Source organism: Microvirga makkahensis, assembly GCF_009830105.1.
Classification (GTDB): domain Bacteria; phylum Pseudomonadota; class Alphaproteobacteria; order Rhizobiales; family Beijerinckiaceae; genus Microvirga; species Microvirga makkahensis.
This window is the reverse complement of sequence record NZ_WURB01000009.1, coordinates 1-112,467: the sequence shown is the minus strand read 5'-3', so window position 1 is coordinate 112,467 and position 112,467 is coordinate 1. Positions and strand designations below refer to the sequence as shown.

The following is a 112,467-nucleotide window of genomic DNA, read 5'->3' as shown; positions in this document are numbered from 1 at the left end:
GCGCGAGCAGATCAAGGCACTCTTCGCCGATGGGGAGCCTCCATGCCAAGCCTATTGCATCCGTATCGCGGAGACCTATCCGGGCGAGGCAGCGCCGCATCCCTTCGCCTATCGCCTCGCCCCCGTCCGGCTCTATCGCAGGGATGCTGGGCGATATTCGTCGTCGCTCGTTCATGACCGGGTGGATCTGAAGCCGGGGACGAAGATCGGAAAGCTCAGAGGGCTTGTCCATCACCGCTCCATCCGTTCGCTCGGCGACCAGATCGCGAAGCTCAATTTCTATACCGACCAGCTTGCCCTCGACCTGGAGGTGAGGGGGGTCTCCATCCCCACATGGCGGGTTTATTTCGAGTTTCCGGCGGCTTTCATCAAAGCCTATTTCGGGCGCCTGCATTTCCTGCGGGGCACCTATGGCTTCCTCATCGCCATGAACTACGCCATCTGGCGCCACCTGCGTCTGGCGAAGCACTATGAGAAGAAGCGCCTCAACGCGATGGCGAAGACGGCCAAGACCGAGCAGGCCTGAACGCCTTCGCCTCTGGCCGCCTCAAACGGCAGCCGTGACCTGGATCTCGAGAGCATAGGCCGGATCGGCGAGCCTGGCCTGCACGCAGGCCCGTGCGGGCGTGTGGCCCGGCACGACCCAGGCATCCCAGACGGCGTTCATTTCGTCATAGGACGCCATGTCCGTGAGCCAGATGGTGGCCTGCAGGAGCTTGGATTTGTCGCTGCCGATCTCGATCAGGGACTGCTCGATCTGCGCCAGCACATCCCGGGTTTGCTCGGTCACGGACCCGCCCAGGCTGGTTTCGGGCACATAGCCCGAGAAATAAGCGGTATTTCCGTGTATCACGAGATCGCTGTAACGGGCTGCCACGCCGATTCGCTTGATATCTGCCACGTCAGGCTCCTTTCGTTTCATGGGAGCCGCCTCCTAGCATGGGGGGCGGTATGCGGCCCAGGCTCCATGATTGGTTTCCCTCCGGCCGAGATGCTTTTTGGCCTTGACGAAGGGAGGCTGATCGCGTCTATTGCGCCACCGCGAGGCTGGGAGCAACACCCTGCCAGATCGCGAACGGAGACGTGGCCGAGAGGCTGAAGGCACTCGTTTGCTAAATGAGCATACCCCAAAAGGGTATCGAGGGTTCGAATCCCTCCGTCTCCGCCATTATTCTCAATTAAGAAGCTGTAAGAAAAATGTTTCGGCTGACGAAAGTCTGGCCCGAACGATGGCCTCGACTCGCGATCTGATTAGAGTGGCTCATTGCCCTTTCCATCAGAATACCAACCTGCAAGTTTGAGGGGGCGGCAGAGCATCTGACTTGCAATCAGAGGGTCCTGGGTTCGAGTCCCGGCGCGCTCACCAACTTTTCGAAGGGATACCGGCATCTGCCCTTTGAGCCGTTTTCGCCCAGGGAGCCAATAGTTGGCCAGACGATCGCTGCCGCTGCTCATGACACTCGACACAGACCGGCGGCCCAGAGGCTGATCCGCCGCTCTGGGCTGGCCTCCCTACCATCGCCCAGTTAGCATGGCCGCGACTCATCCGAATAGGCGAGGGCGGTACGTATGGTGCACGACCATCATCACCATGATAATGACGACCAAAGCCATCTCTCCGAGATCGAGCTGCGGGTGCGCGCACTCGAGTCGATCCTGGTCGAGAAAGGGTACGTCGATTCAGCGGCCATTGATGTGCTGGTTGAGACCTATGAGGTCAAGGTCGGCCCGCGCAACGGCGCCAAGGTGGTCGCCAAGGCTTGGGCCGATCCAGCCTACCGAGACTGGCTCCGAACCGACGCGACAGCCGCTATCGCCTCCTTGGGCTTCCTTGGCCGTCAGGGCGAGCACATGGTGGCGGTCGAGAACACGCCCGAGCAGCATAACTTGGTGGTGTGCACCCTCTGCTCCTGCTACCCCTGGCCGGTGCTCGGCCTGCCTCCTGTCTGGTACAAGTCCGCACCCTACCGCTCTCGTGCTGTACTTGATCCTCGCGCGGTTCTCGCCGAGTTCGGCGTGCGCCTGCCGGAGACCACCCGTGTCCGTGTTTGGGACTCGACCGCAGAGGTCCGGTACCTCGTGATCCCGATGCGCCCCGAACGCACAGAGGGCATGAGTGAGGAGGCGCTGGCCGACCTCGTGACCCGTGACTCCATGATCGGCACCGGTCTCGCCCTGCAGCCGGAGGCGATGCGATGAATGGCGCTCAGGACCTCGGCGGCATGATGGGCTTCGGCCCGATCCAGATGGAGCAGGACGAGCCCTGGTTCCATCACGAGTGGGAGCGACGGGCCTTCGGCCTCACCCTGGCAATGGGTGCTACCGGCAGTTGGAACCTCGACATGAGCCGGCACGCCCGCGAATCCTTGCCGCCTGCCGAGTATCTCACCTCGAGCTACTACGAGATCTGGACCAAGGGTGTCGAAAAGCTGCTTGTTGCAGCCGGGCTCGTCTCTGCGGAGGAACTGACACGTGGCCGGGCGCTAATGGAGCCGGCGCCGATCAAGCGGGTGCTCAAGGCGGAGGACGTGCCGGCAGTATTGGCCCGCGGCGGTCCGGCAGAGCGCCCGATCGAGCAGCCGGCGCGCTTTGCCGTTGGCGACCGGGTCCGCACCCGCAACATGCATCCCCAAGGCCACACCCGCCTGCCGCGCTATGCCCGCGGCAAGAGTGGGATCGTGGAGCTGGTGCACAGCGCCCATGTGTTCCCCGATGCGAATGCACATGGCCAAGGCGAGCAGCCGCAATGGCTCTACACCATCTGCTTCCCGGGTCGGGAGCTGTGGGGCGAGCAGGCGGATCCGACCGTCAGTGTCTCGATCGATGCCTGGGAGAGCTACCTTGAGCCGGCATGATGATATGACCCGTGTGGCCGCGACGGTTGCGCCGATCCCCCGCGATGAGGATGGCGAGCCTGTTTTCCGCGAGCCGTGGGAGGCCCAGGCCTTCGCGATGACGTTAGCCCTGTACGAGCAGGGTCTGTTCACCTGGACGGAATGGGCCGCAGCACTGTCGGCCGCGATCAAGCGCGCCCAGGCGGCGGGGGATTGCGACGATGGTTCGACTTACTATCAGCACTGGCTGGCCGCGATCGAGCGGTTGGTCAGCGACAAGGGCATTGCAACCGAGCAGGCGCTGGCGGAGCGCCGGGACGCATGGGACCGTGCGGCACACGCGACGCCACATGGGCAGCCGATCCTGCTCGAGAATGATCCTCTTCGCTAATCCAAGAGACTACCTGCGTGCATGGCAATGACGCAGGTGAGCCGATGGGTTGAGCCTCGGGGCTATTCCCGAACGGAAGATGCGCTCGTTCTATCCCGACCGTGGAGTGACATCTTGCATCCAGCTTCAGTTCCCGACGCTCACGCTGCCTGTGACGTCATCGATAAGCATCGGCAGGTCATACTCAGCCACGATCCTGTCTGAACAAAGTCCTAGTCTCAGGACTCATCAATCCGGCAGAGGGCAACGGCGGCTGTGATCCGCTTCAAACGAGCATGAGTATACTTATGACCCGAACGACTGCTGGCGCTTGTTTGTGTGGCACCGTCAGATTTCGGATTTCCGGAGAGTTCGAGCACTCTTTCCTTTGTCATTGCGCACGTTGTCGAAAGGATACGGGATCGGCACATGCGGCCAACTTGTTTCCATCGACAGCGACGAGAACTTGGATTTCTGGCCATGACAGTATTCAGATCTGCCAGGTACCCGACACGTAAAGAGTTTTTGCGCGAAATGCGGGTCTGCTCTTCCGAGTGTTCAATCGCAGGGTGCTCTGCTGGCTGTACCTGCCGGAAGCCTTGATAGCGCGATCGATACCCGACCACACGCGCATATTTGCTTTGCGAGCAGAGCAGAGTGGGACGCTTATCTGGAGAATATCCCCAAAGTAGACGGGCTTCGGGGCTAATTGGGCTGGTTTGGCGGCCACGTCCCGAAGGATCAAGCCTGGCCGCAATGGCATTAAGAGCTTCCAATGCCCGTTTCGTCCGCAATCCGGTCGTTCATCGTGTTGGGGATTCCACTTTCCTGGGAGACCGTGGAGGCGAACTGGAAACCCGCCAGGAGAAGGGCGTCGAACTGATCATACGTCTGGAAGCCGCAGATCGAGGACGAGGGTGAGCCCGAGGACCTGGCCTTCACCGGGGCGTTGCTGGCCGGTGTGCAGTCCGGCCGGCTCAAGCCGGGGCACCGCCTGCCGTCGCAGCGCCAGCTTGCGAACGAGCCCGGTGTCCACCTCACCACCGTTCCCCATGCATTGAACGAGGTTCGCGGGATGGGGCCGACGGAGGCCACCACGGGTCGGCGAAGCTATGTGCGCGGAAAGACCTTTGGACAGGATAACACTGCGCTCCCCGGCTCTCCGGTATCGACCTGACCTTGAACATGCCCCCGCAGCCGTCGGCGGCGAGGCTACGCGAGCGCACCCGGGAGGGGATCGCGGGCGTGCTGTCGTCGCATGGGCTCATGCACCTGCACTGTCAGGAGAGCATGAGAGCCGGACCGGACCGTGCCGTGGCCGCCCGCTGGCCCGGGGCGCGCTTGGGACCCGTCTTGGTTGACCATGTCGTGGTGACCGGAGGAGCCCAGGCAGCCTTCTATGCCATCGTGCGGGTTTTAGGAGGGCCTGGCGGCGCCGTCTGCGTTCCGGGCCTCACTTACCCGGGCCTGGGCGGTTACCAAGCAGTTCAAGGCGCGGTTGGTCCCAGCGGCCATGCACGAGGAAGGGATTGATCCTGCGGCACCGGAGGAGGCCTGCCGACGCGAGCGCCGAAGGCGGTCTACCGCTTTCCGACCATCCACAATCCTACGACCGCAACCATATCGGCCCAGCGATCCGCGTCTGGTCCCTGATGATGCCGCCCCTGATGGCGGCGCTGGCCTCAGGGTGGGTCCTCGACAGAACACCGGACGCCAACACCGCGGCGATCCGCGAGGAGAGCGCCGCCCGTCAGGTCGTCGCACCTTCTTGAAGCGCAGGTTCCGTGGAGCTTTGGCCAGCGCGAGCGGAAATGGGGCAAGGTAACAACAAACTCGCTTCTGTTACCTGAGGACACGCCGCAATCGGCAAGTGCTCGATCCAAGCACATCCACGAAGGTCATCCACTGACACTTCCCGAAATCAGAGCGAACGTCCGCTGTAGAGAGGAACACCGGACGTCAATCGGGGGAAGGGGATTGTGGGGCCTGACCCGAATGCGACATTCAGAGACTACGGCTTCGGTCAGGACAGGTTACCACGTGGCATGACCGAAGGAGCAGAAACGTCACAATTTCAGGATCGGGAGGACTTTTGCGCTGCCGTGTGCCCGGAGATCGAGGCCGTGCTCCCGAACCTCCTCGTCCGTGAGTTCACGTAGCGTTTCGGCACGTGCGTTCTGGCCCACTGCGGTCGCCGCCACAAGCTCGGCGTCATGCTCGTCCCGCGCGACCACCACCAGAGGTGCGGTCGTCGGCGCCTGCTTCCCCGGCTGGGTCACTGTTACCGTCACGCCAAACCCTTTGTTCATCCGAGTGCTCCCTCGTAGCTCGCTCATACACCTGATGAGACAGGCGTCTCTTGGTAGACTGCTCATTTCCGGAGGAGGTTCCAAATTGGTTTTCGGTTCATGGCCTATCGAGCACCGCACCCGGTTCCGAAGGTGAGAAAGTGGCACGAGGTAGACGAAAGCTGAGTTTTCAGCATCGTAGGCAAGCTGACCTGCACGGAGCCACGCTGAACGGGCTGAAAAAATTTCTCTTTCAAACCCGCCCAAAGCTCGCGCAGGAACTGAACAATACCGGTGATACGTTCGACTCTGTGTCTATGACTGTCGGGCCGCGCAAGCAGGTGATGATCAAGCTGGGGGCGAGCGGCGGCAAGGCGCCCTCTCTGGATACCGCGTCATCGGCGCCGTCGTCTTGGTCACCCTGTGAGTCGGCGCCAGTACGGTCTACCTTTACCGGCGTCAGTCGGTACACTGGTTCGGCCGCCGCTGGGGCGGGCAATCGGAAGGCTGGAGCATGCGGGTTCGGTTCGGCTTTCAACTCTCCGTCACGACGCTGTTCGTGGCAGTGGTGCTTGCCGTCGGCCTCACCCTGGTCTTCCTCAGTTTCGATCGCGCCCGCTCGATCACCCGCACGGCCGCCCTGGCCTTCATCGACCGGGTCGCCGACCACACGGCCGACCGGGTGGACGGGCAGTTCAAGGATGTGCTCGACATCCTGGAGGTCCTGCGGCAGCTCGAGCCAGTCGAGTCGGGCACGATCCTGGGCAACCCGTCTCTCTACGCCAACCTGGCAGCGCTTCTGCGCCGACACAGGCAGCTCTATAATCTCTACGTCGGTTACGATGACGGCGGGTTCATCGAACTAGATATGCTGAATCGGGCAGGACCTGCGGTCCGCGCGCAACTCCACGCGCCGCCCGATGCCGCCTTCAGGCTGACCGTCATGGAAACGCCGGCCGGGGAGACATCACGGATCCGCTTCACATCCTATCTCTCTTCCGATCTCGCCATCCTGGCCCAGGACCATCGCACGGCCGATTACGACCCGCGCGAGCGGCCATGGTATCGGGACGCCTTCCTGCCCGGAGCAGGTCCGATCACCGAACCTTACGTTTTCAAGCTCGCCAACCTGATCGGCTACACGGTGCGGGCACCATTCCCGCAAGGGCGGCGTGGCGTCGTTGCTGGGGACATCCTTCTCACCGAGACGGATGCCTTTCTGCGCTCGCAGAAGCTCGGCACCTCCGGTGTCGTGTTTCTGTTCGATGACAGCGGCCGGATCGTCGCCCATCCCCGCATGGAGGAGGTTTTTCATGCGCGAACGGCGGACCCTCCCCTCGACCTGCCGCGCCTCGGCCAGCTCGTGGCCGTTGACATTGCACCGCCCTTAAACGCCTGGCAGCAGGGCGCGGCGGCACAGCAGATCTTCGAGGCGGCAGACGGGCGGACCTATGTCGTGGCGTTCCGCTCGATCGGAACGGCCCGATCCTCCGGTCTCAGCCTTGCCGTCATGGCGCCGCTCGACGAGTTTTTCGCCGAGATCGAGGCCGGGCGCCGCCAGCTGTTTCTCTTGGCGCTCGGTCTCGTCCTTGCGGCACTCCCGGTCGTCTGGGGCATCGGCTCGATGCTGTCAGGATCCATGAAGGCATTGGCGCGGGAGACCGATCGCATCCAGAAATTCAAGACCGACGGGCCCCCGAGGAGGATCAGCTCGATCATCCGTGAGATAGACGACCTAGGACGATCCGTTGCCACCATGCGGACCGTGGTGCGGACCTTCGCCAGTTTCGTGCCGAAGCGCCTCGTCCAGCAGCTCGTCGCCACGGGCGATGCGCTCCAGCCCGGCGGCTCTCGTCGCGAGGTCACTGTCCTGTTCACCGACATTACGGGTTTTACCGCCATCACCGAGAAGGCGGATCCCGAGCAGGTCATGCTTCGCACCTCGCGTTATCTCGCCGTGCTGTCCGCCGTTATCACGGAGCACGGCGGCACGGTCGACAAATTCGTCGGTGACGCCATCATGGCGATCTGGAACGCGCCGACCGACGATTCCGATCATGTGGCACATGCCTGTGCGGCCGTGCTGGCCTGCCGTGAGGCCAACCGGAGGCTCAACGGGGAATTCGAGCGCGAGGGCTGGCCGGCCTACCGGACCCGGTTTGGGCTCCACACCGGGGAAGCTGTCGTCGGCACCATCGGATCGGATGACCGGATGGCTTACACAGTTCTCGGTGCGGTGGTGAATCTGGCGGCGCGGCTGGAGCCGCTCAACAAGGAATACGGCACGGACATCCTGGTCAGCGATGCTATCCAACGCCGAGTGTCTGACCGCTTCGCATTCCGGGCTGTCGACACGATCCAGCCAAAAGGATTCGAGGCGAGGATCCGAGTCTACGAACTCTGCGGTGAGCTGAATGAGCATTCCCGCAGAGAAAATCGCGCCTGATGAGAGGACTTGATGCGAGGGCCTACCGGTGCACCACCACATTGCCCCAGGCATGGTTTTGGATCCCTCGGAAATTCTGGTCGAGCTCGGTTGCCGCGAGATTGCCGATGCGCTACCGGCGCCACTGTCAGAATGCCGGTTGCGACCGCGATCTGCGCCTTCAGGGCAGCCTTGTAGGAGCTTCTCACCCGCTGCCGGCGTTCCTCGTGCATCAGGATCTTAGGTAGCGCTGAGCTCCCGCCGCCGGTCTTGGCATACCCCTGCGGCGTCTGTTCGGCTCGGTATTGCATGAAGGCAGAGAAGAGCGCTTCCTCCACGTCAGCAGGCCGGACGTCCTGAGCCGCGCAGGATTTGACCATCCCAAGCGCATTTCGAAGTCTCGTCCGAGGTTCGCCCAAAGCGTTACCACGCCGGTGTTCGTCATGCGAACAATCCGAAGCCGGGCTCGCATGCAATCTGAGAACAACGTCCCAGCTTAACGATCCCTAGAGCGATCGGCAGTAAAAAGCGACACGTGGGTCTGAAAAGATCTCCAGTCTTTCGATGATCGTTGTCGGGGCGTGCATGGCCAATTCCTCAAAACTGCTGAACGCTTATGAACGGATGGTGGCTGCGGAGGAGGAGAAGCGCCGCCTGATGCCAGAGAGGCTTGTGACGCTTATTGCGGACAGACCCTGGATCGAGGCCGTGAGCCAGCATTCACAAGCCCGCCAAGCCTTCTTGGAGGCTGCAATCAATTTTTGCCGATCCGAGAAAGCGAAAGCGCCGAAGAGCTCCCGCGAAACGCATGCAAAGCCAACGATCAGGACAAGCACTCAGGAAGCACACGTGCCGTAAGAACTGCATCCAACTCCTTCGGGCTATCCTGCAAGCGCGCTGAATCATGGTCTGGTTCGAGGCAGAGCTCGGTTGGATTTCTGCATTGGCAGCAGGAGCAGACCTTCAATGGCGCCCGCTCTACGTCGCGGCTTTCCCCTCTGCGGACATTCCAGTGAATGATTTACGGAGCCGGCCCTGGCCCTTTCGTGTGAAGGAACTCCGGGAACCCTCGCCGCTTCAGCGGTCGCGGCGCTTCCTGCGTTGCGTGACGCGGCGCAGCACCCGCGACAGCTCCTCGGCCGCATACGGCTTGTGCAGAAGCTCGAATCCGTGCCGGCTCTCCTCGGCCAGGACGTGACTGTAGCCCGATGTGAGCACCACCGGCAGGCCGGGATAGCGGCGCCGGATTTCTTGTCCGAGCTCTACGCCGTCGATGCCGGGCATGACCACGTCCGAGAACACCACATCGAACCCGGCGCCTGTCTCCTCCAGCACCTTGAGCGCCTCGTCGCCATTCGTAGCCCAGGTGGTCTCGTAGCCGAGATCCTGAAGCGTCTGTGTTGAGAAGCGGCCCACGTCGACATTGTCCTCGACGAGCAGCACCCGGCGCCCGCGTCCGTGTTCCGCCGGTTCTTGCCCAGATGGGACTTCGTCGTCCTCCCCATCTGGGTCGGCATCTATCCGGGGCAGGTAGAGGGTGAATGTAGTGCCCTTTCCAATCTCACTCCGGACGTCGACGTCGCCGCCGGATTGCTTGGAGAACCCATACACTTGGCTCAGGCCGAGGCCCGTTCCCTTGCCCACCTCCTTGGTGGTGAAGAAGGGCTCGAAGATGTGCGGGAGCTGGTCGGTGGGAATCCCGGAGCCGGTGTCACTGACAGAGATGGCCGCGAAGTCGCCGCTACCGCCGCTATGGCCGCGGATCGGCGGCAGATGGCTGAGGCTCTCCACCCGTAGGGTGAGGGTGCCCTCGCCATCCATGGCATCACGAGCATTCACCGCCATATTGACCAGCGCCGTCTCGAACTGGCTCGCGTCCGCCTCCACATGGCAGCGCTCGCAGTCGATTTCGGTAATGATCCTGATACGCGAGCCCACGATGGTGCCGAGCATGTCCGTGATGCCGCGGATCCGGTCCGCGATGTCGAACACCTCGGGCTTGAGCGCCTGCCGCCGGGCGAAGGCCAGGAGCTGGCGCGTGAGCTTCGACGCGCGCTCCACGGTATCGGAGATCGCGTCCACATATCGGCGCCTGCGCTCGTCCGGAAGATCAGGACGGCGCAGGAAGTCCACGGACGAGCGGATGATCGTGAGCAAATTGTTGAAGTCGTGCGCCACGCCGCCCGTCAACTGGCCAATGGCTTCCATCTTTTGCGCCTGCCGCAGGGCCTCCTGGGCTGTTGTCAGAGCCTCCTCCTTGCGCCGCTCCTCCGTCACGTCGCGGCCGCTGGCATAGACGAGATCGCCCTCGGGAGCGGCGACCCAGGCGATCCAGCGGTAGCTGCCGTCCCGGTGCCGGCTCCGGAGCGCAGAACTCGATAGTGGGCCGTGGGAGGCAGACGCCAGGGCTGCGCGGGCCGCGTCGTGGTCGTCCGGATGGAGCAGATCGAGATAGTGGAGCCCCGCCAGCTCCTCCGGTGCCCAGCCCAGGATCGTGGACCAGGCCGGGTTGGTCGCGTGCAGGATGCCCCGCGTATCGAGCACGAGCAGGAGGTCCTGAGAGTTGTTCCAGGTCCGGTCGCGCTCGGCGATGGCCTGGCATACCCGTTGCTCCAGGGTGGCATTCAGCTCGCGCAGCTCGTTCTCCCGCGCGCGCAGCTCGGTGATGTCGGTGTGGACACCCACCCATTCCCGGATCTCGCCGCTCGCATCAAAGGCAGGAATGGCTCGGATCGAGAACAGCCGCCATATACCGTCGTGCCGGCGGACGCGGTGCTCGAATATGAAGGGCCTGCGCTCCCGCACGGCCTCGGTCCAAGCCTCGATACTGGCGTCGGCATCATCGGGATGAACCGCCTTCGCCCAGCCGATGCCTTGGTACTCCTCGTACGTCTGTCCGGTGAGCGCGGCCCAGCCGGGCTGCTCGCCCACCATCTCGCCCCGGGCATTGTTGGTCCACAATACGCCCTGCACCGCATCGATTGCCGCCCGGAAGCGTGCCTCGCTCTCGCGCAGATCCTGCTCGGCTTTCCTGCGGTCCGTGATGTCGAGCACGAACTCGACCACCTCGTCGCCGACCTTGCGCGGGGCGAACAAACCCCACCAGCGGGAGCCGTCCTTGCGGAAGTACTGCTTCTCGTAAGGGGTCGCTTCCCCCAGCGTGGTCACCTGCTCAACGGCCCGCCTGGACTCCGGGTGGAACTCCTCCGGCGTGAGCTCCTGCCACGTCTTGCCGAGGGCCTCCTCGCGGCTGAAGCCGGTCATCCTCAGGAAGGCATCGTTCATCTCCGTCAGTCCGAAGCCTGGACCCCAGAACAGCACGCCGACCGTGCTGATCGAAAGGGCACCCCTGAGCCGCTCCTCGCTGTGGCGGAGTTCTTCGCCCACTTGCATCCGCTCGATGGCGGATGCCGCGAACTGCGCCAGTTGCACCACGATGGCCTCGTCGACCTCGTCGAACTCGCCCTCGATCTTGTCCGAGAGCTGGAGCAGACCGAGGTTCCTGCCGTCGTGGCCAACAAGTGCAGTCGCGAGCCAGCCACGCATGGGCGGGTGCTCGCCCGTGTGCTCGCCGAAGGCACGCCAGCGCGGATGGGCCTCAAGCTCGGTCTGGGTCATGCGCACCGTCCGGTTGCCTTCGCAGATCCAGGCACAGATGCCGGAGCCGTCCGGCAGCTTGTCGAAGCTCCGCCCCATGGCGTACTTGTCGGAGAGCGAGACGGCCGTGATGGCCTGTGACGAGTCCGCGCCTTGGGCGGTGCTGCAAATGGCCTGGTGCGCACCGACGATGTCCCGGGCTGCCACCGTGATCGCGTCGAGGGTGGTAGGCAGATCGACAGCGCCCATGATGGTGCGGGCCACCTCTGCGAGCGCTCTCATCTGCTCCAGGCGGCGGAGCTGGTTGCGCTCGGCGTGAAGCTGTTCGGTGCGGTCGCGCAGGATCTTCACGAAGCCGCCGGAGCCGTCGCGCAGCGGCATCAGCAATCCGGTGGCGAAGAACCGCGACCCGTCCTTACGCACGTGCCAGCGCTCGTTCTCGGCGCTGCCACGGGCGGCTGCAACGCGCATCTCCTCCTCGGGCACGCCAGTCTCTCGGTCCTCGGGGGTGTAGATCAGGCGGGTGTGGCGGCCAAGGACTTCATCCTCGCTCCAGCCGTGGATGAGCCGGGCGCCCTCGTTCCAGGAAGTCAGGAGGCCGTCCGCGTCCATGGTGAAGATGGCGTAGCCGGTCGCGCTCTCCAGGATCACATCCTCGTGTCCGACCGGAGGCGGATTCCCGCGTATCAACCTGTGGGGAGCATCGCGGGCGCTACTGAGGCGGGCGACCTCAGCCCTCAGCTCGGCATTCTGATGGCGCAGTTCCCGGAGTTCGTCGATGGGGCTCTCCCTGTCCTGGCGTCGCATCCGTCAGGCTACTCCCGACTTCGCGGGCGGCTGTGGGGTCCCCGCAGGCAGGTGCTGGTAGCGCAGTCCTCGCGCCGATGCCGATGGCAACACGGCCTTCCCCTTTGATAATCCCGGGCATATCAACGCTCTGGCAAGGCCAGGGTTTCGTGTCGCCTGATGTTGCCAGCAAGAAGGGACCAATGCAGGCGCGACCATCCTGCCCGCGATCTCGGTGCACAGGGGCTGGAGACCCTCGGCCCCTCTTATCCGCGGCCGCCCTGGGTTGTCACGAACGATTGGTGCCATCAGGCGGCGGGGCGGTCGCTTGGCTCCTGCTGGCGAGCAACTCTCTGAAATGCTCGCTGGGACGAGGAAGGGTTCCAGATAGGGCTGGAGCGGTGCAACTCGGGGCAGCCCGCTCCACTGGCTGTGCGTCCGTGCCGTCCACGTGCCGTCCACATGGCGAATGACTGCTTCTGTCACATCCCGGAACCAGGTTGAATGTCCGCTCATGCAGCGAACAGCGGGCGTTCGCGCAGGGCAGGGGATCGGCAGAGAATGATCCAGGGCGGATCTTCGCCAGTCGGATCGATTGCCCACAGGAATGTGCGAAGCAATGAGGGCCGGGCCCCAACGGGATTGTTGGAGCCATGTGGTCTCACTGGGAGCTTCATTCAGGCGGCGTAAAGCCTTACAGGGGCATCAAATCCCTTTAGGCTATATGCTCGTCCATCGCCTCTAACCACGTCGGGACCGGCCCGATGCTGAACGGCCTGGGTGACCAGTATCTGGCCGGCGTCGGCTGCCGATTGGGCGCGAGCGGCCGTGTTTACGACCGTTCCAATCGCAGTCAGATCACGCAGCGACCGACCGAACTCGCCAAAGCTGGCAGGGCCGGAGTCTATGCCGATGCCGACCCCAAGGTCACTCCTGCCAAGTCCAGCATTCTCAGCCAGGAGAGGCTCCCGTCGGGCTCTGCAGCGACGCTGGATCTCGTGTGCCGCCAGCACGGCCTGTGCGGCGTGATTGTCGTGACGGATGGGAAAATTGAAGATGGCCATGACGGAGTCGCCAACCGTCTTATTGAGAAGGCCGTCGTACTCCCAGATGGCCGCCGCACATTCATCGTAAAAGGCGTCGAGCATCGACGAGACAGAGGCGGGCGAAAGCGATTGCGACAGGGCCGTATAGCCTCTTAGGTCTGCAAAAAGCACAGACACGTCGACCGTGATCTTGCGCGCTTTCATGACCCGCGTGAACATCAACTCGCAAACTGTGCAGGTGTTCGGGTTCATCCGGCTGGGACGAATACCAAAGGCTTTGAAGGGAACGGAAGCCAAACCACGCAGCGGTATAGGGACACGCATCTGCTGCCAGCAACCCTTGCAGATCATTGATGGAGGGGGAGACATCGACTCAACCCTTTCCGAATTCTGGCGATACAGAGCTACGGCGCCAACAGGATATGCCGGATTTGGCGGAAACCCTAGTCAACTCCGGCTACTGAGCCCCTCGTGGAGCAGTCCAGGTGTTGCTAAGCCGGTCCAGCAGGAGGCCAAGAGCGCCAACGCTGTCTGGTGTTGCTTCCAGCAGGCCTGTCCCTCCTTCCGGCAACAGAAATTCTTTCATATGTTCGGCACAGTCTAGACGTTCGTCCTCTGGACCATAACCGAGGTCGGCTAGCTCACGGCTGATGAGCTTCCCCAATGGCTCCAGGTATGTGGTGCGGCTCCTGCCGGAGGCGTCAGCCGCTGAGTGATCGCGAATGAAGAGAATACGCGAGGCACAAGGGCGAGCACCGAAGTCATGCAAGGCCGAACCGCTGAACACACCTCCAATCAGGTTAGCTGGCGGTGATGGAACGCAAAGGGCAAATAGATAACATCTGCCGCTTTCACGGCAGACAGCCATTGCTTGAGCGGTTCGCCCGTCACAGATCACCGCTCCGTCCATTATGACGATACGTCCGAAAAGCGCTTCTGAGTAAGTAAGTTTCAGCCCCGACGTGCCGTTTCGACTGATGTCGACCTGTCCAAGAATGAGCTTACCGGATTGTGCCTGCGACCATGCCAGAGACAAAGCAAGATAACGCCCCATTAGAAGTTGGTTGATGGACCATGTGCCTCCATCCAGAGGGAATGCAGAAGAGGCCTGACCGGTTGAGGATGCCTCGCGCATGAGTTCAGCGAGTGTCGTAGTCGGGACCCTGTGATGCGCCGAGAGGGAGGTGGCGAACTCCTCAAAGGACGCCGCCGCAATGAAGGAGCCGGTAAGATCCCCCCCAAGGATACGAGCCCACTCATCGTAGACCTGAGACATTCGCGGCGCTGACTTGCCGCCCAGCCACTTATAGGCGTTCTGCAGAGTAAAGGAGGTGGCCGAATTCACAGCCGAGAAACGACGACACAGATCCTTTGGCGAAATTCCGAGCGCCACAAGCGTCAGCTTGAGTTTCAAGGCGACCAAGGGCCCGGCAGTTCCTTCTCTCATCGGGCGTGTGGCGGAGCCCTTGCTGCCTCTGTTATGAGGTATCATTTGCCAATGAGCTTTCTTCTCGCGACCATAGAATGACACGATGACTTGCGCGGTCCATTATGGATGGACTGGTCGCAATTTCCAAAAATCTCCGAAAAAGGCGGAAGATTTCCACGGACCCGCTCATCCCAAGCTGTCAAGGTGCCGATCGAACATTCGTCGGTATTCATTATGCGGGAAAGGAGAACGCTATGACGATCCAGATAGGCGCCGTCGCACCCGATTTCGAGGCTGAGACCACGCAAGGGCACATCCGTTTCCATGAATGGATCGGCGAGGCTTGGTGCGTGCTGTTTTCCCACCCGAAGGACTTCACCCCGGTCTGCACCACCGAACTCGGCTACATGGCCCGCATCAAGCCTGAATTCGACCGGCGCAATGTAAAGATCATCGGGCTCAGCGTTGATCCGGTCGGCCATCACGATCGCTGGGCAGAGGACATTCGCGAGACGCAGGGATACGCACCGAACTACCCGATGATTGGCGACTCCGATCTGACGGTGTCGAAGCTCTATGGAATGCTGCCAGTCAGCACCAACGGAACCTCGGAGGGGCGCACGCCCGCAGACAACCAGACCGTCCGCAACGTGTTCGTCATCGGCCCTGACAAGAAGATCAAACTGGTGCTGGCCTACCCAATGACCACGGGGCGCAATTTCGATGAGGTTCTGCGTGTCATCGACTCGCTCCAGCTTACCGCTCAACATCGGGTCGCAACCCCGGTGAACTGGCAACCGGGGCAGGACGTGATCATTGCCGGCTCTGTGTCGGATGACGAAGCGCGCAACATATACCCGCAGGGGTGGCAAGCTCCGAAGCCCTACATCCGTATTGTGCCACAGCCGCAATCCTGAGCGCGAGCGTTTCCTGCGGGCTCGCGCCGGCTTAACGGCGGAGCGAGCCTAAACTACCATGGAGCAATACCATGAGTTCAACGAGCCTATCTCGGTCGGCCCCTGACCTGCTCGCATTCAGGCCATACGTGGATGCCTTCTTTGATCAGCGGACCTGCAGTGTTCAGTACGTGGTGTCCGATCCTGCCTCCGGAGCCTGTGCCCTAATCGATCCGGTGCTCGACTATGACGAGAAGTCGGGGTGCACGGCGACAACCTCTGCGGATGCCCTGCTCACCTACGTGCTAGAGCAGAACCTCACGGTTGAATGGATTCTCGATACGCACCCTCACGCAGATCACCTCTCGGCCTCAGGATATCTGAAAGATCAGACGGGCGCCAAGACAGCCATTGGCGAACAGGTCGTTGCTGTCCAGCGGCTCTGGAAGGGGATTTACAATCTTCCCGACGACTTCCCGACGGACGGTTCGCAGTGGGACCGGTTGTTTGCCGATGGCGATGTGTTCCGCATCGGAGACATGGACGCGAGCGTTATGTTCTCGCCTGGTCATACCCTGGCCTCTGTGACCTACGTGATCGGAGATGCCGCCTTCATCCACGACACGTTGTTCATGCCGGACTTCGGCACGGCGCGATGCGACTTTCCGGGCGGGGACGCCCGAGCGCTGTGGCGTACGATCCAGAGTATCCTCTCCCTGCCGGAGCACACCCGTCTGTTCTCCGGCCACGACTACCGGCCCGGCGGGCGCGCCCCGGCCTGGGAGAGTTCGGTGGCGAGCCAGAAAGCCCACAATATTCACCTTAAGCAGGCTGGGACCGAGGAGCAGTTCGTTGCTCTCCGCAAAGCACGTGACGTGACGCTGCCGATGCCCAAGCTCATCTTGCACGCTCTCCAGGTGAACTTGGCGGGTGGTCGGTTACCCGTACCTGAGAGCAATGGGCTACGATACCTCAAGATCCCGCTCGACGCCCTGCCGTGCGCCGTGTGGGAATAACGGGCGGATCAGGACTCTGAGCGATACCTATGCGGGGCAGGTGCGCGCACGCGCTCAGAAGGATGCGCTCGAGAGGAACCTCATCTGGGGCTTTCGCACACAATAGAGCCGGGGTGATTGGCCAGGCGATGCGCAACCTGCAGTCCTGCCAGCGTGCCGCCGGTGGCCAAGTCGACCCTCGATAAACCCGAATGTCCCCCAATGGCACTTCCCGGATGCAACGCTTTGGTCCGCTCGCGGGCTCTAAGTGGAAGTTCATGGAGGGCAGGGGATCTTCGTCTTCTGACCCGGTGCGGTGATTCACGAGCAGCTTCTGCGACAGCGCCCTCGCTTTGGCGCATGCAACTTCGAACAGTTCAAGTGCTACTTTGTGGCTCGGGCAATCGCCTGTTCTAGGTCCTGGGCTCGGAACGGCTTTTGAATGCGAACGGCATCACGATAATCCTCCCTTACGCCAGCCACGCCGTAACCACTGGCAAAGATAAAGGGAATGTCTCGCTGCCTCAGCACATCGGCAACGGGAAAACTCAGCCCTCCGTCAAGGTTGATATCAAGGACGGCAAAGTCAAAGTCGCTCTCCTGGGCAAGTCTCAGCGCCTGATCCAGGCTCGTGGCCATCCCCGCCACCTCGAAGCCAAGGTCAACCAACAGATCCTCAATGTACATCGCCACCATGATCTCGTCCTCGACCACGAGCACCCTTCGCGACTCCAAGTGTCCACCCATGGCTCAGAACCCGCTAACCGTCGGCAGAGGCGTGTCGATGACGCACGTCACCCCGCTTGCCGGGTAGGAAAGCTGGACGGACCCGCCGAGTTCGGCCGCTAATCCGCGCTCAATGAGGCGCGTGCCGAAGCCCTTGCGGCTTGGTGGTGACACTGGTGGCCCGCCACGCTCGGACCAGAGCATGTGAAGCCTTTGCTCCGCGTTTTTCTGCTCAACCTTCCAATGAAGGCTGACTTGGCCGTGATCGTTTGAAAGGGCGCCATACTTGATCGCGTTGGTTGCAAGCTCATGGAGCGCCATGGCAATGGCCAAAGCCGTCTTGGGAGATAGGTGAACATTCGGCCCATGAACCTCAAAGCGCCGCTCCCGATCACTCTGGTGTGGCCGCAGGGCCATCGCCACCACCCTGTCGAGGGTAGTCCCCTCCCAATTGTGCTCGGTCAGGAGGTTGTGGGCGTCCGACAAGGCGATCAACCGTGCATCGACTCTGCTGCGAGCTTCGGCTTCGAGCGAGTTCGTCCGGAGAGTTTGCGCAATGATGGATTGCACTGTCGCGAGGGTGTTCTTAACCCGGTGGTTCAGCTCATTGATGAGGAGCTCACGGTGCTTTTCGGCTTCCCGCCTCTCGGCAATCTCCCGCTGAGCGGCCTCAAAGAGGCGAGCATTGTCAATCGCGATGGCGGCCTGACCTGCAATCCCGACCAGCAGATCCTCGTGGCGAGCAGTGAACTTTCCGGGTTCAGGGTGACCGAAGAACAAGCCTCCCATCACCTCGCCTGATCGGGATTTCACCGGAACGGCCAAATAACTCCTTACCGGGAGGTGCCCCTTGGGCATCCCGGAATAGGGCGGGTTTTGTCCGTACCGTGGGTCGGCAAGGATATCATCTGACCGAACTGGACCTTCACCCCTGAAGGTTGGGGCGAACACATGCGTGGCTCGTGGGTTCGGGAAGTCGGAAAAGCTCTCTTTTGGCACCCCTGAGATCGTATAGAGCGTGAAGGCGTCCCCCCGTTCGTCTGTGGTGTTATAGAAGAGCGCTCCGAAGCGTGCGCCGGTGAGCCTTACGCCGGCATCTGTGATGGTTTGGGTCAACTTCTCCAGATCAAGCTCGGCAGAGACCTGTGCCATGGTCTGATTCAGGGTCTCAAGATGCCGCTTCTCCTCTGACAGAAGCTCGGCGATCCGCTGCTGCTCCGAAATTTCGGTATTGGTCCCGAACCAGCGGATCACCCGACCCTGCTGATCCTTCTGCGGCTGGACGCGTGTCAGGAATGGGCGGAACACACCGTCCGCGCCTTTGATAGGGAACACCCATTCAGCGGCGCTCCCTGACGCAACTGCTGCGAACCACCGTTCGATCACATCTGGCAGGACCGCAGGATTGAGAACAGCCTGCCACCCCTGGCCGAGCATCTCCTCAGGTGTGGTGCCTGTGTACTGATACCATTGATGGTTGTACCAATAAGCATTGCCGTCCGGCGTTGCTATCCAGGCAAGCTGCGGAAGGTGATCTGCAAAGGCCTGGAAGTCATCTACTTCAGCTACCGGAAGAGTCGGCACGTTCACCTCTGGCCTGGTTGTCATCGGAATGAGATCGCCCCGGTGCAACACAGCTTGGGTGATCCGGCATCCAGCCCTGAAACGACTTTGGTCATTGTGCACCCCCGCGTTATTGACTGCACTAACCTGTCTCCCCAGAGCAGATTTTCAAGCGTTTCCGCCTGTCGCGTCCAGCGGTTCAGCCTCTGCCCTGGCATGAGCTTGGCAACACCGCCGGTCCCGCTAGGAGTGCTGACCGGAGGGGAAAGCCACGAAAGCACCCGGCCTGACTTGTCCAAGCTGGTCCCAAAACCTACGGCGGAAGCGCAAAAAAGCCGCACCACCGCCTCGCCGTTGGTGGTGCGTTTTGAAATTCTACTCGGCGATTTCCTTGATCAATTACTTCCTCTTAAGGCTGCCGCAGTGACATTCTTTGCCACAGCCTTGTATGGCAGGGCATATTCACCTAGTTCATTGGTCCATGCCGCCCAGCTCCACCCAGAACATCTCTCTGCCCTCTGAGCTCCTTCGCCTCATCGACGAAGATGTGGCCTCTGGTCGGTACCGGAGTGCCAGCGAGGCCTTGCGCGCAGCTTTGCGGAGCTTCTACAGGGAGCGGATGACGCCTGAGGCCCCCCACACGTTTCGTGTCAACCTGGCAATGACCAGGAGCGAGCAGGAGGTGGAAGCCCTCTTTGCCCAAGCGGCGGCAGGGATGGCCCAAGTCGACCTGACGGGTCGCTTTGTGCGCGTCAACAACCAATACTGTGCCATCCTGGGCCGCCACAGCGATGAGCTTCTCCAGCTCCGCATGCAGGATTGTACCCACCGGGACGACCTTCCACACAACATGGTTCTGTTCCGCCGAGCCTTGGAAACGGGTGAGGCCTTCGAGATCGAGAAGCGCTATTTGCGCCCGGATGGGTCGGTGGTCTGGGTGCGCAATGCTGTCAGCCCGATCCTCGACAGTTCCGGCAAGCCGGACAGCATCCTGGCTGTGTCCATCGACATCACCGGCTACAGGAATGCCCAGCAGGAACTACGCGAGAGTGAGGCCCTCAAGGGCTCCATCCTGGACGCGGCCCTCGACTGCATCGTCAGCATTAATCATGAGAGCAATATCATCGAATGGAATACTGCCGCAGAGCGGACCTTCGGTTACTCCCGTGAGGCAGCCCTGGGCCGGGACTTGGCCGAGCTCATCATCCCGCCGGAGTTTCGGGAAAGGCACCGCCAAGGCATGGTTCATTACCTTGCCACGGGTAAGGGGCCGGTGCTGAACAGGCGTATCGAGCTGGAGGCTGTTCGGGCTGACGGCTCCCGGTTCCCCGTCGAGCTGGCCATCAGTCCAATCAGTAGCGGAGACAGCCCGCGGTTCACTGCCTACTTGCGTGACATCACCCTCAATAAGCAGGTGGAAGCGGCCCAGCGCGAGACCGAGCAGCGCCTTCGCTCAACCTATGAGCATGCCTTCACCAGCATCGCTGAGGTAGACGCCAGCGGTCGCTTTCTCCGGGTAAACGAACAGTTGAGCATCATCACCGGCTACAGCCGTGAGGAGTTGCTGGGACGCACCTTCATCGAGATCACCCATCCCGACGACAGGGGGGCTGATCTCGATCAGTTCCGCCGACAAATGGCCGGCGAGCTCGATGCGTATGCCCTGGAGAAGCGCTATGTCCGCAAGGATGGGAGTACCGTCTGGATCGAGCTGTCGGCCTCCCGGGTGGATGATGGGAGCGGGAAGCCGCTCTATGGCATTCGCGTGGCGCGCGACATCACCGAACGCAAGCGCGCGGAGGAGCATCAGCGACTGCTCATCAACGAGCTGAACCACCGGGTGAAGAACACCCTCACGACCGTGCAGTCAATCGTCTTCCAGACGCTGCGCAATGCGCCAACCCCAGAGGACGCTCAAACCGCTCTCTCGAGCCGCCTGATTGCTCTGTCAAAGGCGCATGACGTGCTGACGCGGGAGAGCTGGGAAGCGGCGAGCCTGCATCAGATCGTCCTGGAGGCCATGGAGCCGTTTCGGGCGCAGGGTGAGAGCAGGATCCGGGTTGCAGGGCCTGAGGTCCGCCTGCCTCCCTCAATGGCACTGGCGGTTGCCATGGCGCTCCAGGAGCTGGCGACGAACGCGGTGAAGTATGGATCCCTCTCCAATGAGACAGGAAAGGTGGAACTTCGCTGGAGCTTGGATAAGACGAACAGCTTGGCCCACCTCCATCTACGTTGGGAGGAAAGCGGCGGACCTCCGGTGCGCCCCCCAAGTCGGAGGGGCTTTGGCACACGGCTGATCGAGCGGAGCCTTGCTGGTGACCTCCAAGGTGAGGCAAAGATTGAGTTTGCGTTGACAGGGGTTGTCTGCACGATCACGGCCCCGGTGCCTGATCCAATCGGCGCAGCCGTATAGTTCCGTGGATGTTGAGCAAGCCTTGTCCAGCTCCTGAGCCTATGTCGGGAAGCCGAGGTGATTCTATAACGGGGATCCACGAAATTCTACCTGTGAACCTGGAATGTACCTTACTGGCAGATTTCGTTGAAAAGTTCTCGTGGAGGGCGGCGGATCGCGCTTCCTCGATGAGGCATTCTCAGCGGGAGGATCGGTCATGATGGGCGAGCGTCCGGCGTTTCAGGAGAGCCTGTTCTACGCGTCCCCGCATATGCGATTGACCGGTTCGCTGCCGCACCGTCTCGCTTCGGCTGCCGCCAGCGGTCTTATCCGATCATTTCTAGCACAATCCGGCGAAGTTCCTCTCGGGTCAGGCCCGACGGTTGGGGCTTGGGTGCGGCCTTGATCTGCGGATCCGCTTTCGCGGGCTGCGGTTTCTTCGTGTGATTCTGAACTTGGGTTGACGTCGACATTGAAATTCCTGTCGCCGTGCCGGCGGTGGCCGGACGGCATTGCCGTGTTCGAGGAAGGGTGGGGCAATCACGATGGGAGGAGTCCGTCGGGCAGGCTCCGGGCACCATCGATGGGAGTGAAGAGCAGGCTCGGCGCTTGATGGGGAGCCCAGGAGAGCAGATCGATATGTCGACCAGATGAACTGATACGGGGCGGTAAGTCGCCGAGACCAGGAAAAAGAAACAAAGCATAATAAAAAGATCTCTGGCTCAAAATTGTGAAGCCGAGAGAGAGCAATGGTATTTTCCGGTTTGCCTCTGGGAAAACAGAAATCTGAGTCGACGCCAGAAGGCATTGCCTGTCGATTTATTTTCGATCTGCTCTTGTCTTTTCTGCGGTTTTGCCCTATTTTGCTTTCTATCGACATTTGGCCGGACAATCGGGCCGTACCGCCTTGGCCTGCCGGGCGCACGTTCAGACACTCTCCCAAACATCGACGAACCGAGCGGGGCCGTGCTGTGGCACGTCCAATCGCTCACGTGCACTGACGCATACCTAAGGACACTCCCATGATTACGGGCACCGTTAAATTCTACAATGACCAGAAGGGCTTCGGCTTCATCCAGCCGGACAACGGCGACAAGGACGTGTTCGTCCACGCCACCGCTCTCGAGCGCGCCGGCCTGCGCGGCCTGCGCGAAGGCCAGAAGGTGGCCTTCGACACGGCTGAGGACCGCCGCTCCGGCAAGGTCGCCGTCAACAACATCCAGACGGCCTAAATCGCCGTCACTATCGGGCGGCGCGGTGTTCCACGCCGCCTGATACAGCCGCCCTTCAGGGGCGGCTTTTTTGTTCGTGCGAATGCAAAAGCGCCTTGCCTGAAGGTGCCGGTGTCCGGCCGTCGGGAGTGCCATCCCGATGCCGGAACACCCGAAGGAGCATATCATGTCCCACAAATTCAAAATCAAACAGATGGTCCGGCTCAAGCAGCCGGGCTCGGCTGATGCGCGCATGGGCTCTGCGGACGTCTACGAAATCGTCCGGCTCATGCCTGCGGATCAGTCGGGAGAGCTTTCATACCGGATCAGGTCAGGCTCATTGGAAAGGGCCGTCCGGGAGAGCGAGATCCGCAACGCCTGAAGATCGGGATTTCACCCGATCGCCCGGCGCACGGTGTGTCGGCGGGCGTGAATACCCATGACAAGAGAGGACATTCTTTGCAGGTTTTCGTCAGAGACAACAACGTCGACCAGGCTCTTCGGGCGCTCAAAAAGAAGATGCAGCGCGAGGGGATTTTCCGGGAAATGAAGGCCCGGAAGGCCTACGAGAAGCCATCGGAGCGGAAGACGCGCGAGAAGGCGGAAGCCGTGCGCCGGGCCCGCAAGCTGGCTCGCAAGCAGGCGATCCGAGAAGGTCTGATTGCAGCCCCCAAGCGACCCGCCCGTGACGCTCGGGGCGGCGGCCGGGGCGCCCGCCCGGCGGCCGTATCCACGCTCCCCCGTCAAGGCAGCTAAACCCCTGTACGCGAGGCTCGGGCCATGTGCTTCGGGCGCCTGCCGGTGGCTCCCTGGCGGGCCAACGCGCCCACGCCCATCAACGCTTCGGACGTCCCGTTGAGCTCAGCTACGAAGCCCGCCTGATTGGCGGGCTTTTTCGTGCCGGTCCTTTTGGACATAAACATACCGGCAATTGCCTTCATGTCAGAAAGCTGTCTTAATGACTTCGGGGGGAATGTCGTGAGCCGGCACGTGAAGAAGCGCCTTGAGGAGAGCCTGAATACGGCGACTGCATCCGGCAGGGCGGTGGCGAGCTACATGCTCGCAAATCTCAGTGAACTCCCGTTCGAAACCTCGGCTTCCATTGCCCAGAAGCTCGGTGTCAGCGAACTGACCGTGGGGCGGTTCTGCCGGTCCATCGGTTACCGTCACCTGAAAGATCTCAAAGAGCATTTGCGAAGGGATCTTGAAGGCAGCCCCTGGCTCATCGGCGACAGGCTCAAAGAGTTCCGGAGGCGCAGCCGTCAAGATCACGCCGAGCTCACGAAGAGCTTCGATCTGGAGGTCGCGGCCTTGGTGCGGGTCTACGAGTATGCTCAGACCGCCGCGTTTCGATCCGCGAGCCGGCGCTTGGCGACCGCGTCGGGGGTCTATGTCGCCGGGTTCCAGACGGAGAGGGGGCTTGCGGCCTCACTGGTCCATAACCTCCAATATCTGCGCGATGGTGTGCACTTGCTGGATACTGGCTCCGGGCATTTCGCCGAGGCGCTCCTCGCAGGCGACGGCCAGTCAGCCCTCGTGATCTTCGAAGCCCGCCGCTACTCGCGGCAGGCGAAGCTCCTTGCGAGCAAGGCGCATGCTCGCGGCATCCCCGTCACGCTGGTGACCGACACCTATTGCGACTGGGCGGATGGCTGTACGGCCGAGGTATTCCGCATCCCCACGGATCTCAATCTCTTTTGGGAATCGACGGCGCCGATGCTCTCTCTGGTGCATTTGCTGCTGAATGCCGTATTCAATGAGATGGGCCCGAAAGTGGAGGAGCGGCTGAATACGACGGCCGCGCTTTATCATGAATTCGTCGGCTATACGGAAAACCCGTAAGGTTGGACGTGGAGAGGACCGGATGGGTCGAAACAACAGAGGGTACGAAATGTACAAAGCCATTCTCGCCGCAGGCATCTGCATTCTGGGCATGACGTCCCTGGCGTCGGCGCAGGACAAGAAGGAGATCGTGATTGCTTCGGAGGGAGCCTATCCACCCTTCAATTTCATGGATTCCAGCAACAGGCTGCAGGGCTTCGACATCGATATCGCGAACGCGCTGTGCGAGAAGATGCAGGTGAAGTGCACCATCGTCGCGCAGGATTGGGATGGGATGATCCCGGCGCTTCTCGCCAAGAAGTTCGACGCGATCATCGCTTCCATGACGATCACCGAGGAACGCAAGAAGCAGATCGATTTCACCGACCGCTATTACCGCACGCCGCTCTCCGTGGCCGTCCCGAAGGACTCCAAGATCAAGGACACGACCCCCGCCTCGATGAAGGGATTGGCCGTGGGTGCTCAGTCGTCCACCACCCAGGCGATCCATGCCGAGGACGTCTATGGCAAGGCCGGTGCTGATGCCAAGCTCTATCCGACGCAGGATGAAGCCAATGCCGATCTCGCGAACGGACGCCTGGACGCTGTCGTCGCCGACAAATTCGTGCTGGTCGAGTGGTTGAAGAACACGGGCAAGGATTGCTGCAAGCTCCTCGGCGACATCGAAGGAACCATGTCCGAGGCCGGCATCGCGATCCGCAAGGAGGACGAGGAGCTGAAAGAAAGGTTCAACAAGGCGATCAGGGACATTGTCTCCGACGGCACCTACAAGGAGATCCAGAGCAAGTATTTCGAGTTCGATATCTACTGAGAGTATCTTACAAGAACCCTCATCCTGAGAGGCCGGCCTCGGAAAAGGATGGTGCAGGTTTCCCTCCCACCCGTCCCGGATGTTTCCGAGACGGGCTTTCTCTGACGCAAGTCGGGCTCCCCGGGCATGGGAGAGATGCTCTCGCCATCCCCGGCCTCGTGCCGGGGATGACCGCAACAAGTGCGGCTATGACGGGAGAACGGGCGGGGCAGGGCGAGGGTGTCGGCGCCAGACCGTTATGGGCTATTCCTCAAAAGGAGGAGGCTTGCGGGCGCGTTGCGAGCCAGACTTTCAGGGTGAGACTTAGGCAGTAGGGTAAGTCCATTGCAGAATGTTCTTTCACTTCTTTCCTTTTCCGACGGGGGCTGGGGCGCTGCGCTCGCAGCGGGCACTCTCGTGACCCTAACGCTTGCCATCACCACCTTGCCCATCGGCATTTTTCTTGGCCTCACTATTGCGCTGATGGCGCGGTCCCGCAGCCCGCGTGCCCGCGCCGTGGCCACCGTGTTCACGACCGTGTTCCGCGGTCTGCCGGAACTGCTCACCCTGCTCATTGTGTACTATGGCGGTCAGATCCTCATTCAGCGCCTGATGGCGGCGATGGGGTACGAGGGCCAGCTTCAGATCAATGCGTTTCTGGCCGGCGTCGTCGCCTTCGGGCTCGTGCTCGCGGCCTTCTCCAGCGAGGTCTGGGTGGGGGCGCTCAATACCATTCCTGGAGGGCAATACGAGGCGGGAAGCGCGCTCGGGTTGTCCAGGTGGCTCACGTTCCGGCTCGTCGTCTTCCCGCAGCTCATGAGAGCGGCGCTGCCGGGACTCTCCAACAACTGGTTGACCCTTCTGAAGGACACCTCGCTCATCTCGACCATTTCCCTGGTCGACCTGATGCGGCAGACGAACCTGGCGGTGGGCGCTACCAAGCAGCCGATGGTATTCTATCTCGCGGCTTGCGTTATCTATCTGCTGCTTTCGGCGGGCTCGGGTCTCGCCTTCACGCTCCTGGAGCGCCGCGCCAACCGCGGCTACGCGAGAGGCTAGAATGACCTTCCGCGATATTCTGGGCCTCCTCATCGATCTCGACCTCCTGGACCGTTACGGCTGGCGCTTCGTCGAGGGCGTCGGGGTCACGGCGCAGCTGGTGGCGATCTCCTTCACAATCGGCGGGGCTCTCGGGCTGCTGCTGGCGCTCGCACGTCTGTCGGACAATCGTCTGCTTCGCTGGCTCACGGGCGTCTACATCTATTTCTTCCGCGGATCTCCGCTGCTCGCACAGCTGTTCCTGCTCTATTACGGCCTGGGATCGCTGCGCGCCTTCTGGACGGATCTCGGCCTCTGGTGGTTCTTCCGCGAGGCTTGGTACTGCGCCCTGCTCGCCTTCACGCTGAACACGGCGGCCTATCAGGCCGAGATCTTCCGGGGAGCCATCCAGTCCGTCCCGAGAGGGCAGCGGGAGGCCGCGGCAGCGCTTGGGATGCACAAGGCGATCACCTTCGTGAAGGTCGTCTTCCCCCAGGCGATGATCGTCTGCCTGCGGCCGCTCGGGAATGAGCTGATCCTCATGATCAAGGCCAGCGCCATCGCGTCGCTCGTCACGATCTACGACCTCATGGGCGTCACCAAGCTCGCCTTCTCTCGCTCCTACAATTTCGAGCTCTATCTGTGGGCCGCGGTGCTCTACCTTCTCATCGTCGAGTGCATCAGACGGCTCTGGGCGGTGCTCGAAAGGCGGCTGACCCGCCACCTGAGAGCAGGGGACCTGCCCCGACCGGCGCGGCCGGGCTGGCTGAGCCGGATGGCCAAGACGGCCCTCAAACCCAACGCGTAAGTCGAGATCATTCATCATGCGTCATGACGTCATCGTGCTCGGCGCAGGGATCGTCGGGGTCACCGCCGCGCTCCATCTGCAATCGCGTGGCCGCTCCGTCTGTCTCGTCGACCGCCGCTCGCCGGGAGAGGAAACCAGCTACGGTAACGCCGGACTCATCGAGCGGGCGAGCGTCATTCCCTATGCGATGCCGCGCCAGATCACGGCTCTGCTCCGCTACAGCCTGAACCGCTCGCCGGAGGTGCGGTATCACTTCTCTCACCTGCCGAGGATGGGCGCGTGGCTCTTCAGGTACTGGTGGCATTCTTCGCCGGAGCGTCTTCTCGCGGCGACCAATGCCATGCTGCCGCTCATCGAACGCTGCGTGACGGAACACGACCAGCTCATCGAGCAGGCCGGAACCGCGCATCTTCTGCGCCGCAGCGGCTGGATCGAGACGTTCCGGACGGTTGAAGGAAAGCGCAAGGCTCTGGCCGCTGCGAAGGACCTCGAGTCATACGGCCTGCGCTATGAGGTGCTCGATCGAGTACAGCTCAAGAGACGCGAGCCCTGTCTCGGTGACGCGCCCATCGGCGCCGTTCACTGGCTCGATCCCACGACCGTGTCCGATCCGGGAGCGCTCACGAAGGGATATGCGGCGCTCTTCACGCAGCAGGGCGGGCGTTTCGTTTCGGGCGATGCGCAGACCCTTTCGCAGAGCGGTCGCGATTGGGTCGTGACCACACAGGAGGGGCCTGTCAGGGCGGGCCAGGCCGTCGTGGCTCTCGGCCCCTGGTCCGACAGGATCTTCAAGCCGCTCGGCTATCGCATTCCCCTGGCCATCAAGCGCGGCTACCACATGCATTATGCCACGACGGGCGGAGCGCGCCTGAACCAGCCTGTGCTCGATTTCGAGGGGGGCTACGTGATCGCTCCGATGGCGAAGGGCATCCGGCTGACTACGGGCGTCGAGCTTGCAGGCTTCGACGCGCCGGAGGATTCCCGTCAGCTCGATCAGGCCGAGGCTCTCGCCCGCAATCTGTTCCCTCTGGGCGAACGGGTCGAGCCGAAGCCGTGGCTCGGGCGCAGGCCGTGCCTGCCCGACATGCGTCCCGTGATCGGCCCGGCGCCTCGTCATCCGGGCCTGTGGTTCTGCTTCGGCCATGCCCATCACGGGTTGACCCTCGGGCCCGTCTCGGGCCGCCTGCTCGCGGAGATGATGACGGGCGAGGCACCGTTCTGCGATCCGCTGCCTTACCGGGCAGACCGGTTCTGATGGAAAAGACCTGATCCCGACGATCTGGCCGATTCTTCAGTTCACGCGGCGTTCGGCGTCGCGGCTGCGCGAAGCAGCATGCCGAAGAGGTCGCGCGGATCGTCCGGATCCGCCACAAGATCGAGCTCCTCATAAAGACCGGTCTTCTCGATCTGCCTCTTCACATAGCGCAGGGCCGAGAAGTCCTCGATGGCGAAACCCACCGAGTCGAACAGGGTGATCTGCCGGTCGCTCGAACGGCCCGTTTCCTGACCCGCGATCACGCGCCACAGCTCCTTGACCGGATGATCGGACGCAAGCTGCTGAATCTCGCCTTCGATCCGCGTCTGGGGCGGATACTCGACGAAGATGTCGGAGCGCTTCAGGATATCGGCGTGAAGCTCCGTCTTGCCCGGGCAGTCGCCGCCGACTGCGTTGATGTGCAGCCCGGAGCCGACCATGTTGTCGGTCAGAATCGTGGCGTTCTGCTTGTCGGCGGTCACGGTGGTGACGATTTCCGCGCCCTCCATCGCTTCCTCGATGGAGCTGCACACGGCGATGTCGAAGCCGTAGCCCGCAAGATTGCGCACACATTTCGTGCTAGCCGAGCGATCGATGTCATAGAGCTGCAGTTTGTCGACGCCGAGCAGGGCCTTGAAGGCAATGGCCTGGAACTCGGATTGCGCGCCGTTGCCGATGATCGCCATGGTGCGCGCATTCCTCGGCGCGAGATACTTGGCGGCGACCGCCGAGGTCGCGGCGGTGCGCAGCGCGGTCAGAATGGTCATCTCGGTCAGCAGCACGGGATAGCCGGTGCACACATCCGCCAGCACGCCGAATGCCGTCACCGTTTGGCGTCCCTCGCGGGTGTTCTTCGGGTGGCCGTTCACATATTTGAAGCCATAGACCTCGCCGTCGCTGGTGGGCATGAGTTCGATCACGCCCTCACGGCTATGGGAGGCGACGCGGGGCGTTTTGTCGAAGGCCTCCCAGCGGCGGAAATCGGCTTCGATGTAGTCGGACAGCTCGGTCAGGAAGCGCTCCACGCCAATGGCGAGGACGAGCTTCATCATATGATCGACGCTGACGAAGGGAACGATGTTCAGTTTCGGGGTCATGAGGCATTCATTTCGGGGTGTGGCGGTAGCTTTGCGTCGGACGGTCGAGCACGCGGCGGCCCATGAGGCTCGAGGCCAGATCGACCATGAGCAGAGCCGTGCGGCCGCGCTCGTCCAGAAAAGGATTGAGCTCGACCAGATCGAGGCTCCTCACGAGGCCGCTGTCGTGCAGCATCTCCATAATGAGGTGCGCCTCGCGGAAGGTGGCGCCGCCCGGCACCGTGGTGCCGACGCCCGGCGCGATGCCGGGGTCGAGGAAGTCCACGTCCAGGCTCACGTGGAGAATGCCGTCGGCCATGGCGACGCGCTTCAGGAAAGCGTCGAGCAGGGGCGCGACGCCGTTCTCGTCGATGGCCCGCATGTCGTGGATCGTGATGCCCGTGGTCGCAAGCGCCGCGCGCTCGGCGGGGTCGACGCTGCGGATGCCCATCATGCAGACATTCTCGGGCTTCACCGGATGATGAACCTTGGGAAAGTACCCGTCGAAGCCCTGCCGGCCCGTGGCATAGGCCATGGGAACGCCGTGCAGGTTGCCGCTCGTCGTCGTCTCCAGGGTGTGGAAGTCCGGATGCGAGTCGAGCCACAGGACGAAGAACTCGCGGCCGTCCTCGGCGGCACGGCGGGCGAGGCCCGTGATCGAGCCGGCCGAGAGGCTGTGATCGCCGCCCAGGAAAATCGGCAGGCCCTCGCCGCTGGCCTTGAAGGCAGCGTCCGCGATGGCTTCCGTCCAGGCGACGGTCTCGGGGAGGGCCTTGATGGCTCCATTCGTGTGACGCATCTCGCGAAAGGCCGTAGGTGCGATATTGCCCCGGTCTTCCACGGCGTAGCCCAGGTTTTGCAGTTCCGTCGCCAGCCCTGCCGTGCGGAATGCGCTCGGCCCCATGTCGCAGCCGAGCCGGCCTGCGCCTTCCTGAACGGGCACTCCGATAAGAAGGCAGGGCTTTTGCGTCATTCGATCTCTCCGCTCGATATGGGTCAAGCTAAGCGACGGACTTGGCGATATGAACAGGGCAGTTTGACAAACCGGAAAAGTTCCTTAGCCATTTTGACAAGGATCTTTTTACAAAGCGGCAGAAATGGACGATCTCGACCAGCGCCTCATCACGCTCTTGCGTCACAACGGTCGGCGCAGCATCTCGGATCTCGCACTCGAACTCGACGTTTCCCGCGCAACCGTGCGTTCGCGCATGGAGCGTCTGGAGCGCTCGGGAGACATCGTCGGTTACACCGTGATCCTGCGGGCGGACGCCGTTTCCCTGCCCGTGCGGGGCATCATGCTGATCGAGGTGGAGGGGCGCGCGGCCGACCGGGTCGTGGATGCTCTGGGCGGTTTTCCGGAGGTCAGCGCGATTCACACCACGAATGGAAAATGGGATCTCATCGTCGAACTCGGCGCGGCCAACCTGTCCGATTTCGACGGCATCCTGAGGCGCATCCGTCTGATCCCCGGGGTCATCGCATCGGAAACCAATCTGCTGCTTGCGACCCCGCGCAGCACCCGCGCCCGCCTGTAAGGGGCGGCCGAGGCGGCGATGTCTCCCGGCACGGACAGACCGCCTGCCGGGGGCTTGATAAAGTCAGTTCTTGTCCCGCACCGTAAACGACTGAACCTCTGCCTGCGGGGTGAGATACTCGATCGAAACCCAGTTCGTGCACGCTCTCAGGATGGGAGTGAGATAGGCGCGGCTCCCTTTGATTTCGACCACTCGGCAGGGGTAGGCCCGCCGGTCTCCAGGAGGGCGGTAAACCACTGTGCTGCCGGGCCTGATCTCCTCAGAGCTGTCACCAAAGGACGGGCTCGGCACATGCGGTTCGCCGGGGCCGTTGTCTTGCAGGACCGAGGTTTTTTGACCCGCCCGGTAACGGTCAAGCGCTTCGATGGCGATGCGGGCCCGGTCGCGATAGCGATCCGTGACCACTCTCATCAGGGTCCCTTGCTGGCGGCCCGGATACCAGGAGACTCCACCAATCTTTGCAAGTTCTTCCGCAACGATTTCGATTTCTTCTTCGGTCATCGGCTCATTCCCTGAAGGAAGTCGGAGTTGAGCTCCGTTCGGATGGCGGTGGCCGCCATCTGATGGTTTGTGTCGTGGCCCCGATGGGTCGCTTCGTCTTGTAGGTTTGAATGCGTGACGCTGAAATGGTCGATATATCGCGCAAATTCTGCGATGTGCGTTGGTTATTCGCGTGAAATCATGCGCTCCTGCAGAATTGCCAATTGCTGGATATAGGGCGTTCGACGTTCCTGGTGCTGCGCTTTCAACTTTTCGAGGATCCGGATCTTCAGGTTCAGATCCGGGGAGTGCTTGTTGACCTTGTCTCTTGCCTGTTCGTATTCGAAGTCGATATCGGCCAAGGTGGAGAGAAGCGACTGAAGTAAAGGCTTGTCAGTGGGAGAGTACATTCTGGGCTGAGATGGTTCGCCCGGCTTGTTGTTACGGGATAACTGAGTGTCGTCCATGCGCCGCCTCATTAACTTTGCGGTAACAAACCCGAGAGTACTGACGCTGGGTTACTCCGTCTGTTGGGTATCCGACAGTATTTAGAAAGATTTCAGGTTTTGTCCTCTCGGGCACGGGAATTCGCATTTCCGATGTATCGCGACAAGGCGGCGGCTTGCTGTGTGGTCTGCCGGCATAGATGATGGTCAGGCCGTCTGGTCGAAAGTGCCGGGAAGCAAGCGTTCGAAGCTCTTGCGGATCTTTCGGTAGCATTCGCAGGACATTTCCTCGAGCCCCGCGCGATCCGTAATCGTGATGGAGCCGCGCCCCTGCTGGATCATGCCCGCGACCTGAAGAGCGCGCGTGACGCTGCTGACCGTCGAGCGCTGCACGCCCAGCATTTCCGCCAGTGTTTCATGAGTCAGAGGCAGCGCATCGCAATCGACGCGGTCACGCGTGCTCAGGATCCAGCGGCAGCAGCGAGCCTCCACGCTGTGCACGGCATTGCAGGCGACGGTCTGCAAAGTCTGAGCCAGAAGCGCTTCCGTGAACCGGAACACCATCTCACGTATTCGGGGGTAGTGCCGCCCGGCTTCCTCCAGCCGATCCACGGCTATCCGTGAGGCGGAGCCGGGAATCTGGGTGACATAACGGCCGAAGGATTGCCGCGTTACGAGTGCGCTGACGAAACCGAACATGCCCTCTCGCCCAAACACCGCCATCTCCACCGTACCGCCGTCGTGGAGGATAGTTGCGAGCGAGATGATGGCGTTGTGCGGGAAATAGGTATGCCGCACGGGCTCGCCGATTTCGTAAATGACCTTGCCCTTCGGCAGCTCGACGAGCTCGAGATGGGGTTCGAGGATCCTGAAATCCTCGGGCTCCAGAGCTCCAAGGAGCCGGTTCTTACGATGGATAATCCCGTTCGAACCATTCAGCATGTCAAGGTGTACCGTTCAGCATGATGCTCCACCTCCACCCTGGGGCAGATCGAGGAACAGGATGCGCATGCAACCTCAGGTAGTAAATCGCCTGAACGACTTTTATGAACAGAGTTTTTCGCGTCCGCATGAACGTAGAACACACTTCCCGGAAAGAAGTTGTGTATCTGCCGGATTAAAGCCAAGCCTCAAAAGAAGTAGTCGAACCCTCTCTCTTGGGACAGGGGCGTGGCCCCATGGCGCTGGGCCGGATCTGATCTGTCCCGGTTTACGCAAGGCGAGGGATGACGCAGCATGGAGGCTGAACGATTCCACGCTGCTTCCGGGGCTTTCACGTGAGTGCACAGATCTCCTCTCAATCGTCTGCGGATCTGGCCGATTGGTCGGCCTGCGATCTGCTCGAGGCCTACGCCGGCAAAACCGTCTCCCCCGTCGATGTCGCGAGGTCCGTGATCGCGCGTATCGAATCCTGTGAGCCTCGCATTCATGCCCTCTATGCCTTCGATCCCGATGAAGCGTTGAGGGCGGCGCAGGAATCCGAGGAGCGGTGGCTGAAGGGAGCGGCAAGGGCCCTCGACGGCATTCCCGCGACGATCAAGGAGAACATCGCGACCAGGGGCACGCCGGTGCCCCTCGGCACGGCGGCGCGTCCGCTGAAGCCCGCGGCGGAGGATGCGCCTCCCGCCGCGCGCCTGCGCGAAGACGGTGTCGTCATTCTCGCCAAGACCACGATGCCCGATTACGGCATGCTGTCCTCGGGCCTTTCGAGCTTCCACCCGCTTGCCCGCAATCCCTGGGATCCGTCCAAGAACCCAGGAGGCAGTTCGGCGGGTGCAGGAGCCGCTGCGGCAGCGGGCTACGGACCCTTCCACATCGGAACCGATATTGGCGGCTCCATCCGTCTGCCCGCATCCTGGTGCGGCGTGTTCGGGCTCAAACCCAGCTTCGGGCGCATCCCCATCGATCCCACTTATTACGGACGCGTGGCGGGACCGATGACGCGCAACGTGTGCGATGCCGCGCTGATGATGACAAGCCTCACGAGGCCCGACATGCGCGATCCCATGAGTCTGCCGTACCAGGATCTGCCGTGGCTCGATCTCGATATCGACATCAGGGGGCTCAGGATCGGCCTCATGATGGAAGCGGGCGTCGGCCTGGATCTCGATCCTGAGGTGCGCGCCGCCGTGGAGCGGGCCGCGCAAGCCTTTGCCGATGCAGGAGCGATCATCGGGGAGGTAAAGCCCTTCGTCACCCGCGAGATGCTCGACGGACTCGACGATTTCTGGCGCCAGCGCGCCTGGATGGACATCGCTTCCCTGAGGGACGAGGAGCGCGCCAAGGTACTGCCCTATATCCTCAAATGGGCGGAGGGTGGAAAGGCCCTGACGGGCGCTCATGTCTATTCCGGCATGAACCAGATGATGGTCATGCGCCACGCGGCGGTGGCGGCGACGCACCCATTCGACTTCGTGCTCTCTCCGGTTGCTCCCAACGTGGCCTATGACGCGGAACTCGCTTCCCCGATCCACGATCCCGAGCGGCCGTTCGAGCATATAGGCTATACGGTCGCCTTCAACATGTCCGACCAGCCGGCGGCCTCGGTCAATGCGGGCTTCACGAAAGCGGGGTTGCCGATCGGCCTGCAGATCATCGGCCGCCGTTTCGACGACGTGGGTGTGCTACGTCTCTCGAAGGCCTGGGAGGAGATGTGCCCCGAGGCGCGAGCTTGGCCGAAAGGCTTGAGACAGGATTCCTGAGATTCAGAGACCCGGTGCTTGCCTCCACGCCATCACCGGTTCCGTGCCGGTGATCCCGATCAGGAAAGCGCCGCGCCGATCCGATCGGGATGGCCGGGACAGGCCCTGCCAGGGCTGGAGGGGGAGAGCGACACCGAGGATCCGTGCGGCGGGTTTCCCGAAAAGCCTCCTGCTGGTAAACAGCGGCCATGACTTACAGAGTTGCCGCTCTCTACCAGTTCGTGTCCTTACCCGACTTCCGGGAGATCCGGGATCCGCTTCACGCCCTCTGCGCCGGCCTCGGGGTCAAGGGCACGCTTCTGCTCGCCGAGGAGGGGATCAACGGTACCGTGGCGGGGACGGAGGAGGCAATCGACGCCCTCATGGCCGAGCTGCGCGAGGGCGACCTCTTTCGTGGCCGTCTCGACAATCTGGAGCTGAAGTTCTCGACCGCCTCCGAGATGCCATTCGGCAAGATGAAGGTGCGCCTGAAGAGGGAGATCGTGACTCTAGGGGATCCGCAGGCGGATCCGACCAAGGTCGTCGGCACCTATGTCCCGCCGGCGGAGTGGAACGAGCTCATCGAGAGCCCGGACGTGATCCTGCTCGACACCCGGAACGACTTCGAGGTCGAGATGGGCACTTTCGAGGGGGCGGTGGACCCGCGCATCAAGACATTCAGCGCTTTCAAGGATTTCGTAAAGAAGGAGCTCGACCCCGCCAGGCACAGGCGGGTCGCCATGTTCTGCACCGGCGGCATCCGTTGCGAGAAGGCGAGTTCCTACATGCTGGGCCAGGGCTTCGAGGAGGTCTACCACTTGAAGGGCGGCATCCTCAAATACCTTGAGGAGGTGCCGGAAGCCGAGAGCCGCTGGAAGGGCGGCTGTTTCGTGTTCGACGAGCGCGTGTCCCTCGGTCACGGCCTGGTCGAACGCCCCGAGGACAGGAGCCTGCTGGCCGATGAGTGACACGGAATCCGTCAATGCCCGTCTGGAAGCGCTGGAGGTGCGCGTCGCCTATCAGGATCGGGTCATTGAGGACCTGAACCAGACCGTCATCGACCAGTGGAAGAAGATCGATGGGTTGAAGCGTCAGCTCGCCGAGCTGCTCGACCGCGTTATGGAGGTCGAGGATAGCGCAGCCGGACCCCGCGCGCCCGAGCCTCCGCCGCCGCATTATTGAGGCGCCGGATTTTCCCGCAGGGCCGGAGCACCCCCGGTCACCGCCGGCTCCGTGCCTGTGATCCCGTTTGCGTGAAGCGCAGCGCCCTTCGGATCGGGATGGCCGGATTAAGTCCGGCGATGACGGGGCGAGCACAACAGACGGTGGGTGGCGGGGACCGATCCCTGGCTCGGGGTCCGGAGAGGGACGTGACGGAGTGTCCGTCAAACCATCTTCACGAACTCGGTTGTGGGGACCGGCCCTCGATTTGGTCCGAGCGGCTCGTTGGCATTGTCCGTGAGGGAGATGTTCCTAAACACGGTGCCCCGCCTCAGGGTCGGGGGAGCCCTTTGCCTTCAGGTCCTTGGTAACCTGCCCCGAATCGCCCTCGTGAGCTGGGCTTCTTGGCTGTCTCTCACAACCACATCGGTCATATCGATCTCCTTGGGCACACCTGGCGCCCCGCCGGAACGACCTAGTCGCCGCCTCGCCACCTTGCCCATCGGAACTCTTACGGACCAGCTTGTCACTCCAGGTCGCAGAGTGCCAAAAAATTTTCTTCACCCCTCTTGAACGGTGAAGCTTGTTCGCCCAAATTTTCGACCGCGGAGGCCCCGAGTGGCTCCGCTTGTGGCACTTAACGCACTGAAACCATTGGAGGAAGCTTTATGAAGTTCCGTCCTTTGCATGACCGCATCCTGGTCAGGCGGATCGATGCGGAAGAGAAGACCGCGGGCGGCATCATCATTCCTGACACCGCCAAGGAAAAACCTCAGCAGGGCGAGGTCATCGCCGTCGGTCCCGGCGCTCGTAACGAGGCGGGCCAGATCGTCGCTCTCGACGTGAAGGTCGGCGACCGCGTGCTTTTCGGCAAATGGTCCGGCACGGAAGTGAAGATCGATGGCGAGGATCTCCTGATCATGAAGGAGAGCGACATCATGGGCGTGCTGGAGGAGATCGCCGCCCAGAAGAAGGCCGCGTAAGGCCAGATATTCAGAGTCACATATCGTTACGTCTCGAAGGAGTGACGAACAATGGCTGCTAAGGAAGTCAAATTCTCATCCGATGCGCGCGAGAAGATGCTGCGCGGCGTCGACGTCCTCGCCGATGCGGTGAAGGTGACCCTCGGCCCGAAGGGCCGCAACGTGGTGATCGAGAAGAGCTTCGGCGCCCCGCGCATCACCAAGGACGGCGTCACCGTCGCGAAGGAAATCGAGCTCTCCGACAAGTTCGAGAACATGGGCGCCCAGATGGTGCGCGAAGTGGCCTCGAAGCAGAACGACCGCGCCGGTGACGGCACCACCACCGCGACCGTGCTCGCCCAGGCCATCGTGAAGGAAGGCGCCAAGGCCGTGGCCGCCGGCATGAACCCCATGGATCTCAAGCGCGGCATCGACATGGCCGTCGAGGCCGTTGTGGCGGATCTGAAGAAGAACGCCAAGAAGGTCACGTCCAACGACGAGATCGCCCAGGTCGGCACCATTTCGGCCAACGGCGATGCCGAAGTCGGCCGCATGCTGGCCGAGGCCATGCAGAAGGTCGGCAACGAGGGTGTGATCACCGTCGAGGAAGCGAAGTCGCTCGCGACCGAACTCGACGTGGTCGAGGGCATGCAGTTCGACCGCGGCTATCTCTCGCCCTACTTCATCACCAACGCCGAGAAGATGCGCGTTGAGCTTGAGGATCCCTACATCCTCATCCACGAGAAGAAGCTCTCCGGCCTCCAGGCCATGCTGCCCGTGCTCGAGGCCGTGGTGCAGACCGGCAAGCCGCTGCTCATCATCGCCGAGGACGTCGAGGGCGAGGCGCTCGCCACCCTGGTGGTCAACAAGCTGCGTGGCGGCCTGAAGATCGCCGCCGTGAAGGCTCCGGGCTTCGGCGACCGCCGCAAGGCCATGCTCGAGGACATCGCCGTTCTCACGAAGGGCCAGGTCATCTCCGAAGACCTCGGCATCAAGCTCGAGAACGTCACTCTGCCGATGCTCGGCCGCGCCAAGAAGGTGGTGATCGAGAAGGAGAACACCACGATCGTCGACGGCGCCGGCGACAAGAAGGACATCGAGGCGCGCGTCGGCCAGATCAAGGCGCAGATCGAGGAGACCACCTCGGACTACGACCGTGAGAAGCTCCAAGAGCGCCTCGCCAAGCTCGCGGGCGGCGTCGCGGTGATCCGCGTCGGCGGCGCCACCGAGGTCGAGGTGAAGGAGAAGAAGGACCGCGTCGACGACGCCATGCACGCCACCAAGGCTGCGGTCGAGGAGGGCATCCTTCCCGGTGGCGGCGTTGCGCTGCTCCGGGCGCTCAAGGCCCTCGACGGCGTCAAACCCGTCAACGATGACCAGAAGACCGGTGTCGAGATCGTCCGCCGTGCACTGCAGGCTCCGGCCCGCCAGATCGCCCTCAATGCAGGCGAGGACGGTTCGGTGATCGTCGGCAAGGTGGCCGAGGCGGCTGATTACTCGGCTGGCTGGAACGCCCAGACCGGCGAGTTCGGCGACCTCTACAAGTTCGGCATCATCGACCCGGCGAAGGTCGTGCGCGTGGCCCTTGAGGACGCTGCCTCCGTGGCCGGACTCCTCATTACCACCGAGGCCATGGTTGCCGAGAAGCCGAAGAAGGAGGCCACGGCCCCGGCGATGCCGGCCGGCGGTATGGACTTCTAAGCCGTTGCGGAAAGGCTGATCGAACGGGACGGCGTCGCGAAATGCGGCGCCGTCTTTCATCGTTTCGCGCATCGGTGCTCGGGCATAGCCGAGTATCTTCGATAATTCCTGCCGCGATCTCCCATCCTGTCGGTAACGTCGGTGCCGAACTCTGAATAGAAGAGCCTCGCCGGAGATCCTCCGGCAGGCCCCAGGGGCCTCTGCATCAGGGAGCCGGCAGTTCCGCACTCACAGGGGCCGAATCTGCCCCTTCGTCAACGGCAACTTTTCGCAGTTTCTTCACGAAGGCCACGAGACTGTTGGCCTGTCCCTGCTCGGGGGCGATATGGGCCAGCACGCTGCTGTCGAACGGTTCTTCCTCGACCGCCCCGTCGATCATGATGATGGTCTTGATGCCGGACTCGACATCGAAGGAGACGGATCTGATCTTGGTCCGGTGCGAAGGCATGGCAGGTTCGGCGATGGGGGGCGGCCGGACCGGGGCCGCGACTGGTGTCGGGGGCGTGGGTGCGGGCTCCTGGAGGGCGGTGTCGGTTGTCTGTGATGCGGGGACAGGTGGAGCCTTGCTCTTCCGCGCGTTCTTCCTGTCCTCCTTCGGCTTGTCTCTCAGGTTTGCCCAACGCTCAGGAGAGGATACTTCGGTATTGATCGACGGCGTGCCCTTGGCGAGAAGCCTGTCGAGCTTCTCCTGCGCCAATCTAGCTTCTGTCTGCGCCGCCGAGCCGAAGATTTTGACCAGGGGGTGCTTGGAGATCTCCTCGTCAGCCTTGGCCTTCGCGGCTTTCGCTGCCTTGGCGGCCGCAATCCGTTCCTTTGCTCGCGCCGTCGCCGCGCGGTTGTTCGTACTGTAGGAATATCGCTTGCCGTCGATCTCGTAGTAGACTTTCCTGGCTTCGGCGCCGCTGCTCACAACCGCAAGCACGATGACTGAGCCGAGTAAAACTCTCATCCTGTTCATCGGCATTTAAGGGCCTTTTCGCCCTTCCCCTTGCTTCAGTAAAATTGGGTTAAGAAAATGTGGCGACTCTATGAAATAATGTCGGTTGCTGCCTGAGGATTAGGGGTATTCTCTCAGACTGCTTGGAAATAATGGAGTAAGGCCCAGCTATTATGAATGTCTACTATCCATCGACATGGCTGGATGCTTGGTCCCATCGGAACCGGTCTTCCAACAGGATACCGACGCGGGTCGCGGTGAATTCCGCGTATTATTCTTACGACGAATTGTCCGATTGGATGGCGTTGCGTAAGCAGCGGCACACGCGAAATCAGACGAGGGTCTTATGAAACGCCGTAATTTTCTCGCCACGGCCGGTGCAGGCATCGCCGCTGGCGCCATCGCCAAGCCGGCCATTGCTCAGTCGAATCCCGAAATCCGCTGGCGTTTGACCTCGGGCTTCCCGAAGTCGCTCGATACGATCTATGGCGGTGCGGACTTCCTCGCAAAGTACGTATCCGAGGCCACCGAGGGTAAGTTCCAGATCCAGCCCTTCTCCGCCGGTGAGATCGTGGGCACCTTCCAGGCCGCCGACGCCGTCTCCTCGGGCACCGTCGAAATGGCCCATACGGCCGCTTACTACTATGTCGGCAAGGATCCGACCTTCGCCGCCGCCGCGGCGGTGCCGTTCACGCTGAATGCTCGCCAGCTCAATGCCTGGCAGTATCACGGCGGCGGTATCGACCTCGTGAACGAGTTCATGGCTAAGCATAACCTCTATGCGCTTCCTGGCGGAAACACAGGCACCCAGATGGGCGGCTGGTTCCGCAAGGAAATCAAGACGGTTGAGGATCTCAAGGGCCTCAAGATGCGCATCGCCGGCATCGCCGGTCAGGTCATGGCGAAGCTCGGGGTGATTCCGCAGCAGGTGGCGGGCGGCGACATCTATCCGTCCCTCGAGCGCGGCACCATCGACGCCGCCGAGTGGATCGGCCCCTACGACGACGAGAAGCTCGGCTTCCAGAAGGTCGCACCGTTCTATTACTACCCGGGCTTCTGGGAGGGCGGCCTGACGCTGCACTTCATGTTCAACAAGGCCAAGTGGGAATCCCTGCCGAAGAACTACCAGGCGATCCTGCAGGCGGCCTGCATGGCCGCCAACCAGGACATGCTGGCCAAGTACGACGCCAAGAATCCGGCAGCTCTCCGCAGCCTCGTGGGCGCTGGCGCTCAGCTGCGTCCGTTCTCGCAGGAAATTCTCGACGCCGCCTACAAGGCGACCAACGAGGTCTATGCGGAAATCTCCGCCCAGAACGCGGATTTCAAGAGGCTGATCGATTCGCTCCGCGCCTTCCGCAACGAGGAGTATCTCTGGTTCCAGGTGGCCGAGTATGCCTTCGACAGCTACATGATCCGCGCCCGCACCCGCGGCTGAGCCTGGATCGAGCCGCGGCTTTCGGAGCCCGGCGCGACAAGCGCCGGGCTTTTCCTTGCAAAGCTGCTGCGCTCTGGGCGAGGGGCTCCGGATCTTGCATCGCAGGGGTCGAGTGATGATCTCAGGTCGGTCATCGCTTCGCCCGTTCAGCAGAGAGTTCGCCCATGCCGCCGCTTTCCATTCTCGATCTCGCCCATATCACTGAGGGTTCCACGGCGAGCGACGCTCTGCGCCATTCGCTCGATCTGGCGCAGCACGCGGAACGCTGGGGCTATAACCGCTTCTGGCTCGCCGAGCACCACAACATGGTGGGGATCGCCAGTGCCGCGACGAGCGTGGCGATCGCCCATGTGGCGGGAGGCACGAGGACGATCCGCGTGGGGGCGGGCGGCATCATGCTGCCGAACCACGCGCCGATGATCATCGCCGAGCAGTTCGGCACCCTCGATGCCCTGTTCCCGGGCCGCATCGATCTCGGCGTCGGCAGGGCTCCCGGCACCGACCAGCGCACGATGCGGGCCCTGCGCCGCGATCCCACCAGCGCCGATACCTTCCCGCAGGATGTCATGGAGCTGCAGGCCCTGCTCGGGCCGGTGCAGCCGGGGCAGGTGATTCAGGCCGTGCCCGGCTCCGACAGCAACGTGCCGATCTGGATTCTCGGCTCCAGCCTGTTCGGTGCGCAGCTCGCGGCCATGCTCGGGCTTCCTTACGCGTTCGCCTCGCATTTCGCGCCGAACGCCCTGTTTCAGGCGCTGCAGGTCTATCGCGAGCGCTTCCAGCCCTCCGCCCAACTCGACAAGCCCTATGCCATGGTGGGCGTGAACGTGATCGCCGCCGACACGGATGAGGAGGCGAAATATCTCTTCACCTCGGCGCAGCAGGCTTTCACCAACATGTTCCGCGGCACGCGCGGCAAGCTCCAGCCACCCATTGACGACATCGAAACCTACTGGACGCCCGCCGAGAAAGCGCAGGCCTCGAGCATGCTCGCCTGTTCCTTCGTCGGCTCCGCCAACACGGTGCGTGAGGGGCTCGAAGGCTTCCTCGAACAGACGGGCGCGGACGAGCTGATCGTGGCCTCGGCCATCTACGACCACGGAAAGCGCCTGCGCTCCTACGAAATCCTGGCGGATGTGCGGCGGACGATGAGGCAGGCGGCGTAGGGCGCCGGACATTCCCCACCACGACATCACCGGCCTCGTGCCGGTGATCCCGATCATCTGAAGCGCCGCGCCTTTTACGATCGGGATCGCGGGGGCAGGAGCGGCGTTGCCGTCTCAAGCCGCTGCGCCACGGCCTTTCAGCGTCGGATCCAGCGCATCACGCAGGCCGTCGCCCAAGAGGTTCAGACCCAGCACCGCGAGAGCGATCGCAAGGCCCGGCGCGATGGCGAGGTGAGGGGCCTGCGAGAGATAGGTCTGGGCGTCGCTGAGCATCCGGCCCCAGCTCGGATCGGGCGGGCGCACGCCGAGGCCGAGATAGCTCAGGCCGGCTTCGGTCAGGATGGCAAGCGCGAGCTGGATCGTGACCTGCACGATGAGCGCACCCGCAATATTGGGCATCACGTCCTCCCAGGTGATCCGCAGCGGGTGCTTGCCGATGGCGCGGGCGGCGGCGATGTAGTCGAGTGTCCAGACCTGCAGGGCGACGCCGCGCGTGACCCGGGCGAAGACGGGCACGTTGAACACCGCGATGGCGAGAATGGCAGCAAGCGGGCCGGAGCCTACCAGCGCCCCGATCATGATGGCGGAGAGAACGGCCGGGAAGGCGAAGACCACGTCCGATACGCGCATGGCGATTTCGTCCGCTATCCCCTTCCAGGCGGCCGCCGCGGAGCCGATGGCGGTGCCGATGGCCGCGCCTAAGAGAACTGCGGGCCACGCGATGGCGAGCGAGTTCCAGGCTCCGACCATGAGGAGGGAGGTGACGTCGCGTCCGAAATGATCGGTGCCGAGGAGCCCTGCCTCCAGGGGCGCCTTCAGTCGCATGGCGACGCGTACGCGGGTGGGTACCTCGGGCGTCCAGACGAGGGACAGGAGGGCGGTTGCGATGAGGAGCGCCGTCAGAACGCCGCCGACCACGAGGGCGGAACTCGGACGCAGGGAGCGGTTCGTCATGCTCGGTTCCTGAGGCGCGGATCGAGGATAGTGTAGCCGAGATCGACTAGGAAGTTCACCACGATCACAAAGCCGGAAAAGATCAGCACGATGTCCTTGATCACCACGAGGTCACGCTGGTTCAGGGCCTGATAGGCGAGCCGCCCGAGCCCCGGCAGGTTGAACACGTTCTCGACCAGGATCGCGCCGCCGAAGAAGAAGGAAAGCTGCAGGCCCAGGATGGTGGTGACGGGAATGAGCGCGTTCGGCACCACATGCCGCCGCAGGGTCGCGCCTCGGTCCAAGCCTTTGGCGCGCGCCGTGCGCACGAAATCCGCACCGACCACTTCGAGCGTCGCGGAGCGCGTCACGCGGGTGAGCACGGCCGCCTGGGGCAGGGCAAGCGCCAGAGCGGGCAGGAGCAGAGCCTGGAGGGCGGGCCCGATCCCGGCGCCCCAGCCGGGAAAGCCGCCCGCCGGAAACCAGCCGAGGTGGGTCGAGAAGAACAGGATGAAGAGAAGGCCAATCCAGAAATTCGGCACGGCGACTCCCATCTGGCTGAACACCAGCACTGCGCGATCCACCGGCCCGTCCCGGCGCGCGGCGGCGGCCACGCCGAGGGGCAGGGCGAGGGCCGTCGAGATCAGAATGGCGAGAAGGCTCAGGGGCAGCGTAACGCTCATGCGCTCGGCCACAAGCGTTGAGACCGGCATCTTGTAGGTGATGGAGGTGCCGAGATCGCCGTGCAGGATCCCGCCGATCCAATCGAGATAGCGGACGAGCGCCGGCTGATCGAGCCCGAGTTCCTGCCTCAGAGCCGCGAGAGTATCCTCCCGTGCGGCGGTGCCCAGCATGATCGCCGCCGGGTCACCCGGCAGCACCTCCAAGATCAGGAAGATCGCCAGCGAGACGAACAGGAGTGTCATGGACAGGGAGACGAGGCGGGAGATGACGAGGTGCAGCATGAGTTTACGATCCCCGCCTTCTCTCTCCTTTGCGGGGAGGGGCTGGGGTGGAGATGGTTTGGTTCGGTGAGAGGCTCATCGGCACGATTGTGTCATCACCGGCCTTGTGCCGGCCATGACGTTGCAGGGCTGTCGGGCAATAGGGATCTGGACAGCACTCCGATCTTGCGGCCCCCGCCCTTGGCCGTCCCCGCGAGGGCGAGGGAAAGGCGGGAGAGTTGTGGTTCACTCCGTCCACGATACGTCCGTGACATCATTGATTGGGATCGGCGAATTCTCCCACATGCCCTGGAGCTTCGCATTCCACACGCCGAGCTTCGGCAACTGGAAGAGGAAGAGGGCGGGCACGTCCTCGGCCAGGATCTTCTGCGCTTCGGCGTACTTGGCGAAGCGCGCCTTCTCGTCCGTGGTCTTTGCGGCATCCGCGATCAGCGCCTTGAACTTCTCGTTCTTGTAATTGAAGTAGTAGTTGTCGCGGGCGAAGATCTCTATGTCGAGCGGCTCCGTATGGGACACGATGGTGATATCGTAATCCTTGTTCTTGAAAACTTCCTCGATCCACTTGGCCGGAAATTCCGTGGGGATGATCTTCAGGTCCACGCCCACCTCCGCGAGCATGGCCGAGATCAATTCCGCCGAGCGGCTCGCATAGGCCATCTGCGGGGTCTTGATCGTGATCGACAGGCCGTTGCCGTAACCCGCTTCGGCCAGAAGCGCCTTGGCCTTGGCGGGGTCGTAGGGAACGACGCCGGTCGTGTCCACATAGGCCGGATGGTTCGGCGAGAAGAAGCTGCCGATGGGAGTGCCGAAGCCGGAATAGGCGCCCTCGATGAGCATCTTGCGGTCGATGGCGTGCATGATGGCGCGGCGCACGCGAACATCGTCGAATGGCTTCTTGGCGCTGTTGAGGCCCGCGACCGTCTCACCCTCCGTGTTGCCCGCGACCGCCTTGAAGCGAGGATCCTTTTGGAACTCGGCGAAAAGCTCCGGCGCGGCGAGATTCGGGAAGGCATCCACGTCGCCCGCGCGCACGGCCGCGACCTGGGCCTGCGAGTCGCTGATGAAGCGGAAGGTGACGTTTTCCAGCTTCACCTTGTCCTTCTGCCAGTAATCCGGATTCCTGACGAGCTCCACCCTGTCGCCGCGGGTCCATGACTTGAACTTGAAGGGTCCTGTTCCGACCGGATTCGCCGCGTTGTTGGCAGCCGTTTCGGGCGCCACGATCACCGCGTCGCCCCAGCCGAGATAGGTGAGGAAATTGCCCGAGGTTTCCTTGAGCTTGATCACCACGGTCGACGGATCGGGCGTCTCGATGCCCTCGATCGGCGCGAAGATCTGCTTTTGCGCGTTAGTGGACTTGGGATCGCGGGCGCGGTCGAAGGCGAACTTCACGTCGGCGGCATCGAAGGTGGTGCCGTCGTGGAACTTCACGCCTTCCTGCAGGCGGAAGGTATAGGTGAGACCATCGGGGGAGATCTCCCAGCTCTTCGCCAGGAGCGGCTGGACCTTGCCGTTCCTGTCGATGCGCACGAGGCCCTCGTAGAGATTGGCGAGCGTGACCTCGCGAATGGCGACCGGGGCGGCAATCGTCGGATCGAGGCCCGGTGGCTCGATTGGCATGCCGACGACGAGGGAGGTCTTGGCGGCAAGGGCCGGAAGGGCGCTCACGGAGAGCAGCAGGCAGGCGGCCAGGAAGCGCTTCGACATGGGGCGGATCTCCATCCGGTGTGAGGAGCGAGGGTCGCGGTGACCCTCAGCTTACGCAGTGCGGCGCCGGATGGAAGATGTTCCTCGGGCCTTTTTCCCGACTATTTCATCAGATGCAGCGCCCGCCATCGACCTCCAGCACCACGCCGGTGATCATGCTGGCCTCGTCGGAAGCAAGGTAAAGGGCCGCGTTGGCGATATCCTGCGGGGTGGAGAAGCGCCCGAGCGGGATGGAATTGATGAATTGCTCGCGCTTCTGCGGCGTATCCTCGCCCATGAAGGTGGCCAGCAGCGGCGTCTCGCCCGCGACCGGTGCCACGGCGCAGACGCGTATCTTCTGGGGGGCGAGCTCCACGGCCATGGACTTGGTCATGGTGTGCACCGCGCCCTTGGTGCTGTTGTACCAGGTGAGACCCGGGCGAGGGCGCAGACCCGCGGTCGAGCCCACGTTGATGATGGCTCCGCCGCCCTGGCTGTGCATCAGCGGCACGGCCGCCTTGGCGAAGAGATAGATCGATTTGACGTTGACCGCGAAGACCCGATCGAACTCGTCCTCTTCCACTTCCAGCATGGGACGGTTGCGGTGGCTGATGCCCGCATTGTTGACCACGATGTCGAGCTTGCCGAAAGCCGAAAGCGTCGCGGCGACCACATTGTTCACGTCGGCGGCCTTCGACACGTCGGCTGAGAGGCCGATGGCCGCGGTCCCGATCTTCTCTGCGGCCGTTCTGGCGGCGGATTCGTTGATGTCCACAACCGCGACCTTCGCTCCTTCGCGCGCAAAGGTCTCCGCAATTCCCAAGCCGAAGCCGGAGCCTGCGCCCGTGATCAGCGCCACCTTGCCATCGAGGCGTTTCATGTTTCTTCCCTTTCAAGTGTGCTTTTCCCTCCCCCCTTGCGGGGGAGGAGTGTCGTCCGCGCTTTCCGAGCCAGCTCAGACTTGCCGGACGGGACCTCTTTCGTCGTTACCGGCCCTGTGCCGGTGATCCCGATCCTGTGAAGCGTAGCGCTTTTCCGATCGAGGTGGCCGGGACCGGCCCGGCCATGACGGCCGAGCTGTGACCTTTCTCTACCCGTGCGCGATGACAAGCGTCTTCGTGGTCGTGAACTCGACCAATCCCTCGAAGCCCTTCTCGCGGCCATGGCCCGAGCGGCCGAAGCCGCCGAAAGGCAGCTCGATGCCGCCGCCCGCGCCGTAGCAGTTCACGAAGACCTGACCTGCCCGCATGGCGCGTCCCACGCGGGTCGAGCGCATCGCGTCGCGCGTCCATACGCCCGCGGCCAGACCATAGGGCGTCCCGTTGGCGAAACGGATCGCCTCCGCTTCGTCCTCGAACGGCGTCGCCACGAGAACGGGGCCGAAAACCTCCTCCTGGGACAGAATGCTTCGATGCGGCACCGGCGCGAAGAAGACCGGCGGCACGTAGAAGCCTTCGGCCGGCGCGTCGATGGCCACCACGCCTTCGCCCATGATCTGAAGACCTTCGTTGCGGGCACGCTCCAGATAGCTGCGCACGCGGCGCTGCTGAGCCTGATTGATCATGGGGCCGAGGTCGGGCTCGCGCTCCGGATGCCCGGCGCGCAACGTCTTGAAACGTTCGGCGACGGCACTGACGACTTCGTCAAAGATGCCGCGCTGGATCAGAAGGCGGCTGCCCGCCGAGCAGGTCTGCCCGCCGTTCTGGATGATGGCGTTGACGAGAGTGGGCAGGGCGCGCTCGATATCCGCGTCGTCGAAGACGACCTGCGCCGACTTTCCGCCGAGTTCAAGGGTTACGCCCACATGGTTTTGGGCGGCGGCCGTCTGTACCGCGGTGCCGGTCTCGGGGCTGCCGGTGAAGGAGAGAAAATCGATGCCGGGATGGGCCGACAGCGCCGCGCCCGCTGTGCGGCCGAGGCCCGTGACGATGTTGAGCGCGCCGTCGGGGAATCCCGCCTCGCGCGCGAACTGGGACACGCGCAGGATCGTCAGCGACGCATCCTCCGCGGGCTTCACCACGGTGGCGTTGCCGGCGGCCAACGCGGCTCCCACGGAACGGCCGAAGATCTGCATCGGGTAGTTCCAGGGGACGATGTGCCCCGTCACGCCGTGGGGCACGCGCTCGACGCCGATGAAATGCGTGTTGAGATAGGGGATGACGTCGCCGTGGAGCTTGTCGGCGGCGCTGCCGTAGAACTCGAAATACCGGGCCAGCGCGATGGCGTCGGCGCGCGATTGGCGCAGAGGCTTGCCGTTGTCGCGGCTCTCCAGGGCTGCCAGCTCGTCCGCATGCGCCTCGACGATCGTGGCGAGCTTCATGAGGAGACGCCCGCGCTCGGTGGCCGTTAGCTTGCCCCAGGAACCTTCGAGCGCGGTGCGTGCCGCCTTGACGGCGGTATCGACATCCTGCGCGGTGCCGGAGGCGATCTTGGCGATGAGCGCGCCATCCACCGGCGAGACCACGTCCAGCAGCATGCCGTCGGAGGCAGGCACCTCCTTGCCGCCGATGAGATGCTTGAAAACCATGTGGGGAGCGATATGCGAGCTGATCTGGTCGTTCACCGGTTTTGGACTCCGTCAATCAATCTGGTTCTGCCCGGCACGGCGGCCAGGAGCTGGCGCGTGTAGGCGTCGCGAGGATCAGCAAACAAATGCGCGGTTTCCGCCATTTCGACAATTCGACCTTTTTGCATGACCGCTACACGATCACAGATCTGTGCGGCGACACGCAGGTCATGGGTGATGAACAGAATGGAAAGCCCCAACTCCGCCTGTAGGCCTATCAGCAGCTTCAGGATCTCGGCCTGCACCGACACGTCGAGGGCTGAAACCGCCTCGTCCGCGACCAGCACGTCGGGCTTCATGGCGAGCGCCCGCGCGATGCCGATGCGCTGGCGCTGACCGCCGGAGAACTCGTGCGGGTAGCGCTCGGCGGCTTGGGCGGGAAGGCCCACCTTCTCGAGCAGGATGCGCGCTTCCTCGAAAGCCCGGTCGGGGGCGACGCCCTGCGTGATCGGGCCTTCGGCGATGATGTAACCCACCTTGCGCCTCGGGTTGAGGGACGCGAAGGGATCCTGAAAGACGATCTGGATCCTGCGCCTGTGCGGGCGCAGATCGTGCTGCGGCAGGGAGCCGAAGGGCAGGCTCCCGATCTCGATCCTGCCGCCGTCGGGCTCGATCAGGCGCAACACGCAGCGCCCCACCGTGGATTTGCCGGAACCCGACTCCCCGACGAGCCCCAGCGTTTCGCCGCGGCGGATGTCGAAGCTCACGGCATCGGCCGCCCGGACCTCGCGGCTCTTCCTGAAGAGGCCGCGTCCGCCGTAGGATTTTCGGAGGCCCTCGACCGTCAGAACGATCGGTTCGTTCCGCAATTCCTTCGGCGGCGGCGGCGTCAGCGAGGGCACGGCTGCCAGAAGGCGCGTGGTATAGGGGTGCTGCGGGTTGTTCAGCACCACGTCCGCTGGCCCCTGTTCCACGAGCTCGCCGTTCTGCAGCACCGCGACGCGGTCGGCGATCTCGGCGACGACGCCGAAATCATGGGTGATGAAGAGAACCGCCGTGCCCTTCTTCCGGCGCAGGTTGTCGATCAGCTTCAGAACCTGCGCCTGGGTCGTGACGTCGAGGGCCGTCGTCGGCTCGTCCGCGATGAGGAGCTTAGGCTCCAGCGCCAGGGCCATGGCGATCATCACCCGCTGGCGCTGGCCGCCGGAGAGCTCGTGCGGATAGGCGCGGGCGATGAGTTCGGGATAGGGCAGGTTCACCTCGGCGAGCAGCTCGACGACGCGTCTGGCGCGATCGGCCGGGCTCAGGATGCGATGCGCCCGGAAAGTCTCGGCGATCTGGTCCGCCACGCGCATCACCGGATTGAGCGAGGTCATCGGCTCCTGGAACACCATGCCGATGTCTCGGCCGCGCACTTCGCACCATTTCTCCTCGTCGAGAGAGAGAAGATCGGAGCCGCCGAGCCTGATGGAGCCGGAGAGCACCGAAACCGCCGGAGGCAGCAACCCGATGGCGGCCATAGCGGTCATGGACTTGCCGGATCCCGATTCTCCTACGACGCAGAGCGTCTCGCCCGCCTCGATCGTCAACGACAGGTCCCTGATCGCATATTGCCGGTCCGACAGGGCCGGCAGGCCGATGGAGAGGTTTTCGATCGACAGCACGGGGGAGGGGCCGTTCACTCGCGTTCTCCTGCTACGGCTTGGGAAGCCCGAAGGACGGGAAGCATCCTCGCGCCATGGCCCTTCCGTCAATCCACCCGGGCTCTTTGGCGCTTGAAAACCTGCGCGGGTGGAGAACGGGCGGCCGCCGCCATATCTTAGCGGAGGTCGAGCGGAGCCCAGACTTTCGTGCATGATACCGTTTCAGTTTCTGCCGCGAGGCGGCTCCAGGACGTTTTCGCCGTGCAAAGACGCGCCTGGGCCGAGCAGGGGGCGCTTGCCGTTCAACGTCGCGACGAAGCGTTGGAGGCTCTCGCGGCTGCGCTGATCCGTCATGCAGATGGTTTCGCGCACGCCGTTGCGCAGGATTTCGGGCATCGCTCGATTCACGAAACGAAGCTCGCCGATCTCTATCCCGTCGTCACCGGACTGCGGCACGCCCGACAGCATTTCCGGCGCTGGATGAAGCCGCGCCGGCGCCCGATCGGGCTGATGTTCCAGCCGGCGTCCGGCCGCATCCATTACCAGCCTCTCGGAGTGGTCGGGATCATCAGCCCCTGGAACTATCCGGTGCAGCTTGCCCTGTCGCCGCTCGCGGGGGCGCTCGCCGCCGGCAATCGGATCATGGTGAAGCCCTCCGAACTCACCCCGCGCACTTCGGCTCTGCTGGATCAGGTGATCGGCGAAGTGTTCGACGAGAGCGAGGTGGCGGTGGTGCAGGGCGGGGTGGAGGTTGCGCAGGCTTTCGCAGGTCTGCCTTTCGATCACCTGTTCTTCACTGGCTCCACGGCAGTGGGGCGGGAGGTGATGAAGGCCGCCGCCGAGAACCTCGTGCCGGTGACGCTGGAACTCGGGGGCAAATCTCCGGTGATCCTGGCTCCGGATTACCCGCTTGGGAAGGCCGCGGAGCGGGTCGCCGTCGGCAAGCTGTTCAATGCGGGGCAGACGTGCATCGCCCCCGATTTCATGTTCGTTCCAAGGCACAATGAGGCGGCTTTCGTCTCAGCCTTCCGCGACGCGGTGTCCCGGTTGTATCCAAGCCTCGCCGCCAATCCCGATTACACCGCCATCGTGAGTGAGCGGCACGCGGAGCGCCTCCGCCGTCTCGTGGCGGATGCCAGGGCGAGAGGGGCCGCCGTTCATGAGATCAACCCGGCAGGGGAGAGCCTCGATCCTGCCGGGCGCAAGATGGCGCCGGTCGTTCTGACCGGGGTGCCGGCGGAGGCCTTGGTGATGCAGGAGGAAATCTTCGGCCCCGTTCTGCCCGTCGCCACCTACGACCGGGTGGAGGAGGCGATCCGATTCATCAGGGATCGCCCGCATCCTTTGGCGCTATACGTGTTCAGTCATGACAGGGGTTTCGTGAAGCTGGTGCTCGACGAGACCTCCTCAGGCGGCGTCGCGGTCAACGAGACCCTGCTCCATTGCGTTCAGGAGGAACTGCCCTTCGGCGGCGTCGGCCCAAGCGGCATGGGGGCGTATCACGGAGAGGCCGGCTTCAGAACCTTCAGTCATACCCGCTCCGTGTTCCACCAGGCCCGCATCAGCGGTGCCGGCATGACGAAGCCGCCCTATGGTGGCCGCATGGAGCGCCTGCTGTCCTTCCTCCTGCGATAGAGCCTCTACGGTAACGGAATGGACATGTCGTAGGAGACGCCCGGTCCATCGAATTGGATGCCCAGGGCGCCATCCAGCTCGCCCTCGATACTGCGGCGGATCAGGCGCGATCCGAAGCCCTGGCGTTTGGGCGGTTCCACAGGCGGACCTCCGGTTTCCAACCACCGGATGCGCAAATGCTCCGGTTGATTTTCTGCCCGGACGATCGCCCACGACAGATCGAGCCGGCCCGTGGGAACGGAGAGAGCGCCGTACTTCGCCGCATTCGTGACCAGCTCGTGCAGGACGAGCCCGAGATTGATGGCATGGCGCGGGGGCAGATTTACATTCGGCCCCTGGATGACGACCCTTTCGTCAGCCTCCCGCTTATAGGGGGCGAGTTCCTGTTCCGCGATGTCATGCAGGTCGGCATCGCGCCAGGATGTCAGGGTCAGGAGGTTGTGGGTCATCGACAGGGCGAGCAGCCGGCCTTCGAAGGCTTCCTTGAATTGCGCCGAGTTTTTGGAGGAGCGCAGGGTCTGTGCGGCGATGGACTGGACCGTGGCCAGCGTATTCTTCACCCGATGGTTCAGCTCGTCCAGGAAGAAGCGCTGCTGCTCGTCGGCCTGCTTGCGCTCCGTGACATCCTGAAAGATGCCGACGAAGAACACGGGCCTGCGCTGCGCATCGTAGGACACCTGGCCTTTCGAGCTGATCCAGCGAACGCGCCCGTCGGGCCTTCGCACCCTGTACTCGTCCTCGTATGCGCCGTCCCCGAGGAAGGCTTCGCGGATCTTGGCGATGGCCTCCGGCGCATCGTCGGGGTGGAGGAGCGACTTCCACTCGTCGATGGAGGCGACCGTGTGAGAGGCCGGGTAGCCCATGAGAAGGGCTGCCTGGCTCGACCATCCGCCAGTCTGCTTCCGGTGATCGTACCACCAGGTTCCCATGTGGCCAGCCTCCAGCGCCAGCCGGGCCCGCTCCTCGCTTGCCTTCAGCGCCTCCTGCCGTTCGGCGACGTCGTCCATGAGATCGTTGAACGCCCGTGCGAGAATGCCGAACTCGCCGGAATTCTTCGGCAGGTCGATGCGAGCCTGATAATCGCCGCGCCGCCAATCCCTGACGGCGTTGGTCATGATCTCGAACGGCTTCGTAATGAAGGCTCGGCTCGCCAGCCATGAAAGCGACAGGGCGAGAACCAGTGCAGCCGCGATCAGCATAAAGCCGCGCCTTGCCGCCTCGTTGATGGTCGCGAATGCAACCGTCGTGGAAAGGCCTGCGCTCACGTAGATGTTTTCGACCGGGGAGGCGTTCGCGGGGATGTAGCCGAAGATCCTGTGCGTACCGTCCTGGCTGTCCGCGGTGAAGCTGCCGGGGCTTCGGGCGGACAGGAGATCCGCGAACGCATCCGGGATTTTGGTGCCGATGAACTTTTCCGGGAACGGTTCTCGCGAGATGATGATCCCGTTCCGGTCGGCCACGGTGAGAGAGCCACCCTCGGCGATGACGCGCTCCTTGAGCTCCCGGTCGAGCCATGTGAGATCCATGGCCGCGGCGATGACGCCGATGATCTCTCCATCATAGCCCCAGATCGGGAGCGACAGGGGAATGATGGAATGGGCTCCCAGCCCGGCCTCCGTGAACTCCGCCGTATAGGTGCCGATGGAGAAAGCCTTCCTGGAAATACTGTCCTGGAAATAGGGGCGGTCCCTGAAGCGCAGATCGGTGTTGATGAAGCCTCTGTCGTTGCAGCGAACGGCCCCCTGGAGGTCGAGCACCACGAATGCGACGACGTGCGGGACCTTCTGGTGCACGGAACGCAGATAGGCGTTGCATGCCGGCATGTCGAACCTCCGGATGGACGGCGTTTCGTCCATCGCCAGAAGAAGACTGTGAATGCCGTCGAAGATGTGGTCGATCTCCGAAGCCGCCAGTTGCGCCTGGCGAATGACGAGTTCGTTGACTTCCGCCTCCCGGGCGCGCCTCAGCGAAACTTCCGTGAAGGCCCAGATGACGATCGCCGGCAGAACGGAGATCAGCGCCAATAGGAGCAAACGTCTCGTCAGAGTCATGCAAGGGCCCAGCTTGAGAAGAGCAAGGGACCATAAAGATCGTTGAGCGTCCACCCCCGTAACAACCACAAGTGATCTTGCATCCTCAGGCAAGAGGTGTCAGGGGAGCAGGGATGGCGCTTCCTCCTCTTCTCCACCTTCAGGACATTGCTCTCACCTTCGGCGGCACGCCCTTGATCGAGAGCGCTGAGCTCTCCGTCTCCCCCGGCGAACGGGCCTGCCTGGTGGGACGCAATGGCTCGGGCAAATCCACCCTGCTCAAAATTGCCGCAGGGCTGATCGAGGCGGACGGCGGCAAGCGTTTCGTGCAGCCGGGCGCGACGGTGCGGTATCTGGCACAGGAGCCGGACCTGAGCTCCTATCCCGACACGCTGGCCTATGTGGAAACGGGCCTCGGACCGGGCGATGATCCTTACCGGGCGCGCTATCTGCTGGAGCAGCTGGGCCTGACCGGCGAGGAGAGGCCGGCCGACCTCTCGGGCGGCGAGGCCCGCCGTGCGGCGCTCGCCCATGTCCTGGCCCCCGAGCCCGACATTCTGCTGCTCGACGAGCCCACCAACCATCTCGATCTTCCGGCCATCGAATGGCTCGAAAGCGAACTCAAGAGCCTCCGCTCGGCTCTCGTTCTCATCAGTCACGACCGGCGCTTCCTGGAAAGCCTGTCCCAGTCCACCATCTGGCTCGACCGGGGCCGCACCCGCCGCATGGAGCGGGGCTTCGCCCATTTCGAGGAATGGCGGGATCAGGTGCTGGAGCAGGAGGAGGCCGAGCACCACAAGCTCGGGCGCAAGCTCGTGGCCGAGGCCGACTGGCTCCGCTACGGCGTGACGGCCCGGCGCAAGCGCAACGTGCGCCGCTTGGGCAATCTCCACGCCATGCGCCAGCAATACCGCGACCGGAAGCGCGCGGTCGGCACGGTCAGCATGACCATGGCCGAGGCCGAGCAGTCCGGCACCCTGGTGGTGGAGGCGGACGGCATCTCGAAATCTTACGGCGACCGGCCCATCGTCTCGAACCTGTCCCTGCGCATTCTGCGCGGCGATCGTCTGGGCATCATCGGGCCGAACGGGGCGGGAAAGACCACGCTCATCAACCTGCTGACGGGCAATCTCCAGCCGGATTCCGGCCGGATGCGGCTCGGCTCCAATCTGCAGATGGTTACCCTCGACCAACGCCGCGCGAGCCTCGATCCCAATGCCACAGTGGCGGAGACGCTCACCGGGGGGCGCGGCGACAGCGTTACCATCGGCGGGCAGACGAAGCACGTGATCGGCTACATGAAAGACTTCCTGTTCTCGCCGGAGCAGGCTCGCACGCCCGTGGGCGTGCTCTCCGGCGGCGAGCGCAACAGGCTCATGCTGGCCCGCGCTCTCGCGCAGCCCTCGAACCTCCTCGTCCTCGACGAGCCCACCAATGACCTCGACCTGGAGACCCTCGACCTGCTGCAGGAAATGATCACGGATTATTCCGGCACGGTGATTCTGGTCAGCCACGACCGCGACTTCCTCGACCGCACGGTTGGATCCGTTCTGGTGTCGGAAGGCGAGGGACGCTGGGTCGAGTACGCGGGCGGCTATTCCGACATGGTGGCCCAGCGCGGGCAGGGCGTGCAGGCTCGCTCCGTGGAGAAGGAGGCCAAGCCCAGGAGCGCGCAATCCAGGGGTGCGGACAAGCCCGCGACCCACGCCAAACGTAAGCTAGGCTTCAACGAGCAGCACGACCTCAAGATGCTTCCGAAGCGCATGGAGGACCTGGAGGCCAAGATCGCCAAGGTGCAGGAGATCCTCGCCGATCCGGACCTCTATTCCCGCGACCCGGCCCGTTTCCAGAAAGCGATGGATGCACTGACGCTGCTGCAGGGCGAACTGCACGCGGCGGAGGAACGCTGGCTGGAGCTGGAGATGCTCAGGGAAGAGCTGGAGGGATAGCGGCGCTTTCGCTCACTCGAACTCCCATCCGAAGATGATGACTTCCGTAAGCTCGTCCGCCTCGGCCGCTTCTATGCCGATGACGGCGGACGGGTTCTCACGCTCGCAGATCACTTCTCTCCTCATGCTGCTGGTCTCCTCATGCTGCTGGGCGGCAAAGCCGCTGGCACGGCAGCGGGCGAAGTACGTATCGATAACCTGAACCGGCGAAGCTCTGGTTTTGAATGTCACCTCGACAAAGGCGGGAGCCGTGCCGTCTTGCCCTCGCGCGCCATATTGCACGGTCCCGGGGATCGGCTCCACCAGATCCAGGTTCTCGACCTGGGTCCCGCGTATGAGGAGCAGATAGCGGATATCGTAAGGGTCGAAATGGTGAGTGCGATCGGACAGCCATGCGGCAGTTGCCATCATCATGATAAGCCCGACCGGTAGGATACCGACATAAGCCAGCAATATCAGAAAACGCAGCACCGCTCCTCGCCCCATGGCGCCGAGCTCCCCATCACAAGTGAAATATAATAACAGATTTCATGTGAGTTCGAAACGGGATCTTCGCCCTTTACCGGCAATCTCGATGTGCCGAGCGCGGCGCTTCACGCCATCGGGATCACCGGGACAAGCCCGGTGATGACGTGGGAGGGCGGCATAGGGTCGGTGATGACGTGGGAGGGCGGCATAGGGTCGGTGATGACGTGGGGGGAGGCGGGCTCCTCGTGTCGCCGCCGATGGAAGGAACGGCTTGCCACCCGCGGAAAGGCGGTGTCTATGGCCGGGATTGCCGCTGTCCAGCTGATCGAGTCGCCAAAGACCTTTTGGACCGGCTGTGCGTTCTAGCCCGAACGACCCTGTGGTCCTGAATTCACCCGCACCTGAGAGACAGCCGATGGCACCTGCAAAACTGTTCACACCCTTCCGGGTCGGCGAGCTCGAACTCGCCAATCGCATCGTGATCGCACCCATGTGCCAGTACTCGGCCGAGAACGGGTGCATGACCGACTGGCATCTGATTCATCTGGGTCAGCTCGCCCTCTCGGGCGCCGCGCTCCTGACCATCGAGGCGACCGCCGTCGTGCCCGAAGGACGCATCACCTATGCCGATGTGGGCCTCTATTCGGATGAAACCGAAGCCGCGATGGCGCGCGTTCTGGGGAGCGTCCGCCGCTGGTCCGACATGCCGATCGCCATTCAGCTCGCTCATGCCGGACGCAAGGCTTCCTCCGAGGTGCCATGGAAGGGCAGGCCGCAGCTTCCCCCCGATCACCCCAATGGATGGCAGACGGAAGCGCCCTCCGCGCTTCCGTTCGCTTCCGGCGATGCCGCTCCGACCGCGCTGGATCGGGATGGGCTGGCGCGCGTGCGGAACGCGTTCGCCGATTCGGCGAAACGCGCCGCAAGGCTCGGCATCGATGCCGTTCAGATCCATGCTGCCCATGGCTATCTGCTGCATGAGTTCCTGTCTCCATTGTCCAACCAGCGGACGGATGAATACGGCGGGTCCCTGGAGAACCGGATGCGCTTTCCGCTCGAGGTGTTCGACGCGGTTCGCGCTGCCTTCCCGGCGGAGCGGGCCGTCACCGTGCGCGTGTCGGGAACGGACTGGGCCGAGGGCGGCTGGACGATCGAGGAAACGGTTGCCTTCGCGCAGGCGCTCGAGGCCCGGGGATGCAGCGGGATTCACGTGTCGAGCGGCGGCCTGACCTCGGCGCAGAAGATTCCGGTGGGGCCGAGCTACCAAGTGCCGCTCGCCCGCGCGGTCAAGGCGGCCACCAGGATGCCGGTCATCGCGGTGGGCCTCATCACCGATTACGTGCAGGCGGAGGCCATCCTTACCACGGGCGATGCCGACCTGATCGCTCTCGCCCGGGGCATCCTCTACAATCCGCGTTGGCCCTGGCACGCGGCCGCGTACTTCGGCGCCTCCGTCAAGGGGCCGAATCAGTACCTGCGCTCACAGCCTCGTCAGTATCCCAATCTCTTCGGTGTTCGCGTGGACGACTGACGAGCGCTTCCGCCCCCATTTCACGTCGTCACCGGCCCCGTACTGGTGATTCACGTCTTGTTCTGCGTGGCGGTTCTCGAAGACGGGGATGGCCGGGACGAGCCCGGCCATGACGAGGAGGGAGCGTCATCGCCACATGCTCCCACGTCATCACCGGCCCTGTGCCGGTGATCCCGGTCCATCGAGGCGCCGCGCCCATCACGGACGCAGCCGTGACTTCCCGCAATGCCCTAACCGCCTTCCTCGAGAGTGAACCCGGCCTTCAGCACGACCTGATAATGGCGCACCTCTCCGTTCTCCACATGTCCCCTGGTTTGCAGGACCTCGAACCAGCGCAGGTTCCGCAATGTCGCGCCGGCGCGCCGGATCGCGGTCTGAATCGCATCTTCGATGCTCGTATCCGACGAGCCGACGAGCTCGACGATCTTGTAGACGTGATCGTTCATCAGGTGCTCCATGCTTTACCAGGAGCGTGAATTGGAGCCCGGATGCCGACTGCCTAGGGCCGCTTCGCAATTCAAAAGTGAATTTGTGATCGACATTAGACGAAATAGCAGCAACGGCACAGGAACTTAGGACGGTGTTCCATTGTTGGGGAGCCGTCAGCTCGGCCATACGGGCCGTGCGCAGGAAGGGAACTCTCCCATGAATCCCAAGGTCGTTCTTGTTGTGAGTGCCCTGGCACTCGGCGTGGCTGGTTGCATGACGCCGATGGCCTCGGCTCCTCCCGCGGCAGTGACGAGCGCATCGGTCTTCGTGCCGACGGCGGCCTCGTCGAACCTCTTCGAAATCGAATCGAGCCGTCTGGCCCTGCGCCGTGCACGTGATCCCGAAGTCCGCCGCTTCGCCCGGCAGATGATCCGGGATCATCGCCTCGCCACGCGCCGCATGGCGGCGGTGCTGCGCAATTCGGGCATGCCCGTGCCGCCTCCGGCCTTGAATGCGAAGCACCAGCAGATGCTCGCGACCGTCGAAGCCGCTCCGGATTTCGATGCGGCTTACGTGAACGCCCAGCTCATGGCGCATCAGGAGGCTGTCGCCCTGTTCGCGTCCTATTCGTCGAGCGGTGACGTGCCGCAGCTGGCATCCTTCGCGGGCCGGACGCTCCCGACGCTGCAGATGCACTTGAATCACGCACAGGCGCTCAGCGGCGCCGCCCCCGCGATGTAAGGCGGGAAAGGCCGCCGGAAGCCCTTCGGCGGCCTATTCCTGGTCAGCCCTCCTGGCTGTACGGCACCACCTCCTGCTCGATCGCGCCGAAGATCGAGTGGCCGGCCCCGTCCTTCATCTCGATGCGGACGATATCGCCGATGCGCATGAAGGAAGTTTGAGGCTCGCCATGGAGGATGGTCTCGACGGTGCGCTGCTCCGCGAGGCACGAGTAGCCGAGGCCTCCTTCGGAGATGGGCCTGCCCGGTCCGCCGCCCTCGTCCTTGTTGGAGACGGTGCCCGAGCCGATGATCGTGCCCGCTCCCAAGGGGCGGGTCCTGGCCGCGTGAGCGATCAGGGTCGGAAAGTCGAAGGTCATGTCCACTCCGGCATTCGGCTTGCCGAACGGTTTCTCGTTCAGAGTGGAAAGGAGGGGCAGGTGGAGCCTGCCTCCGTCCCAGGCCTCTCCCAGCTCGTCTGGCGTGACAGCGACCGGGGAGAGAGTCGAGGACGGCTTCGACTGGAAGAAGCCGAAGCCCTTCGCCAGTTCCGCCGGGATGAGGTTTCTCAAGGACACGTCGTTGACGAGAACGACGAGGCGAATGGCCCTGGCCGCGTCTTCCCGTGTCGCGCCCATGGGCACGTCCCCCGTGATCACGGCGATTTCCGCCTCGAAATCAATGCCATGGGCCTCGTCCAGCGCTGGAATCGGATCTCGCGGCCCGAGGAACGAATCGGAGCCTCCCTGGTACATGAGCGGATCGGCCCAGAAGGATTCCGGCATCTGCGCCCCGCGGGCTTTGCGGACCAGCTCTACGTGATTCACATAGGCTGAGCCGTCCGCCCATTGATAAGAACGGGGCAGGGGCGAAGCGCAGTCATGCTCGTGAAAGCGGAACGAGGGCACGGATCCGTGTTCGAGCTGTTCCGCGAGGTCACGCAGGCGAGGCTCGACTTTTTCCCAGTCATCGAGGGCTTGCTGTAGCGTCGGAACAATGAAAAATGCGTCCGTCGCGCGGGTCAGGTCCCTCGAGACGATTACGAGCCGGCCGTCACGGCCCTGTTTGAGCGAGGAGAGCTTCATAGCCACCCACCTGGTTGTTGTGGTTTATTGAGCTTGCAACGAAAGAGTCCGCGGGGAAACGCCAATGACAACGATGAAGAGAAGAAACTTCCTGAAGGGGGCCGGTCTTGCGGCTGCGGCCACCTCGGTGGCGGCTCCCGCCATTGCGCAGTCCAGCCCGGAGGTTCGCTGGCGTCTGACCTCGAGCTTCCCCAAGTCTCTCGATACGATTTTCGGTACGGCGCAGACTTTCGCCAAGTACATGGCGGACGCGACCGACGGAAAGTTCCAGATCCAGGTCTTCGCTCCGGGCGAGATCGTGGGCGGCCTCCAGGCTATGGATGCGGTAGAGAACGGCTCCGTCGAGTGCGCCCATACCCCGACCTATTATTACATCGGCCGCGAGCCGGCGCTCGGTGTGGCGACGGGCCTGCCGTTCAGCCTCAATGCGCGCCAGTCCCATTCCTGGTGGCATTTCGCCGGCGGCAAGGAGATCATCAACGAGATCCTCGGCAAATATAACTGCACCTCCCTCGTCTGCGGCAATTCCGGAGCGCAGATGGGCGGCTTCTTCCGCAAGGAGATCAACACCGTCGACGACCTGAAGGGTCTCAAGTTCCGCATCGGCGGCCTTGGGGGGCAGGTGCTCGCCAAGCTCGGCGTCGTTCCGCAGCAGGTTGCGCCCGGCGACGTCTATCCGGCTCTCGAACGCGGCACGCTCGACGCCGCCGAGTTCGTCGGTCCCTACGATGATGAGAAGCTGGGCTTCCTGAAGGTCGCCAAGTACTACTACGCCCCCGGCTTTTGGGAGGGCGGCGCCATGCTGCACCTCGTCATCAACAAGCAAAAGTGGGACGACCTGCCTAAGCACTACCAGGCCATCATGTCCAATGCCGCCGAGGCCGCGAACAACTGGATGTTGGCGAAATACGATGCCGTGAACGGCCAAGCTCTGCGGCGCATGGTCGGCGCGGGCGCGGAACTGCGTACCTTCTCGCAGCCCATCATGGAGGCTTCGCTCAAGGCCGCGAACGAACTCTATGAGGAACTCTCCGCTAAGAACGCCAACTTCAAGAAGGCCTACGATTCGATGGTGGCCTATCGTGCCGATGTCCTGCCCTGGTGGCAGCTCAACGAATACGCATTCGACACCTTCATGATCCGCACGCGCGGTCGGGCGTAAGGGCGATGAGGCCGCAGAGGAGAGGGGCCTTCTCAACGGCGCTCCTCCTCTGTTCTGCGTTGTGCGGCGGGAGTACTCCCGCTGCCGCGCAGGAACTCGTCATTCGGGACGTGACCTATCCGGACTTGCCGAGACAGGCTGCGTCTGCGGACGGGTTCGTACCCAGGGGGTGGGTTGTCGAAGGCGAAGCGAGTGGTGATCTGAACCGGGACGGTGTCGCGGATCTGGCGATCGTGCTTCGACAGAACGATCCGAACAACGTGATCGAGAATCTGGGGCTCGGCGAAAATCCGTTCAACACGAATCCGCGCATTCTGGCGGTGGCTTTCCGCAACGGCCCTTCGGGGGACTATGTTCTGAAAGTGGTGAACCACACGCTCATTCGGCGACGCGAAGATCCGGTGCAGGTAGATCCCTTCGGCGAAGGGAATGGCGGCATCGCCATCAGGCGAGGAAGCCTGGAGGTGTCTCTCCACCACTTCATGAGCGCCGGCGGGTGGGGCATGTTTCGAGCGACATACAAGGTTCGATACCAAAACGGGCGCTTCGAGTTGATCGGTTATGACCGCTCTGCGGTTCACCGCACCACCGGCGAAACCAAGGATGTCAGCGTCAACTATCTTACTCGCAGGATGCAGCATTCGACCGGACATATTTCGAGCGACACCCCCACAAAGGTGACATGGAGGACCTTGCCTCTCCGTGCGCCGCTCGCTCTTGACGCCGTCGGCGACGGATTGAACTTCGATCCCGAGCGCTGAGTTTCGCATCGTATGGTGGAGATGCGGTCTCTCCGACTGGAGGAAAGGCTCGCCATACTCACTTCGGCTCGCGCCGGTTGGGATCGAAGCGCTTCTTCAAATCACGCCAGCAATCGATGTAGTTCTCCTGCAATGTCGGCAGTTCGGCGGCATATTTCGTCACGCGCTGCGGAAAGCGCGTCTCGAACATGAAGGCCATGGTGCCGGTGAGCTTCACGGGTTTTAGCTCCACGGTGCTGGCATGTTCGAAGGCCGAGCTATCCGGCCCGTGCGGCAGCATCTGGTTGTGGAGGCTCATCCCGCCGGGCACGAAGCCTTCGGGCTTGGCGTCGTAGACGCCATAGATCAGCCCCATGAATTCCGACATCAGGTTGCGGTGATACCAGGGCGGGCGGAAGGTGTTCTCCGCCACCGACCATCGCTCGGGAAAGATCACGAAGTCCACATTTGCCGTACCGGGCGTCTCGGAGGGCGCGGTGAGCACCGTGAAGATCGAGGGATCGGGATGGTCGAACAGCACGGCGTTGACCGGCGAGAAGTGGCGCAGGTCGTACTTGTAGGGCGCGTAATTGCCGTGCCACGCCACGACGTCGAGCGGGGACTGCCCGATCTCCGTGCGATAGAGCTCGCCGCCCCATTTCACGAACAGGAAGGACAGGGCTTCCTTGTCCTCGTAGGCCGCGACGGGCGTGAGGAAGTCGCGCGGGTTGGCGAGGCAGTTCGCACCGATCGGGCCGCGGTCGGGCAGGGTGAAGGAGCCGCCGTAATTCTCGCACACATAAGCGCGCGCGGAGCCGTCGAGGAGTTCGACCTTGAAGGTCACGCCGCGCGGGATCACGCAGATCTCGCCGGGCTCGATGTCGATCACGCCGAATTCCGTGCGAAAGCGCAAGTGCCCCTGCTGCGCCACGACGAGATATTCGCCGTCGGCGTTGAAGAAGTACTCGTTGTCCATCGAGCGCGTGACGAGGAGCAAATGCACGGCCATGCCGGTCTGGGTGTCGGAATCGCCAGCGGTGGTCATGGTGCGGAGGCCGGTGATGAAGGTCAGTGCCTCGTCCGGGATCGGCGTCGGGTCCCAGCGCAGCTGGCCGATGGGGAGATTGCTCTCTTCGCGGGCTGCAGGCGCCGTGCGCATGAGGCCCTTGTCCATTTTCACGTAGCGGCCGGAATGCTTCACGGAAGGCCGGATCCGATAGAGCCAGGAGCGCTGGTTCGTCGCCTGAGGGGCCGTGAAGGGCGATCCTGAAAGCTGCTCGGCATAAAGCCCGTAATTGATCCTCTGCGGCGAGTTGCGCCCGATGGGGAGCGCTCCCTCCAGAGCTTCCGTTTCGAACGAGTTGCCGAAGCCCGACATATAACCGGGAATGAGGGCGCTGGTGCGGGGCTGCCGAGATTGGATGCCAGAGACATTTTGAACGTTCATGAGCGCTCTCCCTGGAGCGGAGCGGGTTCCATCGAAAGGATATTGACCGGACGCTCCACAAATCTAGTTGCTAGTGCAACGAATTTCGCATATTGGTTGCATGCGCAACGAGTTGATGTCAATCATGGCCCGGCAGACCGCAACAAAGAAACAGGAAGCCTCCAATCCCACGGTGATCCTGGAGAGTTTCTTGCCCTACCGTCTGAATGTGCTGGCAAGCCTGACCTCGAATGCTCTGGCGCAGATCTATGCCGAGCGGTTCGGCCTCTCGATCCCCGCATGGCGGGTGGTGGCGACCTTGGGCCAGTACGAGAACCGCACGGCCCGGGACATCGCGGCTCACGGAGTCATGCACAAATCCACGGTCTCCCGGGCGGTGGCTTCCCTGGAGCAGCGCGGCCTCATCGCGCGCAGATCCAACAAGGACGACCGGCGGGAGGAATTGCTGGAGCTGACCGCCGAGGGGCGGGAGATCTACGAGGCCCTGGCTCCCGAGGCGCTCGCCTTCGAGGAGCGCTTCGTCTCCGTGCTGACCGAGGAGGAGCAAAAACTCCTTGTCTCGCTCGTCGACCGCCTGAGCGGCCATGCGCGGCAGCTGGCTCCCGAGGGGGAGGTGGAAGGATGAGGCTCTATACTTATTTCCGCTCCTCGGCGGCCTATCGGGTCCGGATCGCGCTCAACCTGAAGAGCGTGCCCTATGAACCCGTGCCGGTGAACCTTCTGAAAGGTGAGCAGCGGGAGGAAGCCTACGGCGCCGTCAACCCTCAGATGCGACTGCCGGCCCTGGATATCGGCGGTACGGTTCTCACTCAGTCTCCCGCCATTCTCGAATATCTCGACGAGGTCTATCCGGAGCCGCCCCTGCTGCCCGGAGATGCCGTGAGCCGCGCGAAGGTGCGCGCCATCGCCTCCATTGTCGGCTGCGATATCCATCCGCTCAACAATCTCGGGCCGCTCAAGTACCTCAAGGGAAAGCTCGGACACGAGCAGGCAACGATCGATGCTTGGTATGCCCATTGGATATGCGAAGGGTTCGATGCCATCGAAGCTCTGATCGAGACCGGCCCTTTCTGTTTCGGCTCTCAGGTGACCCTCGCCGACATCTATCTCGTGCCGCAGGTCTTCAATGCGCGGCGGTTCAACGTCTCGCTTGCCGCCTTTCCGAAAATCGTCGCGGTGGATGCCGCCTGCGCGGAACTTCGCGCCTTTCAGGATGCCGCTCCGGAACGCCAGCCGGACGCGGTTTGACGAGGCGGCGCGTGGCCGATTCCCGGCGATGCGCCCGTCGACGACGAGCAGGTCCGTCGAGGGCCTGCGCCCATAACAGGAGGAAAACCATGGGACCGTTTCCGCACGACGCACCGCCGCCGGCCATCAGCGAAGACAACCCGATGGGCACCGACGGCTTCGAATTCGTAGAATACTGTCATCCTGATCCGAGCCAGCTCGACACGCTCTTCAAGACCATGGGCTTCACACCGGTCGCCAAGCATCGTTCGAAAAACGTGATGCTCTACCGGCAGGGGGATATCAACTTCATCGTCAACGCGCAGACCGGCTCCTTCGCTGAGCGCTTCGCCAGCCAGCACGGTCCGTCCGCTCCCGCGATGGCCTTCCGGGTGGTCGATGCGAAATACGCCTATGAACGCGCTCTTTCCATGGGGGCCAAGCCGGCCCAGACGGAGAGGGGGCCCAACGAACTCGAGATCCCGGCGATCGAAGGTATCGGCGGGCTGCAGATCTACTTCGTCGACCGTTACGGAGCGAAGGGCTCGATCTATGACGTGGACTTCGAATGGCTTGGGGAGAAGGATCCTAAGCCCAAGGGCGTCGGCCTCTATTACATCGATCACCTGACCCACAACGTTTATCGCGGGCGGCTGAACGAATGGGCGGGCTTCTATGAGCGCCTCTTCAACTTCCGTCAGATCCGCTACTTCGATATCGAGGGCAAACTGACGGGCCTGCACTCTCGCGCCATGACGAGCCCGGACGGCAAGATCCGCATTCCGATCAACGAGGACGCGGGCGAGACCGGGCAGATCGAGGAATATCTCCAGGAGTATAAGGGCGAGGGCATCCAGCATGTGGCCCTTGGCTCTCACGACCTCTACGAATCCATCGAGACCCTGATCGCGCGCGGGCTCGAGTTCATGCCTGCCCCGAACGACATCTATTACGCGCGGGTCGACAAGCGTCTGCCGAGTCACGGCGAGCCCCTCGACCGTCTGCAGAAGAACGGCATCCTTATCGATGGCGAGGGTGTCGTCGAGGGGGGCTTCACGAAGGTGCTGCTCCAGCGCTTCGGCAAGACCGCCATCGGTCCGATCTTCTTCGAATTCATTCAGCGGAAGGGTGACGAAGGATTCGGCGAGGGCAACTTCAAGGCGCTCTTCGAATCGATCGAGGAGGATCAGATTCGTCGTGGGGTCCTGAAGCCGAACGCCGCTTGAGACCGTCGCATGGGAGCGATTCTACGAAGGCCGGCCATGTTCCGGCCCTCTCTTTTTGGATCGCTACAGCCCGTCCTCGACCAGATTGTGGACAGACTTATTCACAGGCTCACCCGCTCGTGATCCCGAGAAAAAGCGTTTCGGCGTTGTCTTCGCAACCCTTCTCTCCGAAGGGCTAACCCTTGAAAATTAAGGGTTTGTTAGGTCACGGCCGCAAGATCTTACCGAAAGTAAACGGCCGGGAATGAAAACGTTGCGTTTGTGCAACATGCCCGTGAAAAGCCCCCTGGATTGCCCAGTTTGTGCCTTCATTCGGTTGCTTGGCGGATCGCTCTGGCTAATGTGTCACCAGCGACGGGGGCACCCCAGTCGTCATTTGGTGAGTCCCAGCCAAGAGGCGGGCTGCCAGATCACTAGGGGAAAAGGGAAGTGTTTGGGGCTTCGGCCTTCAAATCACAAGAACCCGACCCCCCAAGGGTCTCGAAACTTTGGAGGTTTACCATGAAGCTCGTTAAGAGCCTTCTCCTCGGATCGGCTGCGGGTCTCGCCGCTGTTGCCGGGGCTCAGGCTGCTGACCTTCCTATCGCGAAGGCGGCTCCTGTTGAGTACGTTCGCGTCTGCTCCACCTACGGCGCAGGCTTCTTCTACATCCCCGGCACGGAAACCTGCCTCCGCGTCGGCGGCCGAGTCCGCGCTGACTACCTCTACGTCGAGCCGGAGCTCCGCGACGACGACGCGATCGGCTTCCGCGCTCGCGGCCGCATCCAGGTCGACGCCCGCACCGCTACGGCTTACGGCCTGCTGCGCACCTTCATCCGCCTGGAGATGTTCCGCGACACCGGCGCCTTCAACGCTGCTCCTGGCACCGTCGACAACTACTCCAGCCTCGATCAGGCCTTCGTGCAGTTCGGTGGTCTGACCGCCGGTCGCGCTCTGACCTTCTTCGACAACGGCGACATCGACGCTCAGACCTTCGCCGGCGTCCGCTGGAACGACCAGCCGAACGTCAACCTGCTGGCCTACACCTTCTCGTTCGGCAACGGCTTCTCGGCCACCCTGTCGCTCGAAGAGGGTGAGTACGCCGGCATCGGCCTGCCTCCCGCGTTCGGTGACGTCACCGCTGGCCGGAACATGCCCGACGTTGTCGCCAACATCCGCTATGCTGGCACCTGGGGTTCGGCTCAGCTCTCCGGTGCTGTCCACCAGCTCCGCAGCGTCGCTCTCACGGATGCTGCTGGCCTCGGCTTCATTCCTGACACCGAGTACGGCTTTGCCGTGTCCGGCCAGTTCACGTTCAACCTGCCGATGCTGGCTGCTGGCGACGCCGTGTGGCTCGCTGCCACCTACGCCGACGGTGCCCTTGGCTACCTCGGTTTCGGCGGCGCCGACGTTGACGATGCGATCATCGACGCCGATGGCGACATCGACACGACCCAGGGCTGGTCTATCGCTGGTGGTCTGCGTCACTACTGGACCCCTGAAATCCGCCAGAACGTCTTCGGTTCGTATGCCAGCGTCGAGTACGGCGCAGGCGTCGTGGGCGCAGACTTCACCGAGTGGCGCGCCGGCACGAACCTGATCTGGTCGCCGGTCTCCGGCCTGAACATCGGCGCGGAAGTCATGTACACCAGCGTTGACATCGACGACGTTGCTGACGACGAGACCGACGATTTCTGGCAGGCTCGTCTGCGCGTCGAGCGCAACTTCTAATCGGTTCACCCCGATTGGTTGGAGGAAACCCCGGTGGAAACACCGGGGTTTTCTTTTTTGTATCCTGAAGCCGCGTCGCCAGGGAACGTAGAGCCTCGGCCCGATCTGATGATGATGTTTGAGAAGGGCGTGATGGCGGTGCACAGGATCCGCATTCTCTCCGTCATGACTGTTACGGCCGCTCCTTCCATCATGGTCACACTTGATCAGGGCCTCCCCCTCCTTGACCGCCGTACCACAATGAGGGGGAGGCCGGGCCTGAAGCAGGGGAGGGACTGACGGTGGAGGCATGAGGATGGGATGAGCGAACAGACCCCGTTCGCCCCCTTCGGTACAGGCTCAATGTGCTTGGAATTCTGGCGGGCGCCGCCGTGCGTCAATAGGCGGTCTTCGTCGCATCTGCCGCCGCCGCGGCTGCTGCCGCAGGTGCAGAAACGGTTTTCTCCTTCAGCCTCACCCGGTAAACCTCCAGGTTTTCCATGACCCGCTGCACGTAGTTGCGGGTCTCGTAGAACGGGATCCGCTCCACCCAGTCGATCGTGTCCACCTGGGCTTCGCGCGGATCGCCATAGGCCCGGACCCACTTCTTCACGTTGCCGCCGCCCGCGTTATAGGAGGCGAAAGCGAGGATATAGGAGCCCTTCCAATCCTCCATCAGCTCGCCGAGATGGGCGGATCCGATCTTCGCGTTGTAGGAGGGGTCCTCCACCAGACGTTTCAGGTCGAAATCGACGCCGAAGCGCTTCGCTGTCCGCTTGGCGGTAGCGGGCATGAGCTGCATGAGACCGCGCGCGCCTGCGCTCGAGACGGCTTTCGGGTTGAAGGCGCTCTCCTGCCGGGCGATAGCATAGATCATTGCGGGCTCCACCTCGTCGCCAACCGGCTCGAAATCCGGGATGGCCGCGAGCGGGTAGGCATGCTGATCGAGCGGAAAGCCCCGTTGCAGGGCGATCTTGCCGACCGCGAGAACCGCGCGCGGGTTCTGCAGCGAGGTCGCCAGCGCCGCGAGGGCATCGAGCTGTCCCGGATCGTTCAGGGTCTGAGCGAGATCGCCATAGAGTCCGATGGCCAGATCCGTTTCCCCGGCCTGATGCAGGAGCTTCACGGCACGTACCGGAATGCGTGCCTCGAAGGCTTCGCGCTCCTCCCCCTGAAGCGGCTCCACCGCGCGGAGAGATACGTCCTTGCCCAGCTTCCGGCGGGCAAGCTGACCGTAATAGGTGGTCGGGTGATCGGCAGCCCGGGCGTAGAAGAGCCTTGCATCATCGGAAGCTCCAGCCGCCTCCGCGGCGCGGGCCTGCCAATAGGCAACCCGGGCGAGGGAAATGGGTGTCGAGGCCGTTTCCGAGACGGTCGCAAAGTGCTTTGCGGCCTTTGCCGGATCATTCAGGAAGCGGAGCGCGATCCAGCCCGCGTGGAACTCCGCCTCGATCTGCTGGGCAGGCGATTCAGCTGCGTGATGGCTGGCCACGTCGTAGGCGGCCTGCGCGTCGCCCTTATCGAGCAGTTCACGCACGACCCGGCGCTGCTCGGCCCACCATTCGTCCCCGTCTGCGCGAAGCTCGTGATCCCGCGGCGCCTGCATGAGGATTTTGGCGGCCTCGGAATAGTTCCTGCTCCGGCGCTGAAGGAGGGCGCGGGAGAACAGATAGGACGGATCGCTCCTGAGCGATGCCGGGACTGCGGCGAAGGCCTTCTGGGCCTTCTTCTTCCCCTGAAAAACACCCATGCGGGCTTTGACGAGGGTGGCATGATCCTTGCCGGCACGGCCGGCGGCGCGCAAAGCGGCGCCCCAGTTCTCCTTCAGGAGAAGGCGCTCCATGCGATAACGGTGGTCCGCCCCGGTGAGCAGGCCGGGGAAGCGGTCGAGGATGCGACGCTCGGTTTCGCTGCCGAAGGTGTCCTCCCGCCAGGTTTGGCGGATCAGGTCAGCCGCCTCCTGGTCAAGGCCGTCGCTCTTGAGGGCGAAAGCCAGGGCAATCCGCCCGCCCGGGGTCATCGGAGGATGCTTGTCGAAGAAGGTTCGAATTCGGGTATTCGAAGGGCGCTCGGAGAGGAAGGTGGTCTCCATTCGCCGGCGGAGCTGCGACGTCATCGGCCAGTCCGGATAATCCTGACGGAAGGCGATGATCCGCTCGTAGCCAATGGGCAGGCCGCTGCGGATGGCGAACCATTCCGCGAGCGCCTGCGCCGCCGGTTCCGAGAGCTTCGATTTCAGGACTGCAGCCTCCGTCAGGTCGTTCGCCCTGTAGGCCTTGAAGATCAGCGGCAGCTGTTCCAGGTCTTCCATGGCACTGGAGGAAGGCGTTAAGTCCTCCAGGGTCATGGCCTCAGGGGAACCAGCCGGCATGTCGCTGGCAAGAACGGTGAGGGCGGACAGTTGGATCACGGCGACAGACGCCAGAAGACGTATCGAACGGCGCATTGTGAGGTTCACCCGCTAACCCCCTTACCGTCGCCTCTGTGTGATGGCGACGTTTCTCTTGAGGAAACACCAAGTGCCGGGCTAGGACAACTCCCCAAAGGTTCGTTTGCGCCCATGCGACGCACCCCTTATGTGTTAAGCTGCTGGCCTCCTTCAGATCTGAAGCTTGTAATTCGAGGAATATCATGACCCGCTTCAAAGGCTCCATCACGGCTCTGGTGACTCCCTTCAAGGATGGTGCCGTGGATGAGGCGGCCTTCCGGGCCTTCATCAACTGGCAGATCGAACAGGGCACCCATGGCATGGTTCCGGTCGGCACCACGGGCGAGAGCCCGACGCTGAGCCACAACGAACACGACCGGGTCATCGAGATCTGCGTCGACGAGGTGAAGGGCAGGGTTCCCGTGATCGCGGGCGCAGGCTCCAACAGCACCGAGGAGGCCATCGGCTTCTCGAGGCATGCGGAGAAGGTCGGCGCCGATGCGGTGCTGGTCGTGACGCCCTACTATAACAAGCCGACGCAGGAGGGGCTCTACCGGCACTTCAAGGCCATCAACGACGCCATCGGCATTCCGATCATCATCTACAACATTCCTAGCCGCTCGGTGATCGACATGTCCGTGGAGACCATGGCGCGCCTGTTCGAACTCAAGAACATCGCCGGCGTGAAGGATGCGACCGCGAATCTCGCCCGCGCCAGCCAGCAGCGCCAGGTCATGGGCCCGGATTTCATCCAGCTCTCCGGAGAGGATGCCACGGCGCTGGGCTTCATGGCCCATGGCGGGCACGGCTGCATTTCCGTGAGCTCCAACGTGGCTCCGCGCCTCTGCGCCGAAATGCAGGAGGCCTGCCTGAAGGGGGATTATGCCACGGCCCTGAAGGTGCAGGACCGCCTCATGCCGCTCCACACCAACCTGTTCCTGGAAACCAACCCCTCGCCCGTGAAATATGCCGCGTCCGTCCTCGGCCTGATGCAGGACGATGTGCGCCTGCCGCTCATCCCGGTTACCGAGGGCACGAAGCAGGCCGTGCGGTCGGCCATGGTCCATGCGGGCCTGATCAACGCTTAAAAACGAATGGCAAAAGATTCGAAGGGCGCCAACCGGGTTGTCGCGGACAACCGGAAGGCGCGGTTCAATTATGAAATCGTCGATACCTACGAGGCCGGCATTGCACTCACCGGCACTGAGGTCAAATCCCTGCGCTCAGGCAAGGCCACTATCGGTGAGGCCTATGCCGGACCGTCCGGCGAAGAGTTCTTCCTGTTCAACGCCTATATTCCGGAATATCTCCAGGCCAACCGCTTCAACCACGAGACGCGTCGCCCGCGCCGCCTGCTTCTGCACAAGCGGCAGATCGACAGGTTGATCGGCGCGACGCAGCGCGAAGGCTTCACCGTGATCCCGCTCAAGATCTACTTCAACGAGCGCGGACGAGCGAAGGTGGAACTAGGCCTCGGGCGAGGCAAGAAGCTCCACGACAAGCGCGAGACGGAAAAGCAGCGCTCCTGGAACCGGGAGAAGGCGCGCCTCATGCGCGAGAAGGGCTGACTCGGCGCGGGCGCGCTCTAAGTTCTCCTCTGTGTTTGGGAGGATCGGTATGGCGTCCGTGGCTCTTGTCTCCGTTCTCGGCCCCGATCGGGTTGGGCTCGTTGCCGCGATTGCGGAACACCTGTTCAATATCGGCGTGAACCTGAGGGATACGACCTTCGCGGCCCTGGGCACCGGCGCGGAGTTCGTGGCGCTGTGCGAGCTGCCTTTAGGTTTGGAGGCGGGCGAGATCGAGCTGGGTCTCAAGCAGCTCCCGGAACTTGCCGGCGCGGACGTTCGGGCCGTGCCTTACGCTTTCGATCCCAGTCCCGGTCCCGCAGGCAGCATCACGCATCGCATCACCATCAGCGGCGGCGACCAGCTGGGCCTGGTGGCGCGACTCGCCGAGGTGTTCAAACAATACGGCGCCAATATCGTGCGCCTCGAAGCCCGCAAGCTGGGGGATGCGGAGGGCGGGCTCTATGTGACCCGTTTCGCGGTTTTCATCCCCGAGAGCCAGGCCAATCCGTGCCTCGCGACGGTCAGCAACACCGCCGGGGCACTCGGCCTCGATTGCGATGTCGAGGCCGGGATGCTCTGAGCATTCACGGGAGCCGCCGGTGGCCCCGGCCATCGTCGCACCTGCAGGAGAGACGATCAGATATCGAACTCGTCGTCCTGGCCCTGGCGGATCCCGTAGCGGCTCTCCAGCGCGCCGTTTCGCGGCTGATGCTGCTGTGATCGCGTCCGCTCGTTGCCTTCTCCCGTGGGACGCTGCTGGCGATCCGAAGGATCGCGGCCGATCCGGGAGGCGAGCTGCGACAAGTCCAGGAATTCGTCGGCCTGACGGCGCAGCTCGTCGGCAACCATCGGAGGCTGCGTGGTGATGGTGGAAACCACGGACACACGCACGCCACGGCGCTGCATGGCCTCGACCAGGGAGCGGAAATCCCCGTCGCCGGAGAAGAGAACCATGTGGTCGATGTAGGGGGACAGCTCGAGCGCGTCGATGGCGAGCTCGATATCCATATTGCCCTTCACCTTGCGGCGGCCGGCGGAGTCGACGAATTCCTTGGTGGGCTTCGTAACCACCCGATAGCCGTTATAGTCGAGCCAGTCGATCAGCGGGCGGATGGAAGAGTACTCCTGATCTTCCACCAGGGCCGTATAGTAGAACGCGCGCACAAGAGTGCCCCGGCTCTGAAATTCCTTCAGGAGGCGCTTGTAGTCGATATCGAAACCAAGCGTTTTCGTGGTAGCGTAAAGGTTGGCTCCGTCGATGAAGAGCGCGATCCGCTGTTGGCCTGACATAAGTATTCTCTTTTTGTGTCTGCCTGGGCGGCATAACAACCTTATCTGTCAAAGCGACATCTATTATTTATGCGGACAATTCAATTGCGCCATAAAAACAGGACGCGCCCGAGAACAGGCTGCTATCAACCCTTTAGACGAGTAAAACCACAAGTCCGAATACTTAATGGCGAGTAAAAGAAAAGAGTCAAGGTGGCGGAAACGGGGCAGTCAAGCCTTCTGTTGAAAAATAAACAGATTTAGGCTTTGAGGCTCCGGCTGCCGGGCTTGACCGCCGGTATTGCGGCGAGCTCGGGGGGGAGCTTGTCCGGCTCGAAGGCGGGAATGTCGAGCTGCACCAGGGAGACGAGGGGCACGCCGAGATCCGCTTTCCCACCGGAGCGGTCGATAAGGCAGGCCGCCCCCAGGATGGTTCCGGGATACTCCCTGAGAGCTGCCAGGCATTCGCGGGAGGAGAGACCCGTCGTGACGATATCCTCCACCATCACGACCCGGGCGCCCTCGGGAATGGTGAAACCGCGCCTGAGAGTGAAGACGCCGTTCTCGCGCTCGACGAAGATCGCCTTGGAGCCGAGGTGCCGGGCTGTTTCATAGCCCGGAACGATTCCGCCCACGGCGGGGGAGACCACATAATCGACGGGCCCGAATGTCTCTTTGATCTTGTCGGCCAGCGCCCGGCAGACCCGCTCGGTGCGGGCCGGATCCTGGAACACGAACATCTTCTGAAGGAATACCGGGCTGTGCAATCCCGACGACAGGATGAAGTGACCTTCCAGCAGAGCGCCGGCGGAGCGGAATTCATCAAGGACGTCGTTCGGGGTCATGATTGGTATCTCCTCGGGCGCTCTTTGGCAGGTGGGCTGACGAGAAGCAAGAGTGTTCGAGCGGGGAAAGGCCAACGGAAGCTCATCTGCGGTTACGTTCCTGTGCGAAGGCGCACTCGAGCTGCGACATGAAGTTACATCGGTGCGAAGGCATCGAGCCCCATTTCAGCCGGTTCGCGGGAGGTCATGTCAGTCGCTCATCTCCGTAACGGGACGAAATCGGAGACGACGGGCACGAAAGAAGCACACCGTTCTCCGTGAGGGATCGAGGCGGATCCTGGCCGAGACGGCGTATTGCCCGGCGATGCTTGCTGCGAGCCTCGGTGACGTGCCGCCCAGGCTGGAATCAGGGGGCAATATGCTCCTTCTGATCGCGGACACGGTTGTCGGCCATCCAGGGACATGCTGGAGGATCCGGGTGATCAAGGAGCGCAATTCCTCCGTCCAGCTTGTCAAGCTCGTCGAGCAGTACGATCTCCGCCGGGTGCTGACGCTTTCGAAGCGGGGGCTGCCGCCTGCCTCATGAGGTCGATGTCGCGCGAGGCACTCGTCAAGACCCTGGACTGGTCGTGCTCGGGGAAACGATTGTCCCGGGTGCCGTTCTGTTCGAGCTTCAGAGACCGGCGGGTTTCAACAATCCTGGAAAAGTGAGTAGCCTTTCCGCTCGCGAAAAGGCCATTCTCAGATGTCTGACTGGAGGCGCATCGAACAAGACCATCGCCCGCAGACTCGATATCTCCGAGGCAACCGTCAAGGTTCACATCAAGACCATCCTGCGTAAGCTCCGGGCGAAAACCGAACGCAAGCGGCTCTCTGGGCGTTTGCGCACATAATGACGAGGAGCTCCCGACAGGAGGCTTTCGTGCGGGCGTCGGGACGCGGCTTACTTCTTTCCCGACGCCCGCACGAAAGCCTCGAAGATCCCGTTGCCCGGATGGTCCTGTCTGGCAAACAGTTCCTGATGCCACTGCACTCCAAGCGCAAAGCGGCGGGAGGGAATTTCGATGGCTTCGACGACACCGTCTTCCGCGTGAGCGCTCGCCACCACGCTGTCCGACAACTCGATCACCGCCTCCCGGTGGAAGGTGTTCACGGAGAGCACACCTCCGCCGGTGACTCGGGAGAGAAGGGTGTTTTCCCCGACGGCGACCGTATGCTCGTATCCGCCCTTGTCATGTTCCAGGATATGTGCCCCCGTCGCGCGCACATCGGGTGACAGGCGGCAACCGTGAAGGGCTGCGAGAACCTGCATGCCGTTGCAGATGCCGAGAACGGGCTTGTCGCGTTCGAGAAAGCCCCGCATGAGCGCGAGCTCCACGTCGAGCCTTTCGGAATGAGGGGCTTTCGAACCCTGCCCGTCCGCATACCACGCGTCCGGGAAGGCGAAGCGGCCGCCTACGTTCATGAATCCATCGAACTCATCGGCAACAGCCTCGGCCATGTCCATGAAGTACGGAATGCCGAAGGGCATGCCGCCCGCACGATGAACAGCGACGAAGTAGTTCTTCGTCATGTCGTAGCGCGTTCCGTCAATGCTGGTGTTCTCGTCCATGATGACGGCGATGCGCGGCGTGGCAGACATCGGCGATTATCCGGTGACGCGGTCGACGCGGCTCACCACGCGCTTGGCGCGCAGTTCCGCGATGATGGCGTTGAGATGCTTCAGGTCCCAGACGGTCAGGTCGATGGTCACATCCGTGAAGTCCTGCGTCCGCCGCTTCATGTTGACGTTGTCGATATTGCCGTCGTGATCGGCGATCACCTGCGCGATCTGCGCAAGCGAGCCCGGTTCGTTGATCGATTGCAGCTTGATGCGGGCGGGAAAGCGCTGCGTGGAGCCGGATTCCAGATCCCAGCGCACGTCGATCCAGCGGTCGGGCTCGTTGTCGAAATCGGCGAGCGAGGGTGATTGGATCGGATAGATGGTGACGCCTTCGCCCGGGGTCAGGATGCCGACGATGCGGTCGCCCGGCACCGCTCCGCCTTCCGGTGCGAAGCGGATCGGCATATCCTTGTTCAGGCCACGGATCGGGATGCCGTCGGTCTGTTCGCCGTTTTGCCGTGTGCCCGCGCCGTCCGGCTGACTCGCGCCCTTGGCGTCGATTCCCACGCGGCGCTCTTCCTTGTAGTCGGGATAGACCGCGCGCACCACGTCGCCGGAGAACATCTCGCCCCGGCCGACCGCCGCCAGAACATCCTCGACGGAAACGCGGGCGAGGCGCGGCAGGGCTCCTTTCAGCTTTTCGTCGGAGAAGGCGCGGCCCGCCCGCTCGAAGGCGCGCTCCAGGATCTGATGGCCGAGGCCGGTATATTGCCGCCGCACGGCGGCGCGGGTGGCGCGTCGGATCGAGGCGCGCGCCTTGCCGGTTACCACGAGAGATTCCCAAGCCGCCGGCGGCGTTTGTCCCTCGGCGCGAATGATCTCTACCTCGTCGCCGTTTTGCAGTTCGGTGAGCAGCGGCGACATGCGACCGTTGATCTTGCAACCCACCGCCGTGTTGCCGACATCCGTGTGCACCGCATAGGCGAAATCGATGGGCGTCGCGCCGCGCGGCAATGCGATCAGCCGGCCCTTCGGCGTGAAGCAGAAGACCTGATCATGGAACAGCTCAAGCTTCGTGTGCTCCAGGAACTCTTCCGGGTTGTCGCCTTCCGCGAGGAGGTCGATGGTGCGCCGCAGCCATTGATAGGCGCGGCTTTCCATGGCCAGACGGGAATTGTCGTTCACGCCTTCCTTGTAGAGCGCATGCGCGGCAATGCCATACTCGGCAACCTGATCCATCTCCCGGGTACGGATCTGCAACTCCACCCGCTGGCTGCCGGGGCCGATCACCGTAGTATGGATCGAACGGTAATCGTTTTGCTTGGGCGTCGAGACGTAGTCCTTGTAACGTCCCGGAACCATCGGCCAACTCGTATGCACGATGCCGAGCGCGCGATAGCATTCGTCGATGGTGCCGACGATGATCCGGAAGGCGAAGATGTCGGACAATTGCTCGAAAGAGACGGATTTGCGCTCCATTTTGCGCCAGATCGAGTAGGGGCGTTTCTGACGCCCCGTCACCTGCGCGTCGATCCCTTGAGCCTTGAGCTTGGTAGTGAGAGTCTGCTCGATCTCTTCGACGAGCTTCTCGCTCTTCACCGTGAGCTCGTGCAGGTGGCGGTTGATGGCCTCATAGGCCTCCGGATCGAGATTCTGGAAGGCGAGATCCTCAAGCTCCTCGCGCATCTCCTGAATACCCATGCGCCCGGCGAGCGGTGCATAGATCTCCAGCGTTTCCTGCGCGATGCGCTGGCGTTTCTCCAGAGGCATGAAGCCGAGGGTGCGCATGTTGTGCAGGCGGTCAGCGAGCTTCACCAGGAGCACGCGCACGTCCTCGGCGATGGCCAGCAGCAACTTGCGGAAGTTTTCTCCCTGCGCGGCGCGCTTCGAGACGAGATCGAGGCGTTTGATCTTGGTGAGGCCGTCGACGAGCGCGCCGATCTGAGGGCCGAAGGTCTTGTTGATCTCCTCCAGGGTCGCCTCGGTGTCCTCCACCGTATCATGGAGCACGGCCGCGGCGATGGTCGCCTCGTCGAGCTTCATATCGGTGAGGATGGCCGCGACCTCGAGGGGATGGCCGAAGAACAGGTCGCCGGATGCGCGCTTCTGGTTGCCATGAGCCATCATGGCATACACGTAAGCACGGTTGAGAAGCGCCTCGTCGGCCGAGGGGTTGTAGCGCTTCACCCGCTCGACAAGTTCATACTGGCGCATCATGCGGCCGCCAACTCCTCGAAACTGCTCTATCAGGCTGAAATCAGACAACTTTAAAGAATATTGTACCGGCTGCTGTGACCGCAAGCTGAATACCTTGCCGCAGGCGGCAAATCCACGCTGTGGTTAAGGTGAAACGAAAAAGCCCGGCTTAGGGCCGGGCTTTTCAGGAAATCACAGAGCGAAAGCGCTATTCGCGCTCGTCATCGTCCGAGCTGTTGTTGCTCGGAGGTACGAGGCCCTCGAGACCGCGGAGCAGATCTTCTTCGCTCATACGGTCGAACTGGACGTCCGTGTCGTTGTCGGCACCGGAAGCGGCCGCCGTGTTGCCCAGCATGGGAACGGCTTCGGCCTCGGGCTCGTCCACCTCGACATACTTTTGCATGGAGTGGATGAGCTGCTCCTTCAGATCGTCAGGAGCGATGGTCTCGTCCGCGATCTCGCGGAGAGCCACGACAGGGTTCTTGTCACGGTCGCGGTCGACGGTGAGCGGCGCACCCGAGGAAATCAGGCGGGCGCGGTGGCTGGCCAGCAGCACGAGCTCAAACCGGTTATCGACCTTGTCGATGCAGTCTTCGACGGTCACGCGAGCCATGCAGGGGCTCCTTCTTCAGGTTCAAAGAATATCGGAAGGGGGACCGGATACACCGGATGTTGCCGGAAAACAAGAGGATGCGTTCCAAGACAGGGACTTAAACCCATGGTCCTGCGGAGCGTGCGGACCCGCATGTCGACTTGATGTCACCAAAAACATGAAACAATATATAAAATAAACAGCGAGTGTCCATGAATATCGTGAATTCTTTCCTGCTTGGCATCAAGTGCTGGTGCAAGTGTTTCTGGTGCAGGCTCTTCTCCGGCAGGCCGAAATTCGACCGCAATCTTCTGAAGGGATGGAGGCAGCACATCTAGAGCGTTCTTCTGCGACGTGAATCCGGTTTGTCATTGGGTGATGCGGCGAGCAAAAGAAGAGGGGTGATTCCCTGGCAGGGGAAACGGCTCTGAGGGCGGGATAAAGGCCCAAGACGCTCTCTTTGCCTTGACTCCGGAGCTTGCTGGTGCGAGTTCCGCGCGGATTCGACGCAATAAAGGTTCCGCTCCCGATGAAGCGCGCATTCATTTTCCCCGGTCAGGGAAGCCAAGCCGTGGGCATGGGCAAGGCCCTCGCCGACGCCTTTCGCCAGGCCAAGGCCGTGTTCGACGAGGTGGACGAGGCTCTCTCGCAGAAGCTTTCCGCGCTGATGTGGGACGGTCCCGCCGAGGAGCTGACCCTCACCGCCAACACCCAGCCGGCCCTCATGGCCGTGAGCCTTGCGGCCATGCGCGTGCTGGAAGCCGAGGCCGGTCTGGACCTGAAGGAACATGCGGCCTTCGTCGCGGGTCATTCCCTCGGCGAGTATTCGGCGCTGGCCGCTGCCGGCAGCCTCTCCATCGCCGATACGGCCCGTCTCCTGCGGATCCGCGGCAATGCCATGCAGAACGCCGTGCCCGTGGGGCAGGGTGCCATGGCGGCTCTTCTCGGACTCGAATTCGACAGGGCTCTCGAGGTTGCCCGCGCCGCCGCTCAGGGAGAGGTCTGCGATGCGGCCAACGACAATGGCGGCGCCCAGGTCGTGGTCTCCGGCCATAAGGCCGCCGTCGAGCGGGCAGTCGGCATCGCTCAGGAGAAGGGCGCCAAGCGCGCCGTAATGCTGGCCGTGTCCGCTCCCTTCCATTGCGCCCTCATGCAGCCCGCCGCCGACGCCATGCGCGAGGCCCTCGCCGCTGTGACGGTGAACATTCCCGCCGTCCCGGTGGTGGCCAATGTGGAGGCCGCTCCGATCACAGGCCCGGACGCGATCAGGGATGCACTGGTCCGTCAGGTCACCGGCACGGTCCGCTGGCGCGAGAGCGTGGCCTACATGGCCGCCCAGGGCGTTGAATCGTTCTATGAGATCGGTTCGGGTAAGGTTCTGACCGGACTCGTGAAACGCATCGCGGCGGGTGCCGCCGCCACCGCCATAGGCACCCCCGAGGATGTCGCCGCCTTCAAAGCTTCCCTGCAAGGATAAGAGGAGAGCCTTCATGTTCGATCTGACTGGCCGCAAGGCTCTCGTGACGGGCGCCACGGGCGGCATCGGCGGCGCCATTGCCCGCGCGCTGCATGCCCGAGGCGCGACCGTGACACTCTCCGGCACCCGCCGTGCCGCTCTCGACGAGCTGGCCTCCTCGCTGGGCGAGCGGGTCCATGTGGTCGAGGCCAATCTTGCCGACAAGGATTCGGTGGAGGCCCTCGTTCCGGCGGCGGAAGCGGCTATGGAGGGGCTCGACATTCTCGTGAACAACGCAGGCGTCACCAAGGACAACCTGTTCATGCGCATGAAGGACGAGGAGTGGGACACGGTGATCGCCGTGAACCTGACCGCGGCCTTCCGCCTCTCGCGGGCTGCCGTCAAGGGCATGATGCGCCGCCGCTATGGTCGCATCGTCAACATCGGCTCCGTGGTGGGCTCCACCGGGAATCCGGGGCAGGGCAATTATGCCGCCTCGAAGGCTGGCCTCATCGGGATGACCAAGGCGCTGGCCGCCGAGGTCGCGAGCCGCAACATCACGGTGAATCTGGTCGCTCCGGGCTTTATTGAGTCACCGATGACCGACGTGCTCAACGAGAAGCAGCGCGAGGGAATCCTCGGCACCATCCCTATGGGAAGGCTGGGGCAGGGTGACGAAATCGCCTCTTCGGTTGTGTATCTCGCCTCCGCCGAAGCCGGCTACGTGACAGGGCACACCCTGCACGTCAACGGCGGAATGGCTATGTTCTGAAGGCACTTAGCGGCGCTTGCGGAATCTGTTCGCAGGCGCCTCTCGCCTCTCGCCAGAGAGGATAAGCTTGTGTTAAGCATGAGCCCGATCACGCCAAAGGGGTTGACCGGCGCTAAAAAATGCGGCTTTGCACGGCGCAAGGTAGCCGTTTCAGCGTTGTCAGCTGAGCAGCTGATCCGATTTCGATTTTAAATCCGCCCGTTACCTGAGGCGGCAGCCACTGAGGAAGAAAACGATGAGTGACGTCGCTGATCGCGTGAAGAAGATTGTTGTCGAGCACCTGGGCGTCGAAGCCGACAAGGTGACCGATAACGCCAACTTCATCGACGACCTGGGCGCCGACAGCCTCGACACGGTCGAGCTGGTGATGGCCTTCGAAGAAGAGTTCAACGTCGAGATCCCGGACGATGCCGCCGAGACCATCGTCACGGTGGGCGACGCCATCCGCTTCCTCGAGAAGAACGCGGCCTAAGAAGTTCGCGGGCGTCGGGTGAGCCACCCGACGCCCGATTTATATTTGATGATAGGGTAGAACGTTATGCGCCGTGTTGTTGTTACAGGTCTTGGCATGGTCACGCCGCTCGGCAGCGGTGTCGATGTCACGTGGTCTCGCCTGATCGAGGGACAAAGCGGCGCGAACAAGATCACCGACTTCCAGGTCGACGATCTCGCCTGCCGGATCGCCTGCCAGATTCCCGTCGGCGACGGATCCAACGGCACCTTCAACCCCGACGAGTGGATGGAACCGAAGGAGCAGCGCAAGGTCGACCCCTTCATCGTCTATGCGATGGCGGCCTCGGCCCAGGCTCTTCGCGATGCGGGCTGGGCTCCGAAATCCTATGAGGATCAATGCGCCACAGGCGTGCTGATCGGTTCCGGCATCGGCGGCATCGGCGGCATCTACGAGGCTTCGGCCACCCTGATCGAGCGCGGCCCGCGCCGCATCTCGCCCTTCTTCATTCCCGGGCGCCTGATCAACCTCGCTGGCGGCTATGTCTCCATCGAGCACGGCCTGAAAGGCCCGAACCATGCGGTGGTCACGGCCTGCTCCACGGGTGCCCACGCCATTGGCGATGCAGCCCGCCTGATCGCGTTGGGCGATGCGGACGTGATGGTGGCGGGCGGCACGGAATCCCCGGTCAACCGTCTTTCCATCGCGGGCTTTGCCGCCTGCCGTGCGCTCTCCACCAACTTCAACGACGAGCCCACCAGCGCCTCGCGTCCCTATGATAAGGACCGTGACGGATTCGTCATGGGCGAGGGCGCAGGCGTCGTAGTGCTGGAGGAATACGAGCACGCCAAGGCTCGCGGCGCGAAAATCTATGCTGAGGTGATCGGCTACGGTCTATCGGGCGATGCTTACCATATCACCTCTCCTTCGGAGGACGGTGACGGGGCCTACCGCTGCATGTCCGCCGCCGTGAGGCGCGCAGGCATCCAGGTTTCCGAGATCGATTACGTGAATGCCCATGGCACCTCGACGCCGCTCGGCGACGAAATCGAGCTCAAGGCCATCGAGCGCATCATGGGCAACTCGGCGGACAAGCTCACCATGTCGTCGACCAAGTCGGCCATCGGGCACCTCTTGGGTGCGGCCGGCGCTGTCGAGGCGATCTTCTCGATCCTCGCCATGCGCGACGGCATCGTTCCGCCCACCATCAACCTTGACAATCCGTCCGTCGAAACTGCTATCGACCTCGTGCCGAAGGTGGCCAAGCGCAAGGAAGTCAATGTGGCCCTGTCGAACTCCTTCGGGTTCGGCGGCACCAATGCTTCCCTGATCTTCCGCCGCGTTGCCTGAGGATAGCGCTTCTACGTTACGGCTTTTCGCCATATTCCCCGCTAGGGTGTCGGAGGAGTCGGGGAAGGCCCGGCCGGCACCAGAAAAGCATCGTGATGTTCGGACGTAAAAAGAAAAGCACCCTGATCTCTGAACACGAGGCCGAGCTCCAGAATCAGGAGCAGCCGCGTCTTGCACCGCGCTCGCCGAGCGAAGCGCTCAAGCCGAGCCTGGCTCCGCCACCGCCGCCTCGCATCCGCCGCCGTCGCGGCGGGATGCTGGCCGTCATGAGCGGCCTGATGACCCTGGTCGTCGCCCTGGCTCTGGCGGGCATTATCGGCTTTACCATGCTGGAGCGGGAGGTGACCGCCAAAGGGCCGCTGCAGAACGACAAGGTGGTGCTCATCCCACGCAACACCGGCACGAGCGCGATCGCGGGCATCCTGAGGGACGAGGGCGTCATCGATCATCCGCTGCTGTTCGAGGCCTATGCGCTCATCAATCGCCAGCGCGGTCACCTCAAGGCCGGCGAGTTCCAGTTCAAGGCCGGCACGAGCATTCGCGAAGCCATCGACACGCTCGTTCAGGGCAAGGCGATCCTCCACGCCATCACCATTCCCGAAGGCCTCACGAGCGATCAGATCGTTGCTCGCCTTTACGAGAACGAAATCCTGAGCGGCGACATCGCCGAGACGCCGCGCGAGGGAACCCTGCTGCCCGACACCTACAAGTTCGAGCGCGGCACCACACGCCAGCAGATCGTCAACACCATGCAGGCAGCCCAGCGCCAAGTGCTCGATCAGATCTGGCAGCGCCGCTCCGCGGACTTGCCGATCAAGTCCCCGCAAGAGCTGGTGATCCTCGCCTCCATCGTGGAGAAGGAAACGGGCCGCGCCGACGAGCGCACCCGCGTGGCCGGCGTGTTCATTAACCGTCTCATGAAGCGCATGAAGCTCCAGTCGGACCCCACCATCGTCTATGGTCTCGTGGGAGGCAAGGGCACTCTGGGCCGGGGGATCCTGCGCAGCGAAATCGAGATGCCGACGCCCTACAACACCTATGTGATCGAAGGGCTGCCTCCGGGCCCCATCGCCAATCCCGGACGCGCTGCGCTTGAGGCCGTGGCCAATCCGTCACGGACGAAAGATCTCTACTTCGTCGCCGACGGATCAGGCGGTCACGCTTTCGCGGAAACCTACGAGCAGCATCAGCGCAACGTGAGCCGCTGGCGGCAGATCGAAAGGTCCAAGGCGGCGCCCGACGGCGACAATGTCGACCGTGTCCTCGACGCCGATGCCCCTGCTCAGCCGGCGCCGGGACAGTCCGGCGCGCTCGACGATGGGCTGAACGAGCTGCGCGGCACCACCGGCGCCGTCCGGCCAGCCGGGGTTCGCACCGTCGGCGCGAACGGGCGGCGCGCCCGTGCCTTCGATGCCAGCGAGGGCACGGAAAAGGATCCGCTCAAGAACAAGAGCTTCGACCTGACCAATCCGAAGACCGTTCCGGACCTCAAGCAGCCCTGACCCTTCACGCAGGACCGTCGCGGTCGATTTGGATATCAGCGGCATTCGAGCATCGGCCCCAAAGTGGACTTCGCTCTGGGGACCCATCCGGTATTCTCTCCCTCGAAACGAAACTCATCGTTGGGCGCAGAGTCCCGGGGCGGGAAGCGAAAACCGAATCCACTTTTTTTCACGATGCGTTATGGTCGCGCCGAATTCAGTTTCTGCGCGACGTCTGAGGATCTGTGCATGTCGATTGCAAGCATGACCGGCTTTGCCCGCGAGGCCGGTGTGACCGGCTCTTATCAATGGGCCTGGGAGCTCAAGACCGTCAACGGCCGCGGGCTTGAGGTGCGCGTGAGGACCCCCTCCGGGCTCGACGCCATCGGGGAGGAGGCGCGGAGCCAGATCCTCAAGGCCTTCGCACGGGGGCAGGGGCAGCTCAACCTCTCGATTTCCAAGACTTCCTCCGCGCCCAAGCTCCGCGTCAATCGGGAGGTCCTGCAATCCCTCCTCGCCGTCATCGGGGAACTGAACCTGCCCGACAATGTTCAACCGGCTTCTCTCGATGGGCTTCTCTCCGTTCGAGGCGTCGTGGAACTCGATGAGGATGCGGTCGATCCGGGGCAGGACGCGGCTCTGGCCGCGGCGCTCAACGACGGCGTCGGGAGGCTCATTCAGGCGCTCAAGTCCACGCGGCTGAACGAGGGCAAGGCGCTCGCCGCCGTCCTGAATCAGCATCTCGACGCCATGGCTGCGCTGGTGAAAGAGGCGGAGGCCTGCCCGGCACGACAGCCCGAAGCCATCCGCGCCCGCCTCGAAGCGTCGATCGCGGAACTCATGGACGGCAAGACCTCCCTCGATCCGGCGCGTCTTCATCAGGAGGCGGTTCTGATCGCGGCGCGTGCCGATATCCGCGAGGAGATCGATCGCCTGAGCGCGCACGTCGATGCCGCGCGGACTCTTTTGCGGGAGGGTGGGCCGGTCGGGCGCAGGCTCGACTTCCTGGCGCAGGAATTCGGTCGGGAGGCCAATACGCTCTGCGCCAAGGCCAATGATGTGGCTCTCTCCAGGATCGGGCTTGAACTGAAGGCCGTTATCGAGCAATTCCGCGAGCAGGTTCAGAATGTGGAGTGATGCGGTGAGCCAAGATTCGAAGCCTCTCGTCGGTCGTCGCGGCCTTATCCTCATCCTGTCCTCGCCCTCCGGCGCCGGGAAGACGACGCTCACCCGCAGCCTCGTGGAGGAGCGCGCAGGCGCTCTGTCCATCTCCGTCACCACGCGCCCCAAACGGCCGTCCGAGATCGATGGAAAGCACTATCACTTCATCGATGTGGAAGAGTTCAAGGCGCTGCGCGATCGCGACGAACTCCTGGAATGGGCAGAGGTTCACGGCAACTTCTATGGGACGCCGCGCAAGCCGGTGGAGAAGACCCTCGCGGCTGGTCAGGATATGATCTTCGACATCGATTATCAGGGCACGCGCCAGGTCCGCCAGAAGCTGCCGGACGACGTGGTGACCGTTTTCATTCTGCCTCCGAGCTTCAAGGAGCTGAAGGCTCGCCTTGAACGGCGGGCGGAGGATGCGCCCGAAGTCATCGCCAAGCGCCTCGCCAATGCGCGCGTTGAGATGGAGCGCTGGATCGAATACGACTACGTGATCGTCAACGAGGATCTCGACCAGTCCTTCCAGAGCCTGAAGGCCATCCAGGCGGCGGAACGCCTCAAGCGCGATCGTCTCGTCGGCCTGCAGGAATTCGTCGAGGGGCTGCTCTCGGAGCAGGTCGGCTAGGCCTTGGCGCGCATCGCATCGAAGGCGTTGGCCAGAGACACATAGCCCTCCACTGGTACATTCTCGGCGCGGGCCGTTTCCTCCAGCCCGGCGGCGGCGATGATCGCGGCCGGATCGGGCGTAACCGCCTTCAGACTCTGGCGCAGCATCTTGCGGCGCTGTCCGAAGGCGGCCCGGGTGATCGATTCCAATGCGCCGATCCGGCAGGGCAGAGGCGAGACCTTCGGTGTCAGATGGACGATGCTCGAGGTGATTTTCGGCGGCGGCACGAAGGCCGAGGGCGGCACGTCGAAGAGAATGCGCGCATCGGTGCGCCAGCCGCAGAGCACGCCGAGTCGTCCGTAATCCTTCGGATCGTCCTCGGTCGCCACGATGCGCTCGGCCACCTCGCGCTGGAACATGAGGGTCAGCGACGACCACCAGGGTGGCCACTCCTCGCCCGTCAGCCAGCCGGTGAGCAGAGCCGTTCCCACGTTGTAGGGCAGGTTCGAGATAATGCGCACGAGCCCACCGCCGACCCTGGGGCGCGGATCGAACTCCAGTGCATCGGCTTCGATGACTTCCAGGCGTCCCGGATAGTAGGCGGCAATCTCCGCGAGGGCAGGCAGACAGCGGCTGTCGCGCTCGATGGCAACGACCTTCTTCGCGCCCGCGGCCAGGATGGCGCGGGTGAGGCCGCCGGGACCGGGTCCGACCTCGATGATGGTGGCATCCTCCAGCGGGCCGGCTGAGCGGGCAATCCGGCTCGTCAGATTGAGATCGAACAGGAAGTTCTGACCAAGTGATTTCTTGGCCATGAGGCCGTGGGTGCGGACGACCTCGCGCAAGGGGGGGAGGTTGTCGATCTGGCTCACGGCTTCTTCGCCCTTGCGCCGAGGTGTCCCGCCAGCTTGATGGCGGCCATGAGGCTGTCGGGGCGCGCGATGCCTTTGCCCGCGATGTCGAAAGCCGTGCCGTGGTCTGGAGAGGTGCGGACGAAGGGCAGGCCCAGCGTCACATTCACCGCTTCGTCGAAGGCTATGGTCTTGATCGGGATGAGCGCCTGATCGTGATACATGGCCAAGGCTGCATCGTAGCCCTTCCGCGCCCGGGCGTGGAACATGGTGTCGGCCGGGAACGGACCAGCAGCGGCGATCCCTTCGGCCCGGAGGGCCGCGACTGCCGGCAGGATGACGGCCTGATCCTCCATGCCCATCGCGCCACCCTCACCGGCATGCGGATTGAGGCCCGCCAGGGCAAGGCGCGGATCGGCAAGGCCGAAGCGCTCCTTCAGCTCCCGTGCCACGATGCGCCCCGTGAGTACGATCAGCTCCGTCGTCAGGGCGGCAGGCACGGACGAGACGGGAATGTGGACAGTCACCGGCACCACCGCGAGTTCCTCGCTCCAGAGCATCATCACCGGATGATAGGTGTTCCCGTCCTGTCCCGCGAGAGCTGCCAGGAACTCCGTGTGTCCCGGGTGCCGGAACCCGGCGTCGTAGAGCACGTGCTTGGCGATGGGATTGGTGACGACGGCGCTGGCCTCGCCCTTGCGGACAAGCTGGACGGCCGTCTCGATGGATTCAATCACCGAAGGGGCCGAGGCGGGATGGGGCTGTCCCGGCTCGGCGGATACGCGCTCTTTGAGCGGAATGACGGGCAGAGCATGCGCAAAGGTGGACTCGATCTGCGATAGCTCGACAGGCATCACGGGGACGTTCCATCCCAGGATGCTGGCCGTTCGTTCAAGTTGCGCAGGATCGGCCAGAGTGGCGAAGGGAGGCAGGGCATCCCGCTCGCGGCAGAGCCAGGCCCGAAGGGTGAGTTCGGGTCCGATCCCGGCAGGATCGCCCTGGGTCAGAAGGAGAGGGCGTTCGAAGCCCATCGCTAGTTCGCTACACCTTCTTCGGAGGAGGATCCGTCGATGTTCTGGGTGATCGCAGCCGCGCCCAGGGTTCTCAGTTCCAGGCTCAACATGACCGTGTGATTGCGCTCTCTCTCGCCTGAACTGCTGGTGGTGAGGGAGCGGGGCTTCATGATGTACCGCAGCGAGAAGGTCGTGCACTCGTCGATATAGCCCACACCGAGGGACATGGAGCTGACGAAGGCACGCTCGATCGGGTTATCGGCATAAGCCGCAGGGTTCTCCTCTTGCAGCAGGTAGCGGTCGAGATCCACCAGCACCGAGCCTGACAAGCTCCAGTTCGGAGTCAGGTTCCAGGTTGCCGAGCCGAGGAGACCCTCGCGGCGACGGGTGAAACCGATCTCCGGCTGGGCGTCATACCGCGCATAGGTCAGCGATGTCGAAAGCGGCAGGTAAGGATTGAAGTTCGCGCGGACGCTCGCCTCGAGCCGATTGACGTTGAAGTCCTCCTCGTCGAACCGCGCGCGGGTCACGAAGGAGAAGTTCCTGTTCGGAGAGAACTGCACGCGGCCGACGTAGTCGGATGCGCGCGACTCGAGGCCGGAATCGAGACCCACATTGGCCAAATCGCCTTGACGGTACGAGTTACGGCCTGCGACCTGATAGGATTGGCCGAAGAGCGCGCTCGCATAGAAGTCGTCGGCGCCTGTGACCGTGTACTGAATGCCCATATTTGCCCGAACACCGCCCTCGGCGCGATCGTAGCCGGAGAACTTGTCCCAGTCGAAGAGGGAGGTGTCGTCGAAGATCAGGCTCTGCGCATCCTCGTTTGGAAGATTGCCGATCTTGGTCTCGTTGGGACGGGCGATGATCTGCGCGATCGGCTCGATGACCTGTCGCCCAGACGTGCCGAGGTCGGCAACGAAGGGATACCGGTATTCAAGGCCGACGGCCGGGGTGGCGCGGAAGAGGTAATCGTCGTCGCCCGTGATATAATTGCTGAGTTTGGCGTTCTGATATCCTTCCAGATCCGGGGAGACCCAGAAACTATCGGCGCGGAGATAGGCGAACGGCGTCCAGACCTGCCCGACGGGATCGATGAATTCCCGGCGCCAGGAAGCCATGACCGACGCGCGGGACATGGAGCCGCTGGTACCGCGAACCAGGCAATCCTCCGGATTGAACTCCTTGCAGGTCTGGTAAATGCCGAACAAGGAAGTCCTGTTCTTACTCGATAACGGTTCGAACTGTGCCGCCTCGCGGGTAAGACTGGTTACATTCACGTCGAGGGCGAACTCACCGCCGATGCCCGAGGGCGTAAAACGCTTGTTATAGTCCAGAACCGGGTGGACGACCGGCTGCTGCTTCTGCCAATCGCGGGTGGACAGGCCCTGGAAATAATAGCCGCGCACGTCGAAGAACGAGCGATCCCCCTGACCCTGCAGGTAAAGGGTCGAGACCGCCTCCTTCAGATAGAGGGCGCTGAGGCTCTCGTTGCGGATGCTGTAGTTCTCGAGGAACCACTTGTCCGACACGAGGGTGATGTCCCAGCCCCATTTCCAGCGCTCGTTCAGATAGAACTGGCCCGCCGTTTCCAGGGAGCCGCGCCAGTCCCGATCCCCGGCGCCCCGAGGGCTGGGGAGGAAAGCATCGGGATCGAGTTGCGAGATGCCCGCAACGCGGATGTTGTAGGCGCCGGTCTCCAGCCGGTGGCGCCACTCCGCCTCGCCGAGAATGCCTTGACGGGTCAGGAAGGTCGGAGCGACCGTCAGGTCGTAATTCGGGGCGATGGCCCAGAAGAACGGAATCTGGGCACCGAAACCGAGTGTATTCGATGCGACGTAGCGGGGCGCGAGGAAGCCGGTCTTGCGCTTGACGGTGGGGTCCGGCGTCCAGAAATAGGGCAGGTAGGCAACGGGCAGGCCGAGGATCTCGAGAGTCGCGTCCTCGTAGTAGATCGTCTGCTCGCTGTTGTTGTGGATGATCTTCGCGGCCTTGACCTGCCACAGCGGCGGTCGCTCCGGGTGCTCCTTGCAGGGCTCGCAGGCCGTATAGGTGCCGCGCTCGAAAGTGGTCGTCTCGCCTGCCGCCCGCTCGGCGCGGGGCGAGGAGAAGCGGGTCGTGACCGGCCGGCCGTTCTCGACCGTGGTCTGAACCACCCGCAGGGAATCGATGAAGCCGTTCTTGAAGTCGTCCGTCAGTTCGAATCGGTCGCCCGTGACGACGGCGCCACTGGAATCGGTAAGGCGGGCATTGCCCTCCGCATGGACGCGACCGGTATTCCGGTCATAGGTGACCCGGTCGGCCTGGAGCGTCCTGCCTTGATAGTTCATCTGGACGTCGCCCGAGGCGGAAATCGTGTTTCTGTCGTTGTCGTAGATGATTTCCTTGGCGTCAACGAGCAGCCGATCCTGGCCCGGGTTCGACTGCAGGCGCGAGCTGATGGCCTCGTTGAGCGATTGGGCAGGCGCAGGCGTGGACCCAACGGCGCAGAGAAGTGCCGTTGCGACCGCAGAGGTTGCGATCGTTGTCTTGAGCCGTTGCATCCTCACTCCTCAATCCATGCCTTATATGAGGGCGGCTTAGCCGTCCTCTTGGTGTAATAACGCCAAGGTCCCTAATAGACTGCCTACAACGGCAGGGAACCAGGCGGCAACAACCGAGCTGATGATTCCGGAGGCTCCAAGCTCCGCCATTAGCTCCGTGGCGACATAAAGCATGAACCCGGCGGCAACGCCACCCAGAACCATCAACGCTACACCGCCAAATCGGAAGAATCTTAACGACACAGATGCGGCCACGAACACCATGGCGATGAAGAGCAGGGGACGGGCCAGGAGAAGGTCGTAATGGAGCTTATAGGCGGTGGTGTTGATCGCCGCCCGCTCCATGCGCTGGATGGTCTCGGGGAGTTCCCAAAACGGTATGGAATCGGGTGCGACGAAGCTCTGTCTCAGCTGGGACGGCTGCAGATGGGAGGCGATCAGGTACTGCTCGTGATTCTCCGGCTCTTCCTCTGCCGAAAGGACACGGGCTTCCCTCAGCTCCCAGAACCCTTCGTGGAGTGTGGCCTCCTTGGCTTCGATGCGATGGGTGAAGCCCCCCTCCAGGTCGAATGTATAGACGGTCACGCCGACCAGGGTCGCCCTGTCCGTGCGCGACCCCTCCGCCCGGAAAATGGCATGCCCATCCTGGCTTTTCTGCCGTAACCAGATGGTTTTGCCGGAGGCCTGCGTCGTGCGCGAGAAAATTTTGGTTTCCAGGGCCGCAGCCTGCTGCTTCAGGCTGGCCGAGACCGGATTGTAGGCGGTCACCGATCCGATTCCGATGAGCAGGGCGACCAGCAATCCGGGCTGCAGGAACTGCCAGGCCGAAATACCGGCTGCGCGGGCCACCACCAGCTCGAGCTTGCGGCTGAGCTGCAGAAGAGCCGCCATGCTGCCGAAGAGCACCGCAAAGGGCATGACCTGCTCGGCGATGGCGGGGGTGCGGAACAGCGTGAGCCGCGCAATGAGCCCCGGCGTCGCGTTCTGGGCATCTCCCGCACGGCGCATCAGCTCCACGAAGTCGATGGTGTAGACAAGCGCGAACACCGTGACGAAGACGATGAAGATCGTCTTGATGAACTGGCGCGCAAAGTAAAATCCGAGAGTCCGGCCGATCAGCATGTTCAAGCCCCCTGGGCGGCCGTCTTCCGCGACGGATGTAGGCCGCGGAGGACCGACCGGATCCTGGCGGAGATAGCTCGCATCCTCGCTCCTTGGAAGATCAGAAAGAGGCAGAGAACGATGCTGCCTAAGGGGATTCCATAGACTGCGGCGATTGCTGCAGGCGAGCGGACCACGGCGCTGGAGGCGGCAAAACCCAGAACCCTGAGCAGGACGATTCCCGCGATGGCTGTCGCGATTGCCAGCCCGCGCCCCTGTCTGGTGGTGCGGGCCTCTCCCAGAGCGGCGAAGGCAACGATCATCATGGCCAGGGGATAGAGCCAGGACGACAGCCGGTCATGAAGCTCGGCCCTGAAGCGGCCCGGCTGGACCTTGTAGAGAGGGTCGCTCGTATCAGGGAAAAGGAGCTGCATGGTGCTGCGCTCGCGCGGCTTGTAGACGACATCGCCGCCCTCCTGGTTGAAGGCCGCGAGATCCACCGCATAGCGTTCGAACGCAACGATGGAGGAATCTTTGCTCTGCGGATCCTTGCGCTGCACGCTGCCCTTCTCGAGCACGAGATAGGCCTGTCCGTTCTGTTCGACGGTCTGTCCGCGTTCGGCGAGATAGACGATGGGTTTGGTCTTGTCGCGCTGGTCTTCGATGAAGATGCCGAGCAGGGCATCTCCCGACCTCTCCCGGTAGTGGAAGGTGATACCGTTCTCCAGCGATATGAACTGCCCCTCCTTGGCCATGGTCGCCACGAAGTCCGCCCTGATCCGCGTGAACAGCAGGCGCAGCTCCTGGAGGCTCGCCGGCATGAGGTAGAGAGAGATCATTCCTACGGCGAGGCTGATGAACAAGGCCAGCGCCAAGAACGGGCGCAGCAGACGTTGCGGAGCCATGCCGCCTGCGCTCATGACGATCAGCTCGGAATCGCCGTTCAGCTTGTTGAGGGTGTAGATTGTCGCCATGAAGAGGGCGACCGGCGCGATGACGCTAATGAGCGCCGGCAGTGAGAGGCCGGTTACTGTCAGGAAGATAAAGAGGGTCTGCCCCTTGCCTGTCAGCAGATCGAGTTCGCGCAGAGCTTGCGTGATCCAGATGACGCCCGTCAGGGCGATCAGACACGCGGTAAAGGCGCTGAATGCGATTCTCAGGATGTAACGTTCGAGAAGTGTCATGGAGCCCTTCACCCCCGGGCAGGCAGTCCGGGGTTACCTTGTCGCCCGGTCTTAAGGCAAGACGGCCGTTTTCAACAGCCCGAGATTGCGCCTATTTCACGGCGAGGCCCTGCATGCCCTATATGATGCCGGTCACCAAGAGCGCCGCCCCGAATCCGGCTCTCGTGCAGTCACACCAAGAGGGTTTCATGGCCGACAGCTTCAAGATCGACTTCCAGGCGCACGGCAAGGTCGAGTCCGGCGATCTCATCGTTTTCGTCGGAGATAATCTCAAGCCCACGCCGACGGTTGCCAAGCAGATCGGCCCAAAGGCTGTCGATCTCATCGCCAAGGCAGCGGCGGCGGAGAACTTCAAGGGCAAGGCCAAATCCGCCATGACCATCGTCCTGCCGAGCGGCCTCTCGGTCGACCGGCTGATCGTGATCGGCGTCGGGGGCGAGAAGGACAGAGCAGAGACGGATTTCGTCCAACTGGGCGGGCTTATCTCCGGCAAGACGAACGGCAGGAGCGCGACTGTCGTACTCGATCTGCCCGGGATCGATGTTTCGCCCGAAGCCGCCGCCGACATAGCCCTGGGCGCCCAGATGCGCCGCTACAGTTTTGACCGCTACAAGACCAAGAAGGACGACAATGGGCAGAAAGGCACCATCCGGCTCGCCCTAAGCGTGGCCGATCCGGCTGCCGTCAAGAAGGTCTACAAGGCCCACGAGAGCGTCCTGCAAGGTATCACGCTCGCGCGCGATCTCGTCAACGAGCCGCCGAACGTGCTCGGGCCCCAGGAGTTCGCGGCACGCGCTCAAGCTCTTGCCAAGCTCGGCGTCGAGGTGGAAATCCTCGACGAGAAAGCCATGAAGAAGCTCGGCATGGGCGCTCTTCTGGGGGTAGCTCAGGGCTCTGCGCGCGGCGGCCGCGTCGCCATTATGCGCTGGAACGGCGGCAAGGCCAACGACAAGCCCATCGCTTTCGTCGGAAAGGGCGTGGTGTTCGATACCGGCGGCATTTCGATCAAGCCTGCGGCCGGCATGGAGGACATGAAGGGCGACATGGCGGGGGCGGCCTGCGTCGTCGGCCTCATGCACGCTCTCGCAAGCCGCAAGGCGAAGGCGAACGTGGTCGGAGCCATTGGGCTCGTGGAAAACATGCCTGACGGCAATGCTCAGCGCCCCGGCGACATCGTCACCACCATGTCGGGCCAGACCATCGAGATCATCAACACGGATGCGGAGGGCCGCCTCGTGCTGGCCGACGTGCTCTGGTACGTGCAGGATCGTTTCAAGCCGAAATTCATGATCGACCTCGCGACCCTGACCGGGGCGATCCTGGTGGCGCTCGCGCATGAATATGCCGGGCTGTTCTCGAACAACGACGAACTCGCCGAGCGTCTCGCCGCGGCAGGCAAGGCGACGGGCGAGCGCGTGTGGCGCATGCCCATCGGGCCGGAATTCGATAAGATGATCGAATCCAAGTTCGCCGACATGAAGAATGCCGGCGGACGCCTCGGCGGTTCCAGCACGGCGGCGGCGCTGCTCCAGCGCTTCGTCAACGACACCCCCTGGGCGCATCTCGACATCGCGGGCACGGCCATGGGCTCGCCGCAGACGGAGATCAGCCGCGGCTGGGCTTCAGGCTGGGGGGTGCGCCTCCTCGACCGCCTCGTGCGGGATCACTACGAGGGTTGAGACTTTGGATGATGGTGGGATCGCGTCATAACGAACGCCATCCCGGGGCCGCATCAGCGGAACCCGGGATCGCTCAACGGGAATGGCGCTCGATCCTGACGACGATCCCGGATCGCCTGGCGGCGCCCGGGATGACGGGGGGATAATGGCCGAGGTCCTGTTCTATCATCTTCAGCAACAGCCGCTCGAATCGGTGTTGCCGACGCTCCTGCAAAAGACCCTTGAGCGCGGCTGGCGCGCTGTGATCCAGGTGGCCACGGAGGAACGCATGGCCGCACTCGACGATCATCTCTGGACCTTCTCCGACGACAGTTTTCTGCCGCACGGCACGGACCGTGAGGCCCATGCCGCGGACCAGCCGATCCTGATCACCTTGGGTGGCGACAATCCCAATGGCGCGGCCATCCGCTTCCTGGTCGAGGGAGCAGGCCTGCCGGAAGACATCGCCTCCTACCAACGCCTCGCGATTCTGTTCGACGGCAACGACGTGCAGGCGCTCGCCATCGCGCGCGACCAGTGGCGCGCGGTGAAGGAGGGGGGACACGATGCGACCTACTGGCAGCAGGACGATTCCGGCCGCTGGCAGCGCAAGGCCTGATAAGCATCGGTAGGGGGCAGATTCTTTTACCGTCCTTTCCGTCATGGCTTGGCCTGTCCCGGCCGTCCCGATCGAACGCGCCGCGCCTCAAGCCATCGGGATCCCCGGCCCGAGGCCGGTAATGTCGGGACAGGGGACAAACGCACCGGCACACGAATTCTTCATCGCCGGGAAGCTTGCATCTGAACTTTCGCCCTCCAGTTTTCCGAAGGCCACAAGGACAACCGCCATGCTTCGAGCCTTCCGTCTGCCCGTCACGCTCGCCCTGTGCCTGTCCCTCGCTACGCCTCTCGCCACGCTGGCGCAGGAACAGCAGGGCGGGCAGGAGGCGCGCAGGCCTCGGCCCGAGGCCGCGGCCCAGAGCTTGCCGCCGGAATCGGTGACGCGCCATACCCTCGACCTTCCCGGGCGGACGCTCCAGTTCACGGCCACGGCGGGACACCTGACGCTCACCGATCCACAGGGCGCGCCGCAGGCCGAGATCGGGTTCGTGGCCTACGTCAAGGACGGCTCCGACCCGGCGACGCGCCCGGTGACCTTCGCCGTGAATGGCGGACCAGGCGCATCCTCGGCTTACTTGCATCTCCTCGCAATCGGTCCCTGGCTGCTGCCCCTCGACGGCCCGGCGATCAGCCCGTCCGCTCCGCCGTCGCTAGCGCCCAACGCGGAAACCTGGCTCGACTTCACGGATCTCGTCTTCATCGATCCTCCAGGCACCGGCTACAGCCGTGTGGTCGGCGGGGATCAGGTGCGGGAGCGGTTCTATTCCGTGCAGGGCGATATCGACGGGCTGGCGGCTTTCGTCATGCGGTGGCTGAAGGAGAAGAACCGGCTCACTTCGCCGAAATTCTTCGTCGGCGAGAGCTATGGCGGATTCCGTGGTCCTCTTCTGGCGGAGAAGCTCCAGAGCGATCAGGGTATCGGTTTCAGCGGCTTGGTTCTCGTTTCTCCGGTCTTCGACTTCGACTGGCTCGCCCAGGGCGCGGGGGCTCCCTGGGTGAATGCCGCGCTCCTGCCGTCGCTGGCGGCAACAGCGCAATCGCGAAATGGGCCAGTTTCGAGGGAGAGCCTCCGAGATGCCGAGATTTATGCCTCCGGCGAGTATCTCGTCGATCTCATGCGCGGCCTGCAGGACAAGGACGCCATTGAACGCCTCAGTCGACGGGTGGCCGAGTTGAGCGGCCTCGACCCCGAGCTCACGCGGCGTCTGGCGGGGCGCATCGACATGCGCACCGCCCAGAGAGAGTTGCGGCGGGGCTCGGCGGAAGTCGTGAGTGCCTACGATACCAACGTTGCGGCGGCTGATCCCAATCCGACTTCGCAAGTCTCGCGTTTTGCGGATCCGGTGCTCGATGCGATGACGGCTCCCCTGACGAGCGCGATCATCCATCACTTGACCGATACGCTGAACTACAAGGCGGAAGGGCGATACAACCTGCTCAATGGCTCGATCAACGGCGCCTGGCGCTGGGGCAATGGCCGCAGCGGCCCCGAGAACCTGGAGGAGCTGCGTCGAGCCTTGGCGCTCGACGGCAGGATGCGCGTGCTCGTGACGCACGGCTTCACGGATCTGGTGACGCCATATTTCGCCTCCAAGATGCTCCTCGACCAGATTCCCGATCTCGGCCCCGAGAAGCGCGCGACTTTGAGTGTTTACGAAGGCGGTCACATGTTCTATTCGCGGCAGGCGTCGCGGCAGGCCTTTCGCACCGACGTGCAGCGGCTTTTCGAGGAAGCCCTGCAGGCCAGGGCCGCCAGTGGGGATTGATCGATGCGCCTGAAGGTTTTGTCGTGCGTGACTCTGGCCGCAATCGGATTGGCGGCCTGCACCGGCACAGGCTCCGCCCTGCCGCCTCTGGCTGCACCTGCGGCGCCGATGGCCGCCGCTCCCTCCGGCCCCACCTTCGACGGCCCCCTGCTCGGTCCTGATGGGCGCTGCACCGGTCCTTTCACTGGCACCGCCACCATCATCGAGCCCGGCATCAGTGAATGCGAACTCGTGCGTCTCAAGGGCAAGCCCGCCACGGACGTGCTCGTCGGCGAAAGTGGCAAGGGGCAGCGCGAGGTGCAGGTGCTCTATGCGGAGCCCGGAGGGCGCGAGCTCTACTTCTTCGTAGACAACCGGCTCGAGCGGATCGCGAAGCCGTAAGGGCACCACGCCGTCACCGGCCTCGTGCCGATGATTCCGATTCCATCAAGCGCGGCCACAATGCTCGGAAACCGTCAGGCGGAGGCCTCTTCGATCTCCCCGCTGACCGTGAGCCATTCTTCTTCCAGGGAGGCGAGCGTCTCCGCGGCTTCGGCTCGCATTCTCGACAGCTCGGTAGCCTTCGCGGCATCCTTCAGGAAGGCCGTGCCGTCGGCAAGCGCCGCATCCACCTTGCCGATGACCTCCGTGAGCTTCGCCATGCGCGCCTCGATGGTTTCCAGCTTCTTGCGCAGGGGCGCAAGGGCCGCGCGCTTCTCGGCGGCAGCGCGGCGTTCATCGGCTTTCGACGCGGTCGGCGCCTGCAGCTTGTCGCCTTGCTTCTGGGGGTCGAGCTCGCCCGCCAGCACGAGCTGGCGGTAATCGTCCATGTCGCCGTCGAAGGGCCTCACGGTGCCGTTGCCGACGATCCAGAGGCGTTCGGCGCAGGCCTCGATGAGAAAACGGTCGTGGCTCACCAGGATCACTGCGCCGGTATAGTCGTTGATGGCCTCCATCAACGCCGTGCGGCTGTCGATGTCGAGGTGGTTCGTCGGCTCGTCGAGGATGAGCAGGTGGGGGCCGTTGAAGGCGGCAAGGCCCATGAGCAGACGTGCCTTCTCGCCGCCGGAGAGGGCGGAAACGGGCGTATCCGCCTTCGCACCCGGAAAGCCGATCTGCGCCGTGCGGGCACGGATTCGGGCGACCGGCTGGTCCGGCATGCGCGCGGCCACGTGGTCGTAGGCAGTCGCCTCGGGCTTCAGCTCGTCGAGCTGGTGCTGCGCGAAATAGGCCACATCCATGCGGCTGACCGTGCGCATCTCGCCCTTCATGGGTTCGAGGCGACCGCCAATGAGCTTGCAGAAGGTGGACTTGCCGTTGCCGTTGGAGCCCAATAGTGCAATCCGGTCGTCCGGCGAGATCGTGAGATTGAGCCGGTCGAGCACGATCCGCTCGCCATAGCCGACCGCACCGCCCTCGACCGTGATCAGCGGGGGCGCTGCCGGACGTTCCGGCCCTGGCAGGTTGAAGGGCAGCACGTCGTCCTCGATGACTGTCGCGATGGGCTCGAGCTTGGCGAGACGCTTCACACGCGACTGCGCCTGACGCGCCTTCGAGGCCTTGGCCTTGAAGCGATCCACGAAAGCCTGGAGGTGCTTGCGCTCCGCCTCCTGCTTCGCCGCCATCTTGGCCGTTAGCTCGCGCTTTTCCGCATATTGCCTGGCAAACGACGTGTAGCCGCCGCGATAGATCGTGAGCTTGCCGCGATCGAGATGCAGGATGTGGTTGACGCAGGTGTCGAGCAGCTCCCGGTCGTGGCTGATCACGAGGACGGTGTGCGGGTAGCGCGCCAGATAATCGTAGAGCCAGAGCGTGCCTTCGAGGTCGAGATAGTTGGTCGGCTCATCGAGGAGCAGGAGGTCGGGTTCGGTGAACAGGACGGCGGCGAGCGCCACGCGCATTCGCCAGCCGCCGGAGAAGTCCGAGCAGGGCCTCTCTTGTGCTTCCGCATCGAAGCCGAGACCGTGCAGGATCGCTGCGGCGCGGGACGGTGCGGAATGCGCGCCGATGTCGGTGAGCCGCGTCTCGATCTCCGCGCGGCGGATGCCCTCCGCCGTCTGGGCCTCGGCGAGAAGGGCCGTGCGCTCCTTGTCGGCGGCCAGCACCACGTCGATCAGGCGCTCCGGACCGCCCGGTGCCTCCTGGGCCACCGCGCCGATGCGCATGCCGCGGGGCAGGGTGATGGCGCCGCTCTCGGTGGCGAGCTCCCCTTGGATAATTTTGAACAGGGTGGTCTTGCCCGCGCCGTTTCGCCCGACGAGGCCTACCTTGCTGCCCGTCGGCAGGTTGAAGGAGGCGTGGTCGAGGATCAGCCGGTCGCCGATGCGGTAGGTCAGGTCGTTGACGTGGAGCATGCCGCCCTTTTGACCTGTGACGACGGCGCTGGCAAGGTGGCCGCGCAGGCGGATGCGCTCTCTAACGGGATCGCGGCGAACATCAGCAAGAGTTCCACCAGGGCGGAGCTTGCGAATGACCGGATCATCAAAGCCTGCTAGATTGAATTTTGGCGAAACCTGGACAGTCCGGAAATGTGATATAGTTATAGCCAAGGTTCGCGGTCGGAGAGAATGACATGACGCGGCTTGCCAATGTTCAGTTGTTCAAGGGGCTGGATCTGGACCTTGCTCCCTTCGAGGCGCGGTCGAACTGGCGTCGCTTCGATCCGGAGGAGGTGCTCGTCGATTTCGACGAGCTCTCCACCGACGTCTATTTCCTGCTGTCGGGTGAGGTGCGCGTCCTCATGCGAACCGCCTCGGGCAAGGAGGTCATCCTCAACGAAATGAAGCCGGGGGAAGTATTCGGCGAGCTGGCGGCTCTCGACGGCATCAAGCGCTCCGCGAACGTGACGGCGCTGACGAGGGGCGAGGCCTGCGTGATGCCCGCGGCGGTGTTCAAGGAGCTGCTCTTCGCCAACTGGCCCGTGGCCGAGCGTCTCTTCTGCCTCATGGCGTCCCGCCTGCGCGAGCTGAACGCCAAGTTCATGGAACAGACGGTGCTCGACCTGAGGCACCGGCTCTATTCCGAGCTGTTGCGCTTGTCTGTGCCCCGCAGCGACAGGGCGGGCGAGCGGGTCATCACGCCTCCGCCTTTCCACCACATCGTGGCCGCCCGCATTGGTTGCCGCCGCGAGCAGATCACCCGGGAATTCTCGATGCTGACCCAGGAGGGCCTGATCGAGCGCACGCGCGGCGCCCTGATCCTGCGCCAGCCCGAGGTTCTCAAGGCCCGCGTCGCCGAGGCCATGAGGGCGGATCACTGACAGTATTCCCTTCGCGGACAACAAGGCTGCGATCGAGTATCTCCGTTTCTTGGCCACGGCTTCCATGATGCCTCAGTCGCATCCTTGAATGTGACGGGTCAGGATCTATCGATGCTGGTGGAAGACATTTACATCGGGGAAGAAAAACAAGACGATGCCGTCATCGCTTCAGGGGATTGTCGCAATTGTCGATAGATGACGTTCCATCGTCGCAGGTAGCGACCAACGGCGAATATGGAGCGCTGTTGATATTGCACTATCGGGCAACAAGGCTGAGTTCCAGATAGAGGGGTCGATTTCGAGCTAAGAAGCTCGATGTACAACAACGATCGGATTGCCTGTGAGCGAATCGAGATCGCGAACATCGAGGATCGCGTGCATCGAGCCTAGTCCTGGCTGTGAGGTCCGTAGGCCGCAAAGAACACGCGCACGGCGTTTCTTACATTCGCCCTGATCTCGTCCTGCGTCGGCGGCCCCCCGACGGCGAAAAGCTGGCGGCGCATCAGGCCGGAGACGCACAGATCCATAAAATGCTGGGCGGCCACGCCGGTATCCTCGATGGACAGACGCCCGGCCTCGACCTGCCGGTCGAAATAGGCGGCAAGGCGGGCCGCGCCCTGGCATGGCCCGGCTTCGTAGAAGGCTTGACCCAGAGCGGGAAACTTCTCCGCCGCGCCGATCACCATGCGGATCGATGAAATGTGCTCGGGCCTGCCCATGCGGCTCAGATAGCTGTGGCCGAGCTCGGTCAGCACGGAGCGCACATCCGGATCGTCGACATCCAGCTTGAAGAGAACCTCGGCCAAGCCCTGCTTTTCTTCCAGTGTCAGGGCCGAGAACAGGCGCTCCTTGCTGTCGAAATACACATAGAGTGTCCCTTTGGATACGCCTGCGGCCTTCGCGATCTCGCCCATGCTGGCGCCGTCGAATCCGCTCGCCAGGAAGACCCGGCGTGCCCCCTCGAGTATCTGGCGGCGCTTGGCATTCTCCGGCCCTTCCTCCGTTGAAGGGGAATGGTTGGGAACGGCTGCTTCGGTGGGAGCGATATCCTTCAGGTCGCTCATGTGCGGTTTGTCACCTCCGAGCTATTGACCGAACGGTTCGGTCAAATCATATGTCATTCACTTAGCCACTATAGTTCAATGCCGCAAGAACGAGTCTAATCTTTCGATCTGCGCGGTTCCGGTTGCCGAAAAGAGGGTTCGATGGCTTATCGGGATGAGTTCGAGCAGAGCGGCAAGGGCGCTTCCGAGAAGAGCGCTTCCGAGCCTCTCGCGGATCGGCAGCCCGCCTGGGCTCCGGCGACGGAGCGGGGAGCCCCCGCCCTGGATGCAGCAGCGCGCGGAAGAACGAAGTCGCGAAAGAAGCTTATTGCCGCGGCGGTCCTGCTGAGTGCTCTCGCATTCGGCGGTTACGAGGGCTTCCATTGGTGGACGCAGGGCCGGTTCATGGTCTCCACGGATGATGCCTATGTGCAGGCCGACATCACGATTCTCTCGGCCAAGATCTCTGGCTACGTGTCGTCCGTGGCAGTTGCGAACAACCAGAGCGTCAAGACCGGCGACCTGATCGCCAAGATCGACGACGGCGATTACCGCTTCGCCCTGCAATCCGCCAAGGACAAGCTCGCGACCCAGGAAAGCGCCATCGAGCGTATCGGACGGCAGATCGAGGCCGGCCGCGCTTCCGTAACCCAGTCCGAGGCGCAGATCGCGGCGGCTGAGGCTGAGTTCGAGCGGGCCCGAAGCGATTATGCGCGCCAGCAGCAACTCGCCCGCTCCGATTACACCAGCCGCGCCTCCCTGGAGAACGCGAAGGCTACCCGCGATAGAGCCGAGGCGAACGTCAAGAGCGCACAGGCGGCGCTTGCCGCGGCCAAGGCTAACGTCGAGGTTCTCGCTGCTCAGCAGAACGAGGCCCGGCGCGTCGCCGCCGAGTTGCAGACCGCCGTCGCAAAGGCGGAGCGCGATCTCTCCTTCGCGGAAATCCGCGCTCCTGTCGATGGTGTGATCGGCAACAAGGCCGTCGAGGTCGGCACCTTCGTGCAGCCGGGCACCCGTCTGGCCGCTCTGGTGCCGCTGACCAGCGTGCATGTGGACGCCAACTTCAAGGAAACGCAGATCGCCTCTCTCAAGGTTGGCCAGAAAGTGAAGATCGAGGTCGATGCCTTCCCCGATGCGGATATTGTCGGCACGGTGGAGAGCGTCTCGCCTGCCTCCGGCGCCGTGTTCAGTCTGCTGCCGCCGGAGAACGCAACCGGCAACTTCACCAAGATCGTGCAGCGCGTGCCCGTGCGTGTGGCCGTAAGCCCCGAGGTCGCCCAGCAGGGCCTGCTGCGTCCCGGCCTCTCGGTCGTCGTCGATGTGGATACCCGTACCTCGGCCGAGCCGCAGAAGACGGCCAGCGCCAAACATTAGGAACAGGGAAAGCCGACATGGCCGCTTCCGCCGCCATCACGAGCACGCACAAGGCCGCGCCGCAGGACACGAAGCCTGAACAGGTGAGCCCGCGCAGGACCTTTGCATTCTTTTGCATGGTCTTCGGCATGTTCATGGCGATTCTGGACATCCAGATCGTCTCGGCCTCCCTCGCCGAGATCCAGGCGGGCCTCTCGGCTTCATCAGACGAAATCTCCTGGGTGCAGACGAGTTACCTGATCGCGGAAGTGATCATGATCCCGCTGTCGGGCATCCTCTCGCGCGTACTCTCCACACGATGGATGTTCGTGATCTCGGCGGGAGGCTTCACGTTCATGAGCTTCCTGTGCGCGACCGCCACCAACATCGATCAGATGATCGTCTACCGCGCGTTGCAGGGCTTCATCGGCGGCGGCATGATTCCCACCGTGTTCGCATCCGCCTTCACCGTCTTCCCGCCCCAGAAGCGACCTGTGATCTCGCCCCTCATCGGTCTCGTGGCGACACTTGCCCCCACCATCGGTCCGACCCTCGGCGGCTATCTGACGGATCTTTTCTCGTGGCACTGGCTGTTCCTCGTGAACATCGTGCCCGGGATCTTCGTGACGGTCTCCACCTATCTCCTGGTCGATTTCGACGAGCCCGACTTCGAGCTCTTCAGGAGTTTCGACTGGGCCGGCCTCGGCTTCATGGCGGCGTTCCTCGGAAGCCTCGAATACGTCCTCGAGGAGGGGCCGAACCACGATTGGTTCCAGGACAAGGCAGTGCTGATCCTCGCCATCGTCTGCGTCATCGGAGCGGCGGGCTTCTTCTACCGGGCGTTCAACGCCAAACAGCCCATCGTGGATTTGCGGGCTTTCGCCGACCGCAACTTCCTGGCGGGCTCGTCCTTCAGCTTCGTCATGGGCATCGGCCTTTATGGCCTGACTTATCTCTACCCGATCTATCTCGCGCGCGTGCGGGATTATTCGGCCCTGCAGATCGGCGAGACCATGTTTGTGTCTGGCGCAACCATGTTCCTGATGGCCCCAGTCGCGGGCATCCTGTCGCGCAAGATGGATCCGCGCGTCATGATGGGCATCGGTTTTGCCGCCTTCGCCTACGGCACATGGATGATGAGCGGCCTCACCAAGGATTGGGATTTCTGGGAGCTGTTCGTTCCCCAGATCTTTCGTGGCGCGGGGCTCATGATCTGCATGGTGCCCATCAATAACATCGCGCTCGGCACCTTGCCGCCCGAACGCATCAAGAATGCGTCCGGTCTCTACAATCTCACCCGTAACCTCGGCGGTGCTGTCGGCTTGGCGCTCATCAATACGGCTCTCAACAGCCGCATGGATCTCCACCTCCAGCGGCTGCGCGAGAGCGTCAACTGGGGCCGCCCCTCGGCGATCGAGGCGCTGAATGCCATGGCCTTGAGGTTCCAGTCCCTCGGCACGGATGCGAACGTGGCGGCGATCAAGACCCTGTCCAACATGGTTCGCCGCGAGGCAACGGTCATGTCCTTCGCGGATGTGTTCCTGCTGCTGACGGTGCTGTTCCTCTCCCTGATCCTCGCCTTGCCCCTCATCGAGAAACCGCGCGTGGCTCCCGCAGGTGCCGGGGGGCATTAGCCAGGAAACCTCCCGAGCCTCAGCCCGGCTGTCCGGCTGGGCTTTTCTCGTGCTTGCCGCCCTTCAGCCTCAGATGTCGCAGAAGGTCGCAAACCTCCTCGCAGGAGCGGCAGATCCGGTTCAGCGCTATGGGCTGGCGCAGGGAGATGTGGATGTGGTCCGGTGCATAGAATCGGATGGTGCCTAAGCCGGGAAAGCGCCCAGTGCCGGAGCGCCGGTTGTTGCAGCGATTGGGCCAACGCCCGATCCATGGCTCGTAGGCATGCACCGCATCGAGCGGCCGGGCGCATTCTCTGTAGAAGCTTTCCTCGAGGGCGTGCTGCTCCGGCTTCATGGCCCGGAATTACGCTCGCCGCCGGATCCGTGTTCCATTCCTGAAGCCCGTCCCTGAAGTGAACATCATGGGCACGCGCTCCATGAGGGAATCCCCGTGGAGCGAGAGAGGATCGCCGCCGGCTGCGCCATACGGCCCCCTTTGCTCGTCGGACCGTTCGCCGGTTGTCCGGCCCAAGGTTTCACCTCACCGTCCTCGAACCGCACGAGACGAATTCAGGCCTCTCGGGTAAGGCGGGTCTCGTCGAACTCGACCTCGACCCGGGTTCTCTCTTGACGGGAAGCCCGCACGGGCCAGAGAGCCCGGATATCCTCCGGGAGCGCATGTCGTACCTTTTCCACCTGTCCTTCCGGAAGGTGCCGCGACAGAACGGTGAAGACGATGCGGGCCGCATCCTGGGGGGCGGTGGGCCGGGTCGAACGCAGGTCGTCTTCGATGCGCTTGAGAAATTCATCGAGCGAGCGATACCGCTCCGGTGCCGTCGCAGGGTGCCACCGGTCGTAGAGAAGCCCGCGCACGAGAAGCGGCAATTCAGCGCCGAGATGCGCGGTAAGCTCCAGCGGAACCCGATCGCGCAAAGCGCGCAGAACGGACCCCAGCACATGCCAGGCGACATGCCGGTCGCAACCGAGCGCCTCCATGATCTCCTTGAGCCAGGTGTTCGTGGTGTGAAGGGTTCTATCGAAGACTTCGAGACCGGTTGCGCTCATGGCGAACCTCCTTGGTCATCGGATCTCTCAGCATTCCCTCGGGCAGCAGGCATTGGTTCCCGCAAGGCTCAGGACCTGGTGCTGCCGCTGGCGATCAGGTCGTGCTTGTATCGATGACGGCAGGCATCCGGAAACTCCTTCTGCCGATGATGCGGAACGATACAGGCAGGCGGTTGTTCCAACGCGGCTGTTCGAAATGGCGGAATCAAGACTTGGCTTTGTCGTTCTGCCGGATTCCCGATGGACCATCTGGGGACGGGATCATCGCTCGGAAGCTTGAGCCTGTGGAGTCGTTCCGGTCGAGAGCGCATCGGAGCTCTCAGTGGAGGTATCGGCGCTCACGACAACCGACATACCGGGCGCGAGGCGCTCCGCGAGAGGCTGGCCCGGATCGATGGCGATGCGCACTGGAATGCGTTGAGCCACCTTCGTGAAATTGCCGGTGGCGTTGTCCGTGCGGATCACGCTGAACTCCGATCCGGCCGCCGGCGAGAAACGTTCGATATGGCCGGACAGCTGGGCATGATCGAGCGCATCGACGGTGAAGGTGACGGGCTGGCCGATTTTCATGCCCGGGATCTGCGTTTCCTTGAAATTGGCGACGATCCAGATCCGCTCCGCGACGACGGACATCAGCTGCGTGCCCGCCGAAACATATTGCCCGACGCGTGCGCCGATCTCGCCGAGCTGGCCATCCTCAGGAGCGAGGATCCTGGTGTTCTGCATATCGATTTCAGCAAGGCGAACGGCTGCCTGGGCGCCCTGTACCGCAGCCTCCAGAGACTGACGGTTCACGAGGGTCGCGGCGAGGTCCTGGCGGGAAACTTCGAGCGCGGCTTGCGCCCCGTGCAGAGAAGCCGTCGCTTGGTCGAGAGTGGCCCGGGCCTGATCGGCCTGGCTTTGCGTGGTGACGCCCCGCTCCAGAAGCGGCTCGATCCGCTTCCAGGTCGCCTCGGCCTGGGTGACGGCGGCCTGGGCGCTTTCGACCCGGGCTTGGCTCGAGGCGATCCCGGCTTCTGCGGAACGCTGCTTCTGTGCGGAATTGGCCAACGCGGCCTGCTGACTTGCGAGCGTCGCCTTCGCCTGTTCCAGTTTCTGCTCGTAGATCCGGCTGTCGATCGTCACCAGGACCTGGCCGGCTTTCACATGCTGAAAATCCTGAACCAAAACCTGATTCACATATCCGGCGAGCTGCGGGCTGATGATGGTCACCTGTCCGCGCACATAGGCGTTGTCCGTGCTCTGTACGGTGCTGGTGAAGGGAGGAAGCCGCCACGCATACAGCACCAGAAGAACACCGGCGAAACCGGCGATCGCAGCGAGGATGGTGGAGGCGGATCTGAAAATCTTTGGCATGACAATATCAGCCGGCGGCTGGTTGCTGTTCGGGGGGAAAACGCTTGACGATGGTGCGGGTCGCGAGATGAAGGACCATCACGGTGAGGGCCAGAGCGGCCAGAACGGCGATGGCAAGAAAGGCGTCGTTGTAGGCGAGAACGGTGGCTTCTCGGGTCACCTGCTGGCTCAGGAGAGCGACGCCCTCAGCGTTGAGTTGGCTCCTGTCGGTGATGACGTGGCTGTAGGACGCGGAAAGCTGAGAGATTCGCTGGGCGATGATCGGATTGCCCAGGTTCAGGTTCTCGGCGAGATGTTGGAAATGCAGCCGCGTGCGCCATGTGATGAAGGTGCCGACCAGGGCCGTTCCGACCACGCCGCCGAGGCTCTGCGTGGTCAGGAACACGACGATGAAATTGAGGATGAAGGTGGGACCGCGCTGGAGCGCCATCATCATGCCCGCCGCCATGGCTGGCGGGAGGAAGAGAGCGCCGGCAACCGCGATCAGCGCCTGGCTCGCATACATCTGCGCTGGCCTCGTCAGGCTCGTCGCGTCGCTGTCCATCAGCGCGCCGACGAGGAGGAGGGCGAAGGCGACCATCTGAATGGCGTTCTCCCGGCCGGGCTTGTACACGGCGAGATAGGCCAGCCCGCCTATGATCGACGAGCCGATGACCAGCAGCGACAGGGTGGTCATCTGGTCGTTCTGCAGGCCGAGGGCTTGGAAGAAGGCATAGGCTCCGCTGGTCTGCTCCGACATCAGAAGGCGGAAGATGAACAGCATGACGGCAAGATGCACGATCTCCTTGCTAGTGAGCCAGCGGATGTCGAGAAAGGGCGTCTCGCGATTGAGCTCGATGACGACCGCGCAGGTCAGTGACGCGAGGCCGATGGCCAGCATGGTGCCGAGCCATGGCGCCTCGAACCACCAATAGGCGCGACCCAGTGCGAAGAACATGGCGGTGAGGCCGAAGCCGACGGCGATGAAGAGATAACTCAAGATGTCGAGCCAATGGATCACCTTGGCACGGGGAGGCGGCGTAAGAGGCAGCAGGTAAACCGCCGAAAAGGCCATCATGGCGAGCGCTATCTCGAAGAGATACAGGCCGTGCCAATCCCCCAGCACCAGGAGATCGGGCGAGATGAGGCGGGCGAGGGGCGCGCCCAGGGCGATGGTCGTCAAGACGAGAGGCTGGCCGACAGCGAGCTTCTTTGCCGGGGGGAGCGGCTCGAGCATGTAAAGGAAGGCGAGCGTCGAGATCGGCGCAGCCGCGATGCCGCTGAAGAACCGCACGACGAGCGCCGATTGCATGTCCCGCACGAAAATGTGCAGCAGCATCACGAGCACGAACAGCAGAATGCTAAGTTCAGCAAAGTTGCGGAGCCCGAATTGCGCCCTGACCTTCACGAGGATCAAGGAAAGGCTGACATTCGGGGCCATGTAGGCGGCGATAAGCCACGTGACCTCGCTGGCGGTGGCGCCGAGAGGCCCCTGGAGCTGCGGCAGATTCGCCGCGGCGAGATTCATTCCCAGGCCCTGTGTGAGGGAGAGCAGGAGCGAGGCAAGCATATAGAGAGCCGCTCGGGATCGGGGCATGGGGGCAGGCGCCGCCGGAGGGGTGGGCGGCGCCTGCGGCTCCTGGTGGTCGGAAGGCTCCGAAGGGGTCTCGTTCCCGGAAACCTCGGCATCAGGAGAAGAAGGACCGGTCGGGCGATCGCCTCGGGCTGCAGTCATCGACAATGGACCACCATCAGCTCGCGGCTTCGATGTTCCGGGTCATGGCCTCGAGAACGCGGATGGCGACATTCAGGTCGTCCTCATCGACGTTGCTCAGGACGTCGTTGCGGAATTCCCTGACGAGTCTGTTGACGTGGGCCGCCTGCTCCCGGCCCGCCGGGGTCAACGCGACATGCTTGGCGCGCCGGTCGCCGTCGACAGGCAGGCGCTTGATTAGATCTTGCTTTTCCAGTCCGTCCAGGAGGGGAACCAGGGTCGGCCTCTCGATCTCCAGAGCATCGGCCAGCTCCGTCTGGGTCATGCAGTCCTTCTTGCCGAGAAGCATCAGGGTACGAGCCCTGGGCAGGGTAAGACCCTCGGCGCGGACCCGGGCGTCGAACAGGGTCCGCATCTTGCGGCTGACCTTCCACAGTTCTTCGGAAAATAGCATTTTTGCCGTCATGGCCGGACTTGAATAGCGGGCATATTGATAGGGTACTAACTATATGGGGCCTTTATAAGTCCTCTGCCGCGCGGTTTCAAGATCCCGCTCGTCAAATCGCGTGCCGGATCCTCTTCGTTGCCTCAAGGCTTGCACGCCCGCCGAGGTGGTGGAAATCCGGTGTTTAAATTGTTGTTCTTGTGCCCCGGACATCCTAGCTTGCGCGGATATTTCCAACCAAAGGTCGAAGTGCAACCATCTTGCCTCCTCCATCACGCCAATCCGCTTCCGTCGGCGCCGTCCGCCGCGCCTTCGCTCCCTGGGCCGATCCCGATGCCAAGCCGCTGATCCGCTTCGAGAACGTCACGAAGCGCTTCGGCGAGGCCGTCGCGGTGGATCACCTGACACTGGACATATTCGAAGGGGAATTCTTCTGTCTGCTCGGCCCTTCCGGCTGTGGCAAGACCACTCTGATGCGGATGCTCGCCGGATTCGAGTTCCCGACCGAGGGCATGATCACCCTGGCGGGCCAGAGCCTTGAGGGCGTTCCCCCCTATCGCCGTCCCGTGAACATGATGTTCCAATCCTATGCGCTCTTCCCGCATATGAGCGTGGAGAAGAACATCGCCTTCGGCCTGAGGCAGGACGGCTTGCCCAAATCCGAGATTTCCGACCGCGTGGGCGAGATGCTGCGCCTCGTGCAGCTGGAAAAGCTCGCCAAGCGCTACCCCAGCCAGCTCTCCGGCGGTCAGCGGCAGCGCGTGGCGCTGGCCCGCGCGCTCGCGAAGCGGCCGAAAGTGCTCCTGCTCGACGAGCCGCTCGGCGCTCTCGACAAGAAGCTGCGCGAGGAGACGCAGTTCGAGCTGATGGACATTCAGCACGAGCTCGGTATGACTTTCGTGGTGGTCACCCACGACCAGGAGGAGGCGATGACCATGGCCGACCGCATTGCGGTCATGGACCATGGCCGCATCGTCCAGGTGGCGACCCCCGGCGAGATCTACGAGCAGCCCAAGACGCGCTTCATCGCGGAATTCGTCGGCGACGTGAATATTCTGGAGGGTCACGTGCAGGGCCAGGAGAGCGGGCTCTGGCACGTGAAGTCGCCCTCGGCGGAGATGCCGCTCACCATCGATGATCCCGACGAGGTTCTGCATTCGGGGCAGGCCGTCGCCATAGCCGTGCGGCCCGAGAAGATGGTTGTTCAGCGCGAGAAGCCGGGTCCGGAGGCCGTCAACGTGCTCACCGGCGAGGTGTGGGACATCGGCTATCTCGGCGACTGGACCGTCTACCGGATCAGGCTCGCGACCGGCGAGATCCTCCGCGTATCCTGCGCGAACATATCGAGGTTCGTGGAGAGCCCCATCGATTGGGACGAGCAGGTCTATGTCACCTTCGCACCGGGTGCGGCAGTCATTCTGGCGGAATAGCCATGATAGAGCGTTCGTTCACGAAGAGACTCACCTCGGGGCTGGTGCCCGCTGTGCCATACCTCTGGCTCGGCCTGTTCTTCCTCGTCCCGTTCCTGATCGTGCTCAAGATCAGCCTGTCGGATCCGGCGATCGCGCAGCCGCCCTACAAGCCCGTCTTCGCTTGGAGCGACATCACGGGCTTCCTCAGCGCGCTCGACCTCGAGAATTTCGAGCTGCTCACGCAGGACGACCTGTACTTCCGGGCGACGCTCTCCTCAGTGCGCATCGCTGCAATCTCGACGATCCTACTGCTGTTCGTAGGCTTTCCCATCGCCTATGGGATGGCGCGCGCGCCGGAACGGCACCGCTCGCTCCTGGTGGCCCTCGTGATCCTGCCGTTCTGGACGAGCTTTCTCATTCGCATCTATGCGTGGATCGCGATTCTCAAGCCGGAAGGGTTGCTCACGCAGGCTCTCATGGGAATCGGCCTCATCTCGGATCCCATCGAGATCCTCAATACGGAATGGGCGGTCTATATCGGCATCGTCTATGCCTACCTGCCCTTCATGGTGCTGCCGCTCTACGCGACACTGGAGAAGATGGATGATACGCTGCTCGAAGCGGCTCTCGATCTCGGTTCCACGCCATGGCGTTCCTTCTGGACGATCACGGTGCCGCTCGCGATGCCCGGCATCATCGCCGGCTCGCTCCTCTGCTTCATCCCCGCGGTGGGCGAGTTCGTGATCCCGGATCTGCTCGGCGGGTCCGAGACGCTCATGATCGGGCGCCAGCTCTGGAGCGAGTTCTTCTCGAATCGCGACTGGCCGCTCGCCTCCGCCGTCGCCATCCTGCTGCTCATTATCCTGGTCGTGCCCATCGTGATCTACCGCGACGTCGAGGCACGGCGCATGGAGATGCGGCCATGACCAGGCGCCTGAGCATCTTCAACGTCACGTCCCTGGTCATGGGCTTCGCCTTCCTCTACCTGCCGATCCTGCTGCTCGTCGTCTATTCCTTCAACGCCTCGCGGCTCGTCACGGTATGGGGAGGCTTCTCGACCCAATGGTACGGCGCGCTGTTCCGCAACCAGGCTCTCATGGAGGCGGCCTGGGTGACGCTGCGGATCGCGCTTCTGTCCGCGAGCATCGCGACGGTGCTCGGCACGCTCGCGGCTCTGGCGCTCACGCGCTACGGGCGCTTTCCCGGGCGGACGCTGTTCACCGGCATGGTCTATGCGCCCATGGTCATGCCGGAGGTCGTTACAGGCCTGTCGCTCCTGCTGTTCTTCGTGGCTGTCGATCTCGATCGCGGCTTCTGGACGATTACGCTCGCCCACACCACGCTCACCATGTGCTTCGTCACGGTGGTGGTACAGGCCCGCCTCATGACCTTCGATCGCTCCCTGGAGGAGGCCGCGATGGATCTCGGCGCGCCACCGCTGCGAACGTTCTTCTCCGTGACGCTGCCGCTGATCGCGCCGTCCATCGTGGCAGGATTCCTGCTGGCCTTCACCCTGTCGCTCGATGATCTCGTTGTTGCGAGCTTCAACACGGGTCCGGGCGCGACGACGCTGCCAATCAAGATCTACAGCCAGGTTCGCCTCGGTCTCTCACCGGAGATCAACGCCGCCTCGACCATTCTGATCGGGCTTGTGACGCTCGGCGTGATCTTGGCAACGCTGATCAGCAAGCGCTCGGTCCTGCGCTCGCGGCGCAACGCTCACTGAGCGGCTGCTTCCGACGTCGGCTCATCGGCAGGCATTCGGGCTGCGGGGAGGAGAGGCTTCGCAGCACCGGATCTCTCGATCAATGAGCGGGCGTCGGGCATCACGCTGATGTTGTCCCACTCGCCATCGATGTCGAAAGCGATGGCGGGAATCTTCCGTGAGCCCGCCGATGAAACTTCCGCCGTCAGGTTCAGCGTACGGTCCGCCATCAGCACCTCGCCCCTGAGCTGCGCAGTCAGGTCCTCGGAAGTGAGCCAGCCTTCCACCAGCTCGCCCACGCCGTTCCGGACGACGATCTGCGCCTGCGCTTCCTCGAAAGGCGTGCGACCCCCTTTCCAGTTGAGCGAGGCGAGGAGGGGATGCTTCTCCACGCGCTTCAGGGCATCGCCGAGGGCAATGCCGACGAGTTCGCCCTTGCGGATCGTGATCGTGCTGTGTCCTTGCGCCCGACGGACCACTTCGGCTGGGTTCATGCCCTGGCCTTCGAAGGAGAACTGTCCCTGGGCCTGGCCCGTGATCCAGCGCGGCTCGCCCATGCCGCTCAAGAAAGGTGCGATCTCGATGCCCGTGAAGGTGCCCTGACTTTTGAACGCCGTAGCTCCATCGACGGAGACGAGCGACAGGCGGCCCTTCAGGCTGCCGTCGTGAAAGCCGGCGCGTCCGATGGAGGCTTCGATCTCTCCAGGACGCACGAGAACGCTGGCGGCCATGTCCTCGACCCTTAGCTTCCCCAGCCGGGCCGAGGCCGCCGAGAGACGCAGGTCGAGATCGCTGCCCGTCACACGGGCGAGGTCGAGTGTCTCCTCGCTCCATGATCCGGAGGAGGTGCGGGCTTGAGCGAAAGGCGCGAAGAGACCGGTGAGATCCAGGTCTTCCGCTGCGAGAGTGCCTGTGATCACGGGTCGCTTCGCATCGAAGCGAACGGACATCGTGCCCTCCAGGTTGTCCTCGCCCAGCGTGATGGAAACGGAGGGCCAGGACAGGCGCCTGTGGTCCATCGAGAAATCGCCCTTGATGGAAAATGCCTGGATCAGTGGCCCGAAGGGCAGCTTCACGCCGCTCCAGCGGGTGAAGTCCCGTATGGACCGGGCCTCGATGGAAGTTTCGCCCGTCAGGCTGGGATTGGGGCCGAGCTGGACTTCGCCTTCCAGGTTCAGGCGGGCACCCGAGGAGGACAGGGCCAGCTTGAGCGGAGAAATGGTGCCGGAGACGAGCCGGTCTGGATGGATGGTCGCCTCCGTGAGAAAGACCCGCACTCCCCGCCAGGTGGCGTTGCCATAGGCTGTGAGAGGCTCGTCCTCGCCGACCCATCGGATCACCAGTTCCTCGACGTCCAGATCCGCATCCCTGAGGTCGGTCCAGCGGATGCTGGTCCGGTTGAGGATAAGGCGGCGGGCATGGAGGGTTCGGGAGCGGCTTTTGAACGCATCCGCCCAGTTCACCGCCCTGAGCGCCTCGGCAGAGGCCGTGATCCGGCTGTCGCTCAGGTCGAAATCCGAGAGTTCGATCCGCCCGAACAGGAGCGGGAGGATCCGGATCTCCCCGCGCAGGGTTCCTCCCCTGGCTTCGAGCGCCTGGTCCGGAAACCGGACCGTCACACCCTCGAACTTGACACGCGGGATCGGCAGAACCGCAAAGGTGCTGCGGCCATCGACGGTCAGATCCAGCCCGTAGCGCTCCTTCATGTGGTCGGAGAGGGCGGACGACAGGCCGTTCTCCCGGAAGGTCCAGGGGGCGGCCGCCGCTCCAACGAGAGCGAGGGCAATCAACGCGATAAGGAAGATGACGCGGCGGGACATAGCTTTTGAGTGTTTAGACCTTGTGCCCCGCCTCGCAAGGGATGGAGAACGAGCAGCCTGCTGGCGACGGAACCGAATAAGCAATTGATCTCATATATCCACAGGAAGGGATTGTCTAAATTGAGGCCAAGTTGCACCGTGGGGGCAATCTCGTTCCAAGACCCTGAAGGGCGGCGCAGATCAGGAGGAATCGTTTTATGAACAAGGTATACGGCGATGCGCGTTCTGCGCTGGCTGGTCTGGTGAAGGACGGGATGACGATCATGGCCGGGGGGTTCGGCCTGTGCGGCATCCCGGAGGCGCTGATCGAGGCGATTCGTGATT

The 112,467-nt window shown here is 63.0% G+C and carries 104 protein-coding genes, 1 tRNA gene and 3 pseudogenes (1 of these 108 only partly in view); 65 read left to right on the top strand and 43 right to left on the bottom strand.

Annotated elements, in window-relative coordinates; all coding sequences use genetic code 11:
- On the top strand, window positions 1–526 hold the 3' portion of the coding sequence (locus GR328_RS14445; RefSeq protein WP_160885229.1) for a glycosyltransferase family 2 protein. The gene continues 269 nt to the left of window position 1, outside the view; the window shows 526 of its 795 coding nt (coding positions 270–795); its start codon lies off the left edge, out of view; it ends in the stop codon at window positions 524–526.
- Window positions 527–547: 21 nt separating this feature from the next.
- Here GR328_RS14445 and GR328_RS14440 read toward each other — a convergent pair whose 3' ends face one another.
- A complete protein-coding gene (locus GR328_RS14440) occupies window positions 548–922 on the bottom strand; it encodes a RidA family protein (protein ID WP_160885228.1) in 375 nt (124 codons plus the stop codon).
- Window positions 923–1,077: 155 nt separating this feature from the next.
- Between GR328_RS14440 and GR328_RS14435 the strand changes: the two genes are divergently transcribed.
- From GR328_RS14435 to GR328_RS14400, 8 genes and pseudogenes are all read left to right on the top strand, one after another.
- A tRNA-Ser gene (locus GR328_RS14435) sits at window positions 1,078–1,168 on the top strand.
- 401 nt (window positions 1,169–1,569) lie between these two features.
- Window positions 1,570–2,199 (top strand): nitrile hydratase subunit alpha, encoded by a 630-nt coding sequence (gene nthA, locus GR328_RS14430; RefSeq protein WP_160885227.1) that lies wholly within the window; start codon window positions 1,570–1,572, stop codon window positions 2,197–2,199.
- Window positions 2,196–2,855 carry a nitrile hydratase subunit beta gene (gene nthB, locus GR328_RS14425; protein WP_160885226.1) on the top strand — a complete coding sequence of 220 codons (660 nt, stop codon included), beginning with the start codon at window positions 2,196–2,198 and terminating at the stop codon, window positions 2,853–2,855. The genes nthA and nthB overlap by 4 nt, the downstream gene beginning before the upstream one ends.
- A 4-nt stretch (window positions 2,856–2,859) precedes the next feature.
- Window positions 2,860–3,225: a nitrile hydratase accessory protein gene (locus GR328_RS14420; RefSeq protein ID WP_160885289.1), complete on the top strand. Its 366-nt coding sequence runs from the start codon at window positions 2,860–2,862 to the stop codon at window positions 3,223–3,225.
- A gap of 275 nt (window positions 3,226–3,500) precedes the next feature.
- Window positions 3,501–3,913 (top strand): annotated as a pseudogene (locus GR328_RS28730) (GFA family protein).
- Window positions 3,914–4,165: 252 nt separating this feature from the next.
- A complete protein-coding gene (locus GR328_RS28590) occupies window positions 4,166–4,381 on the top strand; it encodes a GntR family transcriptional regulator (RefSeq protein ID WP_160885225.1) in 216 nt (71 codons plus the stop codon).
- Window positions 4,382–4,389: 8 nt separating this feature from the next.
- Complete coding sequence (locus GR328_RS14405) at window positions 4,390–4,737, top strand: hypothetical protein (RefSeq protein ID WP_160885224.1); 348 nt, start codon at window positions 4,390–4,392, stop codon at window positions 4,735–4,737.
- Window positions 4,734–4,976 (top strand): hypothetical protein, encoded by a 243-nt coding sequence (locus GR328_RS14400; protein ID WP_160885223.1) that lies wholly within the window; start codon window positions 4,734–4,736, stop codon window positions 4,974–4,976. Before GR328_RS14405 ends, GR328_RS14400 begins: the two co-directional genes overlap by 4 nt.
- Window positions 4,977–5,270: 294 nt before the next feature.
- Here the strand turns inward: GR328_RS14400 and GR328_RS14395 are convergent, their stop codons facing one another.
- On the bottom strand, window positions 5,271–5,513 hold the full coding sequence (locus GR328_RS14395; RefSeq protein ID WP_160885222.1) for a hypothetical protein: 243 nt from the start codon (window positions 5,511–5,513) through the stop codon (window positions 5,271–5,273).
- Window positions 5,514–6,006: 493 nt separating this feature from the next.
- Here GR328_RS14395 and GR328_RS14390 point away from each other — a divergent pair, with 493 nt between their 5' ends.
- The gene (locus GR328_RS14390) at window positions 6,007–7,938 is read left to right on the top strand and encodes an adenylate/guanylate cyclase domain-containing protein (RefSeq protein WP_160885221.1); all 1,932 of its coding nucleotides are present in this window, start codon (window positions 6,007–6,009) and stop codon (window positions 7,936–7,938) included.
- Window positions 7,939–8,481: 543 nt separating this feature from the next.
- Window positions 8,482–8,775: a hypothetical protein gene (locus GR328_RS14385; protein WP_160885220.1), complete on the top strand. Its 294-nt coding sequence runs from the start codon at window positions 8,482–8,484 to the stop codon at window positions 8,773–8,775.
- Window positions 8,776–8,994: 219 nt separating this feature from the next.
- On the opposite strand, the gene GR328_RS14380 is transcribed toward GR328_RS14385, so the two are convergent.
- The 3 genes from GR328_RS14380 to GR328_RS14370 all read right to left on the bottom strand — a co-directional run bounded on the left by GR328_RS14380 (window position 8,995) and on the right by GR328_RS14370 (window position 14,769).
- On the bottom strand, window positions 8,995–12,321 hold the full coding sequence (locus tag GR328_RS14380) for a PAS domain S-box protein (RefSeq protein ID WP_160885219.1): 3,327 nt from the start codon (window positions 12,319–12,321) through the stop codon (window positions 8,995–8,997).
- A 656-nt stretch (window positions 12,322–12,977) separates the two neighbouring features.
- Window positions 12,978–13,715, bottom strand: a complete 738-nt coding sequence (locus GR328_RS14375; RefSeq protein WP_425487041.1) for an adenylate/guanylate cyclase domain-containing protein — start codon at window positions 13,713–13,715, stop codon at window positions 12,978–12,980.
- An 88-nt stretch (window positions 13,716–13,803) separates the two neighbouring features.
- The gene (locus GR328_RS14370) at window positions 13,804–14,769 is read right to left on the bottom strand and encodes a hypothetical protein (protein WP_160885217.1); all 966 of its coding nucleotides are present in this window, start codon (window positions 14,767–14,769) and stop codon (window positions 13,804–13,806) included.
- Between the two features lie 260 nt (window positions 14,770–15,029).
- On the opposite strand from GR328_RS14370, the gene GR328_RS14365 reads away from it, so the two are divergent.
- Window positions 15,030–15,692, top strand: a complete 663-nt coding sequence (locus GR328_RS14365; RefSeq protein ID WP_160885216.1) for a peroxiredoxin — start codon at window positions 15,030–15,032, stop codon at window positions 15,690–15,692.
- Window positions 15,693–15,763: 71 nt separating this feature from the next.
- On the top strand, window positions 15,764–16,687 hold the full coding sequence (locus GR328_RS14360; protein WP_160885215.1) for an MBL fold metallo-hydrolase: 924 nt from the start codon (window positions 15,764–15,766) through the stop codon (window positions 16,685–16,687).
- A 363-nt stretch (window positions 16,688–17,050) separates the two neighbouring features.
- Here the strand turns inward: GR328_RS14360 and GR328_RS14355 are convergent, their stop codons facing one another.
- Together GR328_RS14355 and GR328_RS28265 are read right to left on the bottom strand one after the other, a co-directional pair.
- Window positions 17,051–17,386, bottom strand: coding sequence for a response regulator (locus GR328_RS14355; RefSeq protein WP_343039388.1), 336 nt, complete (start codon window positions 17,384–17,386; stop codon window positions 17,051–17,053).
- A 30-nt stretch (window positions 17,387–17,416) separates the two neighbouring features.
- Window positions 17,417–19,000 carry an HWE histidine kinase domain-containing protein gene (locus GR328_RS28265; protein ID WP_160885213.1) on the bottom strand — a complete coding sequence of 528 codons (1,584 nt, stop codon included), beginning with the start codon at window positions 18,998–19,000 and terminating at the stop codon, window positions 17,417–17,419.
- Between the two features lie 246 nt (window positions 19,001–19,246).
- Between GR328_RS28265 and GR328_RS26685 the strand changes: the two genes are divergently transcribed.
- The 11 genes and pseudogenes from GR328_RS26685 (at window position 19,247) to GR328_RS14305 (ending at window position 28,291) form a co-directional block, all read left to right on the top strand.
- The gene (locus GR328_RS26685) at window positions 19,247–19,477 is read left to right on the top strand and encodes a hypothetical protein (protein WP_170304126.1); all 231 of its coding nucleotides are present in this window, start codon (window positions 19,247–19,249) and stop codon (window positions 19,475–19,477) included.
- Window positions 19,437–19,550, top strand: a pseudogene (locus tag GR328_RS28585) (ribbon-helix-helix domain-containing protein); the annotation flags it as partial. The gene GR328_RS26685 and the pseudogene GR328_RS28585, both read left to right, overlap by 41 nt.
- A gap of 24 nt (window positions 19,551–19,574) precedes the next feature.
- Window positions 19,575–21,368, top strand: coding sequence for a PAS domain-containing sensor histidine kinase (locus GR328_RS14345; RefSeq protein WP_246215873.1), 1,794 nt, complete (start codon window positions 19,575–19,577; stop codon window positions 21,366–21,368).
- Window positions 21,369–22,369: 1,001 nt separating this feature from the next.
- Window positions 22,370–22,579 (top strand): cold-shock protein, encoded by a 210-nt coding sequence (locus tag GR328_RS14340; RefSeq protein WP_160885211.1) that lies wholly within the window; start codon window positions 22,370–22,372, stop codon window positions 22,577–22,579.
- Between the two features lie 166 nt (window positions 22,580–22,745).
- The gene (locus GR328_RS14335; protein ID WP_160885210.1) at window positions 22,746–22,940 is read left to right on the top strand and encodes a hypothetical protein; all 195 of its coding nucleotides are present in this window, start codon (window positions 22,746–22,748) and stop codon (window positions 22,938–22,940) included.
- 77 nt (window positions 22,941–23,017) lie between these two features.
- Window positions 23,018–23,314: a 30S ribosomal protein S21 gene (rpsU, locus tag GR328_RS14330; RefSeq protein WP_246215872.1), complete on the top strand. Its 297-nt coding sequence runs from the start codon at window positions 23,018–23,020 to the stop codon at window positions 23,312–23,314.
- Between the two features lie 234 nt (window positions 23,315–23,548).
- Window positions 23,549–24,400 (top strand): MurR/RpiR family transcriptional regulator, encoded by an 852-nt coding sequence (locus GR328_RS14325; RefSeq protein WP_343039387.1) that lies wholly within the window; start codon window positions 23,549–23,551, stop codon window positions 24,398–24,400.
- Window positions 24,401–24,449: 49 nt separating this feature from the next.
- Window positions 24,450–25,211, top strand: coding sequence for an ABC transporter substrate-binding protein (locus GR328_RS14320; protein WP_160885208.1), 762 nt, complete (start codon window positions 24,450–24,452; stop codon window positions 25,209–25,211).
- A 324-nt stretch (window positions 25,212–25,535) separates the two neighbouring features.
- Window positions 25,536–26,249, top strand: a complete 714-nt coding sequence (locus GR328_RS14315; RefSeq protein ID WP_160885207.1) for an ABC transporter permease — start codon at window positions 25,536–25,538, stop codon at window positions 26,247–26,249.
- A gap of 1 nt (window position 26,250) precedes the next feature.
- Window positions 26,251–26,958 (top strand): annotated as a pseudogene (locus tag GR328_RS14310) (ABC transporter permease); the annotation flags it as partial.
- Between the two features lie 94 nt (window positions 26,959–27,052).
- Complete coding sequence (locus tag GR328_RS14305) at window positions 27,053–28,291, top strand: NAD(P)/FAD-dependent oxidoreductase (protein WP_160885205.1); 1,239 nt, start codon at window positions 27,053–27,055, stop codon at window positions 28,289–28,291.
- A gap of 41 nt (window positions 28,292–28,332) precedes the next feature.
- On the opposite strand, the gene GR328_RS14300 is transcribed toward GR328_RS14305, so the two are convergent.
- On the bottom strand, window positions 28,333–29,388 hold the full coding sequence (locus GR328_RS14300) for an ornithine cyclodeaminase (protein ID WP_160885204.1): 1,056 nt from the start codon (window positions 29,386–29,388) through the stop codon (window positions 28,333–28,335).
- 7 nt (window positions 29,389–29,395) lie between these two features.
- On the bottom strand, window positions 29,396–30,340 hold the full coding sequence (gene rocF / locus GR328_RS14295) for an arginase (protein ID WP_160885203.1): 945 nt from the start codon (window positions 30,338–30,340) through the stop codon (window positions 29,396–29,398).
- A gap of 124 nt (window positions 30,341–30,464) precedes the next feature.
- Between rocF and GR328_RS14290 the strand changes: the two genes are divergently transcribed.
- Complete coding sequence (locus GR328_RS14290) at window positions 30,465–30,902, top strand: Lrp/AsnC family transcriptional regulator (RefSeq protein ID WP_160885202.1); 438 nt, start codon at window positions 30,465–30,467, stop codon at window positions 30,900–30,902.
- 63 nt (window positions 30,903–30,965) lie between these two features.
- On the opposite strand, the gene GR328_RS14285 is transcribed toward GR328_RS14290, so the two are convergent.
- From GR328_RS14285 to GR328_RS14275, 3 genes are all read right to left on the bottom strand, one after another.
- Window positions 30,966–31,403: a hypothetical protein gene (locus GR328_RS14285; protein ID WP_160885201.1), complete on the bottom strand. Its 438-nt coding sequence runs from the start codon at window positions 31,401–31,403 to the stop codon at window positions 30,966–30,968.
- Between the two features lie 164 nt (window positions 31,404–31,567).
- Window positions 31,568–31,849 carry a hypothetical protein gene (locus GR328_RS14280; protein ID WP_160885200.1) on the bottom strand — a complete coding sequence of 94 codons (282 nt, stop codon included), beginning with the start codon at window positions 31,847–31,849 and terminating at the stop codon, window positions 31,568–31,570.
- Between the two features lie 186 nt (window positions 31,850–32,035).
- Complete coding sequence (locus GR328_RS14275; RefSeq protein WP_160885199.1) at window positions 32,036–32,770, bottom strand: Crp/Fnr family transcriptional regulator; 735 nt, start codon at window positions 32,768–32,770, stop codon at window positions 32,036–32,038.
- Window positions 32,771–33,105: 335 nt separating this feature from the next.
- Here GR328_RS14275 and GR328_RS14270 point away from each other — a divergent pair, with 335 nt between their 5' ends.
- From GR328_RS14270 to groL, 5 genes are all read left to right on the top strand, one after another.
- Entirely contained in the window at window positions 33,106–34,530 is a 1,425-nt protein-coding gene (locus GR328_RS14270) for an amidase (RefSeq protein ID WP_343039386.1), read from the top strand.
- A 188-nt stretch (window positions 34,531–34,718) separates the two neighbouring features.
- Entirely contained in the window at window positions 34,719–35,477 is a 759-nt protein-coding gene (trhO, locus tag GR328_RS14265) for an oxygen-dependent tRNA uridine(34) hydroxylase TrhO (protein WP_160885198.1), read from the top strand.
- Complete coding sequence (locus GR328_RS14260) at window positions 35,470–35,691, top strand: SlyX family protein (RefSeq protein WP_160885197.1); 222 nt, start codon at window positions 35,470–35,472, stop codon at window positions 35,689–35,691. Before trhO ends, GR328_RS14260 begins: the two co-directional genes overlap by 8 nt.
- A 647-nt stretch (window positions 35,692–36,338) precedes the next feature.
- Complete coding sequence (groES, locus tag GR328_RS14255; protein WP_160885196.1) at window positions 36,339–36,653, top strand: co-chaperone GroES; 315 nt, start codon at window positions 36,339–36,341, stop codon at window positions 36,651–36,653.
- A gap of 51 nt (window positions 36,654–36,704) precedes the next feature.
- Window positions 36,705–38,333, top strand: coding sequence for a chaperonin GroEL (gene groL / locus GR328_RS14250; RefSeq protein WP_160885195.1), 1,629 nt, complete (start codon window positions 36,705–36,707; stop codon window positions 38,331–38,333).
- A 205-nt stretch (window positions 38,334–38,538) separates the two neighbouring features.
- Here the strand turns inward: groL and GR328_RS14245 are convergent, their stop codons facing one another.
- Window positions 38,539–39,282, bottom strand: a complete 744-nt coding sequence (locus tag GR328_RS14245) for a hypothetical protein (RefSeq protein ID WP_160885194.1) — start codon at window positions 39,280–39,282, stop codon at window positions 38,539–38,541.
- A 334-nt stretch (window positions 39,283–39,616) separates the two neighbouring features.
- On the opposite strand from GR328_RS14245, the gene GR328_RS14240 reads away from it, so the two are divergent.
- Window positions 39,617–40,705 (top strand): TRAP transporter substrate-binding protein, encoded by a 1,089-nt coding sequence (locus GR328_RS14240; RefSeq protein ID WP_160885193.1) that lies wholly within the window; start codon window positions 39,617–39,619, stop codon window positions 40,703–40,705.
- Between the two features lie 164 nt (window positions 40,706–40,869).
- Window positions 40,870–41,868, top strand: a complete 999-nt coding sequence (locus GR328_RS14235; RefSeq protein WP_160885192.1) for an LLM class flavin-dependent oxidoreductase — start codon at window positions 40,870–40,872, stop codon at window positions 41,866–41,868.
- 114 nt (window positions 41,869–41,982) lie between these two features.
- On the opposite strand, the gene GR328_RS14230 is transcribed toward GR328_RS14235, so the two are convergent.
- From GR328_RS14230 to GR328_RS14205, 6 genes are all read right to left on the bottom strand, one after another.
- A complete protein-coding gene (locus tag GR328_RS14230) occupies window positions 41,983–42,822 on the bottom strand; it encodes an ABC transporter permease (RefSeq protein WP_160885191.1) in 840 nt (279 codons plus the stop codon).
- A complete protein-coding gene (locus GR328_RS14225) occupies window positions 42,819–43,766 on the bottom strand; it encodes an ABC transporter permease (protein ID WP_160885190.1) in 948 nt (315 codons plus the stop codon). The genes GR328_RS14230 and GR328_RS14225 overlap by 4 nt, the downstream gene beginning before the upstream one ends.
- Window positions 43,767–43,991: 225 nt before the next feature.
- On the bottom strand, window positions 43,992–45,473 hold the full coding sequence (locus GR328_RS14220) for an ABC transporter substrate-binding protein (RefSeq protein ID WP_160885189.1): 1,482 nt from the start codon (window positions 45,471–45,473) through the stop codon (window positions 43,992–43,994).
- A 109-nt stretch (window positions 45,474–45,582) separates the two neighbouring features.
- Entirely contained in the window at window positions 45,583–46,332 is a 750-nt protein-coding gene (locus tag GR328_RS14215) for an SDR family oxidoreductase (protein ID WP_160885188.1), read from the bottom strand.
- A gap of 210 nt (window positions 46,333–46,542) precedes the next feature.
- Window positions 46,543–48,015 carry an aldehyde dehydrogenase family protein gene (locus tag GR328_RS14210; RefSeq protein ID WP_425487040.1) on the bottom strand — a complete coding sequence of 491 codons (1,473 nt, stop codon included), beginning with the start codon at window positions 48,013–48,015 and terminating at the stop codon, window positions 46,543–46,545.
- Window positions 48,012–49,640, bottom strand: a complete 1,629-nt coding sequence (locus GR328_RS14205; RefSeq protein ID WP_160885187.1) for a dipeptide ABC transporter ATP-binding protein — start codon at window positions 49,638–49,640, stop codon at window positions 48,012–48,014. Before GR328_RS14205 ends, GR328_RS14210 begins: the two co-directional genes overlap by 4 nt.
- A 168-nt stretch (window positions 49,641–49,808) precedes the next feature.
- Here GR328_RS14205 and GR328_RS14200 point away from each other — a divergent pair, with 168 nt between their 5' ends.
- Window positions 49,809–51,236 carry an aldehyde dehydrogenase family protein gene (locus tag GR328_RS14200; protein ID WP_160885186.1) on the top strand — a complete coding sequence of 476 codons (1,428 nt, stop codon included), beginning with the start codon at window positions 49,809–49,811 and terminating at the stop codon, window positions 51,234–51,236.
- Between the two features lie 5 nt (window positions 51,237–51,241).
- On the opposite strand, the gene GR328_RS14195 is transcribed toward GR328_RS14200, so the two are convergent.
- Window positions 51,242–53,287, bottom strand: a complete 2,046-nt coding sequence (locus tag GR328_RS14195) for a sensor histidine kinase (RefSeq protein ID WP_160885185.1) — start codon at window positions 53,285–53,287, stop codon at window positions 51,242–51,244.
- A gap of 113 nt (window positions 53,288–53,400) precedes the next feature.
- On the opposite strand from GR328_RS14195, the gene GR328_RS14190 reads away from it, so the two are divergent.
- Window positions 53,401–55,215: an ABC-F family ATP-binding cassette domain-containing protein gene (locus GR328_RS14190; protein WP_160885184.1), complete on the top strand. Its 1,815-nt coding sequence runs from the start codon at window positions 53,401–53,403 to the stop codon at window positions 55,213–55,215.
- Window positions 55,216–55,227: 12 nt separating this feature from the next.
- On the opposite strand, the gene GR328_RS14185 is transcribed toward GR328_RS14190, so the two are convergent.
- The gene (locus GR328_RS14185; RefSeq protein WP_160885183.1) at window positions 55,228–55,701 is read right to left on the bottom strand and encodes a hypothetical protein; all 474 of its coding nucleotides are present in this window, start codon (window positions 55,699–55,701) and stop codon (window positions 55,228–55,230) included.
- 397 nt (window positions 55,702–56,098) lie between these two features.
- Here GR328_RS14185 and GR328_RS14180 point away from each other — a divergent pair, with 397 nt between their 5' ends.
- Window positions 56,099–57,214: an NADH:flavin oxidoreductase/NADH oxidase gene (locus GR328_RS14180; RefSeq protein ID WP_160885182.1), complete on the top strand. Its 1,116-nt coding sequence runs from the start codon at window positions 56,099–56,101 to the stop codon at window positions 57,212–57,214.
- Window positions 57,215–57,444: 230 nt separating this feature from the next.
- Here GR328_RS14180 and GR328_RS14175 read toward each other — a convergent pair whose 3' ends face one another.
- Window positions 57,445–57,660, bottom strand: a complete 216-nt coding sequence (locus tag GR328_RS14175; RefSeq protein ID WP_160885181.1) for a dodecin — start codon at window positions 57,658–57,660, stop codon at window positions 57,445–57,447.
- Between the two features lie 199 nt (window positions 57,661–57,859).
- Between GR328_RS14175 and GR328_RS14170 the strand changes: the two genes are divergently transcribed.
- Window positions 57,860–58,384, top strand: a complete 525-nt coding sequence (locus GR328_RS14170; protein ID WP_160885180.1) for a DUF4142 domain-containing protein — start codon at window positions 57,860–57,862, stop codon at window positions 58,382–58,384.
- Window positions 58,385–58,427: 43 nt separating this feature from the next.
- Here GR328_RS14170 and GR328_RS14165 read toward each other — a convergent pair whose 3' ends face one another.
- Window positions 58,428–59,447: a fumarylacetoacetate hydrolase family protein gene (locus GR328_RS14165; protein ID WP_160885179.1), complete on the bottom strand. Its 1,020-nt coding sequence runs from the start codon at window positions 59,445–59,447 to the stop codon at window positions 58,428–58,430.
- 73 nt (window positions 59,448–59,520) lie between these two features.
- Here GR328_RS14165 and GR328_RS14160 point away from each other — a divergent pair, with 73 nt between their 5' ends.
- Window positions 59,521–60,609: a TRAP transporter substrate-binding protein gene (locus GR328_RS14160; protein WP_160885286.1), complete on the top strand. Its 1,089-nt coding sequence runs from the start codon at window positions 59,521–59,523 to the stop codon at window positions 60,607–60,609.
- Window positions 60,610–60,614: 5 nt separating this feature from the next.
- A complete protein-coding gene (locus GR328_RS14155; RefSeq protein WP_160885178.1) occupies window positions 60,615–61,370 on the top strand; it encodes a hypothetical protein in 756 nt (251 codons plus the stop codon).
- A 58-nt stretch (window positions 61,371–61,428) separates the two neighbouring features.
- On the opposite strand, the gene hmgA is transcribed toward GR328_RS14155, so the two are convergent.
- On the bottom strand, window positions 61,429–62,796 hold the full coding sequence (gene hmgA, locus GR328_RS14150; RefSeq protein ID WP_160885177.1) for a homogentisate 1,2-dioxygenase: 1,368 nt from the start codon (window positions 62,794–62,796) through the stop codon (window positions 61,429–61,431).
- A gap of 124 nt (window positions 62,797–62,920) precedes the next feature.
- Here hmgA and GR328_RS14145 point away from each other — a divergent pair, with 124 nt between their 5' ends.
- The 4 genes from GR328_RS14145 to GR328_RS14130 all read left to right on the top strand — a co-directional run bounded on the left by GR328_RS14145 (window position 62,921) and on the right by GR328_RS14130 (window position 66,959).
- Window positions 62,921–63,421: a MarR family winged helix-turn-helix transcriptional regulator gene (locus tag GR328_RS14145; RefSeq protein WP_160885176.1), complete on the top strand. Its 501-nt coding sequence runs from the start codon at window positions 62,921–62,923 to the stop codon at window positions 63,419–63,421.
- Window positions 63,418–64,044 (top strand): maleylacetoacetate isomerase, encoded by a 627-nt coding sequence (maiA, locus tag GR328_RS14140; protein ID WP_160885175.1) that lies wholly within the window; start codon window positions 63,418–63,420, stop codon window positions 64,042–64,044. Before GR328_RS14145 ends, maiA begins: the two co-directional genes overlap by 4 nt.
- 89 nt (window positions 64,045–64,133) lie before the next feature.
- A complete protein-coding gene (gene hppD, locus GR328_RS14135) occupies window positions 64,134–65,249 on the top strand; it encodes a 4-hydroxyphenylpyruvate dioxygenase (RefSeq protein WP_160885174.1) in 1,116 nt (371 codons plus the stop codon).
- Between the two features lie 501 nt (window positions 65,250–65,750).
- On the top strand, window positions 65,751–66,959 hold the full coding sequence (locus GR328_RS14130) for a porin (protein WP_160885173.1): 1,209 nt from the start codon (window positions 65,751–65,753) through the stop codon (window positions 66,957–66,959).
- A 376-nt stretch (window positions 66,960–67,335) separates the two neighbouring features.
- Here GR328_RS14130 and GR328_RS14125 read toward each other — a convergent pair whose 3' ends face one another.
- Entirely contained in the window at window positions 67,336–69,384 is a 2,049-nt protein-coding gene (locus tag GR328_RS14125; protein WP_160885172.1) for a lytic transglycosylase domain-containing protein, read from the bottom strand.
- A gap of 185 nt (window positions 69,385–69,569) precedes the next feature.
- Between GR328_RS14125 and dapA the strand changes: the two genes are divergently transcribed.
- Genes dapA through GR328_RS14110 form a run of 3 tightly spaced genes read left to right on the top strand, consistent with a single transcriptional unit; the run spans window position 69,570 to window position 71,514 of the window.
- A complete protein-coding gene (gene dapA / locus GR328_RS14120) occupies window positions 69,570–70,454 on the top strand; it encodes a 4-hydroxy-tetrahydrodipicolinate synthase (protein ID WP_160885171.1) in 885 nt (294 codons plus the stop codon).
- A 6-nt stretch (window positions 70,455–70,460) separates the two neighbouring features.
- The gene (gene smpB, locus GR328_RS14115) at window positions 70,461–70,934 is read left to right on the top strand and encodes an SsrA-binding protein SmpB (protein ID WP_160885170.1); all 474 of its coding nucleotides are present in this window, start codon (window positions 70,461–70,463) and stop codon (window positions 70,932–70,934) included.
- A gap of 49 nt (window positions 70,935–70,983) precedes the next feature.
- On the top strand, window positions 70,984–71,514 hold the full coding sequence (locus GR328_RS14110; RefSeq protein ID WP_160885169.1) for a glycine cleavage system transcriptional repressor: 531 nt from the start codon (window positions 70,984–70,986) through the stop codon (window positions 71,512–71,514).
- A 56-nt stretch (window positions 71,515–71,570) separates the two neighbouring features.
- On the opposite strand, the gene GR328_RS14105 is transcribed toward GR328_RS14110, so the two are convergent.
- Together GR328_RS14105 and pyrE are read right to left on the bottom strand one after the other, a co-directional pair.
- Window positions 71,571–72,224, bottom strand: coding sequence for a LabA-like NYN domain-containing protein (locus tag GR328_RS14105; protein ID WP_160885168.1), 654 nt, complete (start codon window positions 72,222–72,224; stop codon window positions 71,571–71,573).
- Between the two features lie 239 nt (window positions 72,225–72,463).
- Window positions 72,464–73,048 (bottom strand): orotate phosphoribosyltransferase, encoded by a 585-nt coding sequence (pyrE, locus tag GR328_RS14100; RefSeq protein ID WP_160885167.1) that lies wholly within the window; start codon window positions 73,046–73,048, stop codon window positions 72,464–72,466.
- A 358-nt stretch (window positions 73,049–73,406) separates the two neighbouring features.
- Here pyrE and GR328_RS14095 point away from each other — a divergent pair, with 358 nt between their 5' ends.
- On the top strand, window positions 73,407–73,574 hold the full coding sequence (locus tag GR328_RS14095; RefSeq protein ID WP_160885166.1) for a hypothetical protein: 168 nt from the start codon (window positions 73,407–73,409) through the stop codon (window positions 73,572–73,574).
- Between the two features lie 43 nt (window positions 73,575–73,617).
- Complete coding sequence (locus tag GR328_RS28260) at window positions 73,618–73,881, top strand: LuxR C-terminal-related transcriptional regulator (RefSeq protein WP_160885165.1); 264 nt, start codon at window positions 73,618–73,620, stop codon at window positions 73,879–73,881.
- A 50-nt stretch (window positions 73,882–73,931) separates the two neighbouring features.
- On the opposite strand, the gene GR328_RS14085 is transcribed toward GR328_RS28260, so the two are convergent.
- The 3 genes from GR328_RS14085 to rpoZ form a co-directional block, all read right to left on the bottom strand.
- Entirely contained in the window at window positions 73,932–74,630 is a 699-nt protein-coding gene (locus tag GR328_RS14085; RefSeq protein WP_160885164.1) for a gamma-glutamyl-gamma-aminobutyrate hydrolase family protein, read from the bottom strand.
- Between the two features lie 6 nt (window positions 74,631–74,636).
- Entirely contained in the window at window positions 74,637–76,808 is a 2,172-nt protein-coding gene (locus GR328_RS14080; RefSeq protein ID WP_160885163.1) for a RelA/SpoT family protein, read from the bottom strand.
- Between the two features lie 187 nt (window positions 76,809–76,995).
- On the bottom strand, window positions 76,996–77,400 hold the full coding sequence (gene rpoZ / locus GR328_RS14075; protein ID WP_160885162.1) for a DNA-directed RNA polymerase subunit omega: 405 nt from the start codon (window positions 77,398–77,400) through the stop codon (window positions 76,996–76,998).
- Between the two features lie 508 nt (window positions 77,401–77,908).
- On the opposite strand from rpoZ, the gene fabD reads away from it, so the two are divergent.
- From fabD to gmk, 7 genes are all read left to right on the top strand, one after another.
- Window positions 77,909–78,856 (top strand): ACP S-malonyltransferase, encoded by a 948-nt coding sequence (gene fabD, locus GR328_RS14070; RefSeq protein WP_160885161.1) that lies wholly within the window; start codon window positions 77,909–77,911, stop codon window positions 78,854–78,856.
- A 13-nt stretch (window positions 78,857–78,869) separates the two neighbouring features.
- Window positions 78,870–79,607 (top strand): 3-oxoacyl-[acyl-carrier-protein] reductase, encoded by a 738-nt coding sequence (gene fabG / locus GR328_RS14065; RefSeq protein WP_160885160.1) that lies wholly within the window; start codon window positions 78,870–78,872, stop codon window positions 79,605–79,607.
- A 235-nt stretch (window positions 79,608–79,842) separates the two neighbouring features.
- Window positions 79,843–80,079 carry an acyl carrier protein gene (locus tag GR328_RS14060; RefSeq protein WP_009764365.1) on the top strand — a complete coding sequence of 79 codons (237 nt, stop codon included), beginning with the start codon at window positions 79,843–79,845 and terminating at the stop codon, window positions 80,077–80,079.
- A gap of 66 nt (window positions 80,080–80,145) precedes the next feature.
- Window positions 80,146–81,408: a beta-ketoacyl-ACP synthase II gene (gene fabF / locus GR328_RS14055; protein WP_160885159.1), complete on the top strand. Its 1,263-nt coding sequence runs from the start codon at window positions 80,146–80,148 to the stop codon at window positions 81,406–81,408.
- A 95-nt stretch (window positions 81,409–81,503) separates the two neighbouring features.
- Window positions 81,504–82,910, top strand: a complete 1,407-nt coding sequence (gene mltG, locus GR328_RS14050) for an endolytic transglycosylase MltG (RefSeq protein WP_160885158.1) — start codon at window positions 81,504–81,506, stop codon at window positions 82,908–82,910.
- 228 nt (window positions 82,911–83,138) lie between these two features.
- Window positions 83,139–84,026 carry a YicC/YloC family endoribonuclease gene (locus GR328_RS14045; protein ID WP_160885157.1) on the top strand — a complete coding sequence of 296 codons (888 nt, stop codon included), beginning with the start codon at window positions 83,139–83,141 and terminating at the stop codon, window positions 84,024–84,026.
- Window positions 84,016–84,681, top strand: coding sequence for a guanylate kinase (gmk, locus tag GR328_RS14040; protein ID WP_160885156.1), 666 nt, complete (start codon window positions 84,016–84,018; stop codon window positions 84,679–84,681). The genes GR328_RS14045 and gmk overlap by 11 nt, the downstream gene beginning before the upstream one ends.
- On the opposite strand, the gene rsmA is transcribed toward gmk, so the two are convergent.
- Genes rsmA through lptF form a run of 5 tightly spaced genes read right to left on the bottom strand, consistent with a single transcriptional unit; the run spans window position 84,678 to window position 91,355 of the window.
- A complete protein-coding gene (gene rsmA / locus GR328_RS14035) occupies window positions 84,678–85,535 on the bottom strand; it encodes a 16S rRNA (adenine(1518)-N(6)/adenine(1519)-N(6))-dimethyltransferase RsmA (protein WP_160885155.1) in 858 nt (285 codons plus the stop codon). The genes gmk and rsmA overlap by 4 nt on opposite strands.
- Complete coding sequence (gene pdxA / locus GR328_RS14030; RefSeq protein WP_160885154.1) at window positions 85,532–86,545, bottom strand: 4-hydroxythreonine-4-phosphate dehydrogenase PdxA; 1,014 nt, start codon at window positions 86,543–86,545, stop codon at window positions 85,532–85,534. Before pdxA ends, rsmA begins: the two co-directional genes overlap by 4 nt.
- 2 nt (window positions 86,546–86,547) lie before the next feature.
- Window positions 86,548–89,070, bottom strand: a complete 2,523-nt coding sequence (locus GR328_RS14025; RefSeq protein ID WP_160885153.1) for an LPS-assembly protein LptD — start codon at window positions 89,068–89,070, stop codon at window positions 86,548–86,550.
- Between the two features lie 36 nt (window positions 89,071–89,106).
- The gene (gene lptG / locus GR328_RS14020) at window positions 89,107–90,192 is read right to left on the bottom strand and encodes an LPS export ABC transporter permease LptG (protein ID WP_160885152.1); all 1,086 of its coding nucleotides are present in this window, start codon (window positions 90,190–90,192) and stop codon (window positions 89,107–89,109) included.
- Window positions 90,193–90,194: 2 nt separating this feature from the next.
- On the bottom strand, window positions 90,195–91,355 hold the full coding sequence (lptF, locus tag GR328_RS14015; RefSeq protein ID WP_160885151.1) for an LPS export ABC transporter permease LptF: 1,161 nt from the start codon (window positions 91,353–91,355) through the stop codon (window positions 90,195–90,197).
- A gap of 188 nt (window positions 91,356–91,543) precedes the next feature.
- Here lptF and GR328_RS14010 point away from each other — a divergent pair, with 188 nt between their 5' ends.
- From GR328_RS14010 to GR328_RS13995, 4 genes are all read left to right on the top strand, one after another.
- A complete protein-coding gene (locus GR328_RS14010) occupies window positions 91,544–93,034 on the top strand; it encodes a leucyl aminopeptidase (protein WP_160885285.1) in 1,491 nt (496 codons plus the stop codon).
- A 145-nt stretch (window positions 93,035–93,179) separates the two neighbouring features.
- Window positions 93,180–93,632: a DNA polymerase III subunit chi gene (locus tag GR328_RS14005; RefSeq protein ID WP_160885284.1), complete on the top strand. Its 453-nt coding sequence runs from the start codon at window positions 93,180–93,182 to the stop codon at window positions 93,630–93,632.
- A 229-nt stretch (window positions 93,633–93,861) separates the two neighbouring features.
- Entirely contained in the window at window positions 93,862–95,400 is a 1,539-nt protein-coding gene (locus GR328_RS14000) for a S10 family peptidase (protein WP_160885150.1), read from the top strand.
- Between the two features lie 3 nt (window positions 95,401–95,403).
- Complete coding sequence (locus GR328_RS13995; protein WP_160885149.1) at window positions 95,404–95,781, top strand: hypothetical protein; 378 nt, start codon at window positions 95,404–95,406, stop codon at window positions 95,779–95,781.
- A 74-nt stretch (window positions 95,782–95,855) separates the two neighbouring features.
- Here GR328_RS13995 and GR328_RS13990 read toward each other — a convergent pair whose 3' ends face one another.
- A complete protein-coding gene (locus tag GR328_RS13990) occupies window positions 95,856–97,733 on the bottom strand; it encodes an ABC-F family ATP-binding cassette domain-containing protein (RefSeq protein WP_160885148.1) in 1,878 nt (625 codons plus the stop codon).
- Window positions 97,734–97,951: 218 nt separating this feature from the next.
- Between GR328_RS13990 and GR328_RS13985 the strand changes: the two genes are divergently transcribed.
- Window positions 97,952–98,638, top strand: a complete 687-nt coding sequence (locus GR328_RS13985; RefSeq protein WP_160885147.1) for a Crp/Fnr family transcriptional regulator — start codon at window positions 97,952–97,954, stop codon at window positions 98,636–98,638.
- 386 nt (window positions 98,639–99,024) lie between these two features.
- On the opposite strand, the gene GR328_RS13980 is transcribed toward GR328_RS13985, so the two are convergent.
- Window positions 99,025–99,702 carry a TetR/AcrR family transcriptional regulator gene (locus tag GR328_RS13980; RefSeq protein WP_160885146.1) on the bottom strand — a complete coding sequence of 226 codons (678 nt, stop codon included), beginning with the start codon at window positions 99,700–99,702 and terminating at the stop codon, window positions 99,025–99,027.
- A 141-nt stretch (window positions 99,703–99,843) separates the two neighbouring features.
- Between GR328_RS13980 and GR328_RS13975 the strand changes: the two genes are divergently transcribed.
- Both GR328_RS13975 and GR328_RS13970 read left to right on the top strand, forming a co-directional pair.
- A complete protein-coding gene (locus GR328_RS13975; RefSeq protein ID WP_160885145.1) occupies window positions 99,844–101,055 on the top strand; it encodes an HlyD family secretion protein in 1,212 nt (403 codons plus the stop codon).
- A 17-nt stretch (window positions 101,056–101,072) separates the two neighbouring features.
- Window positions 101,073–102,668, top strand: a complete 1,596-nt coding sequence (locus GR328_RS13970) for a DHA2 family efflux MFS transporter permease subunit (protein ID WP_160885144.1) — start codon at window positions 101,073–101,075, stop codon at window positions 102,666–102,668.
- A 19-nt stretch (window positions 102,669–102,687) separates the two neighbouring features.
- Here the strand turns inward: GR328_RS13970 and GR328_RS13965 are convergent, their stop codons facing one another.
- From GR328_RS13965 to GR328_RS13945, 5 genes are all read right to left on the bottom strand, one after another.
- Window positions 102,688–103,002, bottom strand: a complete 315-nt coding sequence (locus GR328_RS13965; RefSeq protein WP_205790001.1) for a hypothetical protein — start codon at window positions 103,000–103,002, stop codon at window positions 102,688–102,690.
- Window positions 103,003–103,217: 215 nt separating this feature from the next.
- Window positions 103,218–103,712 (bottom strand): DUF2267 domain-containing protein, encoded by a 495-nt coding sequence (locus GR328_RS13960; protein ID WP_160885143.1) that lies wholly within the window; start codon window positions 103,710–103,712, stop codon window positions 103,218–103,220.
- Between the two features lie 261 nt (window positions 103,713–103,973).
- Window positions 103,974–105,068: an HlyD family secretion protein gene (locus GR328_RS13955; RefSeq protein WP_160885142.1), complete on the bottom strand. Its 1,095-nt coding sequence runs from the start codon at window positions 105,066–105,068 to the stop codon at window positions 103,974–103,976.
- Between the two features lie 7 nt (window positions 105,069–105,075).
- The gene (locus GR328_RS13950) at window positions 105,076–106,644 is read right to left on the bottom strand and encodes an efflux MFS transporter permease (RefSeq protein ID WP_170304127.1); all 1,569 of its coding nucleotides are present in this window, start codon (window positions 106,642–106,644) and stop codon (window positions 105,076–105,078) included.
- 154 nt (window positions 106,645–106,798) lie between these two features.
- Complete coding sequence (locus GR328_RS13945; protein WP_246215871.1) at window positions 106,799–107,215, bottom strand: MarR family winged helix-turn-helix transcriptional regulator; 417 nt, start codon at window positions 107,213–107,215, stop codon at window positions 106,799–106,801.
- A gap of 251 nt (window positions 107,216–107,466) precedes the next feature.
- Here GR328_RS13945 and GR328_RS13940 point away from each other — a divergent pair, with 251 nt between their 5' ends.
- From GR328_RS13940 to GR328_RS13930, 3 genes are read left to right on the top strand one after another with little or no spacing between them, the layout of a single operon-like run.
- The gene (locus tag GR328_RS13940) at window positions 107,467–108,636 is read left to right on the top strand and encodes an ABC transporter ATP-binding protein (protein WP_160885139.1); all 1,170 of its coding nucleotides are present in this window, start codon (window positions 107,467–107,469) and stop codon (window positions 108,634–108,636) included.
- A gap of 2 nt (window positions 108,637–108,638) precedes the next feature.
- Window positions 108,639–109,544 (top strand): ABC transporter permease subunit, encoded by a 906-nt coding sequence (locus GR328_RS13935; protein WP_160885138.1) that lies wholly within the window; start codon window positions 108,639–108,641, stop codon window positions 109,542–109,544.
- On the top strand, window positions 109,541–110,344 hold the full coding sequence (locus tag GR328_RS13930) for an ABC transporter permease (RefSeq protein WP_160885137.1): 804 nt from the start codon (window positions 109,541–109,543) through the stop codon (window positions 110,342–110,344). Before GR328_RS13935 ends, GR328_RS13930 begins: the two co-directional genes overlap by 4 nt.
- Here GR328_RS13930 and GR328_RS13925 read toward each other — a convergent pair.
- Window positions 110,338–112,143: an AsmA family protein gene (locus GR328_RS13925; RefSeq protein WP_160885136.1), complete on the bottom strand. Its 1,806-nt coding sequence runs from the start codon at window positions 112,141–112,143 to the stop codon at window positions 110,338–110,340. The two genes, GR328_RS13930 and GR328_RS13925, sit on opposite strands and share 7 nt — an antisense overlap.
- Before the next feature lie 197 nt (window positions 112,144–112,340).
- Here GR328_RS13925 and GR328_RS13920 point away from each other — a divergent pair.
- Window positions 112,341–112,467 (top strand): CoA-transferase (locus tag GR328_RS13920; protein WP_281351965.1); only part of this gene is annotated, 127 nt, incomplete at its 3' end.

What these genes read in the sequence shown, in the direction of transcription:
- GR328_RS14440 (WP_160885228.1), bottom strand. Translation starts at nt 922, where the DNA reads ATGAAACGAAAGGAGCCTGACGTGGCAGATATCAAGCGAATCGGCGTG.
- nthA (WP_160885227.1), top strand. Translation starts at nt 1,570, where the DNA reads ATGGTGCACGACCATCATCACCATGATAATGACGACCAAAGCCATCTC.
- nthB (WP_160885226.1), top strand. Translation starts at nt 2,196, where the DNA reads ATGAATGGCGCTCAGGACCTCGGCGGCATGATGGGCTTCGGCCCGATC.
- GR328_RS14420 (WP_160885289.1), top strand. Translation starts at nt 2,860, where the DNA reads ATGACCCGTGTGGCCGCGACGGTTGCGCCGATCCCCCGCGATGAGGAT.
- GR328_RS14405 (WP_160885224.1), top strand. Translation starts at nt 4,390, where the DNA reads ATGCCCCCGCAGCCGTCGGCGGCGAGGCTACGCGAGCGCACCCGGGAG.
- GR328_RS14395 (WP_160885222.1), bottom strand. Translation starts at nt 5,513, where the DNA reads ATGAACAAAGGGTTTGGCGTGACGGTAACAGTGACCCAGCCGGGGAAG.
- GR328_RS14390 (WP_160885221.1), top strand. Translation starts at nt 6,007, where the DNA reads ATGCGGGTTCGGTTCGGCTTTCAACTCTCCGTCACGACGCTGTTCGTG.
- GR328_RS14385 (WP_160885220.1), top strand. Translation starts at nt 8,482, where the DNA reads ATGATCGTTGTCGGGGCGTGCATGGCCAATTCCTCAAAACTGCTGAAC.
- GR328_RS14380 (WP_160885219.1), bottom strand. Translation starts at nt 12,321, where the DNA reads ATGCGACGCCAGGACAGGGAGAGCCCCATCGACGAACTCCGGGAACTG.
- GR328_RS14375 (WP_425487041.1), bottom strand. Translation starts at nt 13,715, where the DNA reads ATGTCTCCCCCTCCATCAATGATCTGCAAGGGTTGCTGGCAGCAGATG.
- GR328_RS14365 (WP_160885216.1), top strand. Translation starts at nt 15,030, where the DNA reads ATGACGATCCAGATAGGCGCCGTCGCACCCGATTTCGAGGCTGAGACC.
- GR328_RS14360 (WP_160885215.1), top strand. Translation starts at nt 15,764, where the DNA reads ATGAGTTCAACGAGCCTATCTCGGTCGGCCCCTGACCTGCTCGCATTC.
- GR328_RS28265 (WP_160885213.1), bottom strand. Translation starts at nt 19,000, where the DNA reads ATGACAACCAGGCCAGAGGTGAACGTGCCGACTCTTCCGGTAGCTGAA.
- GR328_RS14345 (WP_246215873.1), top strand. Translation starts at nt 19,575, where the DNA reads ATGACGCCTGAGGCCCCCCACACGTTTCGTGTCAACCTGGCAATGACC.
- GR328_RS14340 (WP_160885211.1), top strand. Translation starts at nt 22,370, where the DNA reads ATGATTACGGGCACCGTTAAATTCTACAATGACCAGAAGGGCTTCGGC.
- GR328_RS14335 (WP_160885210.1), top strand. Translation starts at nt 22,746, where the DNA reads ATGTCCCACAAATTCAAAATCAAACAGATGGTCCGGCTCAAGCAGCCG.
- GR328_RS14320 (WP_160885208.1), top strand. Translation starts at nt 24,450, where the DNA reads ATGTACAAAGCCATTCTCGCCGCAGGCATCTGCATTCTGGGCATGACG.
- GR328_RS14305 (WP_160885205.1), top strand. Translation starts at nt 27,053, where the DNA reads ATGCGTCATGACGTCATCGTGCTCGGCGCAGGGATCGTCGGGGTCACC.
- GR328_RS14300 (WP_160885204.1), bottom strand. Translation starts at nt 29,388, where the DNA reads ATGACCCCGAAACTGAACATCGTTCCCTTCGTCAGCGTCGATCATATG.
- rocF (WP_160885203.1), bottom strand. Translation starts at nt 30,340, where the DNA reads ATGACGCAAAAGCCCTGCCTTCTTATCGGAGTGCCCGTTCAGGAAGGC.
- GR328_RS14290 (WP_160885202.1), top strand. Translation starts at nt 30,465, where the DNA reads ATGGACGATCTCGACCAGCGCCTCATCACGCTCTTGCGTCACAACGGT.
- GR328_RS14285 (WP_160885201.1), bottom strand. Translation starts at nt 31,403, where the DNA reads ATGACCGAAGAAGAAATCGAAATCGTTGCGGAAGAACTTGCAAAGATT.
- GR328_RS14280 (WP_160885200.1), bottom strand. Translation starts at nt 31,849, where the DNA reads ATGGACGACACTCAGTTATCCCGTAACAACAAGCCGGGCGAACCATCT.
- GR328_RS14275 (WP_160885199.1), bottom strand. Translation starts at nt 32,770, where the DNA reads ATGCTGAATGGTTCGAACGGGATTATCCATCGTAAGAACCGGCTCCTT.
- trhO (WP_160885198.1), top strand. Translation starts at nt 34,719, where the DNA reads ATGACTTACAGAGTTGCCGCTCTCTACCAGTTCGTGTCCTTACCCGAC.
- GR328_RS14260 (WP_160885197.1), top strand. Translation starts at nt 35,470, where the DNA reads ATGAGTGACACGGAATCCGTCAATGCCCGTCTGGAAGCGCTGGAGGTG.
- groES (WP_160885196.1), top strand. Translation starts at nt 36,339, where the DNA reads ATGAAGTTCCGTCCTTTGCATGACCGCATCCTGGTCAGGCGGATCGAT.
- groL (WP_160885195.1), top strand. Translation starts at nt 36,705, where the DNA reads ATGGCTGCTAAGGAAGTCAAATTCTCATCCGATGCGCGCGAGAAGATG.
- GR328_RS14245 (WP_160885194.1), bottom strand. Translation starts at nt 39,282, where the DNA reads ATGAGAGTTTTACTCGGCTCAGTCATCGTGCTTGCGGTTGTGAGCAGC.
- GR328_RS14240 (WP_160885193.1), top strand. Translation starts at nt 39,617, where the DNA reads ATGAAACGCCGTAATTTTCTCGCCACGGCCGGTGCAGGCATCGCCGCT.
- GR328_RS14235 (WP_160885192.1), top strand. Translation starts at nt 40,870, where the DNA reads ATGCCGCCGCTTTCCATTCTCGATCTCGCCCATATCACTGAGGGTTCC.
- GR328_RS14230 (WP_160885191.1), bottom strand. Translation starts at nt 42,822, where the DNA reads ATGACGAACCGCTCCCTGCGTCCGAGTTCCGCCCTCGTGGTCGGCGGC.
- GR328_RS14225 (WP_160885190.1), bottom strand. Translation starts at nt 43,766, where the DNA reads ATGCTGCACCTCGTCATCTCCCGCCTCGTCTCCCTGTCCATGACACTC.
- GR328_RS14220 (WP_160885189.1), bottom strand. Translation starts at nt 45,473, where the DNA reads ATGTCGAAGCGCTTCCTGGCCGCCTGCCTGCTGCTCTCCGTGAGCGCC.
- GR328_RS14215 (WP_160885188.1), bottom strand. Translation starts at nt 46,332, where the DNA reads ATGAAACGCCTCGATGGCAAGGTGGCGCTGATCACGGGCGCAGGCTCC.
- GR328_RS14195 (WP_160885185.1), bottom strand. Translation starts at nt 53,287, where the DNA reads ATGACTCTGACGAGACGTTTGCTCCTATTGGCGCTGATCTCCGTTCTG.
- GR328_RS14190 (WP_160885184.1), top strand. Translation starts at nt 53,401, where the DNA reads ATGGCGCTTCCTCCTCTTCTCCACCTTCAGGACATTGCTCTCACCTTC.
- GR328_RS14185 (WP_160885183.1), bottom strand. Translation starts at nt 55,701, where the DNA reads ATGGGGCGAGGAGCGGTGCTGCGTTTTCTGATATTGCTGGCTTATGTC.
- GR328_RS14180 (WP_160885182.1), top strand. Translation starts at nt 56,099, where the DNA reads ATGGCACCTGCAAAACTGTTCACACCCTTCCGGGTCGGCGAGCTCGAA.
- GR328_RS14175 (WP_160885181.1), bottom strand. Translation starts at nt 57,660, where the DNA reads ATGAACGATCACGTCTACAAGATCGTCGAGCTCGTCGGCTCGTCGGAT.
- GR328_RS14170 (WP_160885180.1), top strand. Translation starts at nt 57,860, where the DNA reads ATGAATCCCAAGGTCGTTCTTGTTGTGAGTGCCCTGGCACTCGGCGTG.
- GR328_RS14165 (WP_160885179.1), bottom strand. Translation starts at nt 59,447, where the DNA reads ATGAAGCTCTCCTCGCTCAAACAGGGCCGTGACGGCCGGCTCGTAATC.
- GR328_RS14160 (WP_160885286.1), top strand. Translation starts at nt 59,521, where the DNA reads ATGAAGAGAAGAAACTTCCTGAAGGGGGCCGGTCTTGCGGCTGCGGCC.
- GR328_RS14155 (WP_160885178.1), top strand. Translation starts at nt 60,615, where the DNA reads ATGAGGCCGCAGAGGAGAGGGGCCTTCTCAACGGCGCTCCTCCTCTGT.
- hmgA (WP_160885177.1), bottom strand. Translation starts at nt 62,796, where the DNA reads ATGAACGTTCAAAATGTCTCTGGCATCCAATCTCGGCAGCCCCGCACC.
- GR328_RS14145 (WP_160885176.1), top strand. Translation starts at nt 62,921, where the DNA reads ATGGCCCGGCAGACCGCAACAAAGAAACAGGAAGCCTCCAATCCCACG.
- maiA (WP_160885175.1), top strand. Translation starts at nt 63,418, where the DNA reads ATGAGGCTCTATACTTATTTCCGCTCCTCGGCGGCCTATCGGGTCCGG.
- hppD (WP_160885174.1), top strand. Translation starts at nt 64,134, where the DNA reads ATGGGACCGTTTCCGCACGACGCACCGCCGCCGGCCATCAGCGAAGAC.
- GR328_RS14130 (WP_160885173.1), top strand. Translation starts at nt 65,751, where the DNA reads ATGAAGCTCGTTAAGAGCCTTCTCCTCGGATCGGCTGCGGGTCTCGCC.
- GR328_RS14125 (WP_160885172.1), bottom strand. Translation starts at nt 69,384, where the DNA reads ATGCGCCGTTCGATACGTCTTCTGGCGTCTGTCGCCGTGATCCAACTG.
- dapA (WP_160885171.1), top strand. Translation starts at nt 69,570, where the DNA reads ATGACCCGCTTCAAAGGCTCCATCACGGCTCTGGTGACTCCCTTCAAG.
- smpB (WP_160885170.1), top strand. Translation starts at nt 70,461, where the DNA reads ATGGCAAAAGATTCGAAGGGCGCCAACCGGGTTGTCGCGGACAACCGG.
- GR328_RS14110 (WP_160885169.1), top strand. Translation starts at nt 70,984, where the DNA reads ATGGCGTCCGTGGCTCTTGTCTCCGTTCTCGGCCCCGATCGGGTTGGG.
- GR328_RS14105 (WP_160885168.1), bottom strand. Translation starts at nt 72,224, where the DNA reads ATGTCAGGCCAACAGCGGATCGCGCTCTTCATCGACGGAGCCAACCTT.
- pyrE (WP_160885167.1), bottom strand. Translation starts at nt 73,048, where the DNA reads ATGACCCCGAACGACGTCCTTGATGAATTCCGCTCCGCCGGCGCTCTG.
- GR328_RS14095 (WP_160885166.1), top strand. Translation starts at nt 73,407, where the DNA reads ATGCTCCTTCTGATCGCGGACACGGTTGTCGGCCATCCAGGGACATGC.
- GR328_RS14085 (WP_160885164.1), bottom strand. Translation starts at nt 74,630, where the DNA reads ATGTCTGCCACGCCGCGCATCGCCGTCATCATGGACGAGAACACCAGC.
- GR328_RS14080 (WP_160885163.1), bottom strand. Translation starts at nt 76,808, where the DNA reads ATGATGCGCCAGTATGAACTTGTCGAGCGGGTGAAGCGCTACAACCCC.
- rpoZ (WP_160885162.1), bottom strand. Translation starts at nt 77,400, where the DNA reads ATGGCTCGCGTGACCGTCGAAGACTGCATCGACAAGGTCGATAACCGG.
- fabD (WP_160885161.1), top strand. Translation starts at nt 77,909, where the DNA reads ATGAAGCGCGCATTCATTTTCCCCGGTCAGGGAAGCCAAGCCGTGGGC.
- fabG (WP_160885160.1), top strand. Translation starts at nt 78,870, where the DNA reads ATGTTCGATCTGACTGGCCGCAAGGCTCTCGTGACGGGCGCCACGGGC.
- GR328_RS14060 (WP_009764365.1), top strand. Translation starts at nt 79,843, where the DNA reads ATGAGTGACGTCGCTGATCGCGTGAAGAAGATTGTTGTCGAGCACCTG.
- fabF (WP_160885159.1), top strand. Translation starts at nt 80,146, where the DNA reads ATGCGCCGTGTTGTTGTTACAGGTCTTGGCATGGTCACGCCGCTCGGC.
- mltG (WP_160885158.1), top strand. Translation starts at nt 81,504, where the DNA reads ATGTTCGGACGTAAAAAGAAAAGCACCCTGATCTCTGAACACGAGGCC.
- GR328_RS14045 (WP_160885157.1), top strand. Translation starts at nt 83,139, where the DNA reads ATGTCGATTGCAAGCATGACCGGCTTTGCCCGCGAGGCCGGTGTGACC.
- gmk (WP_160885156.1), top strand. Translation starts at nt 84,016, where the DNA reads ATGTGGAGTGATGCGGTGAGCCAAGATTCGAAGCCTCTCGTCGGTCGT.
- pdxA (WP_160885154.1), bottom strand. Translation starts at nt 86,545, where the DNA reads ATGGGCTTCGAACGCCCTCTCCTTCTGACCCAGGGCGATCCTGCCGGG.
- GR328_RS14025 (WP_160885153.1), bottom strand. Translation starts at nt 89,070, where the DNA reads ATGCAACGGCTCAAGACAACGATCGCAACCTCTGCGGTCGCAACGGCA.
- lptG (WP_160885152.1), bottom strand. Translation starts at nt 90,192, where the DNA reads ATGCTGATCGGCCGGACTCTCGGATTTTACTTTGCGCGCCAGTTCATC.
- lptF (WP_160885151.1), bottom strand. Translation starts at nt 91,355, where the DNA reads ATGACACTTCTCGAACGTTACATCCTGAGAATCGCATTCAGCGCCTTT.
- GR328_RS14010 (WP_160885285.1), top strand. Translation starts at nt 91,544, where the DNA reads ATGGCCGACAGCTTCAAGATCGACTTCCAGGCGCACGGCAAGGTCGAG.
- GR328_RS14005 (WP_160885284.1), top strand. Translation starts at nt 93,180, where the DNA reads ATGGCCGAGGTCCTGTTCTATCATCTTCAGCAACAGCCGCTCGAATCG.
- GR328_RS14000 (WP_160885150.1), top strand. Translation starts at nt 93,862, where the DNA reads ATGCTTCGAGCCTTCCGTCTGCCCGTCACGCTCGCCCTGTGCCTGTCC.
- GR328_RS13995 (WP_160885149.1), top strand. Translation starts at nt 95,404, where the DNA reads ATGCGCCTGAAGGTTTTGTCGTGCGTGACTCTGGCCGCAATCGGATTG.
- GR328_RS13990 (WP_160885148.1), bottom strand. Translation starts at nt 97,733, where the DNA reads ATGCTCCACGTCAACGACCTGACCTACCGCATCGGCGACCGGCTGATC.
- GR328_RS13985 (WP_160885147.1), top strand. Translation starts at nt 97,952, where the DNA reads ATGACGCGGCTTGCCAATGTTCAGTTGTTCAAGGGGCTGGATCTGGAC.
- GR328_RS13980 (WP_160885146.1), bottom strand. Translation starts at nt 99,702, where the DNA reads ATGAGCGACCTGAAGGATATCGCTCCCACCGAAGCAGCCGTTCCCAAC.
- GR328_RS13975 (WP_160885145.1), top strand. Translation starts at nt 99,844, where the DNA reads ATGGCTTATCGGGATGAGTTCGAGCAGAGCGGCAAGGGCGCTTCCGAG.
- GR328_RS13970 (WP_160885144.1), top strand. Translation starts at nt 101,073, where the DNA reads ATGGCCGCTTCCGCCGCCATCACGAGCACGCACAAGGCCGCGCCGCAG.
- GR328_RS13965 (WP_205790001.1), bottom strand. Translation starts at nt 103,002, where the DNA reads ATGAAGCCGGAGCAGCACGCCCTCGAGGAAAGCTTCTACAGAGAATGC.
- GR328_RS13960 (WP_160885143.1), bottom strand. Translation starts at nt 103,712, where the DNA reads ATGAGCGCAACCGGTCTCGAAGTCTTCGATAGAACCCTTCACACCACG.
- GR328_RS13955 (WP_160885142.1), bottom strand. Translation starts at nt 105,068, where the DNA reads ATGCCAAAGATTTTCAGATCCGCCTCCACCATCCTCGCTGCGATCGCC.
- GR328_RS13950 (WP_170304127.1), bottom strand. Translation starts at nt 106,644, where the DNA reads ATGCCCCGATCCCGAGCGGCTCTCTATATGCTTGCCTCGCTCCTGCTC.
- GR328_RS13945 (WP_246215871.1), bottom strand. Translation starts at nt 107,215, where the DNA reads ATGCTATTTTCCGAAGAACTGTGGAAGGTCAGCCGCAAGATGCGGACC.
- GR328_RS13935 (WP_160885138.1), top strand. Translation starts at nt 108,639, where the DNA reads ATGATAGAGCGTTCGTTCACGAAGAGACTCACCTCGGGGCTGGTGCCC.
- GR328_RS13930 (WP_160885137.1), top strand. Translation starts at nt 109,541, where the DNA reads ATGACCAGGCGCCTGAGCATCTTCAACGTCACGTCCCTGGTCATGGGC.
- GR328_RS13925 (WP_160885136.1), bottom strand. Translation starts at nt 112,143, where the DNA reads ATGTCCCGCCGCGTCATCTTCCTTATCGCGTTGATTGCCCTCGCTCTC.